An 86084-nucleotide genomic window follows, 5' to 3' on the forward strand; every position below is an offset into this window, starting at 1 on the left:
TTTTATCCGCACCCCCGGTTTTTCCACCGAGAAGTGAGCCACCTCTGAGTATGGTTTTCTGATCAGGACTTGGTCAAGGGGTTGGCTTTTCTCCTTTCTTCTGGGCTGCGGCGGCCGAGCTGGCTTTGAAGCGGAAGCTGTCATTTCCAGTTTCCAGGATATGACAACGGTGGGTGAGACGGTCGAGGAGAGCGGTCGTCATCTTGGCGTCGCCGAAGACGGTTGCCCATTCGCTAAAGCTGAGGTTGGTGGTGATCACCACGCTGGTCCGCTCGTAGAGCTTGCTCAGCAGGTGGAACAGCAGTGCTCCGCCTGAGGCGCTGAACGGCAAGTATCCCAGCTCGTCCAGGATGAGCAGATCGAGGCGGACCAGCGTCTCGGCGATCTGGCCTGCCTTGCCCTTGGCCTTCTCCTGCTCGAGAGCATTGACCAGTTCGATGGTCGAGAAGAAGCGGACCTTTCGGTGATGATGCTCGATGGCTTGGATTCCAAGAGCGGTCGCGACATGCGTTTTTCCAGTGCCAGGGCCACCGATAAGGACAACGTTCTGCGCCCCATCCATAAACTCGCATCGGTGCAGTTGGCGCACGGTAGCCTCGTTGATCTCGCTGGCGGCGAAGTCGAAGCCGGAGATGTCTTTGTACGCAGGAAAGCGAGCGGCCTTCATATGATAGGCGATGGAGCGGACCTCGCGCTCGGCCATCTCAGCCTTCAGCAACTGGGACAAGATCGGCACGGCCGTATCAAAGGCTGGAGCCCCTTGCTCGATCAGGTCCGTGACCGCCTGGGCCATGCCATACATCTTCAGGCTACGCAGCATGATGACGACGGCAGCACTTGCGGGGTCATGACGCATGGCGACCTCCTGCGATCCGGGCGCGTAGGCCATCATAGCGTTCGACATTGGCCTTGGGTTCACGCAGCAAGGTCAGCGCCTGTGGCGTATCGATGTCGGGACCATCGATTGTCTTGCCGTCGATCAGCCGATGCAGCAGGTTCAGCACATGCGTCTTGGTCGCCACCCCCGCATCCAAGGCCAGTTCCACCGCCTTGAGGACGACCTGTTCGTCGTGATGAAGCACCAGAGCGAGGATATCGGCCATCTCACGATCACCGCCGGGGCGGCGAAGCATCTGATCTTGCAACTGTCTGAAGGCCAGCGGCAATTCCAGGAAGGGTGCGCCATTGCGCAGGGCTCCTGGCTTGCGCTGGATGACGGCAAGGTAATGCCGCCAGTCGTAAATCGTCCTCGGCGGTTTATCGTGGCTGCGTTCTATGATCCGCGGATGTTCGCAGAGAATATTGCCCTCGGCCGCAATGACCAGTCGCTCGGGATAAATCCGCAGGCTGACGGGCCGGTTCGCAAATGATGCTGGCACGCTGTAACGATTACGCTCGAAGGTGATCAAGCATGTCGGCGAGACGCGTTTGCTCTGCTCGACGAAACCGTCAAATGCAGTCGGCAACGCCATCAATGCTGCCCGCTCATCAGCCCAAACATCCGCGATCGTGCCGGACAAGGTGCCATGCGCCGTCTCTCGCCACAGGTCCTGGCAATGCTGTTCCAGCCAGAGGTTCAACGTGGCCAAATCCGGGAAGTCCGGCATCTGTTGCCATAGCCGTGGTCGGGCATCCTGGACGTTCTTCTCGACCTGACCCTTTTCCCACCCCGCGGCGGGATTACAGAACTCGGGCGCAAACACGTAGTGGTTGGTCATCGCGAGGAAACGGATGTTGACCTGCCGCTCCTTGCCGCGACCCACGCGGTCGACCGCCGTCTTCATGTTGTCGTAAATGCCGCGACCAGGTACGCCGCCGAACACGCGGAACCCGTGCCAATGGGCGTCGAAGAGCATCTCATGCGTTTGCAGCAAGTAGGCTCTGACCAGAAACGCCCGACTGTGCGAGAGCTTGATGTGTGCGACCTGAAGCTTGGTACGCTCGCCGCCGATCACGGCATAATCTTCACTCCAATCGAATTGGAATGCTTCGCCTGCACGGAAAGACAGCGGAACGAATATGCCGCGGCCAGTCGTCTGCTGCTCAACTCGCCACTCACGGGCAAAGGCGGCGACCCGACCGTAGGAGCCGGTAAACCCGAGAACAACCAGATCAGCGTGAAGCTGCTTCAGCGTTCGGCGCTGCTTGCGCGACCTCCCGGCCTCAGTCTTCAGCCAGGCCGCCAGTTTGTCGGCAAAAGGATCAAGCTTGCTCGGCCGCTCCGGTACCGTGAACGTCGGCTCGATCGTACCAGCGTTCAAATACTTCGCGATCGTGTTACGCGACAAACCGGTATGCCGACTGATCTCGCGGATCGACTGCTTCTCGCGCAGCTTCATCCGACGGATGATGTTTAAAAGTCCCATGTGGATCACTCCGTTGCCCCCGTCGCTCACCGCGTTGGGGGAAGGTTCACATGGCTCAATTCTCAATGGAAATTATGCGCCTAACCGGCTCAGTTCTGCGTGGAAACCAACAGCCGTGGCGATGTCGACCGCTGCAGCCGCGGCATCTGCGCCGATGAGCACCGGAACGCTGTCGGTGCTCGCCGCAATGATGGCGGCGATCTCCGAAGCAGATAGTCCTGCGGCGACAGCCATCTCGCGGAGGGTCTTCTGCCTCTGCTCGTCGGAAGCCATTGGCGGCTTAGGAGCCACGGAACAATGTTCCTCGGCCTGTTCGGCGACGACTTCAGCCGACGTGACCGGAGCGACGGCTTCGGCGGCGATCTGGGCCAATTCGTCCCGCAGGCGGGCGACCTCTTCGCGGATCGCGGTGGTTTCGCGGGAGGATTCGCTCCTAATTGATTCCGCCGCGCTCGCGATTTGGCCACGAAGCGTCTCCTCGTGCTTCTCGGTCTCTGACCTGAGGAGTGCTTCACGGTGGGAAAACGTTTCGAGCCTTGCCTCCGCGTCGGCGATCTCGCCTCTGAGGGCGGCCAGCCGCGCGCTGTCCGCCTCGGTCTCCCTGTGTATCTGCTCCACCAGCTCGATTTGAAGGCGAGCCTTCTCCGACGCCTCGAACCCAGCCAGCATGTCCTTGAAGCCGGGATCGCGCCCGAGAATATCTGGCAGGATTTCGGCAAGCTCGCTGCGCATCGACAGAATCCCTGCGACGCCCGCGAGATCCGCCTTCTCCTCTTCGCTGACGGTCATGCCCTCCAGAAGTCGAAGCAGTTCTGCAGGAGGCAAGGAGCGAGCGTCGGACGGAAGCCTGACCGCCGTTGTCGCCCGTGACAGCCAGCGTTCCGCGGACTGGAATATCTCCTCTTCCGAGCGGAGATCGACGTTCCGCGCATCCGACCATTTGGGCTGTGAAACGAAGACAACCAGACCATGGGCCAGCCTGATCATGTCAGGCCGATTCTCCAGCGAGACCGTGGCAACCGAGCGCAGGGAGTGATGCCGCAGTCCGTAGCGGCCCGATGGCAGGGTATCGAAACCCGCTGTCAACCACTGGCCGAGCCTGACCTCGATCGCGGAGACCGGCGCGTCGAGCGGGATGTGCAGCGTGCCGCCGAGAAGCGCGGCGAGCCGCTCGTCGGGGTCGCCATCCTGAGGGCTGTAGCCGACACTGAGCCTTGTAGCTGCCGCAAAGGAGACGATGTCGCGTTTTCCGGGAACGGCGAGGTCGTTGATGATCTTGGGGAGATCGAAGATGGAGCTTCTTCCTCGGATACTTGTCGCCATGGGAGAAATGGCCGCTGCCAAGGCAGGGACGGGGTTGTCCTCCTTGTGCAGAGCAAGCTTCTGCTCCTTCTTCTCGCCACCGATTAGCCAGAAGGAATCTGCGCCCCCGAGAACGATCCTGCTGTCGCGGGTCTCCTTTACCTTGCCGTCATTTCCATCCTTGACCTCGGCTATGACCGCGGCACCGTGTGCAACGACCTGCTTTACCCTGTAGACCGTCTTGCCTGATGCTGACATGCGCTATCTCTTTCCGGACATGTTTCGCGGGAGCCGAGTTGTCCCCAATTTGCTGTCATGGATCGCCCGTCCCCGGCTGGAGGCCGACGCGATGAACCTGTCGATCCACTCCGTGGTTCTTCTGACATCCTGCTCCTTCACCGGGACGAGTCGGGCGATGGCGGCAAGGGACGAGGCCCCGACGGCGTACTGGTATCGCCAAGCTCCGGCCGAAAAACCCGGTGCGGCGTTGCTGAGAACCCTGTCGGAGGCCCATCGCGCCCAGCTCGAAGGCAGGAGGACACGGGGGCGATCAGGTTGAAGGACGCCGTCGTGGTGAAGGAACAGCGGCCCTCGACCGCGCAGATGGTGAGAGAGGATCGCCACCGAAGGCGAAACGTAGTTCTGCGCGGGTTTCCCGGCGACGACCGAACGGTAGAGGAACGGGTTGCGGGATTCCTTCCTTTCGAGCCTGTACAGTCCATCTGCGATGCTGCCGTCGTAGCGGACAGCGAAGAAGCCGCGTTCCTCGTCCAGCCTGCCAATCACCTGGTATCCGTGCACTCCGGAGGGGTCGCCGACATCGGCCAACGCCTGTCTGCCGGCGGGTTTTTCGGCGATAGCCATTCTCCTGACGAAGTCTAGTCGAACGCGCTCGCTGGGGCACCTTACCGCATGGCGGGGAAGCGCCCACCTCGAGAGGCCGTTCCAAGTCTCGACCTTGGCTCCGGCTGCGCCTGCCGCCGCATGGAGCCGCTCGATAACGGCGACCGGAGTCGGGCCACTGATCCTGACGAGATCGTCCCCGACGGATTCGAACGTCACTGGATTCTGCAATATCCTTCGGACGGGGAAATGGCGCAGCAGCGTCACTTCCAGCCATCCGGCATCGCAAAACGACCGCAGCAGATCCCATTCCGACGGACGATCATCCCCCGGCATTCCTCGGAGAATGATCTCAATGGCCTCGGAGAAGGACAGTCCCCGCGCCGTCCGCTCGTACAGGGCTTCGCCGATGGTCACCAGAGCATCACAGGGAGCGATGCGGTCGCCGCCCCATTCCTCGATGCTCGTGACGGTGGACGGTGCGGTGCCACGGTGGAACTCGTCCTCGGAGATCTCACGGGAGAAGTCGAACGCAAGGCGGCGGATGTCGCCGACCTCGTTGGCCCGGGGGACAAGAAGTATCTCGCGGGTCTCCCGCAGGCTGCGGGCGGTAAAGGCTCCCGAATGGATCCCTTCGGGAAATGAAAGGCCATCGCCGTTCGGCACCATTTCGATCGGCTTGCCACTCTTCTCGACCTTGATGGCCGCCGGCATGGGCCCTGTGATAGATGGTGCCAGCGGCGTGCGTCCGAGGTATGCGCCGCCGACCCTGATGCCGTCGCGCCAGCCGAACTCCCTCGGGGTGCTTGCCGTCTGCACTCCGCCCTCGACGCGGTTTCGGAAGTTGGCCACGACCCAGCCTGCGTTCAGGCCGGCGACCGAGCGGATTGCGTCGGAACCGCATTCTGACAGTTTCGAGCGCTTCATCAGCAGGATGTTAGATGGCGATGTTACAGCCCGGTATTTTCCGAAGCCGACGTTATCGAGGAACACGATGCCGTTTCGAATGAGCTTCCTGAGCGCTTTGGGAACGAGCGGGAGCGCATCTTCGGGGGTGGTGATCGCGACCCGGTCGCCAAGCGGCGAGACCCGGAAAAGCTCGTGCTCCCCGAAGTCTCCCTCTGCGACCTCGATTTCCTCCATCGCGGCCTGTTCCGCCACGATCGAATACCAGGCCTGCCAGAACGGCGTCTCCATGTATTCGCGCCCGCCCCGCTTTCTTGCGAGATCGAACCTGCGGAAATTGTAGTCGAACGACTGCATTGTCTCGCTGAAGAGGTGCCGCGAGGTCTGTATCCGGTTGGAGACCGTGAGCGGATCGAGCAGATAGTCGTCGGCAATGGCGCTCTTGACCTTGCGCATGGTGTCGCGGTCGCGCCATGTCGGAAACGCGATGCGCAGCGTGCGTCCGATCTGTCGATGAGGATAGATGCCGGGCAGGACGAGGTCGACGCCATGTTCCCGTGCGAGGAAGTCGCGCAGGTGATCCCACATGGGGTTGAGACCGTTCATGTCCTGGAAGCGGTCGTTGAGCTGCTTTTCAAGAAGCTCGCGGAAGTCACGTTCACCGCCGATCCGGGTTGTGGTTGTCTGCATCCAGCAAAGGAACATCAGGATGCGGACATATTCCGGCGGGCGGCCTGCCCTCGGCTGGAACTCTCCGGAGAACCACGCCCTGAGGACCGAGGCGTGCGGCAGCGACTTCAGCATTGCCTGCCGGGCAACCGCTGGATCATCAGTGGAGAAGATGTCTAGGAGATCGTCATCGGCGACGTAGACGCTGCCGACCGGACCGGTGCTGCCCGGAGCCAGAAAATACCTTTCGATGCATTCCGCCTCGAAGTTTCTCAATCTTCCTTCGCCTCCCCTTAGTCCCCAACCGAAGCCTGACCCTATCCCCTATCGGTGGCGAAGTTCCTTGGACTTGCCCTTGCCCTGCTGGTGCGGCGGCTTGGGGTGGAGCACAAGATGCGGTGCCTTGAGCGATGCCGGAGACATGTCCGTGTCCTCAAAGGTCAGCCGCGCGAGACGGAACGTTCCCTTGTCGCCTCCGAGCAGGACAGCAGCGCCATCCTCCGGCATCGCCAGTGAAGGAAGGTCCGAGACGCGCCGCTCGGAAAGCTGGTCGTGCAGCAGCTTCAGGCGTGCGCGGAGGTAGCGGACAGGGATGTCGAGTTCGATCTGCCCCGGCTTCGATCCGACGATGGCGAGAAGCTGGACGATGGCCCGGTCGATCGCGTCGACGTCGCCTTCCTTGGTCAGGGGCAGCGCAATCATGCCTGCGGCACCGATGCCGCGGCGCTGCTGTTCCTCGTAGACGGCGACGAGATCCTGATCGGTGAACTTGTCGCGGGAGGCGCGCCACTCGTCCCGCCTGCGATACCGAAGCTTCGTGTTGCTCAAGCGGTATCCGTTCGCGGCCACGGCATCGGCAGGAATCGGTTCGCCCCATCCTGCTGGCCAGTATGTTCCACTGCCATATCCGTCGCGCGACCGCTCGGAGTCGTTCTTCTTGTTCATGTAGCGCTTCACCATCGGGGGAAGCTTGCGTCCGCGGGCGATCACCTCGGACGTTATCCTGGCTGGGACACCTTCGGCACCTCCCGCCAGAAGATGGCTGACAAGTTGCTTCATGAATAACGGAGGAACGGCATTGCCGACTTGCCGATACTGCGCGTCGCGGGCTCCAAAGAACTCGAACGAATCCTTGAAACCCTGTAGTCGGGCACCTTCACGTACGGTAAGCGCGCGGTCATGGATCGGATGTGTAAAGCACCCTGAAGTGACGTTGCCGAAGCCGGCCGAAATTGTATAGGCGGGAGACGCCTCATGCAGACGTCCATACAGCGTCGCGTAGTCGGTTAGACGGACCCGGCGAAACCGATCGGGAAGAAGCTCCGGGGGAATGTCCTTCCAACACCCCCCTTGAGGAACCTTGGAAATTCGCTTTTTGTTGATCTCGGAAAGAGTGTAGCAGTGATGATTGGGAGCCTTGCCAGCCCCATCGCGGACGAAGCCCTGAAACGGAGTGAGCGATTCGGCCGCTCCCAGTGTAGCTACTGCAGACGTATCCGTATGAGAATCGAAGAGATCTGAGAGGGCTTCGTGGACGCTGACATATTCAGGCATCTCGCCGGACGCGTCAGGGATGTGTGTCGGAATCGGGAAGTTAGCCGGAATGGGGTCAACTGTGGCAACAAGGATGAAGCGGTTGCGGAGCTGCGGCAGGCCATAGTCGGCCATGTTCACGACATCGGCGAAAACGTTGTATCCCCTGTCCTCGAATAGCTTGAAAAGCTCCTTCACGATGACGAGGTTCTTCCCGTAGACCACGCCGGGGACATTCTCCATGATGACGCGCCGCGGCTTGCGCCCGACGGCGGTGAACCCGTCCAGAAGTCTGATGAAGTGAACGAACAGAGCGTTGCGCGGGTCATCGAGATGGAACACGCCCATCGTGCTCACCGCCTGGCAGGTCGGACCCGCAAAGAACCAGTCGATCTGTTCGATCCCGGCGCGCTCGACCACGTCGGCAGCGGAGACAAGCGATACATCACAGCAGTCGACCAGGGCATCGGGATGGCTATTGCGGAAGGTTCGGGTTGCATCGGTGTCGATGTCCAGAGCCCATTTGACTTCGAGATCAGGGATCGCCGCGCAGGCGCCTGCCGACATGCCGCCGCAGCCGGAATAAAGGTCGATAGCTGTCTGCTTCATGATTCCCCCATACATTGAATCAATAGTAGCAACACAACGTGTGTGCGGCGACAGTTTTGTTGACTTGAAGGAATATTTGGAGGCACGAGATCTCGACACATGCCAGCGTGGATCACCCTAATCCACCCTTTGGCCTAGAAACGATATGCATCACCTCACATCCCCGAACCACGCCGCGATTTACGATGGCTCGCGCAATCTCTTCCGCCTCCTGCCTCCGAGCTTGGATGATCATCGTCGCTCTCAGTAGCCCCGCCTCTAACAACCGCTCGATCCTCCGCCGTAGAACAGGATCATCACGCCGCAATTGTTCCAGTTCCTTGGAGCTCGAGACATCACAGTATTGGAGTGATTCCAGCCCCAGACTTGCGAGCATAATCGTAGCAATATCCGAAGCTCGCTGCAGATCGGATCCAGCAACGCCGCCGGAACCATCAAAAACATCACCAAGGATGACTTCTTCGGCTGCCATTCCGCCCAGCAGCATCGCAATCTCGTCCAGATAGGACTGGCGACTTCGATTTGGTGTGTAACTTCGCCGCCATTGCACGTGCCCGATACTCGCGTCTCGGTGGCTCGCCTCCCTCGCTACGACAATCATCTCGATCTCCGCCACAGATAGAACGGTACCGACGATCGCGTGACCGGCCTCATGTACAGATACTGACCAAAGCTCATCGTCGCCAACCGGTGCAAATGCTGGCACGACTGCGAGCACATCCGACATTCGGACTTCCCTGCCTTGGCGACGGGCCAAGCGACGGGCATCCTTCGCCACCTGCGCAATGTCTGCGCCGGAATACCCACTTGTTGCCAGAGCCGCTTTGGTGAGCTCCTCCGGAGTGCTGGCAGTGCCCAGATGCATCACAAGCATCTGCTCGCGAGCCGCTTGATTGGGAAGCTCGATCGCGATGTGGCGGTCAAGGCGGCCAGGTCGACGCAATGCCGGATCGATATTGTCCGGTAAATTCGATGCGGCGATGACGATCACGCCTTCCCTGCCTGTGGATCCATCAAGGAGCTCGAGTAAAGCGTTCACCACCTGAAGGCTGTAACTTGCATTATCGCCTCTGAATGTCCGCCTGTCGCCGATGCTGTCGAACTCATCAATGAGCAGCACCGACGGAGCTGCGGTGGCTGCGTCGCGGAAACTCTTCCGCATTGCGCCCAGCATGTCGCCGAGATGCCCCTTGGACTGCCATTGAGCGCTCGACGTGCCGATAAACGTCGCCCCGCAGGAACGAGCAAGCGCCGATGCGAAGAGCGTTTTGCCGGTCCCGGGAGGACCGCTGAGAAGAAGCCCTGCATCCACATCACGCCATGCAATCTTGCCAGCTTTCCAGTCAGAGAGATCAGCGACCAGGTTCGCGGCCCAATCACGCGCCTCGCCATATCCTTCCATGTCCTCCACCAAAGGCTCCCAGGCCATGGTCGCAGGAGCCTTCGATGCATCAGCAAGCTTCTCCAAGACGATTTCGATCGGCCGTCCTTTTCGCAACGCGCCGAACAACAGGCTTGGAGTATACCGGCAGAGACGGCTGGCCGCCTCGCTCGCGATATCGATCTGCCATACATTTTTCGCGGCAGAAATCAGGTGGTTCGGCTTGACGGATCCGACGTCAATAATGCGGTCCAAAGTGATTGCGATCTCCGGTACAAGCCTGGCTCCTTTCTCGATCAGGACGACAACAGCCGATTTTTGCGCCAGGACTTTCCCAGCGTCCTCGTGATATGTCTCCCCCCGCCTGCCCAATTCAATTGTCGCAACTGAGTAGCGGATCAAAAAGCTGGCCTCTCGCAGGACCAATTTAGCCGCCTCCCGATAGGCTTCCATGTTGGCCTCGGTTGGCAGTACGAGACCGACGGCATGATCGATCTGTCCTTCGCTGAGGTAGACCCCACACAACCTCAAAGCATTTTTAAGCGCGACGGCATAGGTAGCCGCTTCGAGCGAGGGTTCCCGCTCGGCAGATCTGCTTGACATTTTTCGCCCCCTACTTCGCCACGCGCCTGACGACCGTTTCCGGTCCCAGCACAGCTTCATCGAGGTCGACTTCAAGGATGTTCTTGAGGATCATCGTTGCGATTGTCGGCATCGGCTTGCTTTCGCGAACGACAGACAGGCACTCCGCAAGCGTTAACGTCCCCATTTCCTCCAACGCTGCGAGAATTCGGATACGGTCGCCCAGCGGTGCCTCATATCCAGCGTAGCGAATGAGATCCTTGGCATTCTGAAGCCGGGGCGCGCCGACGAACTCGGAGAAGGAAACCGCCAGATAGCGGTAACCCTGTTTTTCGGCTAACCTTGCAATCCAACCGACGGTGCCGGCATCCGGTCGTCGGATATCCACTAGCAACGCTTCGTCCTCCGTCTCGACAGCGAAATCGACATAGTGGTGTCGGGGGTTTCGGGCGCCGGAGTCATTGATGATCGGCTGCGGCACGCAGCGCCATGCGGATACCTTTGGATCCAGATCCAGCAAGCAGGCATAATCACGCGCCTCCCGCGAACGATAGAGGGGGCGACCGACGCACTTGAGCGTCGCAGACGGAAAGAACGGGCGGTATTTTGCAAAAGCGCGGGCTTCATCACCCGCGACATGAGTGGACTCGGTCTTCATGACCTCACCTCCGACGAATAGCGATCTGGGCGGCACCGGGAACGGTCCCGGCCTCCGTCAGCGTATTCGGAAGATGCGCGTCAACGTCTTGCTCATATAGGAACATTTAGTGAACGCGACTCTCGACGTCAACTAGAAATCGGCTCCGAGGTGAGAGCGAGTTTCAAAAGCCGGGAACTGCCAAGGCCCTTATGTCGTGAGAAGCAGAGACTTTTCCTGGATTTCGGGTCTGATGGCCTCGACGATTAAGTTATGTCAATCAGTGTGGTAGCCCGAAGCAGCCGAAATTCGACACGTCCTATCTTGTTGGTTTTGCCATCGCCGGTTACGGTTTCTCACCGTAGCTGCAGAAATCTCGATCAGGGATTGGGATCGTCATCGTCGGGGATAGGACCAGGGCGGGAGAACAACTCTACCAGTGTCTTCTTTCCGGGTACGAACGTCACGTCAAATCTGCCGTCGGTGTCGATCAGTCTCTGAGTGCCGCGCGCTTTAGCTGCGTCCAGAATTTCCTGGATGCGGGCCTCGGCCTCGTGTCTCTGCCAATCGGAATCACGTGTCATCTGGGCCTCTCTCGGACGACATCATACCAGCCTGCGCAGCATAGCGATACGAATTGGATCGCACCTCGAGTTTTTCAAGAAGAAAGTTTCTGACCACAGAAAGATATGAAAGTGCGGACAGACCCTATTCTTTTACTGGATACGGACATCGTCAGCCTTATGGGCCGCGTGAAGCCTCCTCCCGGACTGCGTCCATGGCTCCTACGCGTCGGCATGCATCGTCTCGCACTCTGCTATCCGGTCATAGCAGAACTGCTGCGCGGAGCCCATCTCAAGGTGAAGTATGATCCACAGAAAGCGATGCTTATCACCGACTGGGTCGATGAGCTCATCACTATGCCCTTTCCGTTTCCGGAAATGACGACCGAAGTGGCAACTGTGTACGCCAGAATGACATCTGTCCCCGCCTTGCGGCACATGTGGACCGTCCAGCGCGGGCAAAAAAGCAACAGGCTCGGACACGATCTGATGATATCCGCTGTCGCCATCGTCTATCGGATGCCGATACTTACAGCAAACGTCGATGATTTTGTCGAGATCAACGAGCATTTCCCGCTACCCGGCGTATACCATCCTATGACGGCGCGATGGTTCGTGGATCCTGGCTTCGACGTGCCTCTGCCATATTTCGATCAAACCGAGCCAGATCCGCATGAGAAGGCTTTGCCCATGCTCACCAGCCCCGGCGCGTTGAGTTCGGGTACCCCCGAAAACCATCAGCCCTGACGAAGTCGCGTAAACACAATCTTTACTGTCCTCGTTCCCGGAGCGATAACATTTCACCTTTACGGGTCCTCCTAACAAAGGAGCACCGGCATGGATGAAAATCTGGACGAACAAAGGCTTTTCGACGAGGCCAAGGCCCTGCGGACCACTCTGTCCAATATCTCGACGCTACTGACCGAAGCGGCAAAAGCCGTCCAGCGGATCGAGTCAGAGACATCTGAGGATGTTGCTGCAACTCTCCTGTCTGTGTGGGCTGGCGCCTCTGAGGACGACATTCGGCTTCTCCTTGCAGCCTCAGAGCTGTTCGATGGCGACAATACTCTCGCGCGAACCGACATCTCCTTGAGCGCAGTTCGGTTGCTGCGCCGGACCTCGAGCGAAGAGGTGCGCGCAAATGCAATCCGGCTGCTCGAGGCCGGGGCCCCGCTGGACGAGGCAAAGCTGCAGCAGCTCGAAATCCACCGAAATTTGATCGACAAGGGCGCGGATCGCGTCGCGATGGATGAAAAGTCGTTATGGCTCGAATCCTTGGCAGCACGCCAATCCGTTGTGAGGGTGTTCGAATTACAGGATCAGCTCGCCGTGATGCTTGATGCTGCGGCAAGATTTGCAAACTTGTACGGCCCCGGCCATCCGCAGAATGGGCTTGAAATGGAGGAGCACCGCGCGGGATATGCTGAAGCCCACGCGGCGCTTCAGACGAAGGCGACGACGGTCCTCGCCGAGTTCGACCGATTATTCGGAGATGATGCCACGGGCGAAAGTGCCAGCCCAAAGGATTCGCAGTCCTTGGAGCTCATCCGCTGCCGCCAGGCTTTGGCACGCTTTGCATCAGGTGAATTCGGTCACAGGGGAGGGTTCGCCTTCAACGTTGCCGATGAAGACGTCTTCTCGTGGGAAATCATCGATGCTCTCCACGGTCTTTCATGTCAGACGAAGACAAAGAGGGTTCGCCCGCTGAGCGTCCTCGAGATCGGTGGCGGAGCCGGCGGCCAAGCGCTCGGACTAATGTCGGCGGGATTCAAGCATGTCGCGATCTACGAGAATGTTCTGACCCGCGTGAAGACGCTAAAGGCCAACTGGCCGACATGGCCCGTCGTGGAGGCGGACGTCAGATCGATCACCGACACCGATTTTTCCCGCTACCGTGGAATCGATCTTCTGGCAGGAAGCATTTCCAGCTGCATGGTGGCCAAGAAGTCGAAACGCGAGATGCGTGGCGGGGAGGATGATCTTGTGCCTGAGCTGCTGCGGGCTGCACGCCTTATGAAGCCCCGCGCCATTCTCGTCGAGTGCCAGAAAGGAATGATGTACAGCTCGCATCTGATGTACTACGCCGGGTTCAAAGCGGCTCTGGCGGAGTTAGGATACGTCGTTGAATTCCATCGGCTCGATATGAAGGAGTTTGGACTTCCACGCGAAGACGAACGGGTAGTGATTGTCGGCATCCGTTGCGGCGAGCGCGGCACCTTCACCCCTCCAGCCCTTCGAAAAATAGTGCATCGCAATGTCTGGGATGCACTGGGCGATCTGGTCGTCCGGTACGAGAGCCCCGAGGATCAGAAGCAACTCGTCGTCAGGGGTTCGCAGCAGCATCGGTATGATGAGTGGGCGAGGATGTGGCGCTCCAGAACCAGCAACCCGCCGAGGTATATCAAGGCGATATCTCGGAGCGGAACCGAAAACCGCGAGGAACGCAAAGTCGATCCTTGGGGAGAGTCCCACGACGGGTTTGATCGGTCAGGTTTCGCCGTCGAGCCGCCAAAGGTGCAGGATTGCCCGTTCGAAGACGACAACTATCACCTCCCGAAGATGACCCAGCAAATGGCAGCGAGAGCGCAAGGATTCCCCGACGGCTGGATGTTCGCGGGAAAGGGAACTGGCAACATAGACATGATAGCAGACGCTCTGCCTCCGGTCCTTGCAAAGGCGGTAGGACTGCAAATCCGCACCGCCCTCACAGGAGAGACATTCGATCTGGACGCCTTGCTTGCCAAGCCGATCGTCAATTTGAAGCAGATCGGTCGCGGAGATTATCGGCTAAACGGCGGCACCGAGAACGCCGATGTGATGACGAAACTTGAGCCTCTGCTTCGAGGATCTGTGGCAATTGAGAAGGAGCGGAGAGTAAAGCGCAAGCAAGCGATGCTACGAGAGATCCTCAACGAGGTCGAGCCGAACCACATGGACAGGACCCACTTGGTGGAAGTCCTGCGCGATGTCCTGTGGGAACGGGAGAGACAAGCCAGGGAAGACCATACCCATATGGATCGCCTGTTTCCGGACGGCGAACCCGAAGGATTCGATGTCTCAGCAGATGTCGGTCACTATTAGCAGCTTATCGGAAACTTGTCCGCGGGCTAGGCGGTAGGCAAGTTTCGCGGACGCGCTGTAGTAATGGGAATGCGTCGCATCGACCTCGCCGATTTTCTCTCCATCGGCATAGATGGGCCCCCTCTGATATCCCTGCGCGTGGCAAATGTGTATCCGCCGTCCCTCGTGGTCCATGAACGTCAGAGCATCCCATTTCGCCCAATCCTCGTCGGGAAATTCATGATCCTCCATCGGAATCCTGACGACGGCTAGATCTGGGATATCGTTGCCCACAGCCCAGAAGATGTCAGCAAGCGTCTGGCTCTTCAGCTCCTTCTCGACGCGCTCGAAGGGCGTGATGCCGTAATGGCGAAGCTTGTGGGCAATAACTGAAAACAACTCCTCCAAGTCGACCGGTCCTTCGCCCTCGCGCACCAGAGGCAGACATATCTGGCCCCATTTCCGCCTATGCTTCCAACCCGTCTTGCCAAGCTTCTCGAAGCGCTGGTCGGTGTACTCCGTGAAGGCCTCCGACCAGGACGGCCTGCCGCCGTCTGGGTTCGGCGGAAATGCAAGTGCAAGGGGCGATCTTCCTTCCGGCGTTTCGAACTCAACGTAGTAGCATCCGGCCTTCGTTCCGAGGTATGCTTTGATCCCCATATTCTCCAATACCGGAGCCAGGTGATGCCTGATTTGCTGCATGCGCTTTCGCATGTAGATCTGCTGCAATCTCATTTGCTCCTCCTGTCACCTTCCAGAAGGATCCGTCGCCCGAATGCACGGCACAATGCAGGATCGGGACGCGTGGTGACGATTGCTGGCCGACGCGCGCGGCAGCGCGACTAAGGCGTCTAACGAGCGACGTCAACACCCTGCGATTGAAATAAAAAGGTAGACGCCAGACAGTGTATGAGCGTTAATCATATTGTCTGTCGGCATAAGCCACGCTCAGGAGAAGAGCCGTGATGTGCATCCGAATATCAGGTCCCCTGTCGATATAGGGATCGGGATACTGCAAGCGGCCTAGTCCGCATGCAGATAGCCCGTCACTTGCCCGCAAGGCCGTCGACGCGATGGTGAACCCGGGCAACGGGCGAGATGCCAACCAGTCGGCACGTACTTTCCCAAAAACATCCCGCCAAGAAAAAAAACGCATCGGTCCTGCGCCTCCTGCCCTTTCGAATTAGGGCTAGGGACCGGATCGAATTCAACCAGATCGATCTTTGTTCACAGCAAAGGAGCTGCCCCATGCCGCAGAACGAACTCGCTCGTCCGCGTTTCTCCGGGATCCCGGAAATCTACCAGAACAGCCTACGCATCTGGCTCAACAACGGGTCGGTCGAAACGTTTTCCGAAGACGAGTTGAAGCTGCACCGCGCAGCCGCTCTCGCTTATGCGGATCCGCGTCGCCCGTCCATTCGCAGCCTCCACACTATGCTCTGCGACATGCTCACACGCGACGGCAGCGCCAGCGGGATCCCGCTTCAGCTCCCTACCCTGGCGTCGTTCCGCCACCTCGTCCTCACCCTGCCCGACGAGTTCGTCATCCACATGCGCTATGGCCGCGGTGTCAGCCTCTGGGACATCGTCGCCGATGCGGGACAGGCAATTGATGACCTGGCCGGCTCCGGCACGGCGTCGGTGAACTAAGGAGGACGATCATGAACATGGAACACGTCGCTTCCCTGCTGAACGAGATCAGCACGCTCCTCAACGAAACCCCGTCTTGGACTGACGGCAACGGAACCCGCCCGCACGAGTATCTCCTCATCGAAAGCGTTGCGATCGATGGCGCTCTTACCATGGCCGAGGAATTTCCCGGCTTCGAATGGGATATCTGGAACACGGTGGCCAAATCGATCGGGGAGATGAACGCCACTCTCCTGTTCAATGGAGCGCCGCAGCTCAGGTTCGTTGACTACGCGTCGTTCCTCGAGATTGTGAAGGCAGAAGCCCACACTTCCAACTCGTGATCGGGAGGAGAGGTCAGCATCGGGCTCCGACCTCTCCTCCACTACTCCTCGCCTAACCCCACTCACTCTCAGGGATCTGCAACCTCGGTCGCATCGGGGAACGAGAACCTGTGTCTTCAGCAAGGAACGGAGACCACCATGACTATCGCAGCAAACCATTCCCAGTTCGGTGCCGCTGCAGGCGCAGCGATGAACATTGGCAGCGCCCGCGAGAATCGACTGCACTTGCGCTTCGCACGACGCGCCGCTCGGCAGCGGGGCTGGCATTCCACCAAGATCCAGTTCGACGCCATGCGTGCCGAATGCGAACTGTTCGGTGTGCGTCCCTGCGACTTCCGCCGCTTCTGCGCCCTCATCAACGGAGTGCACAGCCATCATTACACGGGTCGCCGCCCGGGATCCCTGTCGGCTGAACCCGCGTATTGGCCCGCTGTGTCACGGCCTGCCGACATCGGAGCGCTCCTGTCGTCGCTCGACGACGACCTGTTCTCCGGCTGGTGAGACATGGCGCATCGAGCCCTCCCAGCATCGTACCGCTGATCCTAGCCCCACGAACCTACGAGAAGGACGACAAATGACACGCATCCGTCAGATCATCCGCTACATGAAAGAGCTCGATACCGGGTACGACCGCACTCTGGAGCCGATTCCTTGCGAGACGCTGTTCCTCAAGCCCAATGGCGTCCTGTCGGGGCAATATGCCCCCTTCGAGCTCGCAAGCGACGATGACGAGAGTCTTAATGACCTGGTCAGCATTCCCACAGTCTGGAAGCCGACCGAGGAGCCTACCCCCTCCCGCTGGTACCCCGCCCGTACAAAGGGCCACAGCCGCGGCACTCTGGTCAACAGCAAGACGCGCAAGGGCATCACGTATTCGAGCACCTACGAACGTAACCTGGCGTACATGCTGTGCGCGTCCAAGCACGTCGCTCTCATCGAGGACCAGCCCTCGGCCATTCCTGTCCGAGGAGAGGACGGCGCCTTCCAGCACACCATCGACTACCGAGCAACGATGACCGCCACCGGAACGAAGATCGCCGTTGGCGTACGCCCCACCTGGCTTCTGGACAAGGACGATCTTCCCTACACCATCGACAGCATCGACCGGTTCTCGCCTGCAGGCTTCGCAGACGGCGCAATCATTATGACCGAGCGCGAGCTTACTGGTGCGCGATGCTGGAACGCGATGAGCATTCTGCGGGCGCTCCGGAACTCTGTTCCCGAGGACAACGACCGCCTTCGCGAATTCGCCCAGCGCTTCCATGGAGCCGTCCACGTTCGCGACCTCATTTCCGGCTTCGCCGCTCCTGCGGACGGCCAGAACGCGGTGTGGTGCCTGATCTACGACGAATTGCTCATTCCGACCCGTCCGGACATGAAGCTCATCGACGCCCCCTACCTCCGCTTCAATCACACTCACTAAGGGTACACCCATGCAGCCAGACCTCAAGCAGATCCTTGCCTTGCAGCAGACTCCCGTATCCGGGATGTTTGCGCGGCTTCCAGAGAACGCCAGGGTGAAAGATCTCGGAATCGAGTACTGCGTCCTCCACTGCGACAGGAACGGTGCCGTACTGCGTCGCATGGACGAGACGAACGCAACCATCGGATTCTCACAGGCAGAGCTCCACGAACGCCTAAACCGTCGCGGAAACCCGATGACGGTGGAGCCCAATTACTACGGCGTCACCAGGGCCAAGGCACGTCTATCCGGAAGCAGCAGCCTCTCGGCACTCCCTCCGCATGACCAGGAGGATATCCTGCGGAAGGAATTTTTCGTCCGCAAGTTCTACGAGCTTCGCAGCGAGTGGCTGGAGAAGCGGCGTATTGCCCGCATTAGTGGATTGCCGAAGCCGCCGCCGGTCAGCAAGTCGCGCGAAGCCCTCCTGCGCATTCTGCCAGGCATCTCGCTAGCTTGGCGCGACCTGCAGATCCGACATCACGGGGCGAAGGCTCTCACCTACCGTAAAAAGGCGAACATCGCGCTCTTCGAACCCAAGCCGTCGACCGTCAAGGGCTGGATCTTGGACATGGAGGAAAACGATTTCGATCCTCTCTGTCTCCGGAACGACTACAGGGATAATCGCCCGGAGTATTTCACGGCCGACGAACTCGTGCATCTTAACACCGCTGTTCGCGCAGCGTGCTCGACGGCGAAACCCGATCTCGCGGAGCTCCATCGCGGAATGGAGCGCGCGATGACGGCCGAGAACGGGATGCGCGGTCCGAACGACCAGCTTCGGATCCCCTGCGAGGAGACGCTTCGCAACCGCTACAATAAACAGCCGGAGATGTGGCGCGACCTGGGACGTGACGGGGCAGTAAGCGCGCGGCGCGAATGGCAGCCTGAGCATGGCGGCCGCGACGTTATCCGTCCCCTCGAGTGCGTCGAATGCGACGACCATGAAACGGACCTCCAGACTCTCCTGGTGAAGATCGGCATCTGGAAGACTCTCTCCAAGGCCGATCGCAAGAAGATCAAGCGCATCCGTCTTACGATCAGCGCGATGATTTGCGTGGCCACCCGCAGCATTGTCGCGTTGCATGTCAGCGCGGAGCCGCCTTCGCTCAAGTCGGCGATGACCGCTCTGGAAATGTCCACCCGCGACAAGACCGAAGTCGCCCGTCGGTTGGGATGCCATTCTTCATGGCCACAGGGAGGCACGTCGGAAGCCGTCGCGGTCGACAGCGCCGTCTACTTTGCCCATCGTCCATATCGCGTGGCCCTGAACGATGTGGGGACGGAGATTTTTCTCCCTCCCGCAGGTGAGGCTCCGTGGCGCGGTTTCATCGAGCGCTGGTTCCAGACCTTCTCTCATCAGATGTTCAACTACTTTGACGGAAGAACCTGGGGGTCGATCAGCGAGAAAGGCGATTATGACTCGGAGGCCCATGCCACCATGGTTGCCGATCAGGTTGCCGAATGCATGATCCGGTGGTGCGTCGACGGGTACCATAATGCCCCCCACTCCCAGCTCAACAACGCGACGCCTCTGAACACGTGGTATGAACTTGCGCGTGATCATGGCGTCCAGCCGGGGCCGACGGGTTCGCTTCGCACGCACCTTTTCGGAACCTACGTAACCCGCAAGGCTTCGAAGAAAGGTGTACGCGTCGCAGGTCTGTACTTCCAGAGCAAGGAACTTCAGCAGATCCGCCGGAAGGATTCCAAGATCCCGATCCTCGCCCGCGTCAACAATCACGACCTGGGCGCCATCTCCGTCCTCACAAAGCAGGGCTGGATCGAGGTTCCATGCGTCCACAAGGAACTGGAAGGGGTCAGCATCTGGCGGTGGCTGGCGACAACGGAGCGGCTCAAGCTCTTCAATCAGGAGAACGCCAAAGCTTCTCGCCGGACCCTGCTCGACACTTTTGCATGGCTCAAGGAGCAGGCGGAGATGGCCCGGCTCGAAGCCGGTCTCGTCAACCCGGTGCTGACCGACGAGGACTATCTCAGGTTCGAAAAACGAATGGACGGCGTGTTCACCCTCGTTGACAGCCCCGTAAAGGGCGAGCCGCGACCAGAAGGGGAATGGCACGCCTCCAACGAGCTTTTCGCGGCCCTGCGGATCGAGCCCATTGTCTACGCGAAGACCCGCAGCCAGAAGGCCATCCGCGAAGAGGCTGAGACGGGTGGACGTCCGCCGCTCGGCACCACGCACATCGCCGCCGCTGCCGCCACCGCTACCAGCAAAACCGCTCGCGAGGACGAGGTCGACAAGGAGACCTCGATCGTCCGGCGCATCGGCAACGACATCTTCGACGACGAATAGGAGCATAAGATGGCCCACCAGGATAATGATCACGACGCTCGCCGCAGCCGGGCCGCGATCGACCGAGTTCGCGGACTGATCGGCGACAAGCGCCTCGCCATTTCCGACCGCATTTCCGAGCTATACGGGAAGTACATCCCGCTCGATCGCGACGTGCTCCTGAGAGACGCGCTGACCGCCCTAGTCGCAAGCGTGACGACGCCGATCACAGGCAAACCTGACAAGCGCCGCATCGTAGCAGTTTGCGGCCGCTCCGGGGCGGGAAAGACGACCGCCATCATGAAGCATGTCAGCAGCCTCAAGGCCATGTCCTCGTACGTCGACGAGGACGGCGTGACCATTCACCCCATGATCTTCCTGGAGGCCAGCTCGCCGTGCACCCCGCGTCTTCTTGCCATCAGCGGCTTAGAGGCACTCGGGCACACCCCGCCTGACAGGATCCGCGAGAACGAAGCCTGGCTTCTCTTTCGCCGCCTCCTCAAGGTGCATAAGGTGATGTGGGTCGTGATAGACGAGGCGCAGAACGCCATCGAGACCGCAAATGTCCGGCAGGCCACGGTGATCGGAGATGCATTCAAGTCGCTGACCCAGATGCCCGACTGGCCCGTTCGGCTGATCCTCGCAGGGGTGCCTCCGCTTGCCAGTTTTCTTGCCCGCAAGCAGCTCTACAACCGCCGGACCGTGATCCCTTTCGACACGGTCGACGCGGACGACGGCACCGATGTCATCGACAGCATCCTGGAGACGATCGTCGTCGAGCACGCGGGAATGGAGATGCGCCTCAATCTCGGGCTCTATCGGGACGAGAACCATCAACTGAGCGACGATGACCTTCGGAAGAGTTTCCTCCGGAGACTGGCGCACGCTTGCGATGGTGAGTTCGGATCCGTCGTCCAGATGATCCGCGCAGCAGTCGAACGGGCCATCCTTGATCATCGAGAGCATGTGACGCTCGATGACTTCATCAAGACCTACGCCTCCTTCTCAGGATGCACGCCGAAGAAGAACGTCTTCAAGGCAAGCAACTGGGAGGAGCTCGAACCTGCCGTGGCCCTGCTCCGCGACGAGGACCGGGCATGGGAGGAAGCCCGCCTTCTGGCCAAGGGCAAGAATGCAACCAAATACGGAGTACGCCCCCAATGACCAGACTGTCGGAACTTCTTCCGTTCAATCAACGTGAGACCGTCGCCAGTTACTGCTCGCGTCTGGCGGCGGCATGCGGGTACAGGCACGCACGTTCTTTCGGGGCTGACCTCGGCTTTAGCTTCCAGGGATTGGCAATCGGCAACGAGGAGGACATCGACACCTTCTCGCGGCTGGTTGACAGGAGCAGCGCATCCTTGTCCGCCGGAGTCGTGACCACCGTCGGGAGGATGAACGAGATTGCCGGACATAAACTGAGCCGGGGATTGATGCAGCGGCAGCGGCTCAGGTACTGCCCCTGCTGCGTGGGCGATGACGAGCGCGGCCAGGCGGGAAGATTTGGCCATCGTGCCTTTGGCCGGATCGAGTGGCTCGTCAACGCTGTCCGGACCTGCACGGCCCACAACGTCATGATCGTCACATCCGAGATCGTGCCGCCACCAATGTTTCTGCACGACTTCGCTGCCAACCTGGCGAACGAGACAACTGGCGACGCAGGTATCGTGATCCCCCAGGCGATGGAACCCGACAGTCTTCAAAGACACGTCGAGGCCCGCCTTCGCTCTGCGACGACCACGTCGGCGTGGCTGGACTCCATGCCCCTGCATGTCGCCATCCGGCTGTGCGAGACGGTCGGCGCCTCTGAAAGAAACGGCCTCCGGTTCCGCAGCGATAGGATCGATCCCATCGAATGGTCGGCGTGCGCCGGCGCCGGGTACGACCTTCTCTGCGGCGGCGAGGCGGATTTCCGTGGTTGGCTGGAAAAACTCCTGTCCGATTTCGCGCTTGGACAGAGCGACATGGGCGGCCGCGTGTTGTTCGGGCGCCTCTACGAGCGGCTCGCGCACGAGACCGACGATCCGGCGTTCGACCCAGTCCGGGACATCATGCGCGACGTCGCCCTCGGCAGCCTCCCGCTTGGTCCCGGAGACGACTTTTTCGGACCCGTTAGGTACAGACGGCTACACTCGGTGCAGTCCGCGTCGCGGCAGTTCGGGATCCATCCCAAACGACTTCGCAAGCTGCTCGTGAACTCGGGGATGATCCCGGCGAAAGACGTTGCGAAGACCTTCGAGCGGATCCTTCTGCCTGCGGCCGACATGGAGAAATTCGTGGCGGAAGCACAGGCCGGTCTGGACGTTCCGGAAGCGAAGATCAGGCTCGGCGTCAGCAGGATCCAGTTCGACATCCTTGTCGAACATCGCCTGATTGTTCCCGTGGCAGGAGATCGGTGGGCCAGCGAGCTCGTCAGCGTTGACCGCCGCTTCGCTCCGGACGATCTCGATGACCTCCTTGCACGACTTCGGGAAAGCGTGACTATGGAGCCGTGGTCCGAGATGGTCGATATCGCGGTGGCATGTCGGCGGACGAACTGCCAGTTCATGGAGGTCATGGAGATGCTCCTCAACCGCTCGCTCAAGAAAGTCGCCATTGAACCCGGTCACCAAGGCATTTCAGGGTTCAGACTGGAAGTCGATGAAGTCCGACGGATGACGGCGGGCGAAGATCATGGATGCTACGCAATATCTGACCTGCAAAGTCTGATCCCGGCGTCTTCCCGGATCGTGTCTGGACTGCTCTCGGACGGATGGATTGCGACCGTCGAGCGTAGAAACCCGGCGAAGCGGTACATGCAAAAAGTGGTGGAACCTGAAACACTCGCCAAGTTCAAGGAAGAGTTTATCTCGTTAGGCAACCTGGCGAGCAGCAGGCGGACACGCACCTGGAGCCTGAAAAGGCAGCTTGAGGAAAGGTCCATCGAGCCAAAATTCATTGTGGCCGAGATGCCTTTTTACAGGCGAGCAGATTTGACTGACCTGTAGCATTTTGCACCTATAGGCATTCCAAGCCGGGCGTTTCGCCCGGTTTTTTTGTTTGATCAGGCAATTTGGCCAGATTCAGCTTTCAACATGGCCGGCGGTGCGTGGGTTATTGTGTTCGAGCGACCGGAAATCAATGCGTTACCCGAGAGTTGGCCAGTACCTAGCTGGTTTTCTCACTTGTGGATAACCGTCGGTTCCAAGTTATCGAAGGCGGAGGGCGAAAGTCCTCCGCTTGGATCGACATACCACAAACGGTGATAGGCGTTTCACCCATAAGCCCTTCAGATCCTTGTTCATTTCGAATTGGAACGAATGGCGTAAAAAAAGCGCTGGACTGCGGTCATAAGCAACCATTGCTTGATCTGTGGTCCTTGGTTCTCGGTCAGATCCCGCCTGTTAATAACGCGTTGATAAAATGGGGAACTCCGGAGGTAAAATCAAAGCTAAAATCTATTGATAGCGCCCATGCTTGTTTTCGTGGTATAAAAAGACCAGTTGGAGACGACGATCAAGGGTTCGACGTCTATGCTTATGTGACCAAGCCAGAGGTAATGTTCAAATACGCGCCTTCCAGAGTTGCGTTATTGAACCGTTAGAAATACCCTATGACGTGGTATGTGTGACATACGTAAGAATGGATTATCCGAACGGTCGGAATCCATCAGCAACGAAATCTGTTTTGAGCCGTGGCATCGTTACACATTGGGAGCTAGTGGAAGCTGATGAAACGGGTCTTTTGCCAGTCGATAGCAAAGAGCGCTATAGAAAACGAAACTGGTAGCGAAATGAGACTACGATGAAGGTCGATCTGATAGCTTCGAAGGATTACGAGCCAGCAGCTATCTATAATGAAGATTCAGATAGCTTAGAATATCTTCGCCTTTCGATGCCCTCTCTATATAGAAGAGTCGACTCGAGATTAACTCTCGTCCTTTCGTTGGAAGACCGATCCATAATCGGCTTCAAATTAAAAGGATTCAAAAACCTATATCTAAGAAAACTGAAATCCACCTTGGGCGCGCGATGCCCAGAATTTATTGAACTCGTGGATATAATCCAAGAAATGACGAACACCGCTGGCGCTGCGCTTTTTGAAGAGCAGCAAAAAATAGCGTACTCTTCCGCACTTGAAATGGCCGCGAAAGATAATGTTCACGTAAGGGACTTACCTAAAGTCGTCGGATAAGCCCTGTAGTTTTCTTCGTTTTCGCTTCTTTACCCTGCACGTTTGCAATCATCGCCACATCAAGTTGGGATGAGCAATTTTCCGAGATGCATGTTTTCCTCCGTACAAGGCGGAAGTCTCGGGGCGCGTAACCTCACCCCATAAAATCCACCAGCAACTTCACATTCAGCGCCGCAATCACCAGCGCGATCAACCATGCAATGGCCGAGAGCCAGAGTGGCGAGCGCAACTCGCCCATCTTCGTCCGGTCGGCGGTGAACATCACAAGCGGGAAGACGGCAAAGGAGAGCTGCAGGCTTAATACCACCTGCGTCAGGATCAGTAACTGGCCCGTGCCGCTGTCACCATAAAAGATGGTGACGGCGGCGGCAGGAACGATGGCGATGGCGCGGGTGATGAGGCGGCGCAGCCAGGGGGCGAGCCGCATCTTGAGGAAACCCTCCATCACGATCTGGCCCGCAAGCGTTGCCGTGACGGTGGAATTGATGCCGCAGCACAAAAGCGCCACGCCGAACAGCGTCGGCGCAATGGCAAGGCCGAGCAGCGGTGCGAGCAGATTATGCGCCTCTCCAAGTTCGGCGACATTCGTCTGCCCCGCCTTATTAAAAGTCGCCGCCGCGAGAATGAGGATCGCGGCATTGATGACGAGAGCGAATGTCAGCGCGATGGTGGAGTCGAGCGTGGCGAATTTCAAAGCCTCGCGTTTCTGCGCAATTGTTTTGCCGATTTCGCGGGTCTGCACGATGCCGGAATGCAGATAGAGATTATGCGGCATCACAGTTGCGCCCAGAATGCCGAGCGCCAGATAGAGCATGTCCGGGTTGGTCACGATGTCGGTCGTCGGCGCAAAACCGCGGATCACCTGGCCCCAGTCTGGATCGGCCAGCGCCAGCTGGATGGCGAAACACACGGCGATGACGCCAAGCAGCGTGATGACAAGCGCTTCCACCCAGCGGAAGCCAAGCCTTTGCAGGTAAAGGATCAGGAAGACATCGAGCGCGGTGATGAGGACGCCCAGCTCCAGCGGAATGCCGAAAATCAGGTTGAGACCGATCGCCGTACCGATGACCTCAGCGATATCGGTCGCGATGATGGCGATTTCGGCCAGCAGCCACAGCACCATCGCCACAGGTTTCGGATAGGCATCGCGACAGGCCTGCGCCAGATCGCGCCCGGAACCAATCGCAAGACGCGCACAGAGCGACTGAAGGACAACGGCCATGATGTTCGACATCAGCGCCACCGTCAGCAGCGTATAGCCGAACTTCGAACCACCGGCGAGCGACGTCGCCCAGTTTCCGGGATCCATATAACCGACGGCAACGAGATAGCCGGGGCCGAAAAAGGCCATGGCGCGCCGAAACGTCCCGGCATTCGGTTTGATGCGGATCGAGGAGTGAACGTCGGACAACGAGAGATCGTCGCCGTTCCGTCGCCATCCAAAGACAGGCTTGTCCATCTTATGTGCTTTCAAATGGGAGAATGAATTGATGCAATTGCAAATCATTCGCATAAGCGGCAGCGACTGGCAAGGGGCATTTTGCGGCCGGATATCGGCACACGACGCCGCAGGCGCGTGTCGAGCTTGCGCCTCACAGCCTTGTCATCTGCATGCCCTGTGGATTTCGGAACAGCTGCGCACCCGCCTGCGTTGGTCTTTGAGGAAGCACTCCAACACCGGGGGAAATTTATGCGACAGGGCCACAAATTCAGTCTGGTGAACCATCCAAGCCAGTGGCCGAAATATATTATGGCGAATAGGAAACCACGCGACTGGATGATGACGATCAGCGGAATCGTGCTGCTGTTCATTGTCGCCGCCGCGGTCGCCATGGGTTATCTCGTCACAAGCCACCCCGGCAAGCCGGAACCAAACCCCGGCATCGTTGAGGAGCAGGCGGCAGAGAACGGCGGGTAAGCGGCGGCGCAACCGCACCGGACTCAGCTGAGGCCAGCAAGATGCCCGCTGAACTGCGCCTCATGCAGACGGCTATAATGGCCCTTGGCAGCCAAGAGTTCGGCATGCGCGCCGGTTTCGGCAATACCGCTCTGGTCCACCACCACAATGCGCGAGGCATCGCGGATTGTCGCCAGCCGGTGGGCGATGACGAGCGTGGTGCGGCCCTTGGCAAGCTCGGTCAGCGATTGCTGGATGGCGCGCTCGGTTTCCGTGTCGAGCGCCGAGGTGGCCTCGTCGAGAATGAGGATCGGCGGGTTCTTGAGGAACATGCGGGCAATGGCGAGACGCTGTTTCTGCCCACCGGACAGTTTGACGCCGCGTTCGCCGATAACGGTGTCAAGCCCGAGCGGCATGGCCTCGATGACACCATCAAGACGGGCGCGCCGCGCCGCCTCCATGATCTCCGCATCCGAAGCGCCAAGCCGTCCATATTCGATATTCTCGCGGATCGTACCGCCGAACAGGAACACATCCTGCTGCACGATGCCGATCTGGTTGCGCAGCGAGGCGAGCTTCATCTTTCTGATATCGATGCCGTCAATGGTGATCGCACCGCTCGTCACATCGTAAAAGCGCGGCAAAAGCGAGCACAGCGTCGTCTTGCCCGCCCCCGAAGGACCGACGAAGGCAACAGTCTCGCCGGCGCTGATCTTCAGGTCGATATTGGTAAGAACCGTCTTGCCCTCGGCATAACCGAAACCGACATGGCGATATTCGATGTCGCCGCGCAGCAAGGGCGCTTCCACCGCATCGGGCGCATCGACGATATCGGGCGCGGTGTCTAGAAGTTCGGTAAAGCGGCGGAAACCGGCAATGCCCTTCGGATAGGTCTCGATGACCGAATTGATCTTTTCCACCGGCCGGAAAAACACGCCCACCAGCAGCAGGAAGCCGACGAAGCCGCCTTCCGTGAGATCGCCCGTCAGCACGAACCATGCACCGCAGATCATCACGATCATCTGCGTCAGGCGCATGCTCATATAGCTGAGCGAGGTGCTGGCCGCCATGATCTTGTAGGCATCGAGCTTGGTGCGACGGTATTTCTGATTGTCCTTCTCGAACAGCGTCCGCTCGTGATCCTCATTGGCGAAGGCCTGCACCACCCGCATGCCGCCGACATTTTCCTCGATACGGGCATTGAAATCCCCAACACGGCCGTAAAGCGCGCGAAAATTCTGCGTCATGCGGCCGCCGTAACGGCTGGTCACCCAGGCGGTAACGGGCACGACGGCGGCGGTGATGAGCGCCAGCGGCACATTCACCGACAGCATCAAAAGGAACGCGCCAATGAAGGTCATGATGGCGATGAAAAGGTCTTCGGGGCCGTGGTGGGCCACCTCGCCGATCTCTTCCAGGTCCTTGGTCAGCCGCCCGACCAGATGGCCGGTCTTCTGGTTGTCGAAATAACGGAAGGAAAGCTTCTGCAGATGATCGAAAGCCAGCCGCCGCATGTCGGTCTCGATATTGATGCCGAGCATGTGTCCCCAGTAGGTGACGGTCGCCATCAGCCCGGTATTCAGCACATAGATAAGCAGCAGCCCGACCGAAGCGGCAAGGATGATGGCCCATTCACCGCCCGGCAGCAGCACATCCACAAAGGCCTTCACCGCCATCGGAAAACCGAGTTCGAGCACGCCCGACAAAACCGCGCAGGAAAAATCGAGAATGAACAGACCGCGATAGGGGCGATAATAGGCGAAGAAACGGCGGAGCATGGCATGACCTGACGATCGGGCGCGGCGACGTGATGCCGCAGAAAAACGGAGTTTAATTGTCATATTTCAATGCGCGCGCCAAGACCGATGTTCTATTTTTACCAAAATCGTTCAATAGGTTCGGCAATAAACACACAACGGTAATGTGATCGGATTATATTGCACTTATATGTATCGGTGTGACAGAGTGAATGCACCCTTCGGGGAGAATGCGAGAAAGAGCCTGCCGTGAGTAACATTGACAGCCGTAAGCCCAGTGGCGAACCGAGATGGCTTGGTCCTGCCAGCCCGACGCGGATCGCCCTGATCCCGCCCATCTCGGCTGCGCGCTGGCTTCTCGTTCTCGTCGCTCTTGCCGGCATTTATTTCTTCCATGGCTTCCTCGTTCCCGTTCTCGCCGCTCTCGTCATCGGTTTCGCCAGCTGGCCGGTTTACACCCGGCTTCTGCGGCAGGTGGGCGGCAACACCACGCTCGGCGCCACCATCGCCATCATCCTCATCCTCGCCTTCCTCGTCGTGCCGATCTTCATCGCCGCCTCCTATACGGCAAGCGAAATCCGCGAATGGTTCGGCTGGGCGGTGCATGTCAACAAGACGGGTGCGCCCGTGCCGGGCTGGATCGCCGCCCTTCCCGCCGTCGGCCCCTGGCTTGGCGAACAATGGGTGAAATATATCGGCACGCCGGGCGCCATCGGCGAACTCATCCAGCTCGTCAGCGGCGCGAATATCGGCAATATCTATCGGGCGATCCTCGCCGCCGGCAACGGCGCGTTTCATCTGGTTCTGACCCTGCTGTTCATGCTGATCGCGCTGTTCTTCGTCTACCGCAACGGCGCAGGCTTCACCCGGCAGGTCGATCTGGTGGGCGAACGCATCCTGCCGACGCGGTGGGAACGCATTTCCCGCGTCGTGCCAGCCACCATCAGCTCCACGGTCACCGGCATGACGCTGATCGCCATCGGCGAAGGCATCATCCTCGGCATCGCCTACTGGATCGCCGGCGTGCCCTCACCCGTCACGCTCGGCGTGCTCACCGGCGTCATGGCGCTCATTCCGGGCGGTGCGCCGCTCTCGTTTACGCTGGTTTCGATCTATCTGGTCGCCAGCGGCTCGCCCGCCCACGGGTTGGCGCTGTTCGTCTGGGGTTCGGTGGAACTCTTCATCGTCGACAAGACCATCCGCCCGAAACTCGTCGGCGGCCCGATCAAGCTGCCCTTCCTGCCCACCTTTTTCGGCCTCGTCGGCGGCGTCAAGACCATGGGCTTCCTCGGCCTCTTCATCGGCCCGGTGCTGATGGCGCTTCTGGTGGCAATCTGGCGCGAATGGGTGCGCGAGGTGGAACTGTCCGCCGCCGCGATCCCCGAGGCTCCACCACCGCCGCCGACAGAGGACGATTCGGTTGATGAGGTTGCCGCGCTCGAAGAGGATAGCGAGCAAACGACCGCGTTTCGGAAAGCGGCGTTTTGATCGTTGAAGTCTGCGGCAGGCGCCTCCGTGATTAGATCGCGGCAGGGTCTCGGCAAACTGGCGCCGTAGTCTTAAAGCGCCTTCTCCATGAACAGGCTGAGCGGATCCGGCTTATAAGGCGCAAAGGCCTCGATCTCCACGAACCCCGCCTTGCGGTAAAGACCGATCGCCTCTGGCTGGCTGATGCCGGTCTCGAGGCGAATGGCGGAAAGGCCAAGCTCGGCGCCGCGCGCAAGAAGCGTATCCATGATCAGCTTGCCGATCCGCAATCCCCGCGCCTCGGGATCGACGAACATGCGCTTGATCTCCGCCGTGCCGTCACCCGCTTCCACCAGCGCGCCACAGCCGACCACGCGGCCATCGTGCCGCGCCACGAAAAACGAAACATTGTCCTGCTCAAGCTGGCCGATATCGACCAGATGATTGCTTTCGGCGGGATAAAGCGAGGCCATATAGGCGTTCGAAAGGTCGATGAGGCGCAGAACCGCATCCTGCCTCGGTGTTTCAAGCTTGATTTCGGTGGCCAATGCGATGCCTGCCTTCTCTGTAAAAATGCGTATTTCGTCGTAATGTCACTGCAATCGGGATAGATGAGTTTCTAGAGCATAATTCCCGACAGAGGCAACACACCCCATGAAAACAGCCCTCGTTCTCATGACCTTCCTTGGCTGCGACGACAGCGCCACCGATTGCCATTACCTCGCCACCTCGCAGCAGCGCTGGACGAGCATCGAACTGTGCGACGCCGTGTCGGAAAAGGAGCTGGAGCGTTACGCCAACGCGCCCTACCCTGTCGTGGTAGCCGTGTGCCAGACACCGGGCGAACAGGCGCCGCAGACGGCCGGTACGCAACCTCCAGCCACTGCGCCGGCCACTGCGCCGCAGGCAACGGCAGCGGTTACGCCGAAGGAGGAGGAAAGCCTCACAAAACAGGCAATCAGCCGTGTCAGCCGTATCCTGCCTTCCACGGAAGGCATAAAGCATCTCCTGGGCACGCCGGTGAGGATGGTTGAGAACAGCTATTCGTGGATCGCAAAGCGGTTCGATAAGTGATTGCTAGGAACCGATCTTCCCTCAATCTAGTGCTTGTCACAGGAATCTAGCCAGCCCAAGTCCTTAGGGCTTAGAGCGAGTCTTTTCGCCGCGCAGACGCGCGTCGGCTGGATTCCTGTGACAAGCACAGGAATGAGAGTGTGGGGATTCTCCTGCCCGGAAACATCACGAATCTCACGCCGCCTCGAGCGAAAGCGCTTCCGCGTAATACCGCGCCTTTTGCCGCTCTTCCGCAATGGCAAGTTTGCGCACGGCATGCAGCAATTCGAACAGCGTTTCGGAACCGTTGACGTCGCGGAAATGCGCCAGCAGTTCCGCCGAGACTGAGGCCGCCACATCGGAAAGCTGCGATCGGGCGGCGCGGCGCCACAGCAGCGTCGCCTCGATAAAGACGTCGACAACATCGCCGAAAAGACCGACCGACTGGAATAGCGCCTTCAACGCATGCGGCCGCCCGGTCGCCAGAATGGCGCGCACCTTGCAGTCATCTAGACCGGAGAGATTGACCATGGCCGCCGTGAAGAATTCCAGGCGTCCCGAACAGACGGCATGGATGAGCAGCGCGGGCGTCAGCTCCAGCCGCTGGCGCAGATGCTCCACCAGCGCCGGCAGCTCCGGCGAGGAAACGTTTGATGCGATAAGGATGGTGGCGGAATCTTCCGCCTCGCGGAAAACGCTGTCGGCGCGGTTTCGCGCGATCATCGCGTGAACGAGCGCGGAGCCTGCGAGAGCTTCGCTGATGCGGCCCACCAACAGGTGACGCGCATCGGCGGGCAGCGCCTCGCGGCGAAGCAGGAGGTCGCGAATATCGGCGTCCGAGCCATGACGCTCGGCGATGCGCCTGAGCGAAAACGGCGTGATAAAGGCATCGTCGTTTTCGAGCAGGATGATGGTTTCCGGCAGTTCGCCCACTTCGGCAAGCGCTGCGCAAACACCGCGCGGCAGGCCGGGCCGTGCCGCAATGAGCGCGCGCGTCAGGCTTTCGCCGCGCCCGGCCAGATCAACCAGGTCGGCCTCACCGAGAACCGGTGAACGGGCAATGACGGTGCAGGCGATTTCCGGCTGGTCTTCGGCGAGTGAAACGAGAATGGCGGGCGGTGCGTTATGGGCGTCGGCAAGCGCTTCGGCAAGCGCCAGCCGCACACGCGGCGAAGGATCGTCGAGCAGATAGGTCATCGCCATATAAGCGGCATCGCGGTTCTCGCGCGCCATGTCGGACTGAAGATAGGCACGGCCGAGCGCATTGGCGGCCTTCGCCCGCTCGGTCGATCCAGCCTTTTCAGACCAGCGAAGAAATGCCTGTACGATCACCTGAGCCTCGAAAACATTCGCAACAATGGATGACGGCATCATCGCCGCCACCATGTATAAAACTCTAGGCGCAAATGGTTTACGTTTGGTTCACCATAAAAATTAACCGCCGCCGAAGAAGGGCTATATTTACGGCGCGGTAGAAGGCCGCCGCAGCTGGAATACATCGCTGCCGCCATCGCAGTAATCCATATAGCCCATTCGTGCCACGGGTCGCGACAGCCCCATATCGATGCGGCCGTCGCGAATGATCGTTTCATCGATATGGATCGCCATGACCTGCCCGATCACCATCCACGAATCCGCTGGCTGGCCATCGACGTCCGTAAGCTGCTGTATCTGGGTCACGCGGCACTCCAGAACCGCCAGCGCCTCGCCGACGAAAGGCGCATCCACCACCCGCCCGTCGACGGCGGTGAGACCGGCAAGGGCGAATTCGTCGACATCATAACCGACGGGCGCCGAAGACGCATTCATCCGGTCCACCAGATGGCGGCTGACGAGATTGGCGGTGAAGACGCCGGTTTCCTCGACGTTGCGCAGGCTGTCCTTCCTGCCGCTGGAGGAGAACATCACAAGCTTTGGCCGGTCCGAAATCGCATTGAAGAAGGAATAGGGCGAGAGGTTGAGAGAACCGTCCCTGCCCTTCGAGCCGATCCAGCCGATCGGACGCGGCGCGACGATAGCCTTGAACGGATCATGCGGCAGGCCGTGCTGATTGGTGTCCGTGGTGTAGAACATCAAACGTCCCCGACCCAGGTGACGACATCGGCAAGCTCCGGCCGCGGCCGCTCCACCGGCGGGAATGTCGTCGAGCCGATATGAATGAACCCGGCCACTTTCTCTTCCGCGCCGACCTCGATTTCCGTAAGAAATGCGGAATCGAAAGCAAGCCATTCGGTCAGCCAGTTCGCTGCAAAACCGCTGGCATTGGCGGCGAAGATGAGGTTGAGGCACACAGCACCGGCGGACATGACCTGCTCCCATTCCGGGATTTTGAAATGCGGCTTTGCGGTGCTGATAACGGCGATAACGATGGGCGCGCGGGTGAAGCGTGTCCGTTCCGCTTCCTGCTGCTGCAGGTCCAGTTCCGGGTTCTTTTCAAGCGCGATCCTGAGCGCCGTCTCACCCATACGCACGCGCTCCTCGCCGCGATAAACGACGAAACGCCAGGGGGCCAGCTTGCCATGGTCGGGCACACGCACGGCAAGACGCAGGATTTCCTCGATTTCAGTCTTAGAAGGCCCCGGCTCGGCAAGTTGCAGGGCCGGGGTGGAACGGCGAACCTTGAGATAGTCGAGGAGCTTGATATCACTGGTCATGATTAAAAATCTTCCATTCTGCTGTCATCGCAAAAACATTGGGCCTTGAAATAGCCACGGCATTGGTTTTGAAGTGATCCGGGAAAATCAAGAAGTCAATCGGTATCGAAAATGTCGGCAATCAAAATCGCGGCACGTCTGACCATTGCATGTGCCGCGCTTGGCCTTTTATCACAAGCCGCTTTTTCGCAGGACGCCTTCAAAGACTTCAAGCAGCTCGGCGGCACGCCGAAAATGCCGAAGCTCAATGCTTTCACCGCCCCAACGGCGCCCAACGCCCCGGAAAGCGCCGCCCGTGACATCGCCATGGAAGCCAAGCTGACCAGCGAAGGCGAAGCGGTGAAGGAAGGCCTGTCATGGCGCGTATTCAGCCCCATTCCCGGCGCTGACGGCAAATTGCCGATGCTGGCAAGCTCGGAAGGCGGCTCCGCCGAATTTCATCTGGTGCCGGGCGAATATTTGGTCAACGTCGCCTTCGGGCGCGCGGGCGTCACCAAAAAGCTCAATGTCCCGACTTCAGGCAACGTGCAGAAACAGGTGCTGATTCTCGATGCTGGCGGCTTCGTACTGAATGCGGTTGCGGGTTCCGACAAGCAGATTTCCGGCAACCAGCTCAAATTTTCCGTCTATTCCTCAGACGTCCGCTCCGACGGCGAACGCGGCCTCGTCATGGCCGATATCAAGCCCAATACCATCGTGCGGCTGAACGCCGGGACCTATCACGTGGTTTCGGAATACGGCAATGTCAACGCGGTGGTGCGCGCCGACATCCAGGTGGAAGCCGGCAAGCTGACGGAAGCGACCCTGCAGCATCAGGCCGCGCAGATCACCCTCAAGCTGGTCTCAGAACCGGGCGGCGAAGCCATTGCCGATACGGCCTGGTCGGTGCTGAACGGCGGCGGCGACGTTGTCAACGAAAGCGTCAGCGCCTTTTCGACCATGGTTCTTGCCGAAGGCGAATATACCGCCATCGCCCGCAACAAGGACAAGGTCTACCAGCGCAATTTCAAGGTGACCTCCGGCCGGGATTCGGACGTGGAAGTGCTGATGAAGGACCAGGCGCCGGAAGAGATGTCCGGGGATTTTGAGTAGCCGACATTGCACATTCATCGTCTCGTCGGAGGCGAGATTGTGAGGAACGACCCACACCCTCCACGTCATCCTCGGGCTTGACCCGAGGATCCATTCCCCGCGCCAGACCGTGGATCCTCGGGTCAAGCCCGAGGATGACTTCAGAGAGCTTTAAGCGTCCCTTACCCCGCAAACAAAAACGGCCCCCAAAGAGGCCGTCGTTATTTGTCAAGCAACCTGCTTCTTCGCCGCAAGCTTGCGCTTTATATCCGGCGGCGTCGCCTCGTCCACGAGGCTGGTGATCGCCTCCTCGAGCGACATCGACGTCTGGTTCTGCGAACCGAGACGACGGATGTTGACGGTGCGCTCTTCCGCTTCCTTGCGGCCGCAAACGATGATGACCGGAACCTTGGTCACCGAATGCTCGCGGACCTTGTAATTGATCTTCTCGTTGCGGAAATCGGTCTCGACCGCCATGCCCGCTTCGCGCAGCGCTTCGGCGACTTCGCGGCCGTAATCATCGGCATCCGAGGTGATCGTCGCGACTACCACCTGCAGCGGGGCGAACCACAAGGGCATGTGACCGGCGAAGTTCTCGATCAGAATGCCGAGGAAACGCTCCATCGAACCGCAGATGGCGCGATGGATCATGACAGGCTGCGTCTTCTCCGAGTTCTGGTCGATATAGAAGGCACCAAAACGTTCAGGCAGATTGAAGTCCACCTGCGTCGTGCCGCACTGCCACTCACGGCCGATGGCGTCCTTCAGCGTATATTCGAACTTCGGCCCGTAGAATGCGCCCTCGCCCGGCAGGATGCCGGTCTTGATGCGGCCTTCGGACTGTTCCTCGATGGTCTTCAGAACCTCCATCATCACGCTTTCGGCGCGATCCCAGAGATCGTCGGAACCGACGCGCTTTTCAGGGCGCGTGGAGAGCTTGACGACGACTTCGCTGAAACCGAAATCCTCGTAGACCGAGAGGATCAGATCGTTGATGCGCAGGCATTCCGCCGCCATCTGCTCTTCCGTGCAGAAGACATGCGCATCGTCCTGCGTAAAGCCGCGAACGCGCATCAGGCCATGCAGGGCGCCGGAAGCCTCGTAGCGATGCACATTACCAAATTCCGCAAGGCGGACGGGCATTTCGCGGTAAGACTTCAAGCCATGTTTGAAGATCTGCACGTGACCCGGGCAGTTCATCGGCTTGAGCGCAAAGACACGCTGGTCGGCTTCCTCGTCATCGGGATGGGTGAAGGCATGGGCGGATTTCACCGCGAACATGTTTTCCTGATACCAGCCCCAGTGACCCGAAGTCTCCCACAGCGACTTGTCCAGAATCTGCGGCGCGTTGACTTCCTGATAGGTGTTGGCAAGCCGCCGGCGCATATAGGCCGTCAGCGTCTGGAACATGCGCCAGCCCTTGCCGTGCCAGAACACGACGCCCGGACCCTCTTCCTGGAAATGGAACAGGTCCATTTCGCGACCAAGGCGGCGATGGTCGCGCTTTTCGGCTTCGGCCAGAACATGCAGGTAATTGTCCAGCTCTTCCTGCGTTGCCCAGGCGGTGCCATAGATGCGCGACAACATCGCATTATTGCTGTCGCCGCGCCAATAGGCGCCGGCCACCTTCATCAGCTTGAAGGCCGTGCCAATCTGTCCCGTGGAGGCCATATGCGGACCGCGGCAAAGATCGAACCAGTCACCCTGATAATAGATCTTCAGGTCCTGGCCTTCGGGAATGGCGTCGACCAGTTCGCCCTTGTAGTTTTCGCCCTTGGCGGCAAAGACTTCCTTCGCCTTTTCGCGCGACCAGACCTCGCGGGTAAACGGCTTGTTGCGCTGAATGATCTCCTTCATCCGCTTTTCGATCTTCGGCAGATCTTCCGGCGTGAAAGGCTCGTTCTTGGCAAAGTCGTAATAAAAGCCGTTCTCGATAACAGGGCCGATCGTCACCTGCGTGCCGGGCCACAGTTCCTGCACGGCCTCGGCCATGACGTGGGCGGCATCGTGGCGGATGAGCTCCAGCGCGCGCTTGTCGTCGCGCGTGACGATCTCGATTTTGCCATCGGTGATGGTCTCGGACAAATCGCGCACGGTGCCATCAAGCGCAATGGCGACGGCCTTCTTGGCAAGCGATTTGGAGATGGATTCGGCGACCTCACGGCCGGTCGTACCGGCGGGGTAGCTGCGCACGGATCCATCGGGAAATGTAAGGGAAATGGCTTCAGACATCGTCTCGTGCTCCTGTCCAGTCCCGCCAACGAATGCGGGTGGTGTTGGAATAATGATTTGCCCGCAACAGGCCGGCACGCAGGCTGATAAAGGCTTTTGCCATTGCAGTCAAAGGTGAAGGGTGCTTCAGCGAAGCATTTCCGCAAGGCCATTGACCGTATTGGCGTTACGGGTCGTGCCGACACCAAGCCTTTTGGTGGTCAGGACAGGCAACAGCCGGCTCTCGCTCGGTTTGCCGCAAAAATCGATCCATAGATCGCCACCGGCAAGCGTGATCTTCTCCCTGCCCCGATATTTCTCCAGCAATTCGAGGACGCTGTGGTCCAACGGCGCCCGCATGACCCTCACGCAGACATCCGGCGGATTGCCTTGCGGAAACGGATTATCCGCCGCCAGTTTCAGCCAGTCGTCGCCCGCGCGAACGAGAATATCGACATGTTTACCGAAACGCTTTTCGAAGGCGCGCTCCAGCCTGTCCTCGATCTCGCGAACAGGTGCCATCTCGGCGCGAAAAACCAGATTTCCGGTCGCGACAAGCGTCTTGCAGTCGGTAAACCCCAGCTGTTCCGCCAATGCCCTGAGATCGGCCATGATGAGCCGCTTGCCGGGGCCGAGCACGATGCTGTGCAGCAAGGCCACATAGTCATTCATCGATGCAGGCTCCAGTAACGCCACGGCGCCCACCAGCGCCCCGTGCTGCCGAGCGCTTCCGGCACCGGGTCCAGCCCGCTGGTGCCGCCCGGGCCGCAGCGCGCCACGCGAAACAGCGTCATCCACCCGCCGGCCCACAGCCCGTGGCGAGCAATCGCCTCATAGCCATATTCGGAACAGGTGGGGATATGGCGGCAGGAATTTCCGACGAAGCCGGATAGCGTCAGCTGATAAAGCCGGATGAAACCCACGCCCAGAAGCCGCCCCGGCGTTTTGGCGAAGCTGCCCGCCCAATTGCGGGATCGGCTCGCTTTTTCCGCTGTCTGCTGGTGCCGGCAGCCCGGTTCGCCACACATCGCCTAACCCGCAACGTTCAGAGCCGGCCGCCCCTCAATCTGGTCGAGCGCATCGACCACCGCTTCGAAGGTCAGCATGGTGGACGCGTGGCGCGCCTTGAAATCCCTGACCGGCAAAAGCACCCGCATGTCCTCAAAACGACCCGTCGGCCCCTCACCGTCCTGTTTCAGCATGACGAGCATGTCTTCCCGCGCCTGCCGGATTTCGCCGCTGGAAGCCCCGACAATGTGATGCGCCATGATGGAGGCCGAGGCCTGCCCCAGTGCACATGCACGGACTTCGTGCGAAAAAGCCGTCACTATGCCGTCTTCAACCTTCAGATAGACCTTGAGTTTAGAGCCGCATAGTCGCGAGTGTTTTTCAGCACTCGCATCGGCATCCTCGAGAATTCCCGTCAGTGGAATATTCCCGGCGAAGTCCAGAATGCGATTGTTGTAGATATCGTCCATCGTCAGGTGCCCGGCGCGCTCAAGAATGCCCAAAAACAGGACAGGTCAGATTTTTCAAACACAGCGTTTGTCGCAGTGAAGCTTTCCTGCCCTTCATTCTCATTATATGCTAACGAGCTTTCTGGACATCAAGCCGTGATGAAATTAACGGCTCCGATACCGAAATAACAGCACCGGTCTTGCCAAAATGCTGTAAAACAACCAGATAGCAGCAACTGCGAACATGAGTTCGCGATGAAAAACGAATTCAGGTGCGGCCTTTACCCGCATCGGGAGAGACGGAATGGATGCGATCGTGAAGAATTTCCCCGGCGCTGGCGCAAAACCCGACGTGGCAGAAGCTCGCCCAAGCCAGGCCGAAGCGGAAGAAGCAGTGCGCGTTCTTTTGCGCTGGGCAGGAGAAAATCCCGCCCGCGAAGGACTTCTGGATACGCCGAAGCGTGTCGCCAAGGCCTATCGCGAGCTTTTTGCCGGTTATGAGCTGAATGTTCAGGACGTGCTTGGCACGACCTTCGAGGAAGTCGGCGGTTATGACGATGTGGTGCTGGTGCGCGACATCCCCTTCTTCTCCCATTGCGAGCACCATATGGTGCCGATCGTCGGTAAGGCGCATGTCGCCTATCTTCCGGCCGGTCGCGTGCTCGGCCTGTCGAAGATCGCCCGCGTTGTCGAAATCTTCGGCCGCCGCCTGCAGACGCAGGAAAACATGACCGCGCAGATCGCAAGATCGATCGAAGAAACGCTGAAGCCGCGCGGTGTGGCCGTGATGATCGACGCCGAACATATGTGCATGTCCATGCGCGGCGTCAACAAGCAGGGGTCCACGACGCTGACCACCAGCTTCACCGGCACGTTCAAGAACGATCCGGCCGAGCAGGTGCGCTTCATGACCATGGTGCGGAACCGCTAATCGTTCCGCCATTTTCCGGGGTTACCATGTCCATTCCCTTTCCATCCGCGCCTGCGGACAAGGAAGTGCTCGAAAACGCAGGCCTGTTCTCGCCGAAATTCGATGCTCACGGCCTCGTTACCGCCGTGGTCACCGATGCGCGTGACGGCGAATTGCTGATGGTTGCCCATATGAACGCTGAAGCTTTGTCGCTGACGCTCGAAACCGGCATCGCCCATTACTACAGCCGCTCGCGCGACAAAATCTGGAAGAAGGGCGAGACCTCCGGCAACCTGCAGACGGTGAAGGAATTCCGCACCGATTGCGACCAGGACGCCGTGTGGCTGAAGGTCTCCGTCGCCGGCCATGACGCGACCTGCCACACCGGCCGCCGCTCCTGCTTTTATCGCAAAGTCGAACTCTCCGACGGCCAGGCGGTGACGAAGATCACCGACGATACCCGCCATTTCGATCCGGCGACCACCTATTCCGCAACTTGAACGGCTACCTTCCATCGGCCGCACCAATTTGCTACCAATATAGCGGGTTCCGGGGATAGGACGGAGCCTGACGGAACTGGCAGGGAGTGCAGTCATGTTGGGATGGGGAAATCGTCACAATCAACTTTCGGCTGGCAATCCCGAAGCCTTCGGCAACGAACCGCCGGTCACCCAGATCGTCGACAAGCACCGCATAGCGCTCGCGCTTGGCGGTGGGGCTGCGCGCGGCTGGGCCCATATCGGCGTCCTGCGGGCGCTGGATGAGGCAGGGGTGAAGATCGGCATGATCGCCGGCACCTCGATCGGCGCGCTGGTCGGTGGTTGTTATCTCGCCGGCAAGCTCGATGAGCTGGAAGAATTCGCCCGCTCGCTGACGATGCGCCGCATTGCCGGGCTGCTCGATCTCACCATCGGCGGCGGCGGGCTCTTCGGCGGCATGCGGCTGACCAAGCGCATGCAGGAACATCTGGAAGGCCTGCGCGTCGAAAACCTCGACCATCCCTTCATCGCGGTCGCGACGGAACTGCGCACCGGCCACGAGGTCTGGATTCACCAGGGCGATCTCGTCACCGCGCTGCGCTCTTCCTATGCGCTGCCGGGCATTTTCGAACCCGTGCAGTGCAACGGCCGCACGCTGATCGACGGCGCGCTCGTCAATCCCGTACCGGTTTCGGTCTGCCGGGCCTATGAGCAGGCGCTGGTCGTCGCGGTCAATCTGAATTACGATCTTTTCGGCCGCTCCGCCGTGGTCAAGCACTCCGCGTCACCATCGCATGGCGGCGTTGCGCCGGCTGTGGAAAGCCCGCCGCGTCCCGGCCTGCCGGGCGTCATGGTGCAGGCCTTCAACATCATTCAGGACAGGATTTCGCGCTCGCGCCTGGCGGGCGACCCGCCCGACCTGATGCTTCACCCCCGCATCAACGATATCGGCCTCTCGGAATTCCATCGCGCCAGTGAAGCCATCGACCGGGGATATGAGGAAACACGCTCCCGCATTCCGGAACTGGAGCGCATGCAGCAGGCATTCCGGCGCTGATGCGCGAGACCCTCATTCCTATGCTTGTCAAACGAATCCAGCCGACGCATCTGCGTGGCGGAGGGACTCCTTTCAGCCCAAGGACTTGGGCTGACTAGATTCCTGTGGCGAGCACAGGAATGAGGGACGTGATTCGCGTCGCGAACGAAATCACCCGGCAATATAGGCCTTGATTTGCTCCGCTTCGGCTTCGATCTCGCCAATCCGCGCCTTCACCACGTCGCCGATGGAGATGATGCCGGCAAGGCGGCCATTTTCTTCAACCGGCACATGCCTGAAGCGTCCGCCGGTCATGATTTCCATCAGCTGATCGGTGGTGGAATTATGCTGGCAGCGAATGACATTCTTGGTCATGGCCACCGACACGGATTGCTGGAGGGAGGCGGCGCCCTTGCCCGCCACAGCCTTTACGAGATCGCGCTCCGTGAAGATGCCGAGAACGACGCCATCGGCGTCTGTCACGACGACGGAACCGATCTTGTGAGCGTGCAGCGTTCCCGCCGCCTCACCGATGCTGACCTCCGGACCGACAGTCACGACGTCCCGGCCCTTGCGGTCGAGAAGATCCTTTACGAATGTTGCCATGCCTTCCTCCTCTTTGCAGCGACCCGCAGCGCCGCAGTCTCCCCCGGCGGTTGCAAATCATGGGATATGGTGCGCTGAGGCCCGCATGAATGCAATCCCGGATGGGACGCGCGAAAGCAAATTTGCGCCACGGCCGACAAGGAGCGTGATCGGCTCAGACCAGTCGCCGATCGAAAAGCCCGAAGAACAGGAAGCCGAGCAGAAAGCCGAAGACATGCGCGTCCCAGGCGATTTTGCCGCCGACATCGCCGAACAGCGGCACGCCGACCGCAATCAGCACATTGCCGAACAGCCACATCAGCGTGAAGATCAGCACGGTGCGGTTGGAAAGCGCCCCGAGAATGCTCTGTCTCGGCATCAGATGCCCGAAGGAGGCGCTATATCCACCGCGCGCAGGAAAGGCAAAGCGGCAGGCCGCCCCCATCAGCGCCGAAACGACACCGGACGCCCCGATCAGCACCGTCACATCGCCCCAGTTCAGCGCCGCATGGCCGAAGGCGGAAACGGCGGCGGAAATGCACCATAACAGCACGAAGCGCACTGTTCCGATCCGGCGCAGAACCGGCGCGCCAAAGGCCATCAGCCACAATCCGTTAAAGAGAATATGCTCGATGCCGCCATGCAGGAAAGAATAGGTCACCGGCGTCCAGAGCCATTCCAGACCCTGCTGGGAAAACGGCACCGCATAACGCAGCGGAATGAAGCCGAAGGTGAAGATAAACCAGCCATTGCCTTCCTCCGAAAGAAGATAGGCGGGAACGACATAAGCCACGATCAGCGCGGCCAGAATGCCGACCAGCAGCGACGGCAAGTTGAAGACGGGATTGTTCGTGTCGTCTTTCGGCTCCGGCGTTTCCGAAACCGGCGGCTGTTCGCCGTCCCCGTAGGACATGATCCCATCCCTGTCTTGGTCGAATTTTGCGTTCCCCGAGCAATATAGGAAGCCCGAACGAAAAAAAAAGCCGTCCCGCCTTCGAAGCGCGCGACGCCCAAACCGCTATCGGCAAGGACGCCGGGCCGCAGACGGTCCGGCTTGCGGGCCCGCCTTGAAATAACAGGCGACGCCATCGAATTGTGCTGACGGAGCTTTCCCCGACATGGCCGTTCCGATGCCACGACTATCGCCACCGGGCAATATCAACCCTTTGTTAACCTTAATAAATCCACTTGGCACGAAAATCGCTAGACCTCCAGATACAGACGTTCGGATGGACATGATGTCCCAAAAACGAACATGGAGAGATGCTATGAAGAGCATGGCCGGACTGGAGATATACGCTTATTGGGATGAACTGCGCGGCAAGCGATCGGCCCCGCGACGCGAGGACATCGATCCCGCAAAGCTGAAACATCACCTCGGCGATCTTTTTATCCTCACGGACAAGGGAGAGAACACCCCGTTTTTCCGCCTTGCCGGTACACGTCTTTGCGACCTGTTCGGCCGGGAATTGCGGGATCGCCCGTTTTCGGAGTTATGGCAGCCGGCGAACGCCGTCTTCCCCTGCCGCGTCGCGCGCGGCATCCTGCACCACCAGTTACCCGTGGTCTTCGATGTCGAGGCGGAGGATAGCTATGGCGCGGCGCCGCTGGCATTCGAAATGCTGCTCCTGCCGCTGCGCACCGATCCCGACGCCGCCCCAAGGCTGCTCGGGGCGCTGCTTGCGGAGCGGCCGCGACACGAATTCGCCGCGCCCATCCAGTGCCTGTCCATAAAGAGCAGCCGCCTGCTGCTCCTGGACATCGCGCCGGAAGGGTATCCGGTGAATGGGATGGCCGCCGATACACCGCGCGCCGAAAGCCGCTGACGGACCTGTTCCAACGCTCCCCGCCCCTCCAGGAGAGGTCCGGCAGCACCCGAATCTCAAAAAAATACGTCAGAACTGTAACGATATTGCCGATCAGAAAAATTGTAGAGATTAAACAATACAGTCTGTTAACTCGCGCAAGGTAGAAACTTACCGTCATCATTCATTACAATTGCGCTGCCCATGTTTTCGTCTCGTTCGGCCAACACCGCCCAAATCCTGCGTCCGGTTGAGGAAGCTCACCTCGACGACGCCGTCCGTGTGTCCTTCACCGGCCGCCTGATGTTGCCCGATCATGAAGAATATGATTGCACCGCAACCGAGATGACCGCCGAAAGGGCGCAGTTCACCTGCCCAGGCATTGCCCGCCGCGGTGATCGCGTCATCGCCTATCTCCAGCATATCGGTCGGATCGAAGGCACGGTGACATCACTCATCGCATCCGGATTCCTCATCGCCATCAACGCGCCGGAGCGCAAGCGGGAAAAACTCGCCGCGCAGCTCGCCTGGATCGCCAAGCGTCAATTGCTCGGCCTGCCGGAAGACCGCCGCCACGACCGTCTGACGCCGCGTAACGCCAAGGCACAGCTCGTTCTGGAAGACGGCGTGCTCGTCGCCTGCCGGCTGATCGACCTTTCCCTGTCAGGTGCGGCCATTGAGATCGAAAACCGGCCGCCGCTCGGAAGCCGGGTCCAGCTCGGCAAGAATATGAGCGGCAAGATCGTGCGCCACTTCATGGAAGGCGTCGCGGTCGAATTCGACCGGGTGCAATCGCCCGACGCGCTGATTGAGTTTCTCTAGGACGTTCCATCGAACGCGGCAGGTTTTGCGCCCGTAAGAATACGGCGGCGTCTTCAGCGCGCGTTGCGCTCGCCCCATCGTCTCACAATTGAGGAGATTCCCTGATCGCGGTGTGGCGGTCTATGCTCTGCCCTTCGCGGCAGCGTGACGATCACACATCGCTCATGGCGTCCGCCGCTCCATTCTCTGCTTCTCTCCGCCGAACACTTCGATTTTCACGCCATGACCGCGCCGGCTCTGATCCGAGACAGCGCCGCGGACCATTTCGCGCCCTCGCTCAGGTCAGCCGCCGCGCGAACTGGGACGAAAAGCGCTCCGCAAAACTTTTTTCCCGGAAAAAATGCAGTTTTTTTGAAGTTTTTTTGCCGCTTTTTCCTGCCTGTCCCAGCCTGAAACAGCCATCCCGAAACGGGAAATCCACCACTTCCTTGAGCGCCGTGAACCGGCCGCGCGCCGCCATGAAAACCGCAGGACGCGGAAAATCGCTGTCAATACAGCGATCTAGATGGCTACCAAAAGCCTAAGGCCAAGACGCGTAAAATTGTAATAAAATTTGCTTCAAACACGCATAAAAACTAGTTCGAATACAGTTCAAAACAACGGCTAATTTGCTGAAATTTAAGCTAAAATTGCGCTTCGCAAATTTCCGCCGGGTCAAAATATACCTGCGAATGTCTCCTCACCACGGGGAGACAAGCAATGAACAAGAACAACCGTTTCGTTTTCACTCTGATCGCATTCATCGTCAGCGCCTTCGCGCATCAGGCAAGCGCCTCGCCCGCCGCCGTCATGCGCGTCATCGGCAAAGCCAACCCGCCGATCGGCCACTATGAATTCTGCCAGACCTATCAGAGCGAATGCCAGCCGACCTCGCTGGACAACGGCCCGATGAAGCTGACCGAAGAGCGCTGGAAGACGATGCTCGACGTCAACTACACCGTCAACACCACCATCACGCCGATGACCGACATGGAAATCTATGGCGTCGAAGAACGCTGGGCCTATCCCACCACGGTCGGCGACTGCGAAGACTTCGTGCTCCTGAAGCGCAAGATGCTGATGAACAAGGGCTTCTCCGCCTCCAACCTCCTGATCACCGTGGTTCTGCAGCCGAATGGCGAAGGCCATGCCGTTCTGACCGTCCGCACCGATCGTGGCGATTTTGTTCTCGACAACATGCGCAACAAGGTCATGAACTGGTCGGAAACCGAATATACCTATCTGAAGCGCCAGGACACCGCCAATCCCGGCCGCTGGGTGAAAATTCAGGATGGTCGTGCCACCACTGCGGTCGGCGGCATCAACTGAACCAACAAACGACCTGTCTCCCCAAACGAAAAAGCCGGCTCCGCAAGGATGCCGGCTTTTTCATGTTCCAATCCGTTAAGCGTCAGAGCAACCCAAGCTCCGCCAGTTCCCGCCTGAGATCGGAAGGCATGTCCTCGCCGCCCATGCCGCCGCCGAGATCGCGTGGCGCTTCATCGTCCTTCAGGTAACGCCAGCCCTGAAACGGGCGCTTCGGCGCGGGTGAGGTTTCGATGACCTCTGGGCCGAGAATGAGATCGCAGCGGGAAATACCGTCTTCGCCCTTGAAGGAGCGGATATCGAGAAGTGTCTGCCGCGCCTGCACCTGTCCCTTGATGACCCAGTAGAGAGAGCCGCCTTCCAGCAGTTCCTCGACGCGCTTTGGGATCATCCGGGTGGTGTGGACGCTATGCGGCTCAAGGCCAGCGGCAATTGCTGTCAGCGCGCGGTGCGCGACCCAGTCTCGCAAGTCCTGGATCGAATCCGCGCCAACGCAAAGTTTGATGAGATGTAGAGGCATGCCTCTATCAATGCCTTTTTGCGACGGGCGTCAAGCATCTGCACGACGCCTGCCGCCCTGCCCGCTCAGCACTCCACAACGTTGACGGCGAGGCCGCCGGTGGAAGTTTCCTTGTATTTCTCGCTCATGTCGTTGCCGGTCTGGCGCATGGTCTCGATGCAGGCATCGAGCGGCACGAAATGCTGGCCGTCACCCTTCAGCGCCAGCGAAGCCGCTGTTACCGCCTTGACGGCGCCAAGCGCGTTGCGCTCGATGCACGGCACCTGCACGAGGCCCGCGATCGGATCGCAGGTCATGCCAAGGTGATGTTCGAGCGCGATCTCTGCGGCATTCTCCACCTGTTCGGGCGATCCGCCCATGACCGCGGCAAGACCCGCCGCCGCCATGGCCGCAGCCGATCCGACTTCGCCCTGACAGCCCACTTCCGCGCCCGATATCGAGGCATTGTGCTTGATGATGCCGCCGATGGCGGCGGCCGTCAGCAGGAAGTCCCGCACGTCGTCAATCGTCGCATCCTCATGGAAATGCCGGAAATATCTGACGGTGGCCGGAACGACACCAGCCGCACCATTGGTCGGCGCGGTCACCACGCGGCCGCCGGCGGCGTTTTCCTCGTTCACGGCCATGGCGTAGACGCTCAGCCAGTCATTGGCCATGACCGGGTTCAGCCGGTTGCTGCGCCATTCCGCATTCAGCTTTTCGTAAATGGAGCGGGCGCGGCGGCGCACCTTCAGACCGCCAGGCATGATGCCATCCACTTTCAGACCGCGCTCGATGCAGCCATTCATGGCTTCCCAGATCTGGTCGAGACGCTCGTTCAGTTCTTCGCGGGAAACCACCGTCTCCTCGTTGGCGCGCTTCATCTGGGCGATGGTGCGGCCGGAACGGGCCGCCATATCCAGCATTTCCCGCGCCGTCCCGAAGGGATAAGGCACGCGCGGACCGTTATCGATGGTCTTGCCGCGCTGCTTGATCGCCTCCAGTTCCGTATCGGTCACGACGAAACCGCCGCCGACGGAATAATAGATGCGCTTGATGAGAAGCCTGCCCTGATTGTCGAAGGCGGAAAAAGTCATGCCGTTGGCGTGGCCGGGCAGTGGGTTCTTCTTGTCGAAGACGAGATCCTCGGCCGGATGGAACAGATAGGACGGGTGACCGGGCGGTGTGACCGTGCCCGCCTTTTCGACCGTGTCGATGATCGCATCCATGGCATCGGGATCGACAAGGTCCGGCCGCTCGCCGGTCAGGCCGAGGATGACGGCACGCCCGGTACCGTGGCCAATGCCGGTAAAGGCAAGCGAACCGTGCAGGCTGACCTTCAGCTGCGCAACGGCCGCGCCTGCCGGCCGCGGCCACTCATCGCTAAGGATCAGCGCCAGAAAGCGGTTAGCCGCCGTCATCGGCCCCATCGTATGGGAGCTCGAAGGACCGATACCGATCTTGAAGACGTCAAAGACCGAAAGAAACATGAAGTTCGCCCTGAATAAGAATGGATTCCTCCACCATCATATCCAAAGCGGCAACGGATCGCCACAAAAGAGCGTCAGCGGTTTGCGCAGCTGCGACATGAGCGTCCCGGAAACGAAAACAGCACGGTTTCCAGAGGAAAACCGCGCCGTTTCAAAACCCGTCATTCAGGAGAAGTGCTTATGGGCTGCCAAAAATGTATGTCAATGCGAGAAAAGCGGCAAAGCCTGCAAGTGCGCGCAAAGTGACGCCCCAGCAGGATTTCTGAGCGGTTTCTTCCATGATTACTCCAGCTATTCACTCTCCGGGGGATCTTCAAGACCCGGCCCGTTGAGCCAAGCATTTATTAAAATCCGGCGGCGAAGGCAAATGCAAAAAGCGGCTAAATGAAGGCGTTTTTGACAGGCTGCCATTCGCGGTATGCATAGGTATGTGAAAAAACAAGGTGTTAGCGCGATGTGTGTTTAAGCGCCATTTTGGCGATCGCCGCAATTTAGGCTAAAGTGTAACCGTTATTTAAAGCTTTCCCACAAACGCCTGTTGAAAACTCATTCGGCAAAACACCTTAGAGTCGAATTTCTTTTGCCGAAGCGCCGAGTCTTGAAAGGCCGCGATTGCTGCTTTATCGACGATGGCAACGACAACGATGCGAGTCTTTCCATGCAGCAGGCATCCTCCTTTCCTGATCGCGAAACGGTCGCGTCGAAACTCACTTCGCTTGGCAGTGAGGATAAAGCCTGGGTGCTGCTGTTGATGGAAAACGCCCTGCAGGACGAAAACCTGCTGGCCGGCCTCAATCTTTATCTCGACCGGCAGGCCAGTGCCCGTTTCCTCAACAGCCTGAAACTGGAAACGGCGGGCGGATGGCTTGGCGGCAATGCCCCTGCCCGGCTGCAGATTCGCATCACCGAAACCGCAAGGGCCAGCCAGCACCCCGCCTATATCGCCTTCCGCAAGGGGTTGACGGCATCGGCCGGTCTCGAAAAAGCCTATCCCAAGGCGCCGATCTGATCGGCCCGCCTAGTCCGGCACCCTGTCGACAACAGCGATAATCGGCCCCATCGGAAAGAGCGAGTCCCGCCTTTTCATCGCGGGAATATCGACGCTTGAGATCGTGCCGTCGAGATAGAGCGCGTTCGGCGCATCCAGCACATCCCTGAACAGCGTGGCGAAATCGTAAAATCGCACGGTATTTTCCGAAATCGCGAAATGCACCATGCCGTCGCTGGAAACGCCGACGCCGTTGCGCCGCTTCAGACTGTCGCTATCGGGCAGAAAGCGCGGATGCAGCGCGCCGTCTATGACGAGCATCGGCCCGGATTGCGTGGCGAAATCCGGTTTCGGATCCGCCGCCAGATAGGCCCCGGTTTCCAGTACGCCAGCCTTGTCCCCCTTCAGATAAAACACACCGTTCGGCAGAAGGTGAAAATTACCCCAGCCGCCCCGCGTGCTGATCGATGAGCGCTCCACCCCATTTTCAATGTAGAGGCCGACCGGCGAATAGTCGGAATGATACATGCCGCCGTTCATGGCGAAGATGCTGAACACATGCTGGCGCCACAGGGCTGAAGAAAGATCGGCGAAATTCCGATATCCCTGCCCGGAGATATGGTCGCGATCATAAATACGGATGGTATTCTTCGCCGGATCGAAACTGCAGACGATATAGCGCCCACCCGCATGGTCGATGGCCTTGCAGAAATCCGCCTGCCCGCCGGCCTGCGCGGAAAATGGCAAAAGCAACGGCAGCAGCAACTGCGCCAGTTTCTTCATCGATAAAATCATGCCCGCCCCTTTGATTCTCATCAGGCGAACATTCGCAGGGAAATTCGGTCAAAGAAAAGGCGTCGCCCTGGTTTTCGGGCAACGCCTTTCCGGGAGGGGAGTCGATTAACGGCGCGCTGCGCGGTCCACGCTGCGGCCGGCATCCTGCGTCGCGTCAACGGCGTTTGCCGTATCCCGGCCCATGCCGCGAATGGTGTTGCCGCAGGAACTCAGGGTGACAACGGTCAGCAAGGCCACGAAAACGGTCGAAAGAATACGTGTAATCATGTGAAACTACTCCCCTATGACTTGCCGTCCAAAGGCAAGCGCCGATGTGATATGCGTCACAATAACGTGAGTCCGAAAAAACGGTTCCAGCGGCATTTCAAAAAATCCCGTCGATGAAAATTAACATGGTTTTGAAGTTCACGCGTGAAACTCGGCATCTGGATCATGGCTTAGGAAAATCCCGTGGGTGATATGACTGACATCAACAATCGGCTTCTGGTGATGACGGCCGGGGGCGCAAACCCCAATGTCATGATCAATGCGCTGGCGACACGATTTCCCGATATCCATGTTTTCATGGAGCAGCCGGAAAGCAAGTCGGTGATTTTCCGGCGGCGTGCGCGCCGACTGGGCTGGATAATCGCCGCAGGCCAGATGGCGACGATGATCGCCTCACGGCTCGGCAAACGCTTCACGGTGCGTAGAAGCGCTGAGATCATCGCCGAACACGGTCTTTCCGCCGATCTCCACCACAGCCTTCCCGTCACGCAATTCGCCTCGCTCAACGATGAAGAATGCCGCAACGCCGCCAATCTGCTGAAACCGGCGGCGATCTTCACCATTTCCTGCCGCCTGCTGACGCCAGCCACGCTGCAAGCCCTGCAATGCCCGGTCATCAATTTCCACGCCGGCATCAACCCCGCATATCGTGGCCAGATGGGCGGTTACTGGGCACTGGTGGAAAGGGACCGCGGCAATTTCGGCGCGACCGTGCATCTGGTCGACAAGGGTGTGGATACCGGCGCCACGCTCTACGAAAAGCGGCTGAAACCCTCGCCTTCCGACACGATTGCCACCTATCCGCTGCTCTTGACCGCCGCTTCGGTGGATATCGCCGTCAGCGCCATAGAGGACGCCCTTTCCGGCAGCCTTGCGCCGCAGCCGCCTTCGCCCGGCAAATCGGTACTGCGCTTCCCGCCAACCATCTGGACCTGGCTGTGGAATGGCCTGACGAAACGAATCTGGTAAAACCGCACGTCAATGAATTGGGGGCGAGCTTCGTCGCAGATGCAAGCCTGTCTTGCCGCAACAGGCACAGACTTCGCCGCGAAATAGGTGCATGGTAATAAAAAGGATCACGCACAAATTGCCCGATATTTCCGCTGCTCCCATCATTCCCGCCTCCATCGAAGCCTCGCCCGCGCAGGTGCTTGGCGCGACCGACCTTGCTGGCCTTTTTCCGCAGGGCGTGCGCGTCTATCTCACCGACACCGGAGCGGCCTCGCAGGAAAGGCTCGTTGAAGCCGCAGCGCATTTGCGCGACTTCGGTTACGAACCGGTGCCGCATCTTGCAGCACGACGCATCCCTTCAAGCGCGGCGTTTGTAGAACAGGTCAGACGGCTTGCCGGAGAAGCGGGCGTAACAGATGTTCTCGTTGTCGGCGGCGGCGTCGAACGGCCGGTCGGCCCCTTCGCATCCAGCATGGACATGTTGTCCACCGGCATTTTCGACCGTTGGGGCATAAATCAGATTGCCATCGCCGGCCACCCCGAAGGCAGCCCGGACTTCAACGACGACACGGCAATGGCCGCACTCCGGTTGAAACGCGATTTTGCGGAAAGAAGCGATGCCGCCATGCGCATCGTCACGCAGTTCGGTTTTGATCCCGCCCGTTTCATCGCCTGGGCGGAAGGGCTTATCGCGTCTGGCATTGAGCTCCCGGTGCATATCGGCGTTTCCGGCCCGGCCAAAATCACGACGCTCTTGAAATATGCAGCACTCTGCGGTGTCGGCAATTCCATTGCCTATCTGAAGAAAAACGCGCTTTCCCTGACGACGCTTGCCAGAGGACACTCGCCGGAAAGCATCGTCGGGCCGATCGAGCGGCACTGGCAGGCCAATCCGCAAGGGCCGATACGGCAAATTCACGTCTTTCCCTTCGGCGGATTGCAGAATTCGGCCGACTGGCTGGTCAAACGTGGAAGCTGGCAAACCGGCGCAGCGGACCGTTCTGCATCGCCGGATTCAAGGGCTGGCTAAAGCATTTCCGGGAAAAGCGGACCCCGGTTTCCGTCCGGAAATGCGCCAAAAATACTCTAAAAACCGCCATTCCGGCGGCGCGACGGGCCATGGCCGCCGCGTACTCCCGAGGCCTCAAGCCGCCTTGGCAACCTCGAGAAACGCATTGCGAATGCTTTCAGCGACGGCAAGAACAGGACGGGACGCCTTGTCGCCCATGATCAGGCGGATATCGAAACACCCAAGCTCCGGCAGGCCTTCCTTCTCGCCCAGAATGACCATGTCGTTCTGCACATAAGATCGCGGCAGCGGCGCGATGGCGAGATCGGCGACAATCGCCGCACGTTGCGCCATGGTATGACCGCTGAGATAGGCCACCCGAAAATTGCGCCCTCGCTTTTCCAGCGAATTAATCGCTTCCGAACGCCAGATGCAGCCGTCTTCCCAGATGGAGATGGGCAGCGGATCGTGCAAATAGGCGGCGCCGCATTTGGCGCCTGCCCAGACAAGCCGCTCGCGCATCAGCACCTCGCCCGTATCCCGCAAGGGATGGGAGGCGCAGTTGACGAGGGCGAGATCGAGCCTCTGCTCATCCATGCGCTTGTAGAGATTGGAGCTGGAATCGATGGTGACGTCGATCATGATGCCGGGGAAAGCCTCGGCGAAGCGCTTGAGAATGCCCGGCAGCAGGCCGCGCTCGCCAATATCTTCCGGCGCGCCGAGACGGACGACGCCGGAAAGTTCGGGCATGACGAAACGAGACACGGCCTCGTTGGACAACGCAATCATCCGCCGCGCATAGGTCAGAAGCGTCTCGCCATGCGCCGTCAATGTCACCGAGCGGGCGTCGCGCAGGAAAAGCGTCGTTTTCAACTGCTCTTCGAGCTTCTTGATCTGCATGGAAACGGCGGAAGGCGTTCTGAACACCACTTCCGCGGCGGTGGAGAAATTTCCCGTTTCCGCGATGGCGACGAAGGTTCTCAATATGTCGTTATCCAGCAACGGCAGCGGCTGGCGGAAAGTCACGGTCATGGCACGCACCTTCAAATATTTTGATTTATAGATGGATATCATTTCGTTTGATTGAATGTCAACAAGCGCGCACCATCCGGGACATCGATTGACGGGGAGCATCGAGCCTCGTCGGCGGCGACTATAGAAATCGCAAACAGGATCGTGGTTCAGGAAAGGATCAAGACATGACCATGATACATTATCTACCGGTGGCGAACCGTTCCTCGCACCGTCCGTCATCCAGCGGCTGGCTTCATCGCCTGTCCGACCATGTTTCCACCCGTTATGCGGCATGGCGTCGCGAAAAAATGCTTCGTGCACTGGAAGCACTGCCTCCTGAAACATTGAAGGATATCGGATGGCCGACGACGGACAACAGCCGCATAAACGTCATCCGCAGATGACATTCAAACGATGGCTCGCAACGTTTTCAGATGTGCGAGCCATCCCCGCCAACCCGTCTGGTGCAAGGACGAGCGCGCAAAACAGCCTGCCTGTTTTACATGCGACACACCGCCTTTTTTTAAGACTTGTCGCAAAATTTGCATATTTCAAAAGCGATTTTTTGACAGCCCCGATTCCACGGCGTATTTTTCGTTAAAGATGTCGTAGGCAGGACATCCAGAAGACCAATTCCAAGAGAGGAATTGCGTATTCGCAACGGAGCACGGGCAAATGAGCAGGAACTCCCAGAAGAAACGCTCAATCGTCTTTTTTCTCATTCCGCAATTTACCATGCTGCCATTCGCTGCAGCGGTTGAAACGCTTCGCATCGCCAACCGAATGTTGGGCTATCAGGCCTATGAGTGGCGCCTCTCCTCGCTTGATGGCCAGAAGGTCATGTCATCAAGCGGCATCTGTCTGGAGGCCGACACCTGTCTTGCCGATGAGCGGCGTTACGTCAGCGGCGAAAACCGCCCGGAAATGGCGATCATCTGTTCGGGCATCGATGTGGACCAACACATCAACAAGTCCGTCAACGCCTGGCTGCGCGAAGCCTATAATCGTGGCATCGCCATAGGCAGCCTCTGTACCGCCGCCCATATTCTGGCACAGGCCGGCCTTTTGAACGGCAAGCGTTGCGCGATCCACTGGGAGAACCTGCCCGGTTTTTCCGAGGCCTTCCCGCAGGTGGAAGTCTATGCCGACCTCTTCGAAGTCGATAGCAACATCTACACCTGCGCCGGCGGCACGGCTTCGCTTGACATGATGCTGAGCCTGATCGGCCAGGATTTCGGTGAAAACCTCGTCAACCGCGTCTGCGAACAGCAATTGACCGACCGGGTGCGCAGCCCCAATGACCGTCAGCGCCTGCCGCTGCGCGCCCGCCTCGGCGTCCAGAACAGCAAGGTCCTGTCGATCATCGAATTGATGGAAGGCAATCTCGCCGAACCGCTGTCGCTGCTCGACATCGCCGACGCGGCCGATCTTTCGCGCCGGCAGGTGGAACGCCTCTTCCGCCAGGAGATGGGTCGCTCGCCCGCCCGCTATTATCTCGAAATCCGCCTCGACCGCGCCCGCCACCTGCTGGTGCAATCGGCCATGCCGGTGGTCGAAGTCGCCGTCGCCTGCGGTTTCGTCTCCGCCTCGCATTTTTCCAAGTGTTATCGCGAAATCTATAACCGCACCCCGCAGCAGGAGCGCGCCGAACGCAAGCTCCTGATCAGCGCATCGAGAATGGCTATGGCGAATCAGGCGGGCAAGGCCGCGCATTGAGAAGGCGGCTCTAACCTCTCAGGCGCGATGGTACGCGCCTGGCCTCAACCGGAAAACAGTTCACAAAAACGGCCGAACCGCATGACCAAGGTCCTCCGCCGTCATGCCGTCACCTGCCCTATGGCCGGCCTCGCCATGCAGCCAGACCCCGGCCGCAGCCGCTTCGAAGGCCGGCGTACCCTGCGCCAAAAGCGCGCCGATGACGCCGGCCAGCACATCGCCTGATCCAGCCGTAGCAAGGCTCGCTGGCGCATTGGTGTTGACCAGCGCCCGGCCGTCGGGTGCGGCAATCACCGTGTCCGCACCTTTATAGACCAGCACCGCGCCACTGCGCGCCGAGGCGATCTGCGCCCTTTCGATCTTGCTCAACATCTTGTCGGCGACAAGATCGGGAAACAGTCGCGCAAACTCTCCCTCATGCGGCGTCAGCACGAATTTGCCCGCGCCCGACCCGACGCGCGCAAACAGGGCCTCCCTATGATCGCTGAAAGCCGTAATTGCATCGGCATCCAGCACCACCGCCTTGTCTCCAAGCAGGGACACGTATTGCCGCGCCTTTTCGAGGTCGCCGAAACCCGGGCCGAGAACGAAAGTGCCATGACGCCTATCATTCAGCCACGACCGCAGATCGTCGGCATCGTCCACCGGCGCGTTCATCACCGCCGTTAGCGTGACGGACAGCACGTCGAGCGCTTGCCTCGGCGCGGCGATGGTGACGATCCCCGCCCCCGCCTTCAGTGCACAAAGCGCGGTCATGCGGCTTGCACCCGTCGCATGGGCCGGGCCGGAAAACACGGTCAGGTGCCCGCGACGGAATTTGTGGGTTTCCATATCGGCATGAGGCAAGACATCCCGCCAGACCGGCGGGCTATTTTCTGCCACCGCTCCCGCGTGGGCATCGAGGATACGGGACGGAATGCCAATATCGAACACCTCGAGCGTTCCACAAAGCGCCCGCCCCGGCATCAGCAGATGACCCGGCTTGCGCGCCATGAAGGTCACCGTACGCTCAGCCCTGAACGATGCGCCGAGAGGCACGCCCCGTCTGCCGCAGAGGCCCGAGGGCAGATCGACGGCGAGAACCGGCGCCTTCGCCTGCGTGACCGCCTCGATCACGCGGATAAGTTCCTGCGGAACATCGCGGGACAATCCAGCCCCGAATACCGCGTCGATCACCACGTCGCCCGAGAACGGCCTATAGTCGCCGAGCGGCAGCGGCGTCACGCCGCTTCGCTGGAATGCCGTCCGCGCATCGCCCCTGAGCGCGCCGACATCGCCGAGATGATGAACCGCGACGACCGCTCCGCTGTGCAAAAGCGCCCGCGCCGCCACATAACCATCGCCGCCATTATTGCCGCCGCCGCAGAGCACGACGAAACGCAGCGCCTGTGGATAGTGCCGCAACGCGGAAGAGGCGACCGCCTGACCCGCCCGCTCCATCAGATCATAGAGCGGAATGCCGGACTGCCCGGCCGCCGCATCGACAAGCGCCATCGTAGCAGGATCGAAAAGGGAAAACGGAGACAGGAATTTCATGCCCGATCATCCCTTCAAAACGCCGAAAAGGCAATCGATACAAAAATAAGCAATTTTGTGCGACTAAATAATAATCAAATGCATAAAATATAGACAATCAATCCGAGCCACATCTGTACGCCTTCTAATATCAAGTATTCCTAAAATAATACAAATGCGCATAAATGCTGGTCGATATTTCGCGTTTCGGCGAGAAATTGGCTGGAAAAGCGCAAAAATCGAATGCATTTTGTGCCGGAAGGCCGGGGGATCGAAGTTTTTTCTTCAAGCCCGCTTCCGATCTGGCACAATACGTGCATTCTTGTGGCAGAGCGGGAGTTACCTGCTTTAACGGGAGAAGCGGAGAGATATTTTCTCATGAAAAAGATCGAAGCGATCATTAAGCCTTTCAAGCTCGATGAAGTGAAGGAAGCCCTTCAGGAAGTCGGACTTCAGGGAATCACGGTCACGGAAGCAAAAGGCTTTGGTCGTCAGAAGGGACACACGGAACTCTACCGCGGTGCGGAGTACGTTGTGGACTTTTTGCCGAAAGTGAAAGTCGAAGTCGTATTGGCGGATGAGAATGCGGAAGCCGTCATCGAGGCGATCCGCAATGCGGCCCAGACAGGACGTATCGGCGACGGAAAGATTTTTGTTTCCAATGTCGAGGAAGTCATCCGCATCCGTACCGGTGAAACAGGCGTTGACGCCATATAATCAAGAACGTCCCGAGCCGGGGAGGCTTGGGTTTTCACCTCGTCATCATCACACTCAAGGAAAATGTTTAAATGACGACCGCAAACGATATCTTGAAGCAGATCAAGGATAACGACATCAAGTTCGTGGACCTGCGCTTTACCGACCCCAAGGGCAAGCTGCAGCACGTCACCATGGATGTTGTCTGTGTGGACGAAGACATGTTCGCCGATGGCGTCATGTTCGACGGCTCCTCGATCGCCGGCTGGAAGGCCATCAACGAGTCCGACATGGTGCTGATGCCCGATCCGGCCACCGCCCATATCGATCCGTTCTTCGCCCAGTCCACCCTCGTCGTCCTTTGCGACATTCTCGACCCGGTCTCGGGCGAAGCCTATAACCGCGACCCGCGCGGCACCGCCAAGAAGGCCGAAGCTTACCTTAAGGCATCCGGTATCGGCGACACGGTTTTCGTCGGCCCCGAGCCGGAATTCTTCGTCTTCGACGACGTGAAGTACAAGGCAGACCCCTACAACACCGGCTTCAAGCTGGATTCGTCGGAACTGCCCTCCAACGACGACACCGATTACGAGACCGGCAACCTCGGTCACCGCCCGCGCGTCAAGGGCGGTTATTTCCCGGTTCCGCCGATCGACAGCCTGCAGGATATGCGCTCCGAAATGCTGACGGTTCTGGCCGAAATGGGCGTCGTCGTCGAAAAGCACCACCATGAAGTCGCTTCTGCGCAGCACGAGCTGGGCGTGAAGTTCGACACGATGGTCTCCAGCGCCGACAAGATGCAGATCTACAAGTATGTCGTGCACCAGGTCGCCAATGCCTATGGCAAGACGGCAACCTTCATGCCGAAGCCGATCTTCGGCGACAACGGTTCGGGCATGCACGTTCACCAGTCCATCTGGAAGGGCGGCAAGCCGACCTTCGCAGGCGATGAATATGCCGGCCTCTCCGAGACCTGCCTCTATTACATCGGCGGTATCATCAAGCACGCCAAGGCGATCAACGCCTTCACCAACCCGACCACCAACTCCTACAAGCGTCTGGTGCCGGGTTATGAAGCGCCGGTTCTGCTCGCCTACTCCGCGCGCAACCGCTCTGCTTCCTGCCGTATCCCCTTCGGCTCCAACCCGAAGGCAAAGCGCGTCGAAGTCCGCTTCCCGGATCCGACCCAGAACCCCTATCTCGGTTTTGCGGCCATGCTGATGGCCGGCCTCGACGGCATCAAGAACAAGATCCACCCCGGCAAGCCGATGGACAAGGACCTTTACGACCTTCCTGCCAAGGAATTGAAGAAGATCCCGACCGTCTGCGGTTCGCTGCGTGAAGCGCTCGAAAGCCTCGACAAGGATCGCAAGTTCCTGACCGCTGGCGGCGTGTTCGACGACGACCAGATCGACTCGTTCATCGAACTGAAGATGCAGGAAGTCATGCGTTTCGAAATGACCCCTCACCCCGTCGAATTCGACATGTACTACTCGGCCTGATCGGCCCTGCGAGCGCTCTACAGGAGCGCTCGATCCATCTCGGCGGTTTTCCCCGGAAAGCCGCCGTTTTCTTTTGGAACCCAGCCATCATTGCGAAGAATGTCGAACAAGCCAGCCTCTCAGCAAACGCGCCTCACGGACTGGCTCATCTTTCTGGCGGTGCCGTTCTTTTTCTCCAGCAATGTCATTTTCGGCCGTGGCGTCGTCGGCGAAGTCTCGCCTTTCATCGCCGCCTTCATTCGCTGGATCGGCTCGACCCTCATCATCGCCCCCTTCATGATCGCCGACTGGCGCAACTGCCTTGCTTTCGTGCGGCGGAAAACGCTGCTCTGGCTCGTCCTCGGCATTCTGGGCATGGGAATTTGCGGCGGCGTGGTCTATTGGGGGCTGACCATGACGACGGCCGCCAACGGCACACTGATCTATACGACGTCGTCGCTGTTCATCATCCTGTTCCAGCGCGTCTTTCAGGGCCGCCCGATCCGCAGGCTCGAAGTGGCTGGCATGGTCATCGCCTTTGCCGGCGTGGCGGCCATCGTGCTGAAGGGCGATGTGTCCGCCCTCTGGCGCCTGAATTTCAACATTGGCGATTTCGCGATCCTGACCGCAGCCATCTGCTTTGCGATCTACTCGCTGCTGCTGCGCGATCCCGCCGCGCGACAGATGGCCTCTTTCAGCCTTTTCGGCCTGATCGCCTTTTCCGGCGCGCTCGTGCTTCTGCCGCCGGCGGCGCTGGAACTGGCGCAGGGCGGCATGTTGCCCGCCACCCCAATGGCCTGGGCCAAGATCGGCGGCATCATCCTGTTCGCCTCACTCTTGGCCTTTTATTGCTTCACCCATACCGTACGCGTCTTCGGTCCCGCCACGGCGGGGGTCACGCTTTATATGATGCCGCCGGTCTCGATCCTCATGGCCACGCTGTTCCTTGGGGAGACCTTCGAGGCCTATCACGCCGTGGGAATTGTGCTGGTCACCGGGGGCGTCATTCTGGCCACCGCGCCGATCGGCAGAAGACGCTGAGCCGGCCGGCAGACAGCCGCCAAACCGCTAGGTCTTGATATTTCGCATTACGCACCCAACTAGTATTGGGAAAGGAAGTTCATGCCATGAAACAAAGAGACGCAAAATTCACGCTTGGCGAGATCGTTCGCCATAAGGTGTTTCCGTTCCGCGGTGTGGTGATCGACGTGGACCCGGAATATGCCAATACCGAGGAATGGTGGAACGCCATCCCCGCGGAAATCAGGCCGGATCGCGACCAGCCCTTCTATCATCTTCTGGCTGAAAACGAGGAGACTGAATATGTCGCTTACGTTTCCGAACAGAACCTCGTCCATGACGAAAATGAGACGCCGCTGAGAAATCCCAATATCGGCCGCATCTTCGACAAAGCACCGAACGGCGAATGGCGACCGAAAATGTCGACGGCGCATTGACGCCGCGCCAACTTTCCCCCGCCCTCCCCGGGACATAAAAAAACCGGTCTGTCGCCAGACCGGTTTTTCTGTTCCTGAAGCTTACGCTGCAATCAGGGCTTCGGCGCGCCCTTGGCGGCGTCCTGTGCGGCTTCCAGCTTCTTGCGGGCCTCTTCAGCCTTCTTCTGCATGCCTTCCTGCAAGCTGCGCTGGCTTTCGGCAAGCTGCGACTGCGAGATGGCCGGACCGTCAAAAGCGCCGGTGAAACCGGTGAGCGCGATCTTGATGGGGTTCGGTGCGCGGCGGAAGTTGATGGAGGTGAAGACCACCTCGTTGCCCTTCTTCAGCGAAGCGATCATGGCGTCCGTCAGCGGAACTTCGGCCGTGCACTTGTCGGGCAGGCAAACGGCGTAATCGAGCTTCTGGCCCTTGCCGCCGTCGATCTGCATCATCACGCCCGGAGGGATGAGACGCGCGGTGGGGACCGAGACCTGCAGCAGCTTACGGTTGACCTTACCTTCAACGGTAATGAGGCCGACAGCCGTGATCATCTGGCCGTTCTGGGCAAGAACCACGTTCTGCACGACGCAGACGTCGTTGTCTTCCTGCTTGGAGCAGGTCTTGAACCAGCCGAGCGGCGGAGCGCCAGCGCCCTGAGCGGCGGGAGCAGCATCCTGCGCCTGCGAGATTGCCGGAGCAGACATTGCGCCGAGAGAAAGGACCAGAGCGGACAGAGCTGTCCGGGTGAATGTGTTTGCCTTGTGCATCATAAGAGTTCCGTCTCCTGAATGTCTGCCAGAACAGAACCGCAAGATCCTGTTCGCCGATGGCGGTATCCTTCTGCCCGTTCAACTGTCGTTTAAATGAGGCAAATGCGTGACCCGTCTCTTCCGGCCACCCTGTTACATGCCGATCGCGGCGATATCCAGCACTTCTTTAACTTTTTCTTGAGCGGACCCAAGATTTCCCGCACTCGCATGGGTCCTGCAATGTCCCTGTGCTACATATCTGCCAGAATCATGACGATAAACCATCGTAACGATCATCGGACGGATAGTTAGACAGGATAATGACATGCGCAACCTTGCGGCCCTCATCCCCGCATTGTTCCTTTTGGGATCATCCCTGCTTCCAGCTGGGGCAGCGCAGGCACAGCCGCTACACGGCATCTCCATGCATGGCACGCCTGCCCTTCCTGCCGATTTCCGGCACCTGCCCTATGTCAATCCGGACGTGAAAAAAGGCGGTCGCATTTCCTACGGCGTGGTGGGCACCTTCGACAGCCTCAATCCCTTTGTTCTCAAGGGAATGCGCACCACGGCGCGTGGTGTCTGGGACCCGGAATTCGGCAATCTGCTTTACGAGCCGCTAATGCTGCGCTCGAGCGACGAGCCCTTCAGCCTCTATGGCCTGCTTGCAGAAACGGTGGAATGGGACGATGAGCGCAGCTTCGTTCAATTCAACATCAATCCAAGGGCGAAATGGTCGGATGGTCAGCCGGTCACACCTGACGATGTGATTTTCAGTTTCAACCTGCTTAAGGACAAAGGCCGCCCACCTTTCAACAGCCGCCTCGACGGCGTGGCCAAGATGGAAAAAATTGGCGATCGCAGCGTGCGCTTCACCTTCAACGACAAGGCCAACCGCGAAACCCCGCTCATTCTCGCCTCCTCCACGCCGATCCTGCCGAAACATGCGACCGATCCGGAAAAATTCGAACAGGCGGGCCTTGGCGATGTTATCGGCTCCGGCCCCTACCGAATCAAAACGCTGCGCCCGGGTGAACGAATCATCTGGGAGCGAAACCCCGATTACTGGGGCAAGGATATCCCCGGCAAAGTCGGCTTCGATAATTACGACGAAATCAGCATCACCTATTTCCTTCAGGTCACGACCATGTTCGAGGCCTTCAAGAAGGGCGATATCGACATCTACCCAGAGGGTGACGCCATCAACGGCACCTCCGACACCTCCCATTGGGGCCAGGCTTATAATTTCCCGGCCGTCCATCGCGGCGATATCGTCAAGGACGTGTTCCAGCCGCGCCTGCCGACCGGCATGTTCGGCTTCGTCTTCAATACACGACGTCCCGTCTTCGCCGACGAGAAGGTGCGCGAGGGCCTCACCTATGCGTTCGATTTCGAGTGGATGAACAAAAACATCCTCGGCGGCTCCTTCAAGCGCACCCAAAGCTACTGGCAGAATTCGCCGCTCGGCGCTTACGGCAACGCCGCCGACGAGCGCGAGCTGGCGCTGCTGGGCGACGCAGCGAAGACCATGTCGCCGGAACTGCTGGCCGGCACCTACGCCCTGCCCGAAACCGACGGCACGGGTGCCGACCGCAAGGTGCTGAAGATGGCCGTCGACAAGCTGAAAGAGGCTGGTTACAGCATCAAGAACGGTAAGATGTCCGATGCCAATGGGCGCCAGCTCGCCTTTGAGATCATGACGCAGAACCCGGCGCAGGAACGCATCGCGCTTGCCTATCAACGTTCGCTGAACCTGATCGGCGTCGCGATGGGCATCCGCTCCGTCGATGACGGACAATACCAGTCCCGCTCGAACAGCTTCGATTATGACATGATCATCCGCTCCCTGCCCTCGTCGCTTTCGCCTGGTATGGAGCAACTGAACCGCTGGAATTCGCTTTCGCGTGATGCGCAGGGGAGCTTCAACTATGCGGGTGTTGCCAATCCCGACATAGACCGGATGATAGAGGCGCTGTTGCAGGCCCGCTCGACGGAAGACTTTCAGGCAGCGGTGCGCGCCTACGACCGCCTGCTTGTGGCCGGCCATTATATAATTCCGCTCTATTACATCGGCGCCCAATGGATCGCACGCTGGAAATATATCGACCGCCCGGATATGACACCAATACAGGGCAATCAGAAACAGACCTGGTGGGACGCGCGGGCGCAATAACCTGCCACCGTCAGGTCGATCATATAAGGAACCTCAGCCATGGAACGAATCGTTGTTGACGTCGTATCGGACATGGTCTGCCCGTGGTGTTACCTCGGCAAGGCGCGGCTGGATCTCGCCATTGCCGAAGTGCAGGATGAAATCAGCGTCGACGTGAACTGGCGTCCCTACCGCCTCAATCCGGACTACCCACCGGAAGGCGTCGACCAGAAAGCCGCTCTCGAGGAAAAGCTCGGCAAGGAGCGCCTAGAACAGGCCCATGCCACTCTGGTGCAACTCGGCAAGGAAGTCGGCATCAATTACGATTTCGACGCGATCGAGATCGGGCCGAACACGCTCGACGCACACCGCCTGTCGCTTTGGGCTCATTCCGAAGGCCGCGATCTCCAGGAGAAGGTCGTGACCGGCCTTTTCAAGGCCAATTTCGAGGAAGGCCGCAATATCGGCGATCATGCTGTGCTGACAGACATTGCCGCAAAGGCTGGCATGGACGCGAAAGTGGTCGAGCGGCTGCTCGCCTCCGACGCGGACAAGGATACGATCGTTGCCGAAATCGACGCTGCGCAGCAGATGGGCGTCGCCGGCGTACCCTTCTTCATCATCGACCAGAAATACGCCATAAGCGGTGCACAAACGCCTGACATCCTGATTGCTGCATTGCGGGATATTGCAAAAATCAAGGCGGACGAGCATAGATCGATGAACTGACGGCCAAACCACCGGCGGTTTTCTGCAACTCGATTTTCCGCCGGTGTTTCCGTGTCCGACCAGACCCTGAAAGGCATTCTGCTCGCCTTTGCCGCCTTCGCTGCCTACGCCTGGAGCGATGCGAGCGTTAAACTCATAGAAGGCCAGATTTCGCCGATCGAATCGGTCTTTTTCGGCGCCGTGTTCGGCCTCGTCGCCCTGCCATTCATCCGCAAGCGCAATGACAGCTGGCTGGATGTGGTGAAGACGACAAACCGGCCCTTGTGGATCATCCGCTTTTTTGCCGCCGGCACGGGTGCCGTCGGCAGCGTGACCGCCTTTACCCATCTTTCCATGGCCGAAGCCTTCGCGCTGATCTTCCTGCTGCCTTCCTTCGTCACCATCATGTCGGTGGTGTTTCTGAAGGAACAAGTGGGCATCAAGCGCTGGTCAGCCGTCATCATCGGTTTCCTCGGCGTGCTGGTCATCCTGCGTCCGGGCTTCCGCGAACTCGGCATCGGCCATCTCGGCGCCATCATCGGCGGCTTCAGCGGCGCGCTCAGCATTGTCATTTTCCGCGCCATGGGCCCGTCGGAAAAGAATGTCTCGCTGTATGGTGCTGGTGTGCTCGGCTGTCTCACCATAAGCGGCATCGCGATGGTCCCGACCTTCATCATGCCAGCCGGCGAGCAATGGCTGCTGCTGGCGGGATACGGCCTGCTCGGCGCGCTCGGCAACGTGCTGGTCATGTATGCCGCCCAATATGCGCCGGCCGCGATGATCGGCCCGACGCAATATAGCCAGATGCTCTGGGCCATCCTGTTCGGTTATCTGATATTCGGCGACCGTATCGACGGATGGATGCTGATCGGCATCGCCCTCATCGTCGGCTCCGGCCTGTTGACGCTGATCCGTGAAAAACAGAGAAAAGTACCGCTTCCCGCCTCGATTGCGGCTACCGACCAGAATGTGGCTGTTGGCATCACCCCGGAAGACAGCCGCTAGCTAAAAACATGCAAAAACCGACGACGCTCTGCACACCGCCGGTCTGCCAGTCGATCAATCGCAAACCCTGACCCGATACATGTCACCCCAGGCATTCTGCCTCCAAGCCACATGGCAGCGCGGATAAACCGGCGGGCCATAAGCCGGCGCAGCGTAGACGGGTGGACCGTAAGCCGGCGCGTAATAGGCGGGGCCGTAAGCGTAACCGGGATGTCTTGCCCCGGCGATAAGCGCTCCGCCGATGATCGTGCCTGCGATGCCGGCGGCAAGGCCGCGGCCGAAATTATTGCGCGCTTCCGCCTGACTGGTGGTGGCAATTGTGGTGCCCGCAATTGTCAAAGCAACCAGACCAGCGGTGGCAAACCTGTTGATATTGGTCCACATCGTCCTGCTCCTTCATCACCCGGCGGCTTCACGATCCGCCGCACCGGGTATCAGGCAAAGATTACGCCCGCAAAGACTACCGGCGCATGTCCGTTTCGTTACATCGCGGTAATTCTCGCTGAGCCTTGCGGGCTGGGTTTTCCGAGGATTGGCCATTTGTTAGCGGGCCGAAGGTGGGTGGAGCTTTACCCCCCTCTGCCCTGCCGGGCATCTCCCCCTCAAGGGGGGAGATCGATCTGCGGCTAGGTTTCGCCCCTCTCAACGTTTGAGGATGAAGCGAGGAAAGGGCCTCCTGCCGATCTCCCCCCCTTGAGGGGGAGATGCCCGGCAGGGCAGAGGGGGGTAAACCCCACCCACCTTCGGTCAGTTGTCGAACGGGCACCCCCTGAAGCTCAAATCTACGACCGAGCCAGTTCCGCAAGCTGCGTCATGATCATTGCCGCACCCGTCAGCCGCTTTTCCGGCGTCGGCAGATCGCGGTTCAGAAACAGGCTGTGATCGGGGCGGATTTTCGCCATCGATCCCTGCTTGCCGATGTAACCGACCAGCGCGCCCGGATTCGGGAATTCCTTGTTGCGGAACTGCACGACAACGCCCTTCGGCCCGGCATCCAGCTTCTCGACATTGGCAATGCGGCAGAGAGACTTGATGTAGACGATCTTGAGCAGATGCTGCACCTCTTTCGGCAGCGGGCCGAAACGGTCGATCATTTCCGCGCCGAAACCGTCGATCTCGCTGATATCGGCAAGCTCGCCAAGGCGGCGGTAAAGCCCCATGCGCAGATGCAGATCGGGAACATAATCTTCCGGAATCATGACCGAGGTGCCGACCGAGATTTGCGGCGACCAGCCGCTATCCTGCACCTGCTCATCGCCCTTCACTTCGGCAACCGCCTCTTCCAGCATCTGCTGGTAAAGCTCGAAACCGACTTCCTTGATATGGCCGGATTGTTCCTCGCCGAGCAGATTGCCCGCACCGCGAATATCGAGGTCGTGGCTCGCCAGCTGGAAGCCGGCGCCCAGCGTATCGAGCGACTGCAGCACCTTCAGCCGCCGCTCGGCCATCGTCGTCAGCACCTTGTTGACCGGCAGGGTGAAGAGCGCGAAGGCGCGCACCTTGGACCGGCCGACGCGGCCGCGTAGCTGGTACAGCTGGGCGAGGCCGAACATATCGGCGCGATGCACGATCAGCGTGTTGGCAGTCGGCACGTCGAGGCCGGATTCGACGATGGTGGTCGACAGCAGCACGTCATATTTGCCGTCGTAGAAGGCATTCATGATGTCTTCGAGTTCACCCGCCGGCATCTGGCCGTGCGCCACGGCCACCTTCAGTTCCGGCACATCCGATTGCAGGAAGGCATGGATATCGGCGAGATCGGCAAGACGCGGGCAGACGTAAAAACTCTGGCCGCCACGATAATGCTCACGCATCAAGGTCTCGCGGATCACCAGCGGATCGAAGGGCGAAATGAAGGTGCGCACCGCCATGCGGTCCACCGGCGGCGTGGTGATAAGCGACAATTCCCGCACGCCCGTCATGGCAAGCTGCAAGGTGCGTGGAATGGGCGTCGCAGACAGCGTCAGCACATGCACATCGCTCTTCAGCTCTTTCAGGCGCTCCTTGTGCTTCACGCCGAAATGCTGCTCTTCATCGATGATGAGCAGGCCGAGATTGGCAAAACTGATGCCCGCACCCAGCAGCGCATGGGTGCCGACGACGATATCGGTCTTGCCATCAGCCACTTCCTTTTTCGTCAGCGTCAGTTCCTTGGAGCCGACAAGGCGCGAAGCCTGCTGCACCCGGATGGGCAATCCGCGGAAACGTTCCGAGAAAGTGCGGAAATGCTGGCGCGACAGCAGCGTCGTCGGCACCACCACCGCCACCTGCACGCCATTCATGGCGGCAAGGAAAGCGGCGCGCAGGGCCACTTCTGTCTTGCCGAAACCGACATCGCCGCAGATGAGCCGGTCCATCGGCCGGCCGGCACCGAGATCCTCGCGGATGGCTTCGATGGCGTTCAGCTGGTCTTCCGTCTCGTCATAGGGGAAACGGGCGGCGAATTCGTCATAAAGCCCATCCGGCGCTGTCAGCACCGGCGCATGGCGCACCAGACGCGCGGCCGCAATGCGGATAAGCTCATCGGCCATGTCGAGCAGGCGCTTCTTGAGCTTGGCCTTGCGCATCTGCCATGCGCCACCGCCAAGCTTGTCGAGCTGCGCTTCCGCCGCATCGGAACCGTAACGGGACAAAAGATCGATGTTTTCAACCGGCAGGAACAGCTTGGCGTCATCGGCATAATGCAGTTCCAGACACGCACGCGGCGCACCCGCCGCCTCGATGGTCCGCAGGCCGACGAAACGGCCTATACCATGTTCGGCATGGACGACCAGCGAGCCCTCGTCCAGCCCGGCCACTTCCGAGATGAAATCGGCACCGCGCTTGCGACGCTTCGAGCGACGCACCATACGGTCGCCGAGAATATCCTGCTCCCCGATGACGGCAAGGTTTCCAGTCTCGAAACCCGCTTCGAGGCTCAGCACCGCCGAGGCCGCCTCGCCTTTTCCGAGCTTCTCCACCTCTTTCAGCGAGGTGACCGGCTTGATTTTCTCAAGCCCATGCTCGTTCAGCACCTGCAGCAGCCGGTCGAGCGAACCTTCCGACCAGCCTGTTATAAGCACCTTCCAACCCTTGGCGCGGCGCTCGGCAATATGCTTCACGGCCAGATCGAAGACATTGACCCGTTCTTCGCTCTCGCCTTCGGTTGGCGGCCGCGCCCAGCGCGGCCCGACATGGGCATCGAGCGTGGCAACCGGGCGGCCTTCGCTGTCCTGCTCGTTGAAGGGCGTCAGGCGCACCGCGTTGACGGCTGAGAGTTCCGCATCGAAACTCTTGCCATCGAGATAAAGCTGGCCGGGCGAAACCGGCTTGTAGGGCGCACCCTGCGTCGAGCCCTTGGTTTCGCCGGAGCTGCGGCGCGCATCGTAATAATCGAGCACCAGCTTGGAGCGTTCTTTCGCCGCCTCCCGCGCCGTATGATCGGTGACGATACGGAAGCCCCTCAGATAATCGAAAGCGGTCTCCAGCTGCTCATAAAACAGTGGCAGCCAATGCTCCATGCCGGCATAACGGCGGCCTTCGGAGACAGCCTGATAAAGAGCATCGTCACGCGTCGCCGCGCCGAACAGCGACAGGTAATTCTTGCGAAACCGGCTGATCGTATCCGGCGTCAGCGTCACTTCGCTCATCGGGTTCAGATCGAGCGAGCGCGCCTGGCCGATGGTACGCTGGCTGGCCGGATCGAAGGTGCGGATGCTTTCCAGCGTATCGCCGAAGAAATCGAGCCGCACCGGTTCTTCCGTGCCCGGCACGAAGACATCGAGAATGCCGCCGCGCACGGCGAACTCGCCCACCTCACGCACCGTTGCCACCCGGTCGAAACCGTTGCGCTCCAGCCGCGCGGCAATCTCCTCCATGCGAATCTGGTTGCCGGGGCGCGCCGAAAAGCCCAGGCTTTCGATGATGTCGCGTGGCGCCATCTTCTGCAGCATGGCGTTGACGGTGACCAGCACGATGGCCGGATGCGGCTTCTTGGCGTGAGAGATCAGACCGGAGAGCGCTGCCAGCCGGCGCGCAGAGGTGTCGGCGCTCGGTGACACGCGGTCATAGGGCAGGCAGTCCCAGGCCGGCAGCGTCATAACAGGAATATCCGGTGCAACGAAACCGAGGATCTGTTCGAGATCGGCGACCCGCTGGCCGTCCGACATCACATAGGCCACCGACGTGCCCGCCCGTGCCATGTCAGCAAGCAAAAGGGCTTCCATGCCTGATGGTACGTTTCCGATGGTCAGCGGCGTATCGGCCGACGACACCAGCTTTGCATCGAATCCGGCTATCATATTCTCAGGCTTTCAGGGTGTCAGTGGTGACGAGATCGAAATCGGGACGGTAGGAGGCGATCTTCTCAAACAGCGGGGTCTGGAATTTTTCCGGTATGGCAAGCGCGCCGGTCACCATCTTGACGAGGTCGTTATCCTCTTCCGCCATGATGACTTCCAGCTCATCGAGCTGCTCATCGGAAAGCCCGGCAATATTGTCTTCCGCGAATTGCCCGAGCACCAGATCCATCTCGCGAATGCCCCGGTGCCAGCAGCGGTAAAGAATCCGCCGGCGTCTCGGATCGAGGTCGGCACTCGTGCGCACCAGTCCAGTCATCGCATTCACCTTTCGGTTGATTAATCAACAAATTGTTGACTGCGACCTCCTATAGAACAGGAGGCGAACGCTTGGGAACCGGTTTTTATCGAAATAATGCCGAAGTAGTGAAAATCTGCCGGTGATAACCCGCCTTTGTGACCAGCGAAGTCTTGCATAAGCCGCCCCCTTCCCCGATTTTGCTGACCCATGCGCCCGGCCATTCTCGATCCGCTGTTTGCCTCCGTCTCCACCCTTGCCGGTGTGGGGCCGAAACTTGCCGATCTTCTGGCCAAGCTCTTGAGCCGGGAAAGCGCTGACGACACCCGCGTGATCGATCTCCTGTTCCACGCGCCATCCAACGTCATTGACCGCCGCAACCGCCCCGGCATTGCGCTGGCCAGCCCCGGCGCTATTGTCACCATTCAGGGACGCGTCGACCGCCACCAGCCGCCACCGCCGGGAAACCGCTCCGCGCCTTATCGCGTCTTCCTGCATGACGAGACCGGCGAACTGGCGTTGACCTTTTTCCGCGCCAAGGGCGACTGGCTGTCCAAAGCCCTGCCCGTCGATGAAGAGGTTCTCGTCAGCGGCAAGGTGGACTGGTTTAACGGCCGCGCCTCCATGGTGCATCCGGATTTCATGGTGAAGCTTTCCGAGGCGGAAAACCTGCCTCTGGTGGAAGCGGTCTATCCCATGACCGCCGGTCTATCGCCCAAGGTGCTGCGCCGCGCCATCGAGGGCGGGCTGTCAAAGCTGCCGGCCTTCCCGGAATGGATCGACGAGACGCTCAAGACCAGGCAGGGTTTCGGCGATGTTGCTTCGAGCTTCCGTGAACTGCACGATCCGCGCGACAGCGCCGATATCGAACCGCAGGCCCCGGCGCGCAGGCGGCTCGCCTACGACGAATTCCTCGCCGGACAGCTGTCACTGGCGTTGGTACGCCAGCGACTGCGCAAGGTGGCGGGCCAGCCGATCCGCGCCAAGGGTGATGTCGCCGCAAAAATCCTGTCTCAGCTGCCCTTCTCGCTGACGGCGAGCCAAAGCGCTGCGGTCAAGGATATCCTGACCGACATGGCCGGCGAAGACCGCATGTTGCGGCTGCTGCAGGGCGATGTCGGTGCGGGCAAGACGCTGGTGGCGCTGATGGCCATGGCGACTGCGGTGGAGGCCGGCGGACAGGCGGTGCTGATGGCGCCCACCGAAATCCTCGCCCGCCAGCATTACGCCACCATCTCCAAACTCGCGCAGGCAGCGGGCATCACCGTCGAAGTGCTGACCGGCCGCACCAAGGGCAAGGAGCGCCGCGAGATCGAGGAGCGGGTGGCCTCGGGCGAAGCGCAGATCGTCATCGGCACCCACGCGCTGTTTCAGGACAGCGTGAGTTACAGGAACCTCGTGCTGGCCGTTGTGGATGAACAGCACCGTTTCGGCGTGCACCAGCGCCTGCGCCTCACCGCCAAGGGCATCACGCCGCATATGCTGGTGATGACCGCCACGCCCATTCCCCGCACACTGGTTCTGGCCGCCTTCGGCGATATGGACGTTTCCAAGCTCACCGAAAAACCGGCCGGCCGCAAACCCATCCAGACCGTGACGATCCCCACCGAACGCATCGGCGACATCGTCGAACGGCTGCGCGCAGCGCTAAAAGACGGCAAGAAGGCATACTGGATCTGCCCGCTGGTGGAGGAAACGGAGGAATCCGACCTGATGTCCGCAGAAGAGCGGCATGCGGTTCTGTCGCAGATGCTTGGCGCCAATATCGGCCTCATTCACGGGCGCATGAGCGGCCCGGAGAAGGATGCTGCGATGCTCGCTTTCAAGAGCGGCGAAACCCGGCTGCTGGTGGCGACGACCGTGGTGGAAGTCGGTGTCGATGTGCCGGATGCGACGATCATGGTCATCGAACATGCCGAACGTTTCGGTCTTGCTCAGCTTCACCAGCTGCGCGGCCGCGTCGGACGCGGCGACGAGGCTTCCACCTGTATCCTGCTCTACAAGGGCCCGCTCAGCGAAAACGGCCGCGCACGACTCTCCATCCTGCGCGACAGCGAGGATGGCTTCCTGATCGCCGAGGAGGATTTGAAGCTTCGCGGTGAAGGCGAGCTGCTCGGCACCCGCCAGTCCGGCACGCCGGGCTTCCGCATCGCCAGCCTCGAGGCCCATGCCGATCTTCTCGAAATCGCCCGCAAGGACGCAGCCTATGTCATCGAGCGTGATCCCGAACTGACAGGTCCACGCGGCGATGCCCTACGCACCCTGCTCTACCTGCACCGCCGCGACGAAGCGATTCGTTTCCTGCACGCTGGCTGAAAGTGAACGCCCATGAACATGATCGACCCGCGCCGCCCACCGCCCGCCTTCAGGAAAGGCTACGCGCTCTGCTCGCCGCAGAATATTCTGCAGCCCGAGACATTTGCGAAAAGCGAGAAAAAAGCCATCGGCAAGGCCTTCAAGAAACCAGGCCGCAAGAAGGCATGGACGGAGGCACTGGAACAGGGCTGGACCGTGCGGCTGGTCTATATGCGGCTTTTCGTTCCGGTTTTCCACGCGACCACGACGGGGACAGAGATGGACGATCTGGATGACGAGGATTGATCGGGGCGCCTGAGAAATAGTTTGGTTAAAGTGCCGACGGCCATCGCTGCGAGGTGTGAATAACCGTCAGGATTTCGATATCCCTGCCAACACGATAGGCAACGATGTAGGAAATGTCGGACAGCACGGCTTCCCGCGTTCCCTTAATGCGCCCGACCCGTCCCATAGCTGGTTGATCCACCAACATGTCGGCCGCTGACACAATACGGGAAATCACGCGGGCGGCAGCTGCAGGATTGTCCGTTTCGATATGCCTACCGATTTCATCGAGCCGTCGCAGCGCCCGCACAGTCCAGCGAATTCTCCGGTCGCTCATGACGGCCGAGCGGACTTTACATATTTCCCGACAATGTTTGCCAGATCGTCTTGCGTTCCAAACTCGCCGCGATCCGCTTCCGCCAAACCGGCCTCGATTTCCGCGAGCTGCCACTCTTCGCGAGCAACAAAGTCCTCAATCGCCCGTGCCGCCATGTAGGACCGCGAGCGATCAAGCTTTTCCGCCAGCTGTTCAAGCTTGTTGGCAACTTCGTCCGGCAAGCGCACCGTGAATGCAGTCATGGTTGCGACCTTTCGTGGTTCACTATGATTATCGGTGAACCATATTGGTTCGTCAACCGTGGGCATGAAAACTCAAGGGAGAACAGAGCAACGAACCCAGTGCGTCACAAATCCTCAAACCGGCGCAATCATTTTCGGCGGCGTGAAATCCGGAGCTACCAGACCACCTGATATCAGCAGTTTCGCCGCATCTTCCGGCGTCATGTCCAGCATCACGATCTTGTCTTTCGGCACGAACAGCAGGAAGCCCGCCGTCGGCACCGGCGTGGGCGGCAGGAACACGGCGACCATCTGCTGGCCCATTTCGTTGAAACGATGGGCAAGCTCGCCCTTGGCCTCGGACGCGACGAAGACCATCGCCCAGGTGCCGGATGACGGAAACTCGATCAGGCCCACCTTCTTGAAGGAGTTCGAATGCTCTTTCAGAACGGATTCGAACAGCTGCTTGATGCTTTTATAGATCGGCCGCACCAGCGGCATGCGGTTGAGGATGGATTCGCCGACGCCGACGATCCATTTGCCGATCAGGTTGTTGCCCAGAAAGCCGATGAGTGTGATGCCGATGACGGCGATCAGCAGGCCGAAACCGGGGATCGCCACATCGAAATATTGCTCCGGATCGTAACGGGCCGGAATATAGGGCTTCACCCAGCTATCCGCCCATTGCAGGAAGCTCCACACCAGCCACATGGTGATGGTGACAGGCGCAAGGATCAGAACGCCCGTGAGGAAACTGTTGCGCAGGCGGGCTGCGAATGAAATTTTTACTGGAATATCGGTCATTTACCGTTCGGAATTAAGCGTTGTCGCCATCGAAACCCGGATGAAAACCGACAATGCCGGATGGAGTTCCACCATGCAAGCGAAGAACTGTGAAATATTCGTCAGGAATCCCTTCCGCATTCACCCCATCGACATGGCGAAAACCGAAGCGGCCATAGTAGTCCGGATCGCCCGCGACGACCACGCCGGAAGCATTCAGACGCTCCAGGGCAGCAAGCCCGTCCCGCACCAGCCTGGAGCCGACACCCTGCCCCTGCCGTTCCGGCGTTACGGAAAGCGGCGCGAGGCAGAACCACCTGGTCTCGCCGCTGGTAAGCGTCACCGGCGAAAAGCCGACATGACCGATGATGCCTTCGCTGTCCTCGGCAACCAGTGAAACGGTGAGCGCACCTGCCCTGCGCAACCGCCCGACGATGAGATGCTCCGTCTTGTCGCTGTAATCGACGTTACGGAAGGCATCTTCCGTTACGCGAGCAATCGCCTCTTCATCCGCCCGCCGCTCCGGCCGGACGATCATTCCACCGTGACCGACTTCGCCAGATTGCGCGGCTGGTCCACATCCGTGCCCATGAAGACAGCGGTGTGATAGGCAAGCAGCTGGATCGGCAGCGAGAAGACCATCGGCGCAATCAGCTCGTCGACATTGGGGAGCGTGATCGTCGCCATGGTGTCGAGCGTGGAGGCAGCAGCCCCCTTCTCATCGGTGATGAAGATGATGCGGCCGCCGCGCGCGGCGACCTCCTGCATGTTCGAAACGGTCTTTTCAAAGAAACGGTCATGCGGGGCGATGACGATAACAGGCATGTTCTCGTCGATCAGCGCGATCGGCCCATGCTTCAGCTCGCCGGCAGCATAACCTTCAGCGTGGATATAGGAGATTTCCTTGAGCTTCAAAGCACCCTCCAGCGCCAGCGGGAAGCTGGTGCCGCGGCCGAGATAAAGCACGTCCTTGAAGCGCGACAGATCGCGCGACAGCGCCTCGATCTGCGGCTGGATGAGGTTCAGCACCTTGCTCATGATGCGCGGCATCTCGATCAACTGCTGCACCAGCTCCTTTTCCTCGCCCGGCTTCAGTGTACCGCGCGCCTTCCCAGCGGCGATTGCCAAAGACGCGAGGACCGCAAGCTGACAGGTGAAAGCCTTGGTGGAGGCGACGCCGATCTCCGGGCCTGCAAGGATCGGGAAAATGGCGTCGGATTCCCGCGCGATGGTCGATTCCCGCACATTGACGATGGCGCCGATCTTAAGATCGTTTTCCTTGCAATAGCGCAGCGACGCCAGCGTATCGGCAGTCTCGCCCGATTGCGAGATGAACAGCGCCGCCTGCGATGGCTGAAGCGGCATTTCGCGGTAACGGAACTCGGAGGCGACATCGATTTCCACCGGCAGGCGCGCATAACGCTCAAACCAGTATTTACCGATCAGGCCGGAAAGATAGGCCGTCCCGCAGGCGGAAATGGCAAGGCCTGAAAGCTTGGCGAAATCAATGGCCGTGTCGGCCTGCTTCACGGTCTTGGAGGCGAAGTCCACGTAATGGCTGAGCGCATGGGAAATGACTTCCGGCTGCTCGTAGATTTCCTTTTCCATGAAATGGCGGTGGTTGCCCTTGTCGACCACATAGGCCGTCGCCTGCGATATCTGCCGCTCGCGCTTCACCGGTTTGCCGGAGAAATCGATGATCTCAGCACCCTGCCGGGTCACGATGGCGCAATCGCCATCCACCAGATAGGTGATCTCATTGGTAAACGGCGACAGCGCGATGGCATCAGACCCCAGGAACATCTCGCCCCGACCGTAACCAACGGCAAGCGGCGGGCCGGAACGCGCCGAGAGAAGCGTGCCGGGATCGTCCTTGAACATGACGACCAGCGCATAGGCACCCGTCACGCGGTTCAGCATCTTTAGCATCGCCTCGCGATGGCCGAGACCCTCGCGGGTATATTTCGCCAGAAGCTGCGCCACCACTTCGGTATCGGTCTGGGTGGTGAAGCTCGCACCCTCGACGGTCAGCTCCTCGCGCAGTTCGGCGAAGTTTTCGATGATGCCATTGTGGACAACGGCAACGCCATCGACGAAATGCGGATGGGCATTGGTTTCGTTCGGAACACCATGCGTCGCCCAGCGTGTATGGGCGATGCCGACCACACCCGGCAGCGGCTTTTCCGAAACCAGCTTCTCGAGATTGAACAGCTTGCCTTCCGCCCGGCGGCGATCCATCGCGCCATTGTCGATGGTGGCGACACCAGCCGAATCGTAACCGCGATATTCGAGACGCTTCAGCGCATCGACAAGCCGTTCAGCAACTGGCTGGGTTCCGACAATTCCGACAATTCCGCACATATATTTCTCCAGACGGCGATCTCTTCACCGCAACGTTCAGAGTATTTTCGCATTTCCCTGAAATGCAAAAATACTCCACCTTTTTGTTCTGACGCATTTCCGGACGTAAAACCGCTGCGCACTTTTACTGGAAATGCTTTAACCGTTTCCCTGAAATCGGCAATTATGCCGCCGGTCACTTTCAGTATCGCTCGGTAACGTCTCTCAAGAGGGTTTTTTCTTCGCTTCCTTCAGTGCTTTCGCCCGCTCGCGCAGGGCGACCGCCCTGCCCGGTTTCACCTCCTGACGCGCGCGCCCGAAAACCAGCGCATCGGCAGGCACGTCATCGGTAATCACGCTGCCGGAGGCGATATAGGCCCGCTCTCCAATGGTGACGGGAGCAACCAGCGACGAATTCGAGCCGATGAAGCTGTTGGCCCCGATCCGTGTTTCGGACTTGTTGTAACCGTCATAGTTACAGGTGATGGCACCCGCGCCGATATTGCTGCCTGCACCCACGAAAGCATCGCCGATATAGGTCAGATGGTTGACCTTTGCGCCCTCACCGATCTCAGCCTTCTTGACCTCACAGAAATTGCCGACCTTGGCGTTGGCGTGCAGGTTTGCACCCGGACGCAACCGCACAAATGGACCGACAACCGCACCCTCGGCCAGATAGGCCCCTTCCAGATGCGAAAACGCGTGAATGATCGCACCCGGCTCGATCGTCACGCCGGGACCGAAAACGACGTTGGGTTCGATCAGGACATCCTGACCGATCTTCGTATCGAAGGAAAGGAATACTGTCTCGGGCGCGACCATCGAGACGCCATCGACCATCAGCTCATGACGGCGGCGCTCCTGCCAGAGCTTCTCGATAAAGGCCAGTTCGGCACGGTTGTTGCAGCCGACCAGTTCCGTTTCGGGCGCATCGATGGCGACGGCGCGGCGGCCGAGGGAACGGGCGATCTCGACCACATCGGTCAGATAATATTCGCCCTTAACATTGCTGTTGCCGATGCGGTCGAGCAGATCAAGGGCGTTGCGGCCGTTGATGGCCATCAATCCGCTATTGCACCAGGTCACCTTACGCTCCGCATCGGTCGCGTCCTTCTCCTCGCGGATCGCGACAAGTTCGCCATCCTTGACCAGAAGCCGGCCGTAACCGGTCGGGCGGTCGGTATGGAAGCCGATGACGGCGACATCGGCGCCGGCGGCAATCGCCTCACGCGCCCGGTCGAGCGTTGCAGACGTGATGAGCGGGACATCGCCATAGGCAACGATGAGATCGTCAAAACCGCGTTCGATAGCTGCGCGTGCGGCAAGCACCGCATGGCCGGTGCCCTTGCGTTCCGTCTGCACGAAAGCTTCCACCTCAAGGCCCGGCAGGCTTGCGGCCGCAGCGACATTCTCGGCATCGCGCCCGACCACCAGCGCCACCGTGCTGACGCCAGATCCAGCCACCGCCCCAACCACATGGGCGATCATCGGACGCCCGGCGACCGGATGCAGCACCTTGGATTTCGACGATTTCATGCGCGTGCTGTCGCCCGCTGCGAGAATAACGGCTAGAGAGCTGCGCTCCATAAGACCTCCAACACCACGTCACCGACCGCAGGACGGTCAGGACGGCGGCATATGTTTGACTTCACGCCGTCCGGCAAAACGAACGGGCGCATCGGTAATTTCATTCCGAAATTGCTATAACGGCGGCCCACTTAAGAAACCATGCAAATCTGCACCAAATTTCCGCACCGATTTTCATCAAACGTGATTGCAACGGTATCGCATCCCGTTCCCTCGGTCTGATTTATCGCCGTGGATTGCGGGCAGTGAATTCCAGCACCTGCTGGCGGCCGTTTTCGATCAGCCTTTCCATCTCGCGGCGCGCTGCACCCTCATCGCGCAGGCGAAACGCCTCCACGAGCCGCAGGTGCGAGGCGGACACGTCGGAAATCTCATTGGGATCGGTTTCCGGGTTGCTCATCCGGAAAATGCCCACCAGAGCCGCCTTTATCAGCGAACCGACGGTGCGCATAAACGGATTACCGGACATTTCGGTGATGAGCACATGGAAATTCATATCCGCAAGCGCGCGCTTTTCCTTGGAATAGGCCGTATTGCCCATCTCGTTGGCGTAAGCGGCGAGCTTGGCGATATCGGCGTCCTGCGCTCTGATGGCGGCGAGCCCCGCGCCATAGGGCTCGAAGGCCTGACGGATATCGTAAAGATGCAACAGAAACTCGTCGCTGACGCCAGCCTCGAAATGCCAGAGCAGCACCTCGCTGTCGAACATGTTCCAGCTTTCGCGCTCCGTCACCCGGGTGCCGATCCGCGCCTTGGGGGAAATCATACCCTTGGCGGTCAGCGTCTTCATCGCTTCGCGCAGCACTGTGCGCGATACTTTCAGGCGGTCCATCAGCTCGGCATCGCCCGGCAGGATATCACCCGTCTTGAAGACGCCGGACACAATATCGAGACCGAGCTTGTGAACGACCTGTGCATGATTTGTCCGCAGCTTTCGAAAACCGATCGCCGCATCGAGCATTCCGCGCTGCAAGTGCCATATCCTTCCGTTCGGTTGGCGATCTTGAAAAAATCGCGCCAGACGTGTGTATCTCAAGTCAGATTATAGTGAAAAACATCAAGTTGCATGAAAAGCAAAGGTAAACTTCATCCCTGCAATAAAACGCGTGAAAATAAGCAAGGCCGCACATGACATATGTGCGGCCTTGCTTCAGTAACGATGGCTAAAAAGCATTATTGCGGCAGCTTGTCGTCCACACCGGCGACGTAGAAATTGAGGCCGAGCAGAACGCCGTCCTCGGCCTTCTCACCCGCCTTCAGCCATTCCGAACCGTCCTGCTTCTTCACCGGACCGGTGAAGGGATGCAGCTCGCCCGACTTGATCTTGGCTTCGGTGTCTTCAGCCATCTTCTTCACGTCATCAGGCATGTTGGTGTAAGGCGCCATGGTCAGGATGCCGTCCTTCAGGCCGTCCCATACCGATTCGGACTTCCAGGTACCATCGAGAAGCGCCTGCGTGCGCTTGATGTAGTAGGCGCCCCAGGTGTCCTTGATGGCGGTAAGCTGCGTCTTCGGACCGGCCGCGATCATGTCGGACGCCTGACCGAAGGCCTTGATGCCGCGTTCTGCGGCAACCTGCATCGGCGCGGTGGTGTCGGTGTGCTGGGTCAGAATATCGACGCCCTGGTCGATCAGTGCCTTGGCTGCATCGGCTTCCTTGCCGGGGTCGAACCAGGTGTTGGCCCATACGACCTTCACCTTGAAGTCGGGATTGACGGACTGCGCGCCGAGCACGAAGGCGTCGATGCCCATCACCACTTCCGGGATCGGGAAGGACGCGATGTAGCCGGCGAGACCCTTCTGCGACATCTTCGCGGCGATCTGGCCCTGAATGTAGCGGCCTTCATAGAAGCGCGAATTGTAGGTCGCGACATTTTCGGCGGTCTTGAAGCCCGTAGCATGTTCGAACTTCACCTTGGGGAACTTCTGGGCAACCTTGATGGTGGCGTCCATGAAGCCGAAGGAGGTGGTGAACACCAGTTCGCAACCCGAGCGGGCCATGCGTTCGATGGCGCGTTCGGCATCCGGACCTTCCGGAACGCTTTCGAGGAACGGCGTTTCGATCTTGTCGCCGAAATGCGCCTGCAGTTCCTGACGGCCGATATCGTGCGCCTGTGTCCAGCCGCCGTCGGTCTTTGAACCGACATAGATGAAGCAGACCTTCTTGGCGTCGGCGGCCTCAGCCGAGGAAACGACGCCGCCGAGAGCCGCAACGGAAGCGGCGAGTGCGATGACCAGTTTTTTCATTTTTACCCCTGTTGGTTTGGAGACGTGAGAATGCTTCACCTGTCCGGCACGAAGGACTTGCCAAGCGAGGCCGGTGTATTGATCAAGGTCGTGCGGCGATTATGCGAGATGATGACCAGCACGACAATAGTGGCGAGATAGGGCAGCGCCGACAGCAATTGCGACGGCACCCCGATGCCGAACGCCTGCGCATGCAATTGGCCGATGGTGACGGCGCCGAACAGATAACCGCCCGCCAGCACTCGCCATGGGCGCCACGAGGCGAAGACGACGAGCGCCAGCGCAATCCACCCGCGCCCGGCCGCCATGTTTTCCACCCATTGCGGCGTATAGACCAGCGACAGCTGCGCCCCCGCAAGCCCCGCACAGGCGCCGCCGAACATGACGGCCAGATAGCGGGTGCGGATGACATTGATGCCGAGCGCATGGGCCGAAGCGTGATTATCGCCGATGGCGCGGATTTTGAGACCCATGCGGCTTTTGAACAGAAACCAGCTGATGCCGGCGACAAGCGCGATGGAGAGGTAGAAGATCAAATCCTGCCGGAAAAGCAGCGGACCGAGGAAGGGAATGTCCGACAGCAGCGGAAAGACGATGGGCTGCAGCTTCACACCCGGCAGGCCGACGAAACTTTCACCCAGCATGCCTGAGACGCCGAGGCCGAGAATGGTAAGCGCAAGACCCGTCGCCACCTGGTTGGTAACGAGCGTCAGCGTCAGGAAACCGAAGAGCAGCGAAAAAACCGCACCGGAGGCAATGCCGGCCAGAATGCCGAGATAGGGAGATCCGGTCATATGCGCGGCCGCGAAAGCGCAGACCGCACCCATGATCATCATGCCCTCGACACCCAGATTGAGGACGCCGGAGCGCTCCGTCACCAGCTCGCCTGAAGCGGCGATGACGAGCGGCGTGGCGGCGGTGATGACGGTGAGGAGAATGGCCTGAAGCATATCCATCATGCCGCTCCTTCTTTACGATGCGCCTTGCCGGGAAAGAATACCCTGATGCGATAGAAGATCAGCGTATCGCAGGACAGCACGAAGAACAGCATCAGCCCCTGAAACACGCGCGTCACCTTGTCCGACACACCGATTGAAAGCTGCGCCGCTTCGCCGCCGAGATAGGTCAGCGCCAGCACCAGCCCGGAAAGGATGATGCCGAGCGGATTGAGACGACCGAGAAAGGCGACGATGATGGCGGTAAAGCCGTAACCCGGCGAAATGCTGGGCTGGAGATGGCCGATGGAGCCGGAGGCCTCCGATATGCCAGCAAGCCCCGCCAGCGCGCCGGAAAGCAGCAGCGAAAACCACACCATGCGGCTCGACGAAAAACCGGCGAAACGCCCTGCCCGCGCCGATTGGCCAAGCACGGTGACTTCGAAGCCCTTCAGCATGTAGCGCATCATGAACCACAGCGCGATGGCCGCAACGATGGCGAAAACGAAACCCCAATGCGCCCGGCCCGAGGCCAGCATTTCCGGCAAAACGGCGCTGTCGTTGAAAGGCTTGGTCTGCGGGAAGTTGTAGCCGCCCGGATCGCGCCAGATGCCGCGCGTCAGCCAGTCGAGGAAAAGCTGCGCGACATAGACCAGCATCAGGCTGACGAGGATTTCGTTGGTGTTGAACTTCGTCTTCAAAAGTGCGGGAATACCCGCATAAAGCGCGCCGCCCACGGCGCCCATCACCAGCATCAAAGGCAAAAGCAGCGGCGAATGCCAATCGGGATAAAGCACCGGCAGGATGGAACCGGTGATCGCGCCGATGGTGAACTGCCCCTCCGCGCCGATGTTCCAGTTGTTGGAGCGATAACAGATCGATAGCCCGACGCCGATCAGGATCAACGGTGCGGCCTTGATCGCCAGTTCATGGAGCGACCAGACTTCCAGCAGTGGCTCGACAAAAAAGGCATAGAGCGCGTCCAACGGGTTCTTGCCGAGCATGGCGAACATGATGGCGCCGACAAGCAGCGTTAGCGTGAGCGCCAGAAGCGGCGAAAGCAGGGTGAAAAGCCGGGAGACGCCTGCGCGTTTTTCAAGTTCAATGCGCATGCTGGGCGGCTCCCGAATGTGACGTGTGAATGCCGCCCATCAACAGGCCGATCTTTTCGAGCGTCATTTCCTCCACCGAATGGATCTCTGACAGCTTGCCGTCGGAAATGACAGCGATATTGGTGGCGACTTCGAAGATCTCATCGAGATCCTGACTGATGACGATGACGGCCGAGCCCGCTTTGGCAAGGTCGACAAGCGCTTGACGGATGCGGCTCGCCGCACCCGCATCCACGCCCCAGGTCGGCTGGTTGACCACCAGCACGACAGGCTGGCGGTCAAGCTCGCGCCCGACGATGAATTTCTGCAGATTACCGCCAGACAGCGACCCGGCGAGCGGATCGGCCCCGCTTTTGCGCACATCCATCGTTTCCGAAATGCGTCGCGCCGCAGCCCTGATGACTGAGCCACGCACGATGCACAGGAAACCGCCGGTCAGAAACGCCTTGCGGTCGGAGCGCGCCCGCGCCAAGAGCAGATTGTCGGACAGGCTCATGCCGGGAACGGCGGCGTGGCCGTGGCGCTCTTCCGGCACAAAACCCGCGCCCATCAGCCGGCGGCCATTGATGCCGATGCGACCGACTGGCTTGCCGCGCAGGCGAATGGCGTCATTGTTATAGACCGGATATTCGCCCGAAAGCGCATCGAACAACTCACCCTGGCCGTTGCCGGCCACACCGGCAATCGCCAGCACCTCGCCGGCGCGCACCTGCATGGATATCGATTTCAGCGCCACGGCAAAAGGCGTGCGTGGCGCCACCGAGAGCCCACTGACCTCGATCTGCGGCGCGCCGAGCGTCTCGCCCGTGGCCCGCGAAACGCTTGCGACATCGCTGCCGACCATCATGCGCGCCAACGACGCTGGCGTTTCCTTGCGCGGATCGCAGGCGCCCGTCACCTTGCCATGCCGCAGGACGGTGGCACGGTCGCAGATGCGCTGCACTTCTTCGAGACGATGGCTGATATAAAGCACGGAACGGCCTTCAGCCTTCAGCTTCTCCAACGTCTCGAACAGCTTGTCGGCCTCCTGCGGCGTCAAAACCGAGGTTGGCTCATCGAGAATGATCAGGCGCGGGTTCTGTAAAAGCGCGCGGACAATTTCGATGCGCTGGCGCTCGCCGACCGAAAGATCGGCCACATGGGCATTGGGATCGAGCGGCAGGCCATAGGCGCGCGACAACGTTTCCGCTTGCCCGGCGATTTCCTTCAGTGAAATTTTCGGGTCGAGCGACAGGGCGATGTTTTCAGCCACCGTCAGCGCTTCGAAGAGCGAAAAATGCTGGAACACCATGCCGATGCCAAGCCTGCGGGCCTCGCTTGGCGAGGCGACGGAAACCGGCTGGCCCTGCCAGACAATCTCGCCTTCGCTTGGCGCGAGAACGCCGAACAGCATCTTGACGAGTGTGGATTTGCCCGCGCCGTTTTCACCCAGAAGCGCGTGGATTTCGCCCGGCGCAATATCGAGATCGATGCCGTTGCAGGCGGCGAAATTGCCGAACAGCTTGGTCAGCTTGCGAACGGACAGGAGAGGCACGGCCTCCGGCGCCAAAGTTCCAGTCACGAGTTCCCTCTCTCACCGACCGCCGCGCCTTCTTCGAAGCGTTTCCAACGATCGTGGTCATTGTTCCCAATCGGACGCCAATGCGTATGCAATCTCATCCAATCAAGACTTATTGATAACGGTTTTGCTGCTGCGCACAACTGAAAAAGAAGCCGCTTAAATGCAATTTGCACAAGCAATAAACGGCTTTACCCGTTCTTACTTTGCGCCGAGCGAGGGGAAAAACTGCAATATTCCACCGATGCAATAAAGATAGAGGCCACTTGCCACAAAGCCGATCACGGCCCAGCTCGGGGTTTCGAAGTGCATCAGCAGCGAATAACCGCCAAGCGCGCACCAGATGAAGACCACGGCGAGATTGAGCGGCCGCAATCGCTTCACCCGCACCGGATGCAGGAAGTTGATCGGCAGGAATGTCAAAAACACCGAAACGGTAACGACAACCATTGCCGTCGTGGCGCTGGCGTCCATGACGAACAGGGTGAACACCACCATATTCCACACCACCGGAAAGCCGGAGAAGAAATACTCGTCCGTCTTCATGCCCATGTCGGCGTAATAGATGGCGCTCGACACCACGATCATGCCGGCTGCCACGAAGGACAGCGGCTCGCCGATCATGCCCTTCTGATAAAGCGCAAAGGCGGGCAACAGCACATAGGTGACATAGTCGATGATATTATCGAGCGTATCACCGGACCAGTTGGGCAGCACTTCCTTCACCCTGACCTTGCGGGCGATGGGACCGTCGATGCCATCCACCAGCAGCGCAAGCCCCAGCCACCAGAACATATCGACGAAGCGGTGTTCGGCTGCGGCGACAACACCGAGAAAAGCCAGAAACGAGCCGGAGGCCGTGAGCATGTGGACAGAAAAGGCGCGGATTTCCGCGTAGGGAACACGCTTATAGTTGAAAATTTTCATGGTCAGCGTCTGCGCCCCGTTTTTCATCCGCCCTGTTTGTTCCGGTATGCGGCCATTCACCACGCTTTGCAACCGGCTCAATCCGCTTATCCTAGGACTAATATAGCGGCACAACTAACGAATCTTCGCAACCGGATGTTCCGGGACCGAAGTGGATTTACCCAACCGAAGCCTTTATGATGGTTTGGAAATAACAACGGATCACGACCATGAGACACTTCGATATCGCCATCACCGGTGCGGGACTTGCGGGGCAGATCGCGGCCATCGCGCTGGCGCGGGCGGGCCGCCACGTGGCGCTCATCGCACCTTCCAGCGACAGGAAGGACCAGCGCACCACCGCGCTGATGGACCAGTCCATCCGTTTCATGGACCGCCTTGGCCTCTGGTCGCGCATCGCGCCTTCGGCCGCACGCCTTTCCACCATGCAGATCATCGATGGCACCGACCGCCTGCTGCGTGCACCCACCGTGCAGTTCCGTTCCTCCGAAATCGGGCTTGACGCCTTTGGCTGGAACATCCCCAACGAGGCGCTGCTCGGCGTCCTGAGCGAAGCGGTCGAGCAGGAACACAATATTTCCCGCCTCGACACGTCCGCCGAGACAATCGACATCGGCAACGACCGCATGACGGTGACCCTTGCGAATGGCGAAACGCTCTCCGCCGATTTCCTCATCGGCGCGGATGGTCGCAAATCCATGGTGCGGGATGCAGCCGGCATCGGCGTCAAATCCTGGTCCTATCCGCAGACCGCCATTGTTTTGAACTTTGGCCATAGCCGGCCGCACGGCAATGTCTCGACGGAGTTCCACACACCCACCGGGCCTTTCACACAGGTTCCCTTGCCCGGCGACCGCTCCAGCCTCGTCTGGGTCGTTACCCCGCAGCAGGCGGAAGAGTTGACGGCGCTGCCGCTGGAGACGCTCAGCCTGCGCGTCGAGGAGCGCATGCAATCCATGCTGGGAGCGGTCACCGTCGAGGACAGCGTTCAGGCCTGGCCGCTTTCTTCCATGACTGCGCACCGCTTCGGCAAGGGCCGCGTCGCCCTGATCGGCGAGGCAGCGCACGGTTTTCCGCCCATCGGCGCGCAGGGGCTGAACCTCAGCCTGCGCGACATCATCGCGCTGACGGAATTGCTGAGCGCCGTCTCCGACCGGCCGATTGCGGCCGACGCCGGCGATAGATTCGACCGCAAGCGGCGAGCGGATGTCTATAGCCGCACGCTGAGCGTCGATCTCCTGAACCGCTCGCTGCTTTCCGATTTCCTGCCGGTCCAGATGGCGCGCGCAGCCGGCCTGCATGTTCTCTCCGGCATCGGCACGCTGAGAAGCATGGTCATGCGCGAAGGCATCGAGCCGGGTCGCGGGCTGAAGGCCCTGCCCTCGCTGCTGTTCGGCAGCTTCAAAAAGGCTGGATGAAATAAACCACGCCGGTCAGCGTGAAGACAGACAGAACCGTCGAAATCAGGATCGTCGCAGACGCCCTCTCCTGCCAGACGTGATATTGCTGGCCGATGACGAAGACATTCGTCGCGGTCGGCAGCGCGGCCAAAAGCACGGCTGAATAGATCCACACCGGCTCGAACCGCCCCAGCGACGACAGCACGAGATAGGCGGCGAGCGGATGCAGGATCAGCTTTGCCGGCACGATATAGCTGATTTCCACCGGCACACGTTTCATCGGCCGAAGCGCCAGCGTCACGCCCATGGCAAAAAGTGCGCAGGGCGCCGCCGATTGCGCCAGATAATCCACCAGCCGCTGCACCGCCTCCGGCGGCTGCCACGACAGCGATGCGGCCAGAAAGCCGGCGATGACGGAGACGATGAAGGGATGGGTGATGACCTTGCGCGCCACATCCAGCGCAAGCCTTGGCGGGGAACGCTTGTCGCCGCCGGCAACCGCCATCATCGCCGGGGCGACGATGAAATGGGCGGCGTTTTCAAGGCAGACGATCAACGCCACCGGCACCGCCGCCTTCTCGCCAAGCGCCAGAAGCGCTAGGCCCGGCCCCATATAACCGATATTGCCGTAGCTGGCCGCGAAACTCTGGATCGTGGTTTCGGAAAGGCTGTTTTTCCGTACGAATCGGCCGATCAGGAACACAGCCAGGAAAACGCCATAGGCGCAGGCGAGACTGGCCGCGACGAAATCCATCCGCGCCAGCTCTTCCACCGGCGTTTTAGACACAAGCTTGAAAAACAGCGCCGGCAGCGCCGCATAGATGATGAAAGTGTTCAGCCAGCCCATCGCCTCGACCGGCTGCTTCGTGATGCGCGCCGCACCGTAGCCGATGAAGATCAGGCCGAAAAACGGCAACAGCAATCCGACGATATCCGTCACTATATTTCCCCCGCAAGCAACTCCAGCGGGAGGCTTAGCCGATTTGCATCAGGATCGGAAAGGTCTCCTGGAACCAGATCGCCACATTGGTGATAAAACCGGACATGAAAGCGAGACCGGTCAGCACCAGCAACACGCCCAGCAGCTTTTCCACGAGCCCAAGATGGCGGCGGAAGCGGACGAGGAAACGCATGAAGGAGCCGGAAAACGCCGCCGCGATCCAGAACGGCACCGCAAGGCCAAGAGAATAGACCGCAAGGAGCGCCGCACCGTCGCCAACCGTATCGCGTGCGGCGGCGACGCCGAGAATAGCCCCCAAAACCGGACCGATGCAGGGCGTCCAGCCGAAAGCGAAGGCAAGGCCCATGACATAGGCCCCGGACAGCGTGGCCGGCTTGCCCGCGCCTTGAAACCGCGCCTCGCGCGAAAACAGGCCGATGCGGAACACGCCGAGGAAATTCAGCCCCATCAGAATGATGATGAAACCACCGACCTTGGCGAGAATATCCAGATTCTGACGCAGGAGCGTACCGATCGTCGAGGCGCCTGCCCCAAGCGCCACGAAGACCGTGGCGAAACCGAGCGTGAAGAAGAAGGCTGAAAACAGCACGGCCCTGCGAATCTCCGGCCGCGGCGCGGTATCTTCCGTCCTGAACTGCTCGACCGAAACACCCGCCATATAACAGAGATAAGGCGGCACCAGCGGCAGGACGCAGGGCGACAGAAACGAAAGAGCGCCGGCCAGAAGCGCGCTGAACAGGGAAATATCGGCAATCGACAACAAAGAACTCCGCATCCCGCAAAGCCGCCGCGATTCTCAAGCTGCGCCGCCGCTTCACGCTTCATTTTCGTGCATGTCATTGCTGCAAAAGGATTTCACCCGTCCAGCAGACATGTCTGAAGCCGGTTTTATCCCCAGCCGCCCCCTCTCTCCAATCACCTTTTCGGGGGTGCGACAAAAAAAACCGGATTGATTGTCGAAACCGCTTTTTTTGGGTTGACCGAACGGATCGCTCTACCTATGTTCCGCGCACTTCCGAAGGGCAACCAAGCCCCGACACGGGAGAGCGTAGCTCAGCCGGTAGAGCAACTGACTTTTAATCAGTAGGTCCAGGGTTCGAATCCCTGCGCTCTCACCAACGGAAACATGTCCAGACCGGAGACATAGGTAACAGTTTGTACCTAAGACATAGGTGACAATCTCGTGCCGAAC

Annotated in this window: 83 protein-coding genes and 1 tRNA gene; 37 read left to right on the forward strand and 47 right to left on the reverse strand. The window is 59.7% G+C overall.

Going from position 1 to position 86084, the window contains the following annotated elements; translation table 11 throughout:
• Positions 1 to 73: 73 nt before the first annotated feature.
• The 8 genes from istB to O9X91_RS22880 form a co-directional block, all read right to left on the reverse strand.
• On the reverse strand, positions 74 to 856 hold the full coding sequence (istB, locus tag O9X91_RS22845) for an IS21-like element helper ATPase IstB (protein WP_269834395.1): 783 nt from the start codon (positions 854 to 856) through the stop codon (positions 74 to 76).
• Entirely contained in the window at positions 846 to 2366 is a 1521-nt protein-coding gene (gene istA / locus O9X91_RS22850) for an IS21 family transposase (RefSeq protein ID WP_269834396.1), read from the reverse strand. Before istA ends, istB begins: the two co-directional genes overlap by 11 nt.
• A 72-nt stretch (positions 2367 to 2438) precedes the next feature.
• On the reverse strand, positions 2439 to 3926 hold the full coding sequence (locus O9X91_RS22855) for a hypothetical protein (RefSeq protein ID WP_269834397.1): 1488 nt from the start codon (positions 3924 to 3926) through the stop codon (positions 2439 to 2441).
• Between the two features lie 3 nt (positions 3927 to 3929).
• Entirely contained in the window at positions 3930 to 6362 is a 2433-nt protein-coding gene (locus tag O9X91_RS22860) for a hypothetical protein (protein WP_269834398.1), read from the reverse strand.
• Positions 6363 to 6410: 48 nt separating this feature from the next.
• Positions 6411 to 8228, reverse strand: a complete 1818-nt coding sequence (locus O9X91_RS22865) for a DNA cytosine methyltransferase (protein WP_269834399.1) — start codon at positions 8226 to 8228, stop codon at positions 6411 to 6413.
• Between the two features lie 112 nt (positions 8229 to 8340).
• Positions 8341 to 10212, reverse strand: a complete 1872-nt coding sequence (locus O9X91_RS22870) for an AAA family ATPase (protein ID WP_269834400.1) — start codon at positions 10210 to 10212, stop codon at positions 8341 to 8343.
• A 10-nt stretch (positions 10213 to 10222) separates the two neighbouring features.
• Complete coding sequence (locus O9X91_RS22875; RefSeq protein ID WP_269834401.1) at positions 10223 to 10849, reverse strand: hypothetical protein; 627 nt, start codon at positions 10847 to 10849, stop codon at positions 10223 to 10225.
• 359 nt (positions 10850 to 11208) lie between these two features.
• Positions 11209 to 11412: a hypothetical protein gene (locus tag O9X91_RS22880; RefSeq protein ID WP_269834402.1), complete on the reverse strand. Its 204-nt coding sequence runs from the start codon at positions 11410 to 11412 to the stop codon at positions 11209 to 11211.
• Between the two features lie 105 nt (positions 11413 to 11517).
• Between O9X91_RS22880 and O9X91_RS22885 the strand changes: the two genes are divergently transcribed.
• Positions 11518 to 12138, forward strand: a complete 621-nt coding sequence (locus O9X91_RS22885; protein ID WP_269834403.1) for a type II toxin-antitoxin system VapC family toxin — start codon at positions 11518 to 11520, stop codon at positions 12136 to 12138.
• A gap of 90 nt (positions 12139 to 12228) precedes the next feature.
• Entirely contained in the window at positions 12229 to 14472 is a 2244-nt protein-coding gene (locus O9X91_RS22890) for a DNA cytosine methyltransferase (RefSeq protein ID WP_269834404.1), read from the forward strand.
• Here O9X91_RS22890 and O9X91_RS22895 read toward each other — a convergent pair.
• Complete coding sequence (locus O9X91_RS22895) at positions 14449 to 15186, reverse strand: hypothetical protein (RefSeq protein WP_269834405.1); 738 nt, start codon at positions 15184 to 15186, stop codon at positions 14449 to 14451. The genes O9X91_RS22890 and O9X91_RS22895 overlap by 24 nt on opposite strands.
• 513 nt (positions 15187 to 15699) lie before the next feature.
• On the opposite strand from O9X91_RS22895, the gene O9X91_RS22900 reads away from it, so the two are divergent.
• The 8 genes from O9X91_RS22900 to O9X91_RS22935 all read left to right on the forward strand — a co-directional run bounded on the left by O9X91_RS22900 (position 15700) and on the right by O9X91_RS22935 (position 24349).
• Positions 15700 to 16101, forward strand: a complete 402-nt coding sequence (locus tag O9X91_RS22900) for a hypothetical protein (protein ID WP_269834406.1) — start codon at positions 15700 to 15702, stop codon at positions 16099 to 16101.
• Positions 16102 to 16112: 11 nt separating this feature from the next.
• Positions 16113 to 16424 (forward strand): hypothetical protein, encoded by a 312-nt coding sequence (locus tag O9X91_RS22905; RefSeq protein ID WP_262513069.1) that lies wholly within the window; start codon positions 16113 to 16115, stop codon positions 16422 to 16424.
• A 138-nt stretch (positions 16425 to 16562) separates the two neighbouring features.
• Complete coding sequence (locus O9X91_RS22910) at positions 16563 to 16925, forward strand: hypothetical protein (protein ID WP_111796322.1); 363 nt, start codon at positions 16563 to 16565, stop codon at positions 16923 to 16925.
• Between the two features lie 73 nt (positions 16926 to 16998).
• Complete coding sequence (locus O9X91_RS22915; RefSeq protein ID WP_269834407.1) at positions 16999 to 17847, forward strand: hypothetical protein; 849 nt, start codon at positions 16999 to 17001, stop codon at positions 17845 to 17847.
• A gap of 10 nt (positions 17848 to 17857) precedes the next feature.
• Entirely contained in the window at positions 17858 to 20197 is a 2340-nt protein-coding gene (locus tag O9X91_RS22920; RefSeq protein WP_269834408.1) for a Mu transposase C-terminal domain-containing protein, read from the forward strand.
• Between the two features lie 9 nt (positions 20198 to 20206).
• On the forward strand, positions 20207 to 21340 hold the full coding sequence (locus O9X91_RS22925) for an ATP-binding protein (protein WP_269834409.1): 1134 nt from the start codon (positions 20207 to 20209) through the stop codon (positions 21338 to 21340).
• On the forward strand, positions 21337 to 23163 hold the full coding sequence (locus tag O9X91_RS22930) for a TniQ family protein (protein ID WP_269834087.1): 1827 nt from the start codon (positions 21337 to 21339) through the stop codon (positions 23161 to 23163). Before O9X91_RS22925 ends, O9X91_RS22930 begins: the two co-directional genes overlap by 4 nt.
• A gap of 796 nt (positions 23164 to 23959) precedes the next feature.
• Positions 23960 to 24349 carry a hypothetical protein gene (locus O9X91_RS22935; protein ID WP_269834088.1) on the forward strand — a complete coding sequence of 130 codons (390 nt, stop codon included), beginning with the start codon at positions 23960 to 23962 and terminating at the stop codon, positions 24347 to 24349.
• 133 nt (positions 24350 to 24482) lie between these two features.
• Here the strand turns inward: O9X91_RS22935 and O9X91_RS22940 are convergent, their stop codons facing one another.
• Positions 24483 to 25808: an Nramp family divalent metal transporter gene (locus O9X91_RS22940; protein WP_269825137.1), complete on the reverse strand. Its 1326-nt coding sequence runs from the start codon at positions 25806 to 25808 to the stop codon at positions 24483 to 24485.
• 231 nt (positions 25809 to 26039) lie between these two features.
• Between O9X91_RS22940 and O9X91_RS22945 the strand changes: the two genes are divergently transcribed.
• Positions 26040 to 26267, forward strand: coding sequence for a hypothetical protein (locus tag O9X91_RS22945; protein WP_269825138.1), 228 nt, complete (start codon positions 26040 to 26042; stop codon positions 26265 to 26267).
• A gap of 23 nt (positions 26268 to 26290) precedes the next feature.
• Here O9X91_RS22945 and O9X91_RS22950 read toward each other — a convergent pair whose 3' ends face one another.
• A complete protein-coding gene (locus tag O9X91_RS22950) occupies positions 26291 to 28024 on the reverse strand; it encodes an ABC transporter ATP-binding protein (protein ID WP_269825594.1) in 1734 nt (577 codons plus the stop codon).
• A 228-nt stretch (positions 28025 to 28252) separates the two neighbouring features.
• Between O9X91_RS22950 and O9X91_RS22955 the strand changes: the two genes are divergently transcribed.
• A complete protein-coding gene (locus O9X91_RS22955) occupies positions 28253 to 29491 on the forward strand; it encodes an AI-2E family transporter (RefSeq protein ID WP_077982106.1) in 1239 nt (412 codons plus the stop codon).
• A gap of 71 nt (positions 29492 to 29562) precedes the next feature.
• On the opposite strand, the gene O9X91_RS22960 is transcribed toward O9X91_RS22955, so the two are convergent.
• Positions 29563 to 30018 carry a GNAT family N-acetyltransferase gene (locus tag O9X91_RS22960; RefSeq protein WP_269825139.1) on the reverse strand — a complete coding sequence of 152 codons (456 nt, stop codon included), beginning with the start codon at positions 30016 to 30018 and terminating at the stop codon, positions 29563 to 29565.
• Between the two features lie 106 nt (positions 30019 to 30124).
• Between O9X91_RS22960 and O9X91_RS22965 the strand changes: the two genes are divergently transcribed.
• The gene (locus tag O9X91_RS22965) at positions 30125 to 30544 is read left to right on the forward strand and encodes a hypothetical protein (protein WP_077982104.1); all 420 of its coding nucleotides are present in this window, start codon (positions 30125 to 30127) and stop codon (positions 30542 to 30544) included.
• A gap of 174 nt (positions 30545 to 30718) precedes the next feature.
• Here O9X91_RS22965 and O9X91_RS22970 read toward each other — a convergent pair whose 3' ends face one another.
• The 3 genes from O9X91_RS22970 to O9X91_RS22980 all read right to left on the reverse strand — a co-directional run bounded on the left by O9X91_RS22970 (position 30719) and on the right by O9X91_RS22980 (position 33177).
• Positions 30719 to 31909: a DUF2336 domain-containing protein gene (locus tag O9X91_RS22970; protein WP_269834089.1), complete on the reverse strand. Its 1191-nt coding sequence runs from the start codon at positions 31907 to 31909 to the stop codon at positions 30719 to 30721.
• Positions 31910 to 31984: 75 nt separating this feature from the next.
• Positions 31985 to 32596, reverse strand: coding sequence for a flavin reductase family protein (locus O9X91_RS22975; protein ID WP_269834090.1), 612 nt, complete (start codon positions 32594 to 32596; stop codon positions 31985 to 31987).
• Positions 32596 to 33177, reverse strand: a complete 582-nt coding sequence (locus O9X91_RS22980; protein WP_269834091.1) for a nitroreductase family protein — start codon at positions 33175 to 33177, stop codon at positions 32596 to 32598. Before O9X91_RS22980 ends, O9X91_RS22975 begins: the two co-directional genes overlap by 1 nt.
• Positions 33178 to 33288: 111 nt before the next feature.
• Between O9X91_RS22980 and O9X91_RS22985 the strand changes: the two genes are divergently transcribed.
• Positions 33289 to 34269, forward strand: coding sequence for a hypothetical protein (locus O9X91_RS22985; protein WP_137410500.1), 981 nt, complete (start codon positions 33289 to 33291; stop codon positions 34267 to 34269).
• Positions 34270 to 34476: 207 nt separating this feature from the next.
• Here O9X91_RS22985 and thrS read toward each other — a convergent pair whose 3' ends face one another.
• From thrS to O9X91_RS23005, 4 genes are all read right to left on the reverse strand, one after another.
• Positions 34477 to 36480: a threonine--tRNA ligase gene (gene thrS / locus O9X91_RS22990; protein WP_269834092.1), complete on the reverse strand. Its 2004-nt coding sequence runs from the start codon at positions 36478 to 36480 to the stop codon at positions 34477 to 34479.
• Positions 36481 to 36606: 126 nt separating this feature from the next.
• The gene (locus tag O9X91_RS22995; RefSeq protein ID WP_137410501.1) at positions 36607 to 37131 is read right to left on the reverse strand and encodes a DUF1697 domain-containing protein; all 525 of its coding nucleotides are present in this window, start codon (positions 37129 to 37131) and stop codon (positions 36607 to 36609) included.
• Positions 37128 to 37487 (reverse strand): membrane protein insertion efficiency factor YidD, encoded by a 360-nt coding sequence (gene yidD, locus O9X91_RS23000; RefSeq protein WP_269834093.1) that lies wholly within the window; start codon positions 37485 to 37487, stop codon positions 37128 to 37130. Before yidD ends, O9X91_RS22995 begins: the two co-directional genes overlap by 4 nt.
• Before the next feature lie 3 nt (positions 37488 to 37490).
• Entirely contained in the window at positions 37491 to 37937 is a 447-nt protein-coding gene (locus tag O9X91_RS23005) for an iron-sulfur cluster assembly scaffold protein (RefSeq protein WP_269834094.1), read from the reverse strand.
• Between the two features lie 283 nt (positions 37938 to 38220).
• Between O9X91_RS23005 and folE the strand changes: the two genes are divergently transcribed.
• The 3 genes from folE (at position 38221) to O9X91_RS23020 (ending at position 40362) form a co-directional block, all read left to right on the forward strand.
• Positions 38221 to 38847: a GTP cyclohydrolase I FolE gene (folE, locus tag O9X91_RS23010; RefSeq protein ID WP_003495569.1), complete on the forward strand. Its 627-nt coding sequence runs from the start codon at positions 38221 to 38223 to the stop codon at positions 38845 to 38847.
• A gap of 26 nt (positions 38848 to 38873) precedes the next feature.
• On the forward strand, positions 38874 to 39326 hold the full coding sequence (gene hisI / locus O9X91_RS23015) for a phosphoribosyl-AMP cyclohydrolase (RefSeq protein WP_077982096.1): 453 nt from the start codon (positions 38874 to 38876) through the stop codon (positions 39324 to 39326).
• Positions 39327 to 39420: 94 nt separating this feature from the next.
• Positions 39421 to 40362 (forward strand): patatin-like phospholipase family protein, encoded by a 942-nt coding sequence (locus O9X91_RS23020; protein WP_077982095.1) that lies wholly within the window; start codon positions 39421 to 39423, stop codon positions 40360 to 40362.
• A gap of 150 nt (positions 40363 to 40512) precedes the next feature.
• On the opposite strand, the gene O9X91_RS23025 is transcribed toward O9X91_RS23020, so the two are convergent.
• Both O9X91_RS23025 and O9X91_RS23030 read right to left on the reverse strand, forming a co-directional pair.
• Positions 40513 to 40947 carry a CBS domain-containing protein gene (locus tag O9X91_RS23025; protein ID WP_080790547.1) on the reverse strand — a complete coding sequence of 145 codons (435 nt, stop codon included), beginning with the start codon at positions 40945 to 40947 and terminating at the stop codon, positions 40513 to 40515.
• A 154-nt stretch (positions 40948 to 41101) separates the two neighbouring features.
• A complete protein-coding gene (locus O9X91_RS23030) occupies positions 41102 to 41839 on the reverse strand; it encodes a rhomboid family intramembrane serine protease (RefSeq protein WP_269825145.1) in 738 nt (245 codons plus the stop codon).
• 355 nt (positions 41840 to 42194) lie between these two features.
• On the opposite strand from O9X91_RS23030, the gene O9X91_RS23035 reads away from it, so the two are divergent.
• Together O9X91_RS23035 and O9X91_RS23040 are read left to right on the forward strand one after the other, a co-directional pair.
• Positions 42195 to 42752 (forward strand): PAS domain-containing protein, encoded by a 558-nt coding sequence (locus O9X91_RS23035; protein ID WP_162520389.1) that lies wholly within the window; start codon positions 42195 to 42197, stop codon positions 42750 to 42752.
• 183 nt (positions 42753 to 42935) lie between these two features.
• Positions 42936 to 43553: a PilZ domain-containing protein gene (locus tag O9X91_RS23040; protein ID WP_077982091.1), complete on the forward strand. Its 618-nt coding sequence runs from the start codon at positions 42936 to 42938 to the stop codon at positions 43551 to 43553.
• A 277-nt stretch (positions 43554 to 43830) separates the two neighbouring features.
• On the opposite strand, the gene O9X91_RS23045 is transcribed toward O9X91_RS23040, so the two are convergent.
• Positions 43831 to 44013, reverse strand: coding sequence for a hypothetical protein (locus O9X91_RS23045; protein ID WP_244614235.1), 183 nt, complete (start codon positions 44011 to 44013; stop codon positions 43831 to 43833).
• 239 nt (positions 44014 to 44252) lie between these two features.
• On the opposite strand from O9X91_RS23045, the gene O9X91_RS23050 reads away from it, so the two are divergent.
• Positions 44253 to 44861, forward strand: a complete 609-nt coding sequence (locus O9X91_RS23050; RefSeq protein ID WP_003523403.1) for a transglutaminase-like cysteine peptidase — start codon at positions 44253 to 44255, stop codon at positions 44859 to 44861.
• An 82-nt stretch (positions 44862 to 44943) separates the two neighbouring features.
• Here O9X91_RS23050 and O9X91_RS23055 read toward each other — a convergent pair whose 3' ends face one another.
• Both O9X91_RS23055 and O9X91_RS23060 read right to left on the reverse strand, forming a co-directional pair.
• Positions 44944 to 45378: a DUF1489 family protein gene (locus O9X91_RS23055; RefSeq protein WP_077982090.1), complete on the reverse strand. Its 435-nt coding sequence runs from the start codon at positions 45376 to 45378 to the stop codon at positions 44944 to 44946.
• Positions 45379 to 45443: 65 nt separating this feature from the next.
• Complete coding sequence (locus O9X91_RS23060; RefSeq protein ID WP_137410506.1) at positions 45444 to 46847, reverse strand: L-serine ammonia-lyase; 1404 nt, start codon at positions 46845 to 46847, stop codon at positions 45444 to 45446.
• Between O9X91_RS23060 and O9X91_RS23065 the strand changes: the two genes are divergently transcribed.
• The gene (locus O9X91_RS23065) at positions 46846 to 47235 is read left to right on the forward strand and encodes a hypothetical protein (RefSeq protein WP_162520390.1); all 390 of its coding nucleotides are present in this window, start codon (positions 46846 to 46848) and stop codon (positions 47233 to 47235) included. The two genes, O9X91_RS23060 and O9X91_RS23065, sit on opposite strands and share 2 nt — an antisense overlap.
• Before the next feature lie 270 nt (positions 47236 to 47505).
• On the forward strand, positions 47506 to 47856 hold the full coding sequence (locus O9X91_RS23070; RefSeq protein WP_142912372.1) for a hypothetical protein: 351 nt from the start codon (positions 47506 to 47508) through the stop codon (positions 47854 to 47856).
• A gap of 9 nt (positions 47857 to 47865) precedes the next feature.
• Here the strand turns inward: O9X91_RS23070 and O9X91_RS23075 are convergent, their stop codons facing one another.
• On the reverse strand, positions 47866 to 48630 hold the full coding sequence (locus O9X91_RS23075) for a phosphodiester glycosidase family protein (RefSeq protein WP_142912373.1): 765 nt from the start codon (positions 48628 to 48630) through the stop codon (positions 47866 to 47868).
• Positions 48631 to 48735: 105 nt separating this feature from the next.
• Positions 48736 to 48897 (reverse strand): entericidin domain-containing protein, encoded by a 162-nt coding sequence (locus tag O9X91_RS23080; protein WP_004442283.1) that lies wholly within the window; start codon positions 48895 to 48897, stop codon positions 48736 to 48738.
• 192 nt (positions 48898 to 49089) lie between these two features.
• On the opposite strand from O9X91_RS23080, the gene O9X91_RS23085 reads away from it, so the two are divergent.
• Together O9X91_RS23085 and O9X91_RS23090 are read left to right on the forward strand one after the other, a co-directional pair.
• Positions 49090 to 49866 (forward strand): formyl transferase, encoded by a 777-nt coding sequence (locus O9X91_RS23085; RefSeq protein ID WP_077982088.1) that lies wholly within the window; start codon positions 49090 to 49092, stop codon positions 49864 to 49866.
• A 91-nt stretch (positions 49867 to 49957) separates the two neighbouring features.
• A complete protein-coding gene (locus tag O9X91_RS23090) occupies positions 49958 to 50878 on the forward strand; it encodes a methylenetetrahydrofolate reductase (RefSeq protein WP_269834095.1) in 921 nt (306 codons plus the stop codon).
• A gap of 114 nt (positions 50879 to 50992) precedes the next feature.
• Here O9X91_RS23090 and O9X91_RS23095 read toward each other — a convergent pair whose 3' ends face one another.
• Positions 50993 to 51931, reverse strand: coding sequence for a LysR family transcriptional regulator (locus O9X91_RS23095; RefSeq protein WP_269834096.1), 939 nt, complete (start codon positions 51929 to 51931; stop codon positions 50993 to 50995).
• Positions 51932 to 52056: 125 nt separating this feature from the next.
• Between O9X91_RS23095 and O9X91_RS23100 the strand changes: the two genes are divergently transcribed.
• Both O9X91_RS23100 and O9X91_RS23105 read left to right on the forward strand, forming a co-directional pair.
• The gene (locus tag O9X91_RS23100) at positions 52057 to 52275 is read left to right on the forward strand and encodes a hypothetical protein (protein WP_077982086.1); all 219 of its coding nucleotides are present in this window, start codon (positions 52057 to 52059) and stop codon (positions 52273 to 52275) included.
• Positions 52276 to 52546: 271 nt separating this feature from the next.
• On the forward strand, positions 52547 to 53587 hold the full coding sequence (locus tag O9X91_RS23105) for a GlxA family transcriptional regulator (RefSeq protein ID WP_077982085.1): 1041 nt from the start codon (positions 52547 to 52549) through the stop codon (positions 53585 to 53587).
• Positions 53588 to 53647: 60 nt separating this feature from the next.
• Here the strand turns inward: O9X91_RS23105 and O9X91_RS23110 are convergent, their stop codons facing one another.
• Positions 53648 to 55123 carry an NAD(P)H-hydrate dehydratase gene (locus O9X91_RS23110; protein ID WP_269834097.1) on the reverse strand — a complete coding sequence of 492 codons (1476 nt, stop codon included), beginning with the start codon at positions 55121 to 55123 and terminating at the stop codon, positions 53648 to 53650.
• A gap of 357 nt (positions 55124 to 55480) precedes the next feature.
• Here O9X91_RS23110 and O9X91_RS23115 point away from each other — a divergent pair, with 357 nt between their 5' ends.
• From O9X91_RS23115 to hspQ, 4 genes are all read left to right on the forward strand, one after another.
• Entirely contained in the window at positions 55481 to 55819 is a 339-nt protein-coding gene (locus O9X91_RS23115; protein ID WP_003515720.1) for a P-II family nitrogen regulator, read from the forward strand.
• 71 nt (positions 55820 to 55890) lie between these two features.
• Entirely contained in the window at positions 55891 to 57300 is a 1410-nt protein-coding gene (gene glnA / locus O9X91_RS23120; RefSeq protein ID WP_077982083.1) for a type I glutamate--ammonia ligase, read from the forward strand.
• A 99-nt stretch (positions 57301 to 57399) separates the two neighbouring features.
• Positions 57400 to 58320 carry a DMT family transporter gene (locus O9X91_RS23125; protein WP_191217995.1) on the forward strand — a complete coding sequence of 307 codons (921 nt, stop codon included), beginning with the start codon at positions 57400 to 57402 and terminating at the stop codon, positions 58318 to 58320.
• 86 nt (positions 58321 to 58406) lie between these two features.
• Positions 58407 to 58736 carry a heat shock protein HspQ gene (hspQ, locus tag O9X91_RS23130; protein ID WP_003508038.1) on the forward strand — a complete coding sequence of 110 codons (330 nt, stop codon included), beginning with the start codon at positions 58407 to 58409 and terminating at the stop codon, positions 58734 to 58736.
• Positions 58737 to 58828: 92 nt separating this feature from the next.
• Here the strand turns inward: hspQ and O9X91_RS23135 are convergent, their stop codons facing one another.
• Entirely contained in the window at positions 58829 to 59485 is a 657-nt protein-coding gene (locus O9X91_RS23135) for an invasion associated locus B family protein (protein WP_077982081.1), read from the reverse strand.
• A gap of 304 nt (positions 59486 to 59789) precedes the next feature.
• On the opposite strand from O9X91_RS23135, the gene O9X91_RS23140 reads away from it, so the two are divergent.
• The 3 genes from O9X91_RS23140 to O9X91_RS23150 are packed head-to-tail and all read left to right on the forward strand — an operon-like array spanning position 59790 to position 63329.
• On the forward strand, positions 59790 to 61637 hold the full coding sequence (locus O9X91_RS23140; protein WP_269834098.1) for an extracellular solute-binding protein: 1848 nt from the start codon (positions 59790 to 59792) through the stop codon (positions 61635 to 61637).
• Between the two features lie 39 nt (positions 61638 to 61676).
• Positions 61677 to 62345 (forward strand): DsbA family oxidoreductase, encoded by a 669-nt coding sequence (locus tag O9X91_RS23145; RefSeq protein ID WP_077982079.1) that lies wholly within the window; start codon positions 61677 to 61679, stop codon positions 62343 to 62345.
• A 51-nt stretch (positions 62346 to 62396) separates the two neighbouring features.
• Complete coding sequence (locus O9X91_RS23150; RefSeq protein WP_077982078.1) at positions 62397 to 63329, forward strand: DMT family transporter; 933 nt, start codon at positions 62397 to 62399, stop codon at positions 63327 to 63329.
• A gap of 54 nt (positions 63330 to 63383) precedes the next feature.
• Here O9X91_RS23150 and O9X91_RS23155 read toward each other — a convergent pair whose 3' ends face one another.
• From O9X91_RS23155 to O9X91_RS23165, 3 genes are all read right to left on the reverse strand, one after another.
• Positions 63384 to 63713: a hypothetical protein gene (locus O9X91_RS23155; protein ID WP_137410512.1), complete on the reverse strand. Its 330-nt coding sequence runs from the start codon at positions 63711 to 63713 to the stop codon at positions 63384 to 63386.
• A 398-nt stretch (positions 63714 to 64111) separates the two neighbouring features.
• Positions 64112 to 67609, reverse strand: a complete 3498-nt coding sequence (mfd, locus tag O9X91_RS23160; RefSeq protein WP_142912343.1) for a transcription-repair coupling factor — start codon at positions 67607 to 67609, stop codon at positions 64112 to 64114.
• A gap of 4 nt (positions 67610 to 67613) precedes the next feature.
• The gene (locus O9X91_RS23165; protein WP_077982075.1) at positions 67614 to 67925 is read right to left on the reverse strand and encodes an FAD assembly factor SdhE; all 312 of its coding nucleotides are present in this window, start codon (positions 67923 to 67925) and stop codon (positions 67614 to 67616) included.
• Positions 67926 to 68114: 189 nt separating this feature from the next.
• On the opposite strand from O9X91_RS23165, the gene recG reads away from it, so the two are divergent.
• Entirely contained in the window at positions 68115 to 70220 is a 2106-nt protein-coding gene (gene recG, locus O9X91_RS23170) for an ATP-dependent DNA helicase RecG (RefSeq protein WP_077982074.1), read from the forward strand.
• A 12-nt stretch (positions 70221 to 70232) separates the two neighbouring features.
• Positions 70233 to 70505, forward strand: coding sequence for a hypothetical protein (locus O9X91_RS23175; RefSeq protein WP_077982073.1), 273 nt, complete (start codon positions 70233 to 70235; stop codon positions 70503 to 70505).
• A gap of 25 nt (positions 70506 to 70530) precedes the next feature.
• Here the strand turns inward: O9X91_RS23175 and O9X91_RS23180 are convergent, their stop codons facing one another.
• From O9X91_RS23180 to pcsA, 13 genes are all read right to left on the reverse strand, one after another.
• Complete coding sequence (locus O9X91_RS23180) at positions 70531 to 70821, reverse strand: type II toxin-antitoxin system RelE/ParE family toxin (RefSeq protein WP_077982072.1); 291 nt, start codon at positions 70819 to 70821, stop codon at positions 70531 to 70533.
• Positions 70818 to 71063, reverse strand: a complete 246-nt coding sequence (locus O9X91_RS23185) for a CopG family ribbon-helix-helix protein (protein WP_077982071.1) — start codon at positions 71061 to 71063, stop codon at positions 70818 to 70820. The genes O9X91_RS23180 and O9X91_RS23185 overlap by 4 nt, the downstream gene beginning before the upstream one ends.
• Positions 71064 to 71177: 114 nt before the next feature.
• Entirely contained in the window at positions 71178 to 71846 is a 669-nt protein-coding gene (locus O9X91_RS23190) for a DUF502 domain-containing protein (RefSeq protein WP_077982070.1), read from the reverse strand.
• A 13-nt stretch (positions 71847 to 71859) separates the two neighbouring features.
• The gene (locus O9X91_RS23195) at positions 71860 to 72363 is read right to left on the reverse strand and encodes a GNAT family N-acetyltransferase (protein WP_142912346.1); all 504 of its coding nucleotides are present in this window, start codon (positions 72361 to 72363) and stop codon (positions 71860 to 71862) included.
• Positions 72360 to 74186: a glutamine--fructose-6-phosphate transaminase (isomerizing) gene (gene glmS, locus O9X91_RS23200; protein WP_142912347.1), complete on the reverse strand. Its 1827-nt coding sequence runs from the start codon at positions 74184 to 74186 to the stop codon at positions 72360 to 72362. Before glmS ends, O9X91_RS23195 begins: the two co-directional genes overlap by 4 nt.
• Entirely contained in the window at positions 74123 to 74365 is a 243-nt protein-coding gene (locus O9X91_RS23205) for a hypothetical protein (protein ID WP_161596351.1), read from the reverse strand. The genes glmS and O9X91_RS23205 overlap by 64 nt, the downstream gene beginning before the upstream one ends.
• Positions 74366 to 74390: 25 nt before the next feature.
• A complete protein-coding gene (gene glmU, locus O9X91_RS23210) occupies positions 74391 to 75752 on the reverse strand; it encodes a bifunctional UDP-N-acetylglucosamine diphosphorylase/glucosamine-1-phosphate N-acetyltransferase GlmU (protein ID WP_142912348.1) in 1362 nt (453 codons plus the stop codon).
• 223 nt (positions 75753 to 75975) lie between these two features.
• Entirely contained in the window at positions 75976 to 76713 is a 738-nt protein-coding gene (locus O9X91_RS23215; RefSeq protein ID WP_077982066.1) for a FadR/GntR family transcriptional regulator, read from the reverse strand.
• A gap of 212 nt (positions 76714 to 76925) precedes the next feature.
• Positions 76926 to 77999, reverse strand: a complete 1074-nt coding sequence (locus tag O9X91_RS23220; RefSeq protein WP_077982065.1) for a BMP family ABC transporter substrate-binding protein — start codon at positions 77997 to 77999, stop codon at positions 76926 to 76928.
• A gap of 35 nt (positions 78000 to 78034) precedes the next feature.
• Positions 78035 to 78955, reverse strand: coding sequence for an ABC transporter permease (locus tag O9X91_RS23225; RefSeq protein ID WP_162927507.1), 921 nt, complete (start codon positions 78953 to 78955; stop codon positions 78035 to 78037).
• A complete protein-coding gene (locus tag O9X91_RS23230; protein WP_077982063.1) occupies positions 78955 to 80046 on the reverse strand; it encodes an ABC transporter permease in 1092 nt (363 codons plus the stop codon). Before O9X91_RS23230 ends, O9X91_RS23225 begins: the two co-directional genes overlap by 1 nt.
• Positions 80036 to 81595 carry an ABC transporter ATP-binding protein gene (locus O9X91_RS23235; RefSeq protein ID WP_269834101.1) on the reverse strand — a complete coding sequence of 520 codons (1560 nt, stop codon included), beginning with the start codon at positions 81593 to 81595 and terminating at the stop codon, positions 80036 to 80038. The genes O9X91_RS23230 and O9X91_RS23235 overlap by 11 nt, the downstream gene beginning before the upstream one ends.
• 210 nt (positions 81596 to 81805) lie before the next feature.
• The gene (pcsA, locus tag O9X91_RS23240; protein WP_080792861.1) at positions 81806 to 82531 is read right to left on the reverse strand and encodes a phosphatidylcholine synthase; all 726 of its coding nucleotides are present in this window, start codon (positions 82529 to 82531) and stop codon (positions 81806 to 81808) included.
• Positions 82532 to 82740: 209 nt separating this feature from the next.
• Here pcsA and O9X91_RS23245 point away from each other — a divergent pair, with 209 nt between their 5' ends.
• The gene (locus tag O9X91_RS23245) at positions 82741 to 83949 is read left to right on the forward strand and encodes a UbiH/UbiF family hydroxylase (protein WP_269834099.1); all 1209 of its coding nucleotides are present in this window, start codon (positions 82741 to 82743) and stop codon (positions 83947 to 83949) included.
• On the opposite strand, the gene O9X91_RS23250 is transcribed toward O9X91_RS23245, so the two are convergent.
• Together O9X91_RS23250 and O9X91_RS23255 are read right to left on the reverse strand one after the other, a co-directional pair.
• Positions 83933 to 84871: an AEC family transporter gene (locus tag O9X91_RS23250; RefSeq protein ID WP_142912351.1), complete on the reverse strand. Its 939-nt coding sequence runs from the start codon at positions 84869 to 84871 to the stop codon at positions 83933 to 83935. The two genes, O9X91_RS23245 and O9X91_RS23250, sit on opposite strands and share 17 nt — an antisense overlap.
• Positions 84872 to 84905: 34 nt before the next feature.
• Entirely contained in the window at positions 84906 to 85652 is a 747-nt protein-coding gene (locus O9X91_RS23255; RefSeq protein ID WP_089153212.1) for a cytochrome c biogenesis CcdA family protein, read from the reverse strand.
• 282 nt (positions 85653 to 85934) lie between these two features.
• Here O9X91_RS23255 and O9X91_RS23260 point away from each other — a divergent pair.
• Positions 85935 to 86010, forward strand: a tRNA-Lys gene (locus O9X91_RS23260).
• Positions 86011 to 86084: the final 74 nt, after the last annotated feature.

This window comes from Agrobacterium salinitolerans, assembly GCF_027498475.1.
Lineage (GTDB): Bacteria > Pseudomonadota > Alphaproteobacteria > Rhizobiales > Rhizobiaceae > Agrobacterium > Agrobacterium salinitolerans.

Bases quoted from the DNA above. Each gene is read 5' to 3' on its own strand.
- O9X91_RS22935 (WP_269834088.1), top strand. From the start codon at position 23,960: ATGAAGGTCGATCTGATAGCTTCGAAGGATTACGAGCCAGCAGCTATC.
- O9X91_RS22875 (WP_269834401.1), bottom strand. From the start codon at position 10,849: ATGAAGACCGAGTCCACTCATGTCGCGGGTGATGAAGCCCGCGCTTTT.
- O9X91_RS22895 (WP_269834405.1), bottom strand. From the start codon at position 15,186: ATGAGATTGCAGCAGATCTACATGCGAAAGCGCATGCAGCAAATCAGG.
- O9X91_RS22995 (WP_137410501.1), bottom strand. From the start codon at position 37,131: ATGAATGACTATGTGGCCTTGCTGCACAGCATCGTGCTCGGCCCCGGC.
- istA (WP_269834396.1), bottom strand. From the start codon at position 2,366: ATGGGACTTTTAAACATCATCCGTCGGATGAAGCTGCGCGAGAAGCAG.
- O9X91_RS23035 (WP_162520389.1), top strand. From the start codon at position 42,195: ATGAAGAGCATGGCCGGACTGGAGATATACGCTTATTGGGATGAACTG.
- pcsA (WP_080792861.1), bottom strand. From the start codon at position 82,531: ATGAAAATTTTCAACTATAAGCGTGTTCCCTACGCGGAAATCCGCGCC.
- yidD (WP_269834093.1), bottom strand. From the start codon at position 37,487: ATGTGTGGCGAACCGGGCTGCCGGCACCAGCAGACAGCGGAAAAAGCG.
- O9X91_RS22915 (WP_269834407.1), top strand. From the start codon at position 16,999: ATGACACGCATCCGTCAGATCATCCGCTACATGAAAGAGCTCGATACC.
- O9X91_RS22945 (WP_269825138.1), top strand. From the start codon at position 26,040: ATGCGACAGGGCCACAAATTCAGTCTGGTGAACCATCCAAGCCAGTGG.
- O9X91_RS23005 (WP_269834094.1), bottom strand. From the start codon at position 37,937: ATGGACGATATCTACAACAATCGCATTCTGGACTTCGCCGGGAATATT.
- O9X91_RS22855 (WP_269834397.1), bottom strand. From the start codon at position 3,926: ATGTCAGCATCAGGCAAGACGGTCTACAGGGTAAAGCAGGTCGTTGCA.
- O9X91_RS23050 (WP_003523403.1), top strand. From the start codon at position 44,253: ATGAACAAGAACAACCGTTTCGTTTTCACTCTGATCGCATTCATCGTC.
- O9X91_RS23055 (WP_077982090.1), bottom strand. From the start codon at position 45,378: ATGCCTCTACATCTCATCAAACTTTGCGTTGGCGCGGATTCGATCCAG.
- O9X91_RS22940 (WP_269825137.1), bottom strand. From the start codon at position 25,808: ATGGACAAGCCTGTCTTTGGATGGCGACGGAACGGCGACGATCTCTCG.
- O9X91_RS23090 (WP_269834095.1), top strand. From the start codon at position 49,958: ATGGTAATAAAAAGGATCACGCACAAATTGCCCGATATTTCCGCTGCT.
- O9X91_RS22980 (WP_269834091.1), bottom strand. From the start codon at position 33,177: ATGACCAGTGATATCAAGCTCCTCGACTATCTCAAGGTTCGCCGTTCC.
- O9X91_RS22925 (WP_269834409.1), top strand. From the start codon at position 20,207: ATGGCCCACCAGGATAATGATCACGACGCTCGCCGCAGCCGGGCCGCG.
- O9X91_RS22890 (WP_269834404.1), top strand. From the start codon at position 12,229: ATGGATGAAAATCTGGACGAACAAAGGCTTTTCGACGAGGCCAAGGCC.
- hspQ (WP_003508038.1), top strand. From the start codon at position 58,407: ATGAAACAAAGAGACGCAAAATTCACGCTTGGCGAGATCGTTCGCCAT.
- O9X91_RS22905 (WP_262513069.1), top strand. From the start codon at position 16,113: ATGAACATGGAACACGTCGCTTCCCTGCTGAACGAGATCAGCACGCTC.
- O9X91_RS23245 (WP_269834099.1), top strand. From the start codon at position 82,741: ATGAGACACTTCGATATCGCCATCACCGGTGCGGGACTTGCGGGGCAG.
- O9X91_RS23040 (WP_077982091.1), top strand. From the start codon at position 42,936: ATGTTTTCGTCTCGTTCGGCCAACACCGCCCAAATCCTGCGTCCGGTT.
- O9X91_RS22885 (WP_269834403.1), top strand. From the start codon at position 11,518: ATGAAAGTGCGGACAGACCCTATTCTTTTACTGGATACGGACATCGTC.
- O9X91_RS23230 (WP_077982063.1), bottom strand. From the start codon at position 80,046: ATGCGCATTGAACTTGAAAAACGCGCAGGCGTCTCCCGGCTTTTCACC.
- O9X91_RS22930 (WP_269834087.1), top strand. From the start codon at position 21,337: ATGACCAGACTGTCGGAACTTCTTCCGTTCAATCAACGTGAGACCGTC.
- O9X91_RS22970 (WP_269834089.1), bottom strand. From the start codon at position 31,909: ATGGTGGCGGCGATGATGCCGTCATCCATTGTTGCGAATGTTTTCGAG.
- thrS (WP_269834092.1), bottom strand. From the start codon at position 36,480: ATGTCTGAAGCCATTTCCCTTACATTTCCCGATGGATCCGTGCGCAGC.
- O9X91_RS22920 (WP_269834408.1), top strand. From the start codon at position 17,858: ATGCAGCCAGACCTCAAGCAGATCCTTGCCTTGCAGCAGACTCCCGTA.
- O9X91_RS23140 (WP_269834098.1), top strand. From the start codon at position 59,790: ATGCGCAACCTTGCGGCCCTCATCCCCGCATTGTTCCTTTTGGGATCA.
- glmS (WP_142912347.1), bottom strand. From the start codon at position 74,186: ATGTGCGGAATTGTCGGAATTGTCGGAACCCAGCCAGTTGCTGAACGG.
- glnA (WP_077982083.1), top strand. From the start codon at position 55,891: ATGACGACCGCAAACGATATCTTGAAGCAGATCAAGGATAACGACATC.
- O9X91_RS23105 (WP_077982085.1), top strand. From the start codon at position 52,547: ATGAGCAGGAACTCCCAGAAGAAACGCTCAATCGTCTTTTTTCTCATT.
- O9X91_RS22950 (WP_269825594.1), bottom strand. From the start codon at position 28,024: ATGCTCCGCCGTTTCTTCGCCTATTATCGCCCCTATCGCGGTCTGTTC.
- O9X91_RS23145 (WP_077982079.1), top strand. From the start codon at position 61,677: ATGGAACGAATCGTTGTTGACGTCGTATCGGACATGGTCTGCCCGTGG.
- O9X91_RS23165 (WP_077982075.1), bottom strand. From the start codon at position 67,925: ATGACTGGACTGGTGCGCACGAGTGCCGACCTCGATCCGAGACGCCGG.
- O9X91_RS23095 (WP_269834096.1), bottom strand. From the start codon at position 51,931: ATGATATCCATCTATAAATCAAAATATTTGAAGGTGCGTGCCATGACC.
- mfd (WP_142912343.1), bottom strand. From the start codon at position 67,609: ATGATAGCCGGATTCGATGCAAAGCTGGTGTCGTCGGCCGATACGCCG.
- O9X91_RS23115 (WP_003515720.1), top strand. From the start codon at position 55,481: ATGAAAAAGATCGAAGCGATCATTAAGCCTTTCAAGCTCGATGAAGTG.
- O9X91_RS23075 (WP_142912373.1), bottom strand. From the start codon at position 48,630: ATGATTTTATCGATGAAGAAACTGGCGCAGTTGCTGCTGCCGTTGCTT.
- O9X91_RS23045 (WP_244614235.1), bottom strand. From the start codon at position 44,013: ATGGCGGCGCGCGGCCGGTTCACGGCGCTCAAGGAAGTGGTGGATTTC.
- O9X91_RS22880 (WP_269834402.1), bottom strand. From the start codon at position 11,412: ATGACACGTGATTCCGATTGGCAGAGACACGAGGCCGAGGCCCGCATC.
- O9X91_RS23030 (WP_269825145.1), bottom strand. From the start codon at position 41,839: ATGTCCTACGGGGACGGCGAACAGCCGCCGGTTTCGGAAACGCCGGAG.
- O9X91_RS22975 (WP_269834090.1), bottom strand. From the start codon at position 32,596: ATGTTCTACACCACGGACACCAATCAGCACGGCCTGCCGCATGATCCG.
- O9X91_RS23110 (WP_269834097.1), bottom strand. From the start codon at position 55,123: ATGAAATTCCTGTCTCCGTTTTCCCTTTTCGATCCTGCTACGATGGCG.
- istB (WP_269834395.1), bottom strand. From the start codon at position 856: ATGCGTCATGACCCCGCAAGTGCTGCCGTCGTCATCATGCTGCGTAGC.
- O9X91_RS23070 (WP_142912372.1), top strand. From the start codon at position 47,506: ATGCAGCAGGCATCCTCCTTTCCTGATCGCGAAACGGTCGCGTCGAAA.
- O9X91_RS23100 (WP_077982086.1), top strand. From the start codon at position 52,057: ATGACCATGATACATTATCTACCGGTGGCGAACCGTTCCTCGCACCGT.
- O9X91_RS23215 (WP_077982066.1), bottom strand. From the start codon at position 76,713: ATGCTCGATGCGGCGATCGGTTTTCGAAAGCTGCGGACAAATCATGCA.
- glmU (WP_142912348.1), bottom strand. From the start codon at position 75,752: ATGGAGCGCAGCTCTCTAGCCGTTATTCTCGCAGCGGGCGACAGCACG.
- recG (WP_077982074.1), top strand. From the start codon at position 68,115: ATGCGCCCGGCCATTCTCGATCCGCTGTTTGCCTCCGTCTCCACCCTT.
- O9X91_RS23185 (WP_077982071.1), bottom strand. From the start codon at position 71,063: ATGACTGCATTCACGGTGCGCTTGCCGGACGAAGTTGCCAACAAGCTT.
- O9X91_RS22870 (WP_269834400.1), bottom strand. From the start codon at position 10,212: ATGTCAAGCAGATCTGCCGAGCGGGAACCCTCGCTCGAAGCGGCTACC.
- O9X91_RS22985 (WP_137410500.1), top strand. From the start codon at position 33,289: ATGTCGGCAATCAAAATCGCGGCACGTCTGACCATTGCATGTGCCGCG.
- O9X91_RS23020 (WP_077982095.1), top strand. From the start codon at position 39,421: ATGTTGGGATGGGGAAATCGTCACAATCAACTTTCGGCTGGCAATCCC.
- O9X91_RS23135 (WP_077982081.1), bottom strand. From the start codon at position 59,485: ATGATGCACAAGGCAAACACATTCACCCGGACAGCTCTGTCCGCTCTG.
- O9X91_RS23190 (WP_077982070.1), bottom strand. From the start codon at position 71,846: ATGACCGATATTCCAGTAAAAATTTCATTCGCAGCCCGCCTGCGCAAC.
- O9X91_RS23065 (WP_162520390.1), top strand. From the start codon at position 46,846: ATGAAGTTCGCCCTGAATAAGAATGGATTCCTCCACCATCATATCCAA.
- O9X91_RS23080 (WP_004442283.1), bottom strand. From the start codon at position 48,897: ATGATTACACGTATTCTTTCGACCGTTTTCGTGGCCTTGCTGACCGTT.
- O9X91_RS22900 (WP_269834406.1), top strand. From the start codon at position 15,700: ATGCCGCAGAACGAACTCGCTCGTCCGCGTTTCTCCGGGATCCCGGAA.
- O9X91_RS22865 (WP_269834399.1), bottom strand. From the start codon at position 8,228: ATGAAGCAGACAGCTATCGACCTTTATTCCGGCTGCGGCGGCATGTCG.
- O9X91_RS23085 (WP_077982088.1), top strand. From the start codon at position 49,090: ATGACTGACATCAACAATCGGCTTCTGGTGATGACGGCCGGGGGCGCA.
- O9X91_RS22910 (WP_111796322.1), top strand. From the start codon at position 16,563: ATGACTATCGCAGCAAACCATTCCCAGTTCGGTGCCGCTGCAGGCGCA.
- O9X91_RS23225 (WP_162927507.1), bottom strand. From the start codon at position 78,955: ATGGATATGCTTCAGGCCATTCTCCTCACCGTCATCACCGCCGCCACG.
- O9X91_RS22965 (WP_077982104.1), top strand. From the start codon at position 30,125: ATGAAAACAGCCCTCGTTCTCATGACCTTCCTTGGCTGCGACGACAGC.
- folE (WP_003495569.1), top strand. From the start codon at position 38,221: ATGGATGCGATCGTGAAGAATTTCCCCGGCGCTGGCGCAAAACCCGAC.
- O9X91_RS23180 (WP_077982072.1), bottom strand. From the start codon at position 70,821: ATGAGCGACCGGAGAATTCGCTGGACTGTGCGGGCGCTGCGACGGCTC.
- O9X91_RS23220 (WP_077982065.1), bottom strand. From the start codon at position 77,999: ATGAAAAAACTGGTCATCGCACTCGCCGCTTCCGTTGCGGCTCTCGGC.
- O9X91_RS23155 (WP_137410512.1), bottom strand. From the start codon at position 63,713: ATGTGGACCAATATCAACAGGTTTGCCACCGCTGGTCTGGTTGCTTTG.
- O9X91_RS23125 (WP_191217995.1), top strand. From the start codon at position 57,400: ATGTCGAACAAGCCAGCCTCTCAGCAAACGCGCCTCACGGACTGGCTC.
- hisI (WP_077982096.1), top strand. From the start codon at position 38,874: ATGTCCATTCCCTTTCCATCCGCGCCTGCGGACAAGGAAGTGCTCGAA.
- O9X91_RS23175 (WP_077982073.1), top strand. From the start codon at position 70,233: ATGAACATGATCGACCCGCGCCGCCCACCGCCCGCCTTCAGGAAAGGC.
- O9X91_RS23025 (WP_080790547.1), bottom strand. From the start codon at position 40,947: ATGGCAACATTCGTAAAGGATCTTCTCGACCGCAAGGGCCGGGACGTC.
- O9X91_RS23060 (WP_137410506.1), bottom strand. From the start codon at position 46,847: ATGTTTCTTTCGGTCTTTGACGTCTTCAAGATCGGTATCGGTCCTTCG.
- O9X91_RS23195 (WP_142912346.1), bottom strand. From the start codon at position 72,363: ATGATCGTCCGGCCGGAGCGGCGGGCGGATGAAGAGGCGATTGCTCGC.